The organism is Streptomyces sp. NPDC004031 (assembly GCF_053604375.1).
The window spans coordinates 1-94,889 of sequence record NZ_JBSGHL010000030.1 but is presented as its reverse complement, the minus strand read 5'-3'; the positions used below and the strand labels follow the sequence as shown (position 1 = coordinate 94,889).

Here is a 94,889-nt window from a genome sequence, read left to right as displayed (position 1 = left end):
CTGAGCGGTGGCCGGACTGTTGATCTGCCGACGTATGCGTTCCAGCGGCAGCGGTACTGGCTCGAAGCCCCCGCGGTTGCCGGTGATGCCGCCGGTCTCGGTCTGGCTGTGGCCGGGCACGGGCTGCTGGGTGCGGCGGTGGATCTGGCGGATGAGGGTGGTGCGGTTCTCACGGGCAGGCTGTCTCTCGCGGCTCAGCCGTGGCTGGCGGATCACATGGTGCTGGGCAGTGTGCTGCTGCCGGGCACCGCGTTCGTCGACCTGGCCGTCGCAGCCGGCGACCGTGTCGGCGCCGGACACCTCGAAGACCTCACCCTGCACGCACCACTGGTGATCACCGAAGGCCAGGCCGTCCAGTTGCAGGCCACCCTCACCCCCGACGACGGCGGTTACACGCTGGCCGTGCACTCCCGGCCCGACGACGGGAACGGCCCCTGGTCCCGGCACGCCACCGGCCGCCTCACCACCCAGACCGCGGAAGTGGCCGAGCACGCGTCGGCATGGCCTCCCACCGACGCCCAACCCGTCGATGTGGACGGTCTCTACGAGCGTCTCGCCGCCCGGGGTTACGAGTACGGGCCGCTGTTCCAGGGCCTGCAAACGGCCTGGCGCCACCACAACGGGGACGTCTCCGCCGAGATCAACCTGCCCGCCGACGACACCGCCACCGACACCACCGGCGCGTTCGGTATCCACCCGGCCCTCCTCGACGCGGCTCTGCACGCCCTCCTGCTCACCGAGGAGGAGAACGCCGCCGCGCAGGGTGGGGCCAAGCCGTCCGTACTGCTGCCGTTCGCATGGAGCGGAGTCACCCTCCACGCCACCGGCGCGACCACCCTGCACGTCCACTGGACGACCACCGGCGAGAACACCCACGCCCTCACCGCCACCGACCCCACCGGCACCCCCGTCATCACCGCCGACGCCCTCACCGTCCGCGAGACGACCACCGCCCAGCTCGCCGCGCTCAGCCCCGCCGCCCACCCGCTGTACGCGGTGGACTGGGTGCCCGCGCGGGCGGACGGGGGCGCCGGGGCCGGCTTGTCGGCCGTCCTCGGGGAGGACCCGCTCGGCCTGGCTGCCGTGCTCGGCGCGGCGCCGGCCTTCGCGGACCTCGCCGAGCTGCGTGCGGCCGTGGCGGCGGGCGCACCCGCACCGGACACCGTGTTCGTCACCCGAGTCCCGCGCGGGCAGGGGCCGGAAGGCTTCGAGGGCGCCCGCCCGGCCGCGTACGAGATGCTGGCTCTGGTCCAGGAGTGGCTGGGCGAACCGGCGTTGACCGCCGCGCGGCTGGTCGTGGTGACCCGGAGGGCGATCGGCGTCGGTGCGGCGGAGGATGTGCCGGACCTCGCTCACGCGCCGCTGTGGGGCATGCTGCGGTCGGTGCAGTCCGAGCACCCCGACCGCGTCGTGCTGCTGGACGTGGACGGCGGCGCTGCGAGCCTGGAGGCCGTTCCGGCGGCCCTGGCGGTGGGGGAGTCGCAACTCGCGCTGCGCGAGGGGCTCGCGTACGTGCCGAGGCTGGCGGCCGTGGTGCCGGAGCAGGGCGCGGCGACGGCGCCGGCCGGCGCCGGACTCGATCCGGAGGGCACCGTGCTGGTGACCGGGGCGACCGGTGCGCTGGGCGCCCTGGTCGCCCGGCATCTGGCGGCCGAGCACGGCGTTCGCCGGCTGCTGCTGATCAGCCGCAGTGGGCCGAACGCCGCGGGCGCCGGACAGCTGCTGGAGGACCTGAGCGCGCTCGGCGCCTCGGCGGAACTCGTCGCGGGGGACGTGGCCGACCGCGACGTACTGGCGGGGATCGTCGCGTCCGTGCCGGCCGCGCACCCGCTGACCGCGGTGGTGCACGCGGCGGGTGTGCTGGACGACGGGGTGTTCGAGTCACTCACGCCGGACCGCTTCGAGACCGTGTGGCGCCCGAAGGCCGACGCGGCCCAGCACCTGCACGAGTTGACGGAGGGTCTGGACCTCGCCGCCTTTGTGCTGTTCTCCTCCTTCGCCGCGGTGAGCGGCAGCGCGGGCCAGGCGAACTACGCCGCGGCGAACGCCTTCCTGGAAGCGCTGGCCCGGCACCGGCGAGCCGGCGGGCTGGCCGGGACCGCGGTGGCCTGGGGACTGTGGGAGCAGGAGAGCGGGATGACGGGTCACCTGGACGCCGCGGACCTGGCCCGGGTGGAGCGCAGCGGTCTGCTGCCGCTGTCGGCGGAGGCGGGCCTGGAGCTGTTCGACCGCTCGCTGGACCGTACGGCGGGCGGGAACCGTGCGGCGCTGGTGGCGGTGGAGCTGAGCCGTCCGGCGCTGCACGCCCGGGGCGTCGAGGGAACGCTCCCGGCGCTGTTGAGCGGGCTGGTGCAGGCGCGCCGCAGGGGTGCCGCGGAGTCCTCGGCCCTGACGCCGGCGAGGCTGGCCGGGCTGGACGCGGCGGGCCAGACGGCGCTGGTGCTGGACCTGGTGCGGGGCCTGGTGGCCGCGGTGCTGGGACACGCGGAATCCGACGGCGTCGACGCGGACCGGGCGTTCAAGGAACTCGGCTTCGACTCGCTCACGGCGGTCGAGCTGCGCAACCGGCTGAACGCGGCGACCGGGCTGAAGCTGCCCGCGACACTGGTCTTCGACTACCCGACGCCGGCCGCGCTCGCCGCGTTCGTCCGGGACTCGGTCGCCCCGGAGCCGGTCGACCCGGCGGAGGCCGCGGTCGCGGCGGCGATGGCGGAGCTGGAGCGGCTGGAGGCGAGCCTGGCCGTGGTGGCGCCGTCGGAGCCGGACACCCGGCGGGCGATCACAGCGCGGCTTCAGAACGTCCTGCTGAAATGGAACGAGGCGCAGGGCCCGGCCGCGCCCGAGGAGGAGGACGCCGAGGCCCGGCTCCGGGACGCCTCGGCCGCCGAGATCTTCGACTTCATCGACATCCAGCTCGGCCGGGCCGGCAGCTGACCGGACCGCACGCAGACCGAACAGCAGACAGACCCGTCGAACGTCGCCCGGAGGGCTGTGCAGCATGGCAGAGAGCAACGAGGACAAGCTGGTCGAGTACCTCAAGTGGGTGACGGCCGATCTGCAGAAGACCCGTCAGCGGCTGGTCGAGCTGGAGGCCGGACGGCAGGAGCCGATCGCGGTCATCGGCATGGCCTGCCGCTTCCCGGGCGGGGTCGGCAGCCCGGAGGAGCTGTGGCGCCTGGTCGACGGCGGGGTCGACGCGGTCGGGGGCTTCCCGGCGGACCGCGGCTGGGACCTGGAGGCGCTGTACGACGCGGATCCGGATCGCGCCGGTACGTCGTACACCCGCCAGGGCGGGTTCCTGCACGACGCGGGCGATTTCGACCCGGCGTTCTTCGGGATCAGCCCGCGCGAGGCGATAGCGACCGACCCGCAGCAGCGGCTGCTGCTGGAGACGGCCTGGGAGGCGTTCGAGCGGGCCGGGGTCGATCCGGCGTCCCTGCGCGGCAGCCGGACGGGCGTCTTCGCGGGCGTGATGTACGACGACTACGCGGGCCGCTTCGGGCAGGCCCCGGAGGAGTACGAGGCGTTCCTCGGCAACGGCAGCGCCGGCAGTGTCGCGTCCGGCCGGGTGTCGTACACCTTCGGGCTGGAGGGGCCCGCGGTGACGCTGGACACCGCGTGCTCGTCCTCGCTGGTGGCGATGCACCTGGCGAGCCGGTCGCTGCGGCAGGGTGAGACGGACCTGGCACTGGCGGGCGGGGTGGCGGTGATGTCCACCCCGGGGCTGTTCGTGGAGTTCAGCCGGCAGCGCGGCCTCTCTCCGGACGGCCGCTGCCGGTCCTTCGCGGACTCCGCGGACGGCACCGGCTTCTCGGAGGGGGCCGGGCTGCTCCTGCTGGAGCGGCTGTCGGACGCGCAGCGCAACGGCCACCCGGTGCTCGCGGTGATCCGCGGGACGGCGGTGAACCAGGACGGCGCCTCCAACGGGCTGACCGCGCCGAACGGGCCGTCCCAGGTACGGGTGATCCGGCAGGCGCTGGCCGACGCGGGGCTGGAACCGGCCGATGTGGACGCCGTGGAGGCGCACGGCACCGGCACGACGCTCGGCGACCCGATCGAGGCGCAGGCCCTGCTGGCCACCTACGGGCAGGGGCGGCCGCAGGACAGGCCGCTGCGGCTGGGGTCGATCAAGTCGAACATCGGCCACACCCAGGCCGCGGCCGGTGTCGCGGGAGTCATCAAGATGGTGATGGCGATGCGCCACCGGACGCTGCCGAGGACCCTGCACGTCGACGCGCCCTCCGCGCAGGTCGACTGGACGGCAGGGGCGGTCGAGCTGCTCACCGAGCCGGCGCCGTGGGAGGACGCGGGGCGTCCGCGCCGGGCGGGGGTGTCCTCGTTCGGGATCAGCGGCACCAACGCCCATGTGATCGTCGAGGAGGCCCCGGCGGTCACCGACGACGGCGAGCGGGAAGGGACCGGCGCGGCTCCGGCCTGGCCGCTGTCGGCGCGTTCCGCGGCGGCCCTGCGCGAGCAGGCCGGGCGGCTGGCGGAGTACGTCGCAGGGCGGGAGGACGTCACCGAGGCCGAGGTGGCCCGAGTGCTCGCGGGCCGGGCGGAACTCGACCACCGCGCGGTCGTCGTGGCGGCCGACCGCGACCGGCGGCTGAGCGCGCTGCGGGCGCTGGCCCGGGACGGCGCCGGCCCCGGCGTCGTCGAAGGGCACGGCCACGGCCGCCCGGACGGCGCGACCGCCTTCCTGTTCACCGGGCAGGGCAGCCAGCGGCTCGGCATGGGGCGTCAACTGGCCGCGGAGGAGCCGGTCTTCGCCCGCGCGCTGAAGGCAGTGGCGGAGCGGCTGGACCGACACCTGGAACACCCGCTGTTCGACGTGCTGTTCGCAGCGCCGCGTTCGCCCGAGGCGGCACTGCTCGACCGGACCGACTACGCGCAGGCCGCGCTGTTCGCGGTCGAGACGGCGCTGTACCGGATGCTGGAGCACCGCGGCGTCACCGCGGACTATCTGCTCGGTCATTCGGTGGGCGAGGTGGCGGCGGCCCATGCCGCCGGGGTGCTTTCCCTCGACGACGCGGCCGAACTCGTTGCGGTCCGCGGCCGGTTGATGCAGTCCGCACGGGCCGACGGGGCGATGGTGGCGCTCCAGGCCACCGAGGAGGAGACGCTGGCGCTGCTGGCCGGCTCCGAGGGCGTGCTCGCGGTCGCCGCGGTCAACGGCCCCCAGGCGACGGTGGTGTCCGGTGACGCCGTGGCGGTGGCCGAGGTGGCCGCCCGGTGGCGGTCGTCGGGGCGGCGCACCAAGCGGCTGAAGGTCAGCCACGCTTTCCACTCGGCGCACATGGACGGCGTGCTGGAGGAGTTCCGGCAGACCGTCGCGCGGCTGGACTTCCGCGAGCCGTCGATCCCGGTGGTCTCCAACGTCACGGGTGTGGCGACGACCGTGGAGCAACTGCGCTCGCCGGAGTACTGGGCGCAGCAGATCCGCGGCACGGTGCGGTTCCTGGACGGCGTGCGCTTCCTGGCGGACCGCGGCGTGAACGCTTTCCTGGAGCTGGGGCCCGACGCGGTGCTCACCGCGATCGTCAGGGACGCCCTGGCAGCCGATCCGGCGCTGCTCGCACCACTGCTGCGCGGCGACCGCCCCGAGCCGGTGTCGGTGCAGAACGCGCTCGCCCAGGTGTGGGTGCGCGGCGGAGCCGTGGACTGGAGGGCCGGCTTGCCGGAGCCCGCGCGGGACCTGCGCGCGGAGCTGCCGACGTACGCGTTCCAGCGGCGGCGCTACTGGCTGGACGCGCCGCGCCGGCAGGCGGAGGCGGCGGAGTCGCAGGACGACGGCTTCTGGGGCCTGGTGGACGGCGGGGACACCGCGGGCCTGGCGGCGACCCTCGGGCTGGACGCGGCGGGCCGGGAGGCGCTGGAGCGGCTGCTCCCCGCCCTGTCCGGCCGGCGGCGCAGCGCCGGATGGCGCTACCGGCTCGGGTGGCAGCCGACGGTGGACAGCGGTACGGCGGGCCCCTCGGGCGACTGGCTGCTGGTCGTCCCGGAGGCGGCGGCCGGCCACCCCTGGGCGGCGGCCGCGGAGCGGGTGCTGGCCGCCGGCGGCGGCAAGGTGGTGCGGGTGGAGCTGGGGCGCGCCCACGACCAGCCCGCGGTGATGCTGGAACGGCTGGTGACCGCCGTCGAGGCGGAGCGGGTGCAGATCACCGGCGTGCTCTCGCTGCTCGCGCTGGACACCGCTGCCCACCCGTGGGAGCCGTCTCTGCCGGGCGGCCTGGTGACCTCCCTGATGCTGGAGCACCAGATGGGCGAGATGTCCCTCGACGTGCCCCTGTGGTGCGTCACCTCGGGCGCGGTGTCGGTGGCCGGCGAGACCCCGGACGTGGAGCAGGCCCTGGCACAGGGAGTGATGACGGCGGCCTTCACCGAGCCGCGGCTGCACGCGGGCGGCCAGATCGACGTGGCGGGTGCGCCGGACGAGGCGGCCGAGCGCCGGCTGGCCCGGGTGCTGGCCGGGGAGGCGCCGGGCATCGACCAGCTGGCGGTCCGCCCGGACGGCGTCTTCGCCCGGCGGCTGGTCCGGGCACCCGGGACGGAGGGATCCGCGGCGGCGGCGTGGCGGCCGGGCGGAACCGTGCTGGTGGCGGGCGAGGGGCCGGACCCGGTGGTGCGCTGGCTGGTGGGCCTCGGCGCCCGCAGGCTGTTGCTGACGTCCGCCCCCGGCGAGGCGCTGGCGGCGGAACTGGCCGCGGCGGGCGTGGCGGTGGCGACCGGATCGGGGGGCCCGGCGGAGCCGGGTGTGCTGGCCGCGCTGCTGGCCGCCGCTCCGCCGCAGGAGCCGGTGACCGCGGTGATCCACACCGGTGGCGGGCCGCGCGAAGCGGACCCGGGCAACCGCCAGGGCAGGCTGGTGCGTCTGAGCCGGCCCGTCGCCGGGCTGCGCGCGCTGGAGGAGGCGACGGCCGGGCTGGACCTGGACGTCTTCCTGCTGTTCGCGCGTACCGTCGGCGTGCTGGGCGAGCCGGGCACCGCAGGTGAGGCGGCCGGAGCCGCGTACGCGGAGGCAGCGGTGGCGCGACGCCGGGCCGCCGGGCTCCCCGGGACGGTGGTGGTCCGCGGCCCGTGGACGGGCGAGGAGGACTGGGTGCGTCCGGGGCTTCGGCAGACAGAAGCCGAACCGCTGCTGGGCCGGGTCGATCTGTCGGGCGTCGCCGTCCCGCAGGCGCTGCTGGACCTCGACTGGGCCGCGCTCGCCGAGGACGGGCCGGTCCCGCTGCTGGCGGCGCTGGCGGAGGCCGGGCCGGCGCCGGCGGCCGCGCCGGGGGAGCCCTCGGCCGGGGGAGCCGCGGCCCGGCTGCGGGAGCGGCTGGGCGCTCTGGACGAGGACGGCCGGCGGGAGGTGCTGGAGGATCTGGTGCGCGGCCTGGCCGCCGAGGTGCTGGGCCACGGCGACCCGGACGGTCTGGACTTCGGGCTGTCCTTCGTCGACAGCGGGTTCTCGTCGTTCACGGCCCTCGAACTGCGCAACCGGCTGTGCGAAGCCACCGCGCTGGAGCTGCCCCCGGTGGTGGTGCTGGAACACCCGACGCCCGCCGGGCTGGTCGCCCATCTGGGCAAGGAACTCGCCGCCGGCTGACCACCGGGGCGGAGCGAAGGTTACTCAGATCACACCGGTACGTAAGTAGTTTCGCAGATGTGGGACCACCGGGGTCCGAGAGAAGCTGAAGTCACAGGCGACGATGCCCTGCTGGGAATAGCAGGGCATTGTCATGTGCGCTACGAATTGAGGGAAAGTGGTGATGTACGCACCAGTGAGCGGTGCTGTCTTCCGACGGGTGCTCCGGCACCACGCCACTGGAGTAGCAGTGGTGACGACCAGTGGTGAGGCACCGGCCGGATTCACGGCCACATCGGTGGTGTCCCTGTCCGCGGATCCACCGCTGCTGTCCTTCGGGCTCGGCTGTACCGCCTCCTCCTGGCCCGCGTTCGCGACAGCCGACCACGTCGCGGTTCACCTGCTCACCGAGGAGCAGGGCGAAGTCGCCGCGACCTTTGCCCGGAGCGGCATCGACCGCTTCGCCGCGCCCACCGCGTGGCAGCCGGGGCCCTACGGCGTACCGGTGCTGTCGGACGTGCTCGCACTCCTGGTCTGCCGGGTGGTCGACCGGGTGTCCGCCGGTGATCACACGCTCGTGATCGCCGAGCCACGGCACACCGAGTACCGCGAGAACGGCCGTCCGTTGCTTTACCACGACGGGCAGTACCAGAGCCTCTCGCGCTGAAGGGCGTCCGGGAGGGCGCGTCCCGAAAGCTGGACGAAGAGACGGGGAATCTTCGATGCGCTACGAAATCATGGGAAGTCTGCGGGTGCGCGACGGGGAAGCAGTCTCCGCCGTGTCCGCACGCAAGATCGAGACATTACTGGCCGTCCTGCTGATCCGCGTCGACCAGGTGGTGACCGTGTCCCACCTCACCGCGGAGCTGTGGGGCGAGCAGGCCCCCAGGAGGGCGACCGCCGCTCTCCATGTGTACGTCTCGCAGCTGCGCAAGTTCCTCGACCGGCCCGACCGGCCCGAGAACCCGATCGCCACCCACTCGCCCGGCTATCTGCTGAGCCTCGGCGACGACACGCTGGACGTCCACGAGTTCCAGCAGCTGGTGGCCCGTGGCCGCACCGCGATGAAGCGGAACCGCCACGAGGAGGCCTCCGCGGTGCTGGGCCAGGCGCTGACGCTGTGGCGCGGCCCGGTGCTCAGCGAGCTGCGGCACGGCCAGACCGTCAACTCCTTCGCGGCCTGGGCCGAAGAGGCCAGGCTCGAGTGCATCGAGATGCGGACGGACGCCGACCTCGAACTCGGCTGCCATCGCGAACTGGTCGGCCAGCTCTACAGCCTGACGGCCGAGCACCCGCTGCGCGAGGCCTTCCACCGGCAGTTGATGCTGGCCCTGTACCGCTCGGAGCGGCAGAGCGACGCGCTGCGGGTCTACGCCAACGTCCGCAGCACCCTCAACTCCGAGCTGGGCATCGAGCCCGGCCGGGCGCTGCGCGACCTCCAGCGCTCGATCCTGCTGGACGACGGCCGACTGGACCTCCTGCGCGCGAGCTGACCCCTCCGTGCCCGCACCCGACACCCGCGCACGTCTGCCCCTCGTTCGCGCCCCCGTTCGCGCCTGGCCTGTTAAGGCCCGTTTTAGAGGCCGGGGACAGAGTGCCGCCACGAACCGCCGGCACCGTCGGGACGACCCTGCGGCGCTCTCATCCACCAGCCACGCGCACGAGGAGACGGAACCTTGCGCTATCCCCACACCCCGAGTCCCCACAGCCCGACCGTGCCCACCCGCGCGAGCACGCGCAGACATGGAGGCCGGCACGGCCGGCCGAGATACGCGGCCCTGCTCGCCTCGGCCGTCCTGCTCCTCGCCCCCGCGGCGGCGGCCTGCGGAGGGGGCAGCTCCGGATCGACCAGTTCGTCCGGGACCACCGCCGGCGGCACCCTCAAGTTCGCCCTCGAGACCGAGCCGTCCTGCCTGGATCCGCAGGTCACGCCGCTGGACGTGGCTGCACTGATCGACCGCAACGTCTTCGACTCGCTGGTCGACTTCACGTCCGACGGGACGGTCAAGCCCTGGCTGGCCCAGAGCTGGGAGATCTCCAAGGACCGCACCGCCTACACCTTCCACCTGCGCTCCGGGGTGGTCTTCCAGGACGGCACACCGCTGGACGCCGCCGCCGTCAAGGCGACCCTCGACCACGCCGTCGATCCCAGGACCAAGTCCCAGTACGCCGTCGGCCTGCTCGGCCCGTTCGCCGGCGCGGACGTCGTCGATCCGCACACCGTGCGGATACGCCTGTCCCGCCCGTACACCCCGATCCTCCAGGCCCTCAGCACCGCCTACCTGGGCATCCAGTCGCCCGCCTCGCTCAAGCGGGACGCCGGCGAGATATGCGCCCACCCGATCGGCTCGGGCCCGTTCAGCTTCGCGGACTGGACGAAGAAGCAGCGCGTGGACCTGACCAAGAACCCCGCGTACGCCTGGGGCCCGGCCTCCGCCCAGCACACCGGCGCGGCCCACCTCGACGGCATCAGCTTCCAGTTCATCCAGGAGGACTCCGTCCGCATCGGCGCGCTGACCAGCGGCCAGCTCGACGGCATCGCCGATCTGTCGCCCTCCCGCGCGGCGGGGGTGAGGGCCAACCCGAAGTACCAGGTCGTCAAGACGGACGCGCCCGGCGGCGTGTACACCCTGCACTTCAACAGCAACCGCGGCCCGCTCGCCGACGAGAAGGTCCGTACCGCGCTGCAGCGCTCGATCGACCTCGACCAGCTCGTCTCCAGCGTGTACTTCAAGCAGTACACCCGCGCCTGGAGCGTGCTCGGCCCCAGCACCGTCGGCTACGCCAAGGACCTGGAGAAGAGCTGGACCTACGACCCGGCCGTGGCCAACCAGCTGCTCGACGAGGCCGGCTGGAAGCAGAAGGACTCCGCCGGCTACCGGGTCAAGGACGGCAAGCGGCTCACCCTCGCATGGCCGTTCGCCACCCAACTGCTGCGCGAGCAGCGGGACATCCTCGGTCAGGGCATCGTCGCCGACGCCAAGAAGGTCGGCATCGAGATCGACCGCCAGGGCCTGGACACCGGCAGCTACACCACGCGCGTGATGTCCGCTGACGCCGACATCTGGGACTCCAGCACCATCCGGGCCGAGCCCGACATCCTGCGCACCCTGTTCGCATCGGACCAGGTCCCGACCAAGGGCGGCATGAACGTCCTCCAGGTCTCCGACCCGCAGCTGGACGGATGGCTGAGCAGCGCCGCCGGCGCACCGGCCGGTGAGGCCCGCAACGCCCTGTACGTCAAGGTCCAGGACTACGTGGTCCAGCACGCCCTGGTCATGCCGGTGTACGTCCCCAACTACCTCATCGGGCTCGCCAAGGACGTGACCGGGCTGCGCTCCGACGCCACCGGCTTCCCGCTCTTCTACGACGTGTCGAAGGGGAGGGGTCAGTGACGGGCACGCTGCGGTGGCTGGCCCGCCGGCTGGCGCTGTCCGTGCTGGTGCTGCTCGGCGCCGCCACCCTCGCGTTCGGCGCGCTGCAGCTGGCACCCGGCGACCCGGTCCAGATCGTCCTGGGAGGGACGGCCGCCACCCCGGCGTCCGTCGCCCAGGTCCGGTCCGACCTGGGCCTGGACGACCCGCTGATCGTCCGTTACGGCGACTTCCTCGGTCACCTCGTCCGCGGCGACCTCGGCCACTCCTTCCAGCTCAACGCCGATGTCAGCGATGTCATCCGCGACCAGCTCGGGCCCACCGTCCAGCTGGCCCTGGCCGGCTTCGTCCTCGCTCTCGGTCTCGCGCTGCTGCTGGCCCTGGCCACTGCCGGGCGCCGGCCGTGGCTGCGGGCGCTGTCCTCCACCGGCGAGCTGGTGCTCAGCTCCAGCCCGAGTTTCTGGGTCGGCATCCTGCTCCTGACGCTCTTCTCCTTCCGGTGGCACCTGTTCCCCGCCACCGGCGGGACGGGGCTGGACGGCCTGGTGCTGCCCGCCCTCACCCTGGCGGCCGGCATGGTCGGGCCGTTCGCCCAGGTACTGCGCGAGGGCATGGAGAACGTGCTGCGCGAGCCGTTCGCCCTCAGCGCCATGGCGCGGGGCACCAGCCGTTCGGCGCTGCTGACCCGGCACGCGCTGCGGCACGCGCTCATCCCGCTGGTGACGCTCTCCGGCTGGGCGGTCGGCACCCTGCTCAGCGGCGCGGTCGTGATCGAGACCGTGTTCACCCGGCAGGGCCTGGGCCGGGTCATGGCCACCGCCATCTCCGGCCGGGACCTGCCCATGGTCACCGGCGTGGTCGTCATCTCGGCCCTGGCCTTCGTGCTGATCAACCTCGTCGTCGACCTGCTCTACCGCGTCGTCGATCCCCGACTGAGAGAGGCGCAGCTGTGACAGCCCACATCCTCCACGCGGAGCTGGTGGTGCCCGACCCGGTGGACGAGGCCATCGCCGACGGGGCGGTGCTGGTGGCCGACGGGCGGATCGAGTCCGTGGGGACGTACCAGGAGATCCGCCGCCAGGCCCCGCCGCAGACGCCCGTCCACGACTTCCCCGGGGCGACCGTCCTCCCCGGGCTGATCGACTGCCATGTGCACCTCGCGCTGAGCGGGGAGAGCGACGCGGTGGCCCGGCTGGACGCCTCCGACGACCGCACCCTGCTGCTGGCGATGGCCGGACGCGCCCAGGAGCTGCTGGACAGCGGCGTCACCACGGTGCGCGACCTCGGCGACCGCGGCGGACTGGCGGTGGCGCTGCGCGACGCTGTCGCCCGCGGAGAGCTGCCCGGCCCGCGCGTGCTGGCCGCCTGCGCGCCGGTCACCGTGACCGGCGGGCACTGCTGGTACTTCGGCGGCCAGGCCGACGGGCCGGAGGAGATCCGGGCGGTGGTCCGGCGCAACGTGCAGGCCGGCGCCGACGTCATCAAGGTGATGGCAACAGGTGGCGGCCTCACCCCCGACGGACCCGCCCCGTGGACCGCCCAGTTCACCGAGTCCGAGGTGCGGGTGGCCGTGGCGGAGGCCCGCCGGTTCGGGCGCCAGGTCGCCGCCCACGTGCACGGCACGGCCGGGGTGAAGACCGCCCTCGCCGCCGGGGTCGACACACTGGAGCACTGCTCGTTCATGCCGCCGCCCGGCGCCGTCCGCGGGCCCGACGGGGCCGCCGCCGAGCTGATCAAGCAGATCGCCGCCGACGGCATCGCGGTCTGTCCGACGTTCAGCTCCGTACTCTCCGAGTCCGTCCGGCGCATCGGTGAGAGCGGCGTGCAGCCCTGGCTCGACCTGGTCACGCACCAGTACGAGCAGGGGGTGCGGCTGCTGGCCGGGACGGACGCCGGCATCCCCGGCGCCGGATTCGGCCGCTACGTCGACGGCCTGGAGTGGTTCGCGCGCGCCGGCCTCGACAACACCGCCGTCCTGGCCGCCGCTACCTCCTCCGCCGCCGACGCCCTGGGCATAGGCCACCGGACGGGACGGCTGCGGGCCGGTCTGGAAGCCGACCTGCTGGTCGTCGAGGGCGATCCCCGCACCGAACTCGCCGCGCTGCGCCGCGGCCTGCTGGTCCTGGCCCGGGGCCGCGCCCACCGTCCCCGCCCGCAGTTCGGAGGCCCGGCATGAGCGCCCTGACCGCAATCCGCACCCGCGGACAGGTCCGCAGCCGGGTCACCGGGCGCCGCCCGCCCGTCACCGTAATCGTCGCCTGGGCCGTACTGGCGCTGCTGGCGGTGGCCGTGCTCTGGCCCGGCCTGCTGGCCCACCAGGCCCCGGACGCCGTCCAGCCGCTGGACGCGCTGAAGGGCCCGAGCAAGGCGCATCTGCTCGGCACCGACGAACTGGGCCAGGATCTCTACAGCCGGATCGTCCACGGCGCCCGTCCCTCACTGGCCGTCGGCCTGGGCGCCACCGGCATCGCGGTCGTCGCCGGCACGCTGCTCGGGGTGCTGTCCGCCGCCGGCGGCCGGGTGGTGGACGAGATCGTGATGCGGGTGACCGACATCCTGCTGGCCTTCCCCGGCCTGCTCCTGGCACTGCTGGTGGTCGCCATGCTCGGCCCCGGCACCCGGAACGCCGTCCTGGCGATCGGCTGCTCCCTGACCCCCGGCTTCACCCGGCTCGCCCGCGGCCAGGCCCTGGTCATCCGGGACTCCGGATACGTCCAGGCAGCCACCGTGCTGGGCCGCCGCCGGGCCTGGATCTACCTGCGCCATCTGCTGCCCAACGCCGTTCCGCCGCTGCTGGTGTTCGCGACGGTCGGTGTCGGCACCGCCATCATCGCCGGATCGTCGCTGAGCTTCCTCGGACTCGGGCCGAAGCCGCCGAGTCCCGAGTGGGGCGCGATGCTCTCGCAGAACCGGGACCTCCTGGACATCGCCTGGGCCCCGGCGGTCCTGCCGGGCGTGGCCGTCACCGTCACGGTGCTCACCATCAACGTCGTCGGCCGGGATCTGCGCCGGCGCTTCGAAGGGCGGAGTCCCGGTGCCTGACACTGACACCCCCGTCCCGCTGGTCGCCGTCGAGGGGCTGCGGGTCACCTTCCCGGGACCGCACGGCCCGACCGTGGCCGTGCACGACCTCGGCTTCAGCCTGCACGCCGGCGAATGCCTCGCCATCGTCGGGGAGTCGGGCTCCGGGAAGAGCGTCACCGCACGGGCTCTGCTCGGCCTGGTCGGCCCGACCGCCACCGTCACCGCGGACCGGCTGGAGCTGGGCGACACCGACCTGCGGGCGCTGCCCGAGCGTGAGTGGCGGAGTGTGCGCGGCGGGCGGATCGGCTTGGTGCTGCAGGACGCGCTGGTCTCGCTCGACCCGCTGCGGCGGGTCGGCCACGAGGTCGCCGAGACGCTGCGCAACCACCGGCCGGCACCGCGGCGGCAGCTGTGGGACAGCGCGGTGGCGCTGCTGGAGGAGGTCGGGCTGCCCGAAGCGCCCCGCCGGGCCCGGCAGTACTCCCACCAGCTCTCCGGCGGCCAGCGCCAGCGTGCGCTGATCGCCTCCGCGCTGGCCGCCGGCCCGGAGGTGCTCATCGCCGACGAGCCGACCACCGCGCTGGACGTCACCGTCCAGGCCCGCATCCTGGACCTGCTGGCAGCCCGGAAGCGCGCCGGCACCGCGGTCCTGCTGATCAGCCACGACCTCGCGGTGGTCGCGCGGCTGGCGGACCGGGTGATGGTGGTGCACGCCGGCCGGGTGGTCGAGGAGGGCCCCACCGGCGAGGTGCTGCGCTCCCCGGCGCACCCGTACACCCGTCGGCTGCTCGCGGCGGTCCCCGCGGGCGACACCCGCGGCCACCGGCTGGCGGGACCCGCACGCACGGAGCCGGCGGCCCCGGACACCGCCGGACCGCGGGGCGCCGGGGGCTGCCACTACGCGCCGCTGTGCCCGCTGGCCACCGACCTCTGCCGTACCGAGCCGCCCGCACCGGTCGCGGCCGGACCCGGCCACACCGCCCGCTGCCTGCGCCTGGACGCGCCCTGGACACCGCCGCCGACCGTGCGCCGGGCCCCGGCGCAGGCAGCCGGCACACCGGTGCTGGAGGTGTCGGAGCTGGCGAAGTCCTTCCGGACGACCGGCCGCGGCCGCCACACCGCCGTACGGGACGTCTCGTTCGTCCTGCACGAGGGGGAGACCCTCGGCCTGGTCGGCGAGTCCGGCTCGGGGAAGACCAGCGTGGCGCGCATCGTCATGGGCCTGCTGGCCCCCGACCACGGCGAGGTACGGCTGCTCGGCGAGCCGTGGTCCGGCCGCCCGGAGGGGGCGCGCCGCGAGCGGCGGGGCCGGATCCAGCTCGTGCAGCAGGACCCGCTCGGTTCCTTCGACCCGCGCTGGACGGTGCGGCGGATCGTCGCCGAGGCGCTGCCGTCCCGGGACGGCGGCCAAGCCACCGGACTGCTCGAACTGGTCGGGCTCGACCCCCTCCTGATCGACCGCCGTCCGCTCGAACTCTCCGGCGGGCAGCGCCAGCGGGTCGCCATCGCCAGGGCCCTAGCCCCCGGGCCCAAGGTCCTGGTGTGCGACGAGCCGGTGTCGGCGCTCGACGTGTCCGTGCAGGCCCAGATCCTCGACCTGTTCGGGGACCTGCGAGAACGCCTCGGCCTGTCGCTGCTCTTCATCTCGCACGACCTCGGGGTGGTCAACCACCTCAGCGACCGCGTCCTGGTCATGCGCGACGGCGAGCTGGTGGAGAGCGGCCCGGTCGACGAGGTCTTCCACCGGCCGTCCCACGCGTACACCAAGGCGCTGCTCTCCGCCCTGCCCAGGGCGGAGGACGCCTGGAACCCCCTGCCGGCCCCCACTGCCGCCCCCGGTCCGGACGGCCGGCGGCCACCGCTGTCCCTGCCCGCGCAATGACCCACACCCAAGACCCGAACGAACGGAACCCGGCGTGCCTGACACCTCCTTCCTGCTCTCCGTCCTCGACATCGCCCCGGTGCCGTCCGGCTCGACGCCCGTGGACGCGATCCGCAACTCCCTCGACCTGGCCAAGCACACCGACCGCCTCGGCTACCACCGCTACTGGGTGGCCGAGCACCACAACAGCGCGGGGGAGGCGAGCTCGGCGCCCGCCGTCCTGGTCGGGCAGATAGCCTCCGCGACATCGTCGATCAGGGTCGGCGCCGGCGGCGTGATGCTGCCCAACCACTCCTCCCTGGTGGTCGCCGAGCAGTTCGGCCTGCTGGAAGCCCTGCACCCCGGGCGGATCGACCTCGGTATCGGCCGGGCCCCCGTCGACCCGCTGACCGCGCAGGCGCTGGAACGCCCCTCCGGCGCCCACAACGGAACGCTCTTCCCGCGCCAGCTGACCGACCTCATGTCCTACTTCGGCGGCCTCGACAGCGCCGGCCCGGTCAGCGCGGTGCCGGCCTCCGCCGACAACCACCCGCCGCTGTGGATCCTCGGCAGCAGCCCGTCCAGCGCCCAGCTCGCCGCCGCCCTCGGCCTGCCGTACGCGTTCGCCGCCCACCTCAACGGCGACGCGTGTATTCCCTCGCTGGAGCTGTACCGCGAACAGTTCCAGCCCTCCGCCGTGCTGGAGCGCCCGTACTCGCTCGTCACCTCGATGCTGGTGGCCGCGGACACCGATGCCGAGGCCGAGCGGCTGTGGTCCACCCTGGGGCTGGCCGCGATCACCATGCGCAAGGGCTACGTCGGCCCGTACGCCAGCCCGGAGGAGGCCGCCGGGTACCCGTACACCGACGCCGAGCGCGAGTTCCTGGCCTCCCGTCTGGCCCGCCACCTGGTGGGCGGCCCGGAGACCCTGCGCCGCAAGACCGAGGACTTCATGGCCCGGACCGGCGCCGACGAGCTGATGGCGTTCAGCCTCATCCACGACCACACCGCCCGCAAGCGCTCGTACGAGATCCTCGCCGGCGTCTTCGGCCTCACCGGCACCTTTCAGCCCCTGCTCTCGCAGGTGGGCTGACCCGCTGCCCCGGCCGGGCGCAGCAGCGACTGCTAAGCCCGGCTTTAGGGGTGGGGCCGACCGTGAGCGGGAGGGCGGACGACGGGGCGGATGCCCACGCGCCGCCGCACGCCCCGCACGGACAGAGCCACGACGCTCAGGAAGGAACGACAGTGGACGTCATCGCTCGTACGGCGGTCCCGAGGTGACGGGCGCCCAGGTCCCGCGGCAGCGGCGGCACACGCTGTACTTCCTGGAGGAGATCCGCCCCTTCTCGCCGGTGTTCCTCGACACCGAGGTGGACATGGGACGGGTGCTCGGTCACCGGGCGGAGGAGACCGGGCGGCGCCACTCGGTGATCGCCTACGTGCTGCACACCGCAGGCCGGGTGATGGTGCGCCACCCGCAGGCCAATGTCGCCGTCGGCGGCGGGGTGCTCCCGAAGGTCGCGGCCAGCCCCGGGGCGCACGGCAAGATCACCCTGGACAGGACCTGGAGCGGGCAGCGGGTCGTGCTCTCCGCGGTGCTGCCCGACCTCGACCGGTCGGATCTCGACGAGATCCAGGACAAACTGGAGCACTACCGCGACTCCGACCCCGAGCGGCTGCCCCAGTACGCGGGCCTGCCGCTGCTGCACAAGCTGCCCCGCCCGATCGCGCAGGCCGCCTTCCGGCGGGCGGTGCGCCCGCTGGGCAAGCGCGCCCAGCGGATGGGCACCTTCTCGGTGACCTCCCTCGGCCACCGGGCCGTGGACGGCTTCCACTCGGTGGGCGGCACCCCGGTCACCCTGGGCGTGGGCCGGATCGCCGACCGCCCGGTGGTGCGCGGCGGTGAGCTGGCCGTCGCACCGGTCATGCGGCTGAGCCTCGCCTTCGACCACCGCGTCATCGACGGCGCCGAGGCGGCCGACATCCTCACCGAGACCAAGGAGGACCTGGAGTCCTTCAAGGCCGCCCCCGGAGGCACCGCATGAACGACGTCACCGAGCTCAAGCAGTTCGTCGTGGTGCACGCCAAGGCGCAGAACATCCCCGCCGAGCGCTACGAGCGGGTCCTGGCGCAGATCACCTCCGACGGGGACGGCCCCGGCTCATGGGTCCACGAGTGGTCCCGCGACGGCGACGAGCTGGAACTCGAGGGCAAGCTGCCGGAGGCGATCCGCAGCTACGCGATGGCACGCTTCCCGTACGTCGACGGTCCGCCCCGGCAGCGCGCCCTCGACCGCTGCGCCGAGCTGTTCGAACGCTGGCGGCGCACCCAGCCGGGTATCGAGCGGGTCGACGTGCAACTGCCCGGCGGTGACGTCGGCGCCTGGGCCGCCGGTCTGTCCGACACCGAGCCGAGGCCGCTGCTGCTGGTCTGCGGAGGGATCGTCAGCATCAAGGAGCAGTGGGCCCCGCTGCTGGCGCTGGCCGACCGGCTCGGCATGGCGATGGTGGTCACCGAGGTCCCCGGCACGGGCACGAACACCCTTCGCTACGACGCCGAGAGCTGGCGGATGCTGCCCGCGCTGCTGGACGCCCTCGCCGGCCGCGCCAAGGTCGAGGAGACCTACGCGGTGGCGCTGAGCTTCAGCGGTCACCTCGCGCTGCGCGCCGCGGGACACGACCCGCGGCTGCGCGGGCTGGTGCTGGCGGGCGCGCCGGTCCAGGACTTCTTCACCGACGCCGACTGGCAGCGCGCGCTGCCCCGGATCACCGTCGACACCCTCGCGCACCTGACCGGGGTGCCCGCCGGGGAACTCGGGACCGAGCTGGCCGGCTGGGTGCTCAAGGACGAGGAACTCGCCGCGCTCGACGTCCCGGTGGCGTGCACGGTGAGCCTGCGCGACGAGATCATCCCGGCTGGCGACGTCGAGCGGCTGCGCGCCAACCTGCCCTCCCTGCGGCTGCACACCTACGACGACGTCCACGCCTCGCCCCGGCACGTGGCGGAGACCCGGCTGTGGAACGTGCGGGCGGTGCTGCGCATGCGCGGCGGCTACGGAGTGCCGCACGCGCTCCTGGACGTCCTGCTCACCCTCATGGGGGCCCGTCGCCGCCTCCTCGGCCCGCCCCGCTGAGGCCGCCCCGACACCGGACCGCCCCGACACCGGACCGTTCCGGCGCCGGTGGCCCGGAGCCGTCCGCGACCCGTCAGCGAACATCAGAGGAGTCCCACCATGAGTCGTACGGTCGTCATCGCCGGCGCAGGCCCCACCGGCCTGATGCTGGCCTGTGAGCTGCGCCTGCACGGGGTCGAGGTCGTCGTCCTCGACCGGCTCGCCGAGGCGCCGGAGTGGTCGCGAGCCCAGACGCTCCAGGCCCGTTCGCTGGAGACCTTCCGCCAGCGCGGCCTGGACTGGTTCGACGAGTACGGCCAGGCCCGTACCTACAACTTCGGCCTGCTGGAGCTGAAGGACATCATCGACCCGGCGCTGGTCGCCAAGCGCGTCCCGCAGCGGGACATCGAGGTGCGCCTGGAGCAGCACGCGCTCAAGCTCGGCGCGGACGTGCGGCGGGTCCACGAGGTGGTCGGCATGACCCAGGACGAGGACGGGGTCACCGTCGAGGTGCGCACCGAGGAGGACGCGTACCGGCTGCGGGGCGCGTACCTGGTCGGCGCCGACGGCGGCTCCAGCACGGTGCGCAAGCTCGCCGGCATCGGCTTCCCGGGCACCGGCTCCAGCGTCAACGGCATCACCGGCGACGTCCGGCTGATCGACCCGGACCGCAACGTCCACATGCCCGAACTCACCCAGGGCGGGCTGTTCGCGCAGATCCCGATGGAGCCGGGCGTGCACCGGCTCACCACGATGGAGTTCGACGTCGTCCCGCCCGGCCGCGACCTGCCGGTCGCGCCCGCGGAGTTCGAGGAGGCGGTCAAGCGTGTCATCGGCATCGACGTGCGGATCGGCGAGCGGCACCTGCTGTCGCGCTTCGGCAGTGCGACCCGGCTGGCCGACACCTACCGCGCCGGCCGGGTGTTCCTCGCCGGGGACTCGGCGCACATCCATCTGCCGTTCGGCGGGCAGGGGCTGAACACCGGCGTGCAGGACGCGGTCAACCTGGGGTGGAAGCTCGCGGCGGCCGTCCAGGGCTGGGCCCCGCCCGGCCTGCTGGACACCTACCACGCCGAGCGCCATCCGGTCGGCGCCCGGCTCACGCTCAACACCCAGGCCCAGGAGGCCCTGCTGCACCCGCTGGACGACGTCCTGCCGCTGCGGGAGCTGTTCACCGGCCTGCTGCAGTTCGAGGAGGTCCGGGAGTACCTGGTGGAGGTGCTGACGGCGCTGGGCATCCGCTACCCGGTGCCGGACGGCACGCCGCCGCACCCGCTGCTCGGGCGCCGGGTGCCGCACGTGGACCTGGAGACCCCGGACGGCCCCTCCACCGTCCCGCACACCCTGCAGGCGGCGCGCGGTGTGGTCCTGGACACCTCGGGCCGGGGCCTGGCGGGCGGCACCGCCGCGCCGTGGGCGGACCGGGTGGACGCGGTCGAGGCCCGGCCCGCCGACGGCCTGCCCGCGGGGGTGCTCCTGGTGCGGCCGGACGGGTACGCGGCCTTCGTCGACCCGGAGGGCACGGACGGCCCCGGACTGCGCGCCGCCCTCGGGTACTGGTTCGGCGAGGCTCGGCCGCGGCCGGCCGAGGACTGAGCCGCCCCGGCCGGTCCGCGGCGCCCGGTCAGCTCCTGACCAGCGGCATCAGCACGTCGTCGACCAGCGAGACGACGTACTCGTCGGGGATCGGCGCGCCGTCGGTGACGACCCGCCCGACGAGCATGGAGGGCCCGATGCCCACCATCGTCGCGGTGATCGCCCCGGGCCGGACCTCTCCCTGGGCGGCACCCCGGTCGAGCGCCTGCATCAGCATCTCGCGGCAGGGCTGGATGACGCAGTCGCGCACGGTGCGGGCGCACCCGCCCTCGACATCGGCCGCGGCGGCCGGCAGCACGGCGCCGTGGGCGGAGTTGAGGGCGGTCTGCATGCAGCGCAGCAGCATCAGGATGTCGTCGCGCACGTTGCTCTCGGTCGGCAGCTCGCCGGGGATCGGCAGCACGTTGCGCAGCGCGTCCAGGACGAGTGTCTCCTTGCTGTCCCAGCGGCGGTACAGGCCCGCCTTGCCGGTGCGCGCACGGCTGGCGACGCCGTCCATCGTCAGCCTGCCGTACCCGACGTTCCGTAGCTCCTCGAAGACCGCCTCGAAGATCGCCTTCTCCAGCACGGCGCCCCGGCGTCTGGTTCCGGCGTGCCCGGAGTCCTTCGCGGCACGCGCGAGTTGCGAATCCCGGTCGACCACTGCGCTCATCACGTCCTCCTGGTTCGGGGCGGGCCGGAATCTGTTGCGAAGGTATTCCGGCACCCCTATAGTGAACATCACTGTTCCTTAAATGGTCCACTGATGCTCTTGCATCATCACTCCGCGGAGACACCCATGTCGACTTCGTCGGCCCCCCAAGCCAAGACCTCCGGAACGCCACCCGTCCACGGCGACGAAGCCAGGAACACGGGCACGATCACCCTGCTGGTCATCCTGGCCTGTCAGCTGATGGTCATCGTCGACGCGACGATCGTGAACGTGGCCCTGCCCTCGCTCCAGAAGAGCCTCGACTTCTCCAGCACCAACCTTGCCTGGGTCATCAACGCCTACACCCTCGCCTTCGGCGGCCTGCTGCTGCTCGGCGGCCGGGCCGGCGACATCCTCGGGCGGCGCCGGGTCTTCATCGCCGGTATCATCCTGTTCACCGCGGCCTCGCTGGCCGCCGGTCTCGCGGGCAACGAGGCCGTCCTGATCACCGCGCGCGCCGTGCAGGGCGTCGGTGCCGCCGTCGCCGCCCCGAGCACGCTCGCCCTGATCGTCACCAATTTCCAGGACGCCGCGCGCACCAAGGCCATCAGCATCTACTCCACGGTCTCCGGCGCGGGCGCGGCCATCGGCCTCATCCTCGGCGGCGTGCTGACGGACCTGGCCTCCTGGCGCTGGGTGTTCTTCGTGAACGTCCCGGTCGGCATCGCGATCGTGGTGCTCGCCCCCCGCTTCATCAAGGAGCCTCCGCGCCACCCGGGCCGCTTCGACCTGCCCGGCGCGGCCACGTCGACCACGGGCCTGGTCTCGCTGGTCTACGCCTTCATCCGGGTCTCCACCGACGGCTGGAGCGACGGCACCGCACTCCTGTGCTTCGCCGCCGCGGTGCTGCTCCTGGCCTCGTTCGTCTTCATCGAGACGCGCGCCGAGCAGTCGCTGCTGCCCCTGAAACTGCTCAACGTCCGCAACCGGAGCGCGGGCTACAGCAACATGCTGCTGCTGTCGGCGGCCATGTTCGGGATGTTCTACTTCCTGACCCTGTTCCTCCAGGACGTGCTCGACCTCAACCCGATGGAGACCGGCTTCGCCTTCCTGCCGCTGGCGCTCGGCCTCTTCTTCACCGCCCGCTTCGTGCCGAAGCTGCTGCCGAAGTTCGGCCCCAAGATGCTGATGCTGACCGGCAACCTGCTGATCACCGGCGGTGTCATCTGGGGCTTCCAGATCGACGAGAACAGCTCCTACGCGGCCGGCGTGTTCGGACCGCTGCTGCTCTTCGGCATCGGCGCGGGCCTCAGCTTCGTGCCGCTGAACATCACCATCCTGGCCGGCGTACCGCCGCAGGACTCCGGTGCCGCGGCGGGTCTCCTCCAGTCGATGCAGCAGATCGGCGGTTCGCTCGGCATCGCGATCCTGATCACCAGGTTCGGGTCCGCCACCCGTGACGCCACCAGGGACGCCGGCGCCCAGGCCCTGGCGAAGGCCGACCACATCCTCTCCGAGGGCATCTCCAGCGCCCTCACGCTCGGCACGGTCTTCAGCGCGGCCGCCGCACTGGTCACCTTCCTGGTGATCCGGACGCCGAAGCCCGCACCGAAGGACACGGCTCCGAGCAAGGGCTGACCGCAGGTCGCCCACGCACCGCCGCATCCGAAGCCGGCCGGGCCTTCCCCTTCCCCGGGGGGAGGGCCCGGCCACCTCCGGTTGCGGCGGTCAGCGCTTAAGGGGTCGTTAAGCGCCCGAGACCAGGATCGACACGACGGTAGAAACCTGTGTCGAATCGAGGAAACGGTATGAGCCAGCCCGTCCTGATCGCCGGAGGCGGGCCGACCGGCCTGCTGCTCGCCGCCGAACTCGCGCTCGCCGGCGTCGAGTCGGTCGTCCTGGAGAAGCGCACCGAACGTATCGAGGCGTCCGCCGGCATGGCTCTCCACGGACGGTCGCTGGAGATCCTCGAACAGCGCGGCATCCGCGACCGCATCCCCGCCGACACCATCTTCACCTGGCCCCGCACCCCCTTCGCCTTCATCTGGCTGGACGTCGACGCCGTGGACCCCCGCGAGCACACCTTCGCCCACCCCCAGTGGCGCACCGAACTGCTGCTGGAGGAGCGGGCCCGCGAGCTGGGCGTCGACATCCGCACCGGCCACGAGGTCGTCGGCTTCACCCAGGACGCCGACGGCGTACGGGTACGGGTGAGCACCCCGCAGGGCGAGCAGGAGATCACCGGCTCCTACCTGATCGGCTGCGACGGCCCGTCCAGCACCGTGCGCGAGCTGGCCGGGATCGGCTTCTCCGGCGCGGGCAAGACCTACCGGGGCGTCCTCGGCGACGTGGAGCTGGCCTCCGACTCGCACGAGGCGTTCAGCGGCGGCCTGACCGACGAGGGAGTCTTCGGCGCCCTGCCACTGCGGCCGGGCGTGCTGCGGCTGATGACCATCGAGTTCGACGTCGAGCCGCCCGCCGACGACGTCCCGGTCACCGAGGACGAGCTGCGCGAGTCCGTCGAGCGCGTCACCGGCAAGGCCCCCGACATCCGGCGCACCGACTTCCTCGCCCGCTACGGCGGCCGCACCCGGCTGGCCGACACCTACCGCGACGGCCGTGTGCTGCTCGCCGGTGACGCCGCCCACGTGCTCTTCATCTCCGGCACCCAGGGCCTCAACGCCTCCCTGCACGACGCGGTCAATCTCGGCTGGAAGCTCGCCGCCGAGATCAACGGCTGGGCGCCCGCCGGACTGCTCGACAGCTACGAGGCCGAGCGCCGCCCGGTCGGCCAGCAGGTCGCCCAGCACGCCCGCGCCGCGATGGCGCTGATGCACCCGCTGCGCCTCGCCGCGCCGCTGCGCACCATGTTCGAGGAGATCACCGGCTTCACCGCGGTCAACGACTACCTGCTCAAGCTGCCCACCGCCACCGGCTACCCGATCCCCCGCCCGGACGGCGCCCCCGCCGCCCACCCGCTGCTCGGCCAGCCCGTCCCCAGCGCCGCCCTGACCGGGTCCGGCCACGCCACTCTCGCCGAGCCGCTGCGCAGCGGCCGCGGCGTCCTGCTGGACCTCTCGGGCGGCGCCGCGGACCTCTCGGCGGCCGCCGGCTGGTCGGCCCGGGTCGACGTGGTCACCGCCGAGGCGGCCGAGGGCATCGAGGTCCCGGCCCTGCTGATCCGCCCGGACGGCCATGTCGCGTGGGCCGACAGCGCCGAGGGCGACCCGGCCGGGCTGCGCCACGCCCTGGAGCTCTGGTTCGGCGCCGCGGCCTGAGCCGCCGCCCCCACCCCCTCCCCGCGCCCGGCAGCCGCCTGCCGGGCGCGGGGGTTTTCACACCACCGGGTCGGCTTTTCGCGCCGGTACGACGGCGGGGGCCGGGGTACGGCGGCGTGCGCCGGGCCTCGCGCGGGACGCGGCACGGCCGACGGCCTGCCAGAAGGACTCGGGCAGGAAGACCGCGTCGCCGGTGACGACCACCGCCGAGAACCACGGCAGGCCGAGCACCACCGCGATGCCCAAATGCATGGCCAGCAGGCCCGCCAGGAAGACGTACTTCAGCTTCCGGTGGAACACCGTGAACACGAAGCCGATCTGGACGAAGACGGTGAAGTAGGCGATCACGGCCATGGCGAGGCTGTGGCCCGCCATCCAGTCCGACAGCCCCGGCCAGGGCCGGAAGCCCTGGATGTGCAGCACGTAGTACATCGCCGTACCGTCCTGCCACGTCTTCCCCTGGACCTTGTACATGCCCGAAGCGCCGTAGAGCAGGCACATCTGGAAGCCGATGACGAGGACGGCGCAGTTGTGCACGAGGACGACGAGGCGTCGGCGGACCTCGGCCGGCTCGCCGGTCCGCGCCGGCGGGCACCGGTGCCCGCCGGGCCAGGACAGCAGGCGGGCCGGCCGGCTGACGGCGTGCCGGGCGGCGAGGAAGGCGTCGACGGACCAGAGCCGCCCGCACGCGGTGAAGACCAGGTAGACCGACAGCAGCATGAGCAGGACGTCGCTGGGGTCGACCACGAAGATGTTCCGCCCGTGGACGGCGGTCACCGTGACCATGAACAGCGCCGACGTCAGCCGGGTGCGGTAGCCCGCGGTGAAGGCGACCGTGACGAGGACGGCCAGCGCGTAGGAGATCTCGAACCAGGCGCTGTTCCCCGTCGCGGCCAGCGTGTACCAGTGCTTCGTCCAGCCCCACCAGGGCGTGGCGTCGGCGTAGCCGCGGTCGATCGAGGGCGACCACGCCGCGTGCGGGCCCCACAGGTGACGGCGGGCCGGCAGTTCGCGCAGCAGGAACGCCAGGTAGAGCAGTCCCAGGCCGATCCGCAGGGCGGCGGTGCCGTGCAGCGCGAACGGGCGGGTGGTCACAGCGGCGAACCAGCGCGCGGGAGCGTCCAGCGGCGTCATCGGGACACCTCCGTCCCGGCGGGAACGGTCCACCAGGGGAACGTCCTCGACGTGGCGGCGGGCTTCCTGCCACCGGGAGGTGTGTCGGGCTGTGTGGTGACCTGGATCTCGACCGCCGAGTACGGCCCAGGCACCCTCCCGGACAGCCGGCCGACCACCAGGTTGACCAGGTACTTCTGCAGCAGCTCTGTTTCGGCCGCGCCGCCGTTCGCGTTCCGCACCGTCGTCAGGTTCTGGGCGTACGCGAACCACGCGTAGCCGAGTTCGTACTGCCCCTCACGGGACGGCCACGGGTGGTGCAGCATCCCGGAGCCGTAGTCCTCCTTGCTCAGGTCGATCCACGGGCTGACCGTGCCGGAGGTGGTGCGGGCGCGGGCCTGGACGCGGACGTTGACCATGAGCGGGTCGGGTGCGAACAGCCGCCAGTTCTGCTGGAACCACGGCTGGCTCCAGCGCTGGAGCCCGGAGTCGAACCTCTTCGAGACGGTGTTGGGGGGCGCCGCCCCCAGGAACAGCACGGCCAGCTGGACGGCCGTGACGAGGCCCACGACCGACGCGCCGACCCCCAGGAGCACGGCCGCCCGGCGCGACAGGACCGGCGGACCGGCCGGCGGCGGATCGGAATCCGTACCACTGGAGCAGGTGTGCGCTGCGAGATCGTTGCTGAGACCGGACATGCGATGTCCCCCGTTCCTGCCGACTGATGCGTCAACGGACCACGCAACGGCGGGTGGACATCGCTGAAAGAAACGATGTCGCCGCGTCGGCCCGTCCGCCGGGGGGCCATGGTTCACGAGAGCGCTTAAGACGCGCTTGCCCGCGATTGAACTCCGCCGGGCCCGGCTTTAGGGCTCGGCAAGGCGACCGTTAGTCCCGAGGCCGAGCCTGATCAGGACATCTCGCCGACCACGGGTCGTCGGCCCACGGCAACGGCGAAGCACCGACCTTTGAGGGGTTTCGACAATGACGGTCGTCGAGGGCGCGGGCGGAGGCGCCGGGCAGGCACCCGCCACGGCGGAGGAACGTGCTCGCCACTGGAGCCTGTACCAGCCGTGGCTGCAGGACCCGGTCGAGTACTGGGACGAACTGCGGGAGCTCGGTCCGGTCATCCGCTCCGAGGAGAGCGGCGGGTTCTGGATACTCACCCGCTACGAGGACATCGAGTGGGCGGCCCGCAACCCGGAGATCTTCTCCAGCTCCGAGCTGGTCATCCCGCACCGCCAGCTGTTCCCGGTGAAGCAGATCCCGATCCAGCTCGACGGCGAGGAGCACCGCCAGTGGCGGCGCACCCTCTCCAACCTGTTCGACCCCCGGGTGGTGAACCACTTCACCCCGCAGCTGCGCCAGGCCGCCGCCGACGCCATCGAGCCGCTCGTCGCCGAGGGGCGCACCGAGTTCATCGAGGGCTTCGCCACCGTGCTGCCCGCCGAGGCGTTCCTGATCAACTTCGGCATCGGCCGCGAGCACCTCAAACCGCTGCTGGACCACAAGCACTGGCTGCGTCACGTGGGGATCCCCAACGCCCGCACCGACGAGGACCTGCGGCAGGCCAACCAGCCGCTGTGGCAGTTCTTCAGCGACGCCGTCGACCGCCGGCGGGCGGAGGGCAGCGAGGGCCGCGAGGACGTCATCAGCAAACTGCTGGAGGCCGAGTACGACGGCCGCCGGCCCACCCAGGACGAGATGGTCAACGCGCTGTTCGTGTCCATGCTCGCGAGCCTGGACACGACCACCTCGGCGCTCGGACTGATCTTCCTCTACCTGGCCGAGCACCCGGACGTCCAGGATGTCGTCCGCACCAGCCCCGAGCGCATCCCGACCATCGTCGAGGAACTGCTGCGCCGCTCCCCGGTCTCGTCGACCGGCCGGGTCGTCACGCAGGACGTCGAGCGGCACGGAGTGACGATGCGCAAGGGCGACCGGGTGCTCCTGTCCTGGGGCATGTCCGGGCTCGACCCGCAGGTCTTCAAATGCCCGCACCAGACCGACTTCGCACGCGACTCCACGCGCCAGCTGGCTTTCGGCATCGGCCCGCACCGCTGCCTGGGCATGCACGTGGCGCGCCGCATCCTGCAGATCGCCATCGAGGAGTGGCACAGCCGCATCCCGAGCTACCGGCTCACCCCGGGCAGCACGCCGGTGCACCACTACTCGCCGGCCCGCGGCGTCCACAACCTCGACCTCACGTTCGGGTGAACCGCCCGGCCGTCCCGGCACCTTGGGGAGTCAGCAGATGAGAGCCAGCGTCGACAGCAAACGCTGCCAGGGCCACTCGATGTGCATCGTCCTGGCACCCGACGTGTACGTCGTCACCGAGGAGGGCTTCAACGAGCAGGGCGACTTCGACGTCGTCCCGGAGCAGGAGGACCAGGCCCGGCGCGGCGCCGGCGCGTGCCCCGAACGTGCCATCACCCTCGCGTAGTCCGGGCCGGAGGATCCGACGGCGGCGGGGTGCACCCGGGCCGGCCCCGGATGCACCCCGCCGCCGTCGTGCGCCGCGGACCCCGGACGTCAGATCCTGCTCGCCACCAGGCGTACGAGCGCGCTGCGCGAGGTGATGTTGAGCTTGCGGTAGATGCGGTTCAGGTGCACGTCGACCGTACGGGGGCTCAGGTGCAGCCGCTCCGCGACCTCGCGGCTGCGCAGGCCGGTCCCCGCCAGTGTCGCGACCTCGCGTTCCCGGTCGGTCAGGACCGACATGAGCACCTGGTCCTGGGCCGCCGGGTACTCCGGCGCCGGAGCGTGCGGCCGGACCGGCGGGGTCACCGGTAAGCGGGGTACGCCGGCGGTGGCCGGGTCGACCGCGCGGCCGGTGATCGCCTCGGCGGTCGCCCGAAGCCTCTCGGCCCGCCAGGGTGCGTCCGAACTCTCCAGACAGGCCGCCGCGTTGGTCAGCGCCCAGGCACGGGCCCAGATCGCCTCACCGGACTCCAGCAGCCGGGCCGCCTCCTCGTAGAGGACCGCCGCCCGCTCGCTGCTGCCGTTCTGCCGGGCCCGGTGGGCCTCGGCGGTCAGCGCGAACGCTTTGGTCTGCGCCAGCCCCGAGACGGTCGTGTCGGCCGCCTGCATGGCCCACACGGAGGCCGGGCGGCCGCTGAAGGCCGAGGCGCCCGCGAGCAGTTCGAGGGCGCGCGGACGTACCGACGGCGGCAGTTGCGGCAGTGTCGGGTCCGCCGCGAGCAGGCCGAGCAGGTCCAGCCCGAGGTTGTGGTCCCCCGCGAGCTGCGCCGCCTCGGCGAGCCACAGCCGGGCCAGCGGGCTCCAGTGCCCGCCCTGCTCGAAGCGCGGGGCGCGGGTGGCGAGGTGCTCGCCGGCCAGGCCGGCCAGCACCTCGCTGACCGAGACCACGATTCTGGCCAGCCCGCCCTCCAGGCCCGCCGCGGCGGCTGCGGACTCGGCGGCGGCCGCGCTCGCGCGGGCTTCGTCGAGCCGGGCCAGCGCGATCTGGCTGAACGCCAGCCCGAGCAGGAAGACCGGCCGCAGGTAGCCCTGGCCGGTGGCGCGCAACGCGGCCTCACCGCGCGTCAGATGCCGTTCGGCCGAGGCCGGGCGGCCGACGATCAGCTGGCTCCAGCCGAGCGCGGCCAGCTGTTCGGGGTGGCTCATCCGGCTGGTGACCAGTGGTCCGACGGCCGTCGAGGCAAGTTCGGTCGCCGCGGCGGCCCGCTCCTGGCCGGCGGTCAGCGCCGCGTGCAGGGCGTCCATGGCGTAAGCCGCCGCCACGTCGGCGGGGTCGGCCGTCCGGGAGGCCAGCCGCAGCGCCTCGTCGACCGCCTCGCGGGCCGGCGGACGCCCGGCCAGCAGGTCGATGAACCCCTGGAGCAGCAGGACGGAGACGCCGCCGTCGGCCGGCGCGTGCCGCCGGCCGGCCGACCCGCCGCTGTCGAGTATCGACCGTGCCTCCACGTAGTGGCCGAGCGCCGCCCCGATGCGGGCGCCCAGGTCGACGGCGGCGCCGAGCACGCCGGTCGGGCTGACCCGCTCCACGTCGAACAGATCGCGCAGGACGTCGTGGCTCTCGTTGAGAGCGCCCGTCGACGCCAGCGCGGCGGCCAGAGCCAGCAGGGCCTCGCCGCGCTCGTGGCCGGGCGGCAGACCCTGGAGCGCGAGCCGCAGCCAGCGCACGGCGGCCGCCGGCTCGGCTGCGAGCACCTGCTGCGCGCCGCGCAGCAGGACCGCGGCCTCCTCCGGCAGCGGCTGGGTGCCGAAGTGCTCGATGTCCCTGGCCACCTCGTGGTCCGGGGCGCCGATACGCATCCGGGCCTCGGCGGACCGCCGGTGCGCCTTGGTCCGCGAGCAGGGGGCCAGCTCCTCGTACACCGCGCGCTGGAGCAGCGGATGACGGAACGTCAGGCCCGCCGCGTCCACCGCTGCACGCAGCAGGTCCCGTGCGTCGAGCGTGTCGAGGATCTGGCAGACCCGCAGGTCGTCCAGGCCGGCCACCTGTGCCACCACCCGGCTGTCGACGGGACTGCCGACGACCGCGGCGCTCTGGAGGACGAGCAGTTCCTCCGGGGTGAGCGGACCGGTCTCGGCGAGCAGCCGGGTGGCGAGTTCGTCGGGTACGGCCCGCATGGGGATCGGTTCGGTGCCTCCGGACCCCGCGGTCAGGCCGGACCGGGCCGCGGCGCGGGCGAGCGGGTTGAGGTAGAGGGGGACACCGTGGCTCTCGCGGTGCAGCCGGCGCAGCAGCGGTGCGTCGGGCGCCATGCCGACCATCGCGGCCGACTCCCGCAGGGTCAGCGGTGCGAGCTCGATTCGCCGGACCGTGCGGTGTTCCACGCCCTGGGCGAGCGCGCCGCGCAGCCGCTGGGCGGCCTGCCGGGGGCGCTGGGCGATCACCAGGTAGAGCGGGATGGTGATGCGCTGGCGCAGGAGGTAGTCGACGACCTCCAGCGTCTCCGGGTCGGCCCAGTGCACGTCGTCCATGATCAGCAGCAGGCCGTCGTCCTGGGACCAGTCGCGCAGCAGGGCGTTCATGGCCCGCAGGAACGCGCAGCGCTGGTCGGTGCCGGTGCCGGTGGCCTCCGTGCCGCTAAAGGGGCCGGAGGCCAGGATGCGCACGAGGGCCGCCGGGTCGACGGCCGAGGGCGTCCCGGAACCGCCCAGCGGGTTGGTGAGGGCGTCGGCGATGCCCTGGTACGGCGTCGCCGACTGGTACTCGGCTCCACAGGTCCTGAGCACTCTGATGCCCCGTCGCTGCGCCTCCTCGGCGAGGGCGGTCAGGAGCCAGGTCTTCCCGGAGCCGGGGTCGCCCCGGAGCTCTGCGATGGTTCCCGCACCGGTGGCGATGACGTCGAGGCCGGCGAGGAGTGCCTGGAGGGTGGGGGGGCGGACTTCGGATGGCTGCCGCGCGAAGTCCGCAGAACGCACATGTGCCGACACGACTTCCGATTCTCCTCTGAAACGGCGGATATGTCCGGAATTGCAATAGTCGGGGCGGGCGGGATCGACGGATGGTTCTTATCTTATTAGTCCACTTACGCGGGTCACCTCGGTTTGCCGCGGGTGGTTACGCGGAATTAATTATTCCGCTTGTGTTCGACATGCTGGGGAGGGTGGTGCTGTATAATGTTCGGCCGAAGCAGGTAACCCTTCTTTCCGGCCTTTCTCACGGCGTATTCGTGAGCTCGCCACGTCTTCGCAGCCTGAACCCGAATTCTCCGCGCCCGGCCCCGTGCGGCCGGGCCCGCGCGGGGCGTTACCGGGCAGGTCCGGTCCAGGGCCGGGGCCCCGGGCATGTCCGGAACGGGTACGGCCCGTGGGCGCCTAATGCGGGCTTAAGGTCCACGCGCCATCGTTCCGGGACCACCACGGAGCGAGGTTCCGGACTCGGAGGAAGAGTGATTCGCGGAACGTTCTGGCCGGGCAGCGGAAGAAAAATCTTCCCGCCGCTCAAGCCCTATTCGCAGAAGATCCCCGAGGGCCCGTCGCCGGCATGTCCGGAACGGCTCGACCCGCACGTCCGCCCGGAGGCCGAGGAGCGCGGGCCGTGGCCGCGGCCGGCCTGACGCCCGCTCCGGGAGCCGGTGCGCACCGGAGCGGCAAGGGCGGCGCCATGCGCCGGATCGTGGTCGTCGGCGCCTCGATCGCCGGGCTCACCGCCGCGGAGAGCCTGCGTGCCGAGGGCTTCGACGGTTCGCTCGTGCTGCTGGGCGAGGAGGCCCACCGGCCCTACTCCCGGGTGCCGCTGTCGAAGGAACTGCACCTGGGCGGGGCCCTGCGGGACGCGGTGCTGCTGCCGGAGCCCGGTGACGGCATCGAACTGCGTACCGGGAGCCGGGCGGTGGGGCTCGACACCGCGCGCCGGGTGGTGGCCCTCGCGGGCGGTGAGGAGGTCCCGTACGACGGGCTGGTCGTGGCCACCGGTGCCCGCGCCCGCCGGCTCGGCGACGAGGACCTGGTCCTGCGCACCCTCGACGACGCGCAGGAGCTGACAGGGCGTCTGGCGGGGGCACGCGGGGTCGTCGTCGTCGGCGCCGGCTTCCTCGGCATGGAGCTGGCCTCGGCCTGCCGGGCGATCGGCCTCGACGTCACGGTCGTCGACCGCGAACCGCCGCTCGCCCGGTTCCTCGGCGACTGGCTCGCCGGCTTCACGGTCGCCGCCGCCCGGGACCGCGGGGTGGTCTTCCGGCTCGCCCCGGAGGGCGCCGTCCCGCTCGGCCCGCACGCCGTGCGCCTCGGCGGGGAGGTGCTGGAGGCGGACGTGGTCGTCACCGCTGTCGGCGACCTGCCCAACACCGACTGGCTCGCCGGTTCCGGCCTGCCGCTGGACGGCGGCCTGGTGGCCGACGGGCGCTGCCGGGTGGCGCCGGGGATCGTCGCCGCGGGGGACGTCGCGGCTCTGCGCACCCCTGACGGCCGCACCCGGCGGACCCCGCACTGGACCAACGCGGTCGACCAGGGCCGGGCCGCCGCGGCCACACTGCTGCACGGCGACGCCGCGCCGGTCCGCAGGCCGGCCCCGTACTTCTGGACGGAGCAGTTCGGCCTCGACGTCAAGATCAGCGGCGAACTCCCCCCGGCCGGACCGCCCGAGGTGCTCGCCGGCTCGCCCGGCGACCGCAGCGCCCTGCTGCGATGGCGTCACCCCCGCGGCGCCACGGCCGTCGCCGTCAACCACCGGATGCCCGTTCCCCGGCTCCATCTCCTCGGCGCCCACGCCGAGAGCGGCAGCGGCTGACGAGCCGTCGTGAGCCGTACGGGAACCCGTCCGGGCGCCGTGGCGAGCGCCTCGGCGCCCGGACGACGAGCAGGGGCGAAAGGGCCCGCCGCCCGTGCGGACCGTTCCGTAGCCGGTGACGACGACAGGTGACAGGCGTCACCGCCCGCCACCCCCCCCGCTGCCGGCCGTCGGCAGCGGGAAGTGACCGGGCGTCAGCCGCCGGACCTGCGCTCCCACCGCTCGGTCCGCGCGACCAGCCGCGCGAGACCGGTGTGGTCGCAGCCCGCCTTGACGTATATCTCCGACAGCATCCGCGTCACCGCGGGCTCCGTGGAGCCCAGGGCCTCCGCGATCCGGGTGTTGCTCCAGCCCGTGGAGGCCCACTCGGCGACCCTGCGCTCCTGGAGGGTCAGCGACGCGGCCTCCGCGCTGCGCGGCTGCAGCGGCCACAGCCCGGTCGCGTCCAGCTCCTCCCTGGCCCGTGCCGCGAGCGCCTCCGCCCCGCACTGCACCGCGCCCTCCAGGGCCCGGTGCAGCTGCTCGGCGGCCTCCTGCGGCTGACCGGTCCGCCGCAGCGCCACGCCGTGGTCGAACAGCGCCCGCGCCAGGTCGAAACCGGACGGCGAACGCTCCAGGTGGGCGACCGCCTCGGCCAGCACCGCGGCCCGCCGCTGCGGCGGGGTGACGACGGCCTGCGCGTGCAGCGCCTGCCCGATCGCCGACTGCGTGCCGAACCGCCGGGCCCGGCTCAGCCCTTCCTCGGCCACGGCCGCCGCCCGTACCGGGTCCGACGGTTCGAGCGCCCGAGCCAGGTCCAGCTGCCACGGGCACCACGCCGGGTTGCGCATCCCGCGGGCGTCCAGCCGCTCCCCGGCCCGGGTGAGCTGCCACTCGGCGTCCCGGTTGCGGCCCAGCGCGAGCAGCAGCTCGCCGTACACGGTCTGCGAGTCGGGGTAGACCACCGCGCTCGGCGTGATCTCGCCGTAGCGGTAGGAGGCGGCCAGCTCCTGCGCCTCGGCGGTCCGGCCGCGGGCCAGCAGGATCTCGATGAGGATGCCCACCGCGAAGTACTGCGCGGGCACCTGGTGGCCGACCCGGTCGGCGATCCGCAGCCCGTCACGGACCATGGACTCCGCGGTGCTCAGCCGGCCGCGCCGGTAGCGGATGTAGCCCAGCAGCGTGCAGCCGAACGACAGGTGCGCACCGCGCCAGCCGCGGTCCTGGCACTCCACGATGCCCTGGCTGAACAGCTCCTCGGCGCGCCCCGGCTGGTCGCAGTACATGAAGGTGAGCGCCACCAGCACCGGGACCTCGAAGCCCCAGCGCTCGTCCGTCCACGACAGTCCCTCGCCGAGCGCCTGCTCGGCCCAGTACAGCGCGGTCGGCGCGGGCTCGCCGCGCACCATCGCGTTCCACGCGCGCAGCCCCAGGATGTAGCGCTCGGCCAGGCCGCGGCCGGTGAGGTGGTCGGCGAGCCGGGTGAGCTTGCGGGAGCGGGCGGCGGAGTCCCGCTCGTCGGCCCGGAAGGCGTTCCACATGAACTGCTCGGCCTGCATGTGCAGCCGGGTCTTCGCGTCGGTCGCCCAGCGCGCGGCCTCCGCGACCGTCTCGGCCGCCTCCGCCATCCGGTCGCAGTGCCCGAGCGCCTGCGCCAGCCGGTAGACGATCGCCTCCTTCAGACCGGGCGACAGCACCGGCTCGTCGAGCGCGGCCCGCAGGTGGTTGACGGTGATCGCGGGTTCGGTCAGCAGCGCGGAACAGCCCAGGTCGTACAGCACCTGCGCGCGGTCCTCCATCGCGGGCGGCTCGCGCAGCGCCCGCGCCAGACAGCGCCGCGCGGCGTCCGGGGCACCGGCCCTGCGGTACTCGCGGGCCGCCTCCGACAGCTGCTGCACCACCCACGGGTCGCTCTCCGGATGGGTCTCCAGCAGATGCCGGGCGGTCGCGGTGACGCCCAGGCCCGCCTGCGACACGACCGCCGCGGCCTGGCCGTGCATCGCGACCCGGAAGGCCGCCGGGATCGCCCGGTAGACGGCCGTCGCGACCAGCGGGTGGAAGAACTCCAGCCGGCCGCCCTCCGCGTCGTGCCCCTCACGGGCCGGGTCGGCGAGGATACGGGCCTCGCGCAGCCTGGCGACCGCGTCCGCGGACTCCGCCTCACCGAGCCCGCCGACGCTCGCGGCCCGGCCGCGGGACGCGTCGGCGCCCAGCACCGCCGCGCTCCACGCGAAGCGGACGACCGAGGTGCCCATCCGCTCCAGCCGCTCGACGAGCCCGCCGCCCTTGACGGCGGAGGCCATCTCGCGCAGCTCCGGCATGTGCACCGACTGCGGCTTGAGCCCGCGGTCGGCGACCCGGGCGGCCAGCTCCACCGCCTCGAAGGGGTTGCCGCCGGTCACCGCCCAGGTCTCCCGGCAGAAGGCCTCGTCGGCGTCCTCGCCCAGGGTGTCCCTGACGATGCGTCCGACGGCGCCCGGCGTCAGCGGCGCCAGGTCCAGGGTGCGCGATCCGTGCCGCTCGGCCAGCCGGCCGAACGCGGCCGCGTCGTGCGGGAGTTCGTCGGGCCGGTAGGCCACCACCAGAAGCATCGGCAGCTCGGTGACCCGCGGCGCGAAACCCGTCAGCCAGGCCAGCGACTCGGCGTCGGCCCAGTGCGCGTCGTCCAGCATCAGCACCAACGGGGCGTGCTGGACGGCGAAGCGGGTGACGATCCAGTCGAGCCCGTCGCGTACGCCCTGCGGGTCGGGCGCGCTGTCGCTCGCCCCGGCCACCAGGCCCACGGCCGGGGCGACGATGTCGTACCAACTGCCCAGCGTCCGGCGGTGCTCGGCCTCCGTCGAGGTCGCCAGCAGCGGTTGCAGCAGATGCCGTACGACCTGGAAGGCCACGCCCTGCTCGTGCTCGCCGCCGCGTGCGGACAGCACCGTGCAGCCGCGTGCCGCGGCCCGCCTGCGCACCTCGCCCAGCAGTGTCGTCTTGCCGAGCCCGGCCGGCCCGGCGAAGGCCAGTAAGCCCCCGGTGCCGGCTGCCTCGGCACCCTGTGCGGCGCCGGTCAGGTCGGACAGCAGGCTCTCCAGCGCGGCGGTCTCCGCCTCGCGTTCGAGCAGCAGCCGCCGCGACCGTCCCGGCCGGTCCCCTCGGAATGCCATGTCGTTTCCCCTGAACGTGCGTTGGCTCCGTCACGCGTCCTCGGAAGGCCCAGCGTACGCACCCGGTCACGCGGTGACGCCCCCCTCGGGAGTTCTTGCACCGGCTTGGCGCCACCTGCCGCGCGGCCGGGCAGGAAACGGTACCCTCCCACCCCCGTTCGGGGGGAGCGCCGGCCGCACGCGCCGCGCGGGGGCGCGGGGCGCCCGCTTCGGCGGAGGGTGCTGCCCCCGACGCCGGCCCCGCGCCGCGCGGGGGCGCGTGGCGCCCGCCCCGAGGCGGTCTGGTCTCCCGGCGGCCGCTGCCCCTACGCTCGAATCCCCGCACGCGCCCCGCACGCAGATCCGTAGGCCGATCGCACCCGCGCCCGCCCGCGCAGCCGGGCGCGCCGGGCACTCAGGAGGGCGATATGTCACCCGAGCCCGTCGCCGCACCGCCCCAGCCCGTCGCCGCACCCGCCGCAGCCGCCGAATCCGCCGGTCCCGCCCGCCCCGGCCCGGCCGACCCCACCCGGCGCACCGCCGCCGTCCGCATCCCCTTCCCGGCCCGGCTGAACCCGCACGCGGAGCGGGCCAGACAGCACACCCTGCAATGGGCACAGGGCATGGGCCTGCTGACCGGCGACACCGCGACGGCGGAGTACGACGCGCTGCGCCTGGAACGGCTGATGGCCTACTTCTACCCCGACGCCGGAGCCACCGACCTGGAGCTGTCGGCGGACTTCAACGCCTGGTTCTTCATCTTCGACGACCAGTTCGACGGGCTGCTCGGCGCCCAGCCCGAGCGGATCCGCGGGCTGGTCGCCGACCTGGCCGCCACCATGGCACCGGGGCCGCGGGCACCCGCAGCCGGGACGGAACCGGACGGCCCGCTGGTGCGCTCCTTCCGCGACATCTGGGAGCGCTCGACCGACGGCACCGCGCGGCACTGGCAGATCCGCTTCCGCGACCACTGGGCCGCCTACCTCGCCGCGCACGAGGGCGAGGCCCACCACCGCACCGCCGAGCGGCTGCCGGGCCTGGCGGACTTCCTCACCGTCCGGCGCGACACCATAGGCGTACGGCCCTGCCTGGACTTCACCGAGCGCTGCGGCGGCTACAGCCTGCCCGACGACGTCTACCGCACCCCGGCGCTGCGCGAGATGCGCGAGATCACCTGCGACGTGGTGATCTTCGTCAACGACATCGTGTCGCTGGTCAAGGAGCTGGCCGCGGGCGACGTCAACAACAGCGTCGTGGTCCACCGCACCGAGCAGGGGTGCGGCGTCGAGGAGGCGGTCGCGCACATCGCGCGGCTCGCCAACACCCGCACCGCCCGCTTCGTACGCCTGGCCGCGGACCTGCCGCGGGCGCTGGCCGGGCTGCGCCTGGACCGCACCGCCCGCGCGCACGTCGACCACTACGTCGAGGGCATGCGGCACCTCATGGCCGGCAACCTGACGTGGTCGCTCGCCACCGCCCGTTACGACGAGGCGGGCGTCGCCGCCGTCAGCGACGGGCGCCGCCGACCGTGGAGCCTGCTCGTCCCGCCCGGCCGGGCGGAATCGTGCGGCCCCCCGGCACGTTGACATCCTTGCGGGAGGAACCCGGGAAACCGGGAAACGGCAGTCCAGACGCGAGGAGAGGACGGAGATGGCGACGCAGACACAGCGGGCGGTTCTGGCGGGCGGGTGCTTCTGGGGGATGCAGGACCTGATCCGCAAGCTCCCCGGGGTCACCGCGACCCGGGTCGGCTACACCGGCGGTGACGTGCCGAACGCGACGTACCGCGACCACGGCACGCACGCCGAGGGCATCGAGATCCTCTTCGACTCGGAGCGGACCGACTACCGTGCGCTTCTGGAGTTCTTCTTCCAGATCCACGACCCGACCACGAAGAACCGCCAGGGCAACGACATCGGCCTGGCCTACCGCTCGGCGATCTACTACACCGACGACGAGCAGAAGCGCGTCGCCGAGGACACCATCGCCGACGTGGAGGCCTCCGGCCTGTGGCCCGGCAAGGTCGTCACCGAGGTCGAGCCGGTCGGCCCGTTCTGGGAGGCCGAGCCCGAGCACCAGGACTACCTGGAGCGCTACCCGGACGGCTACACCTGTCACTATCCGCGGCCGAACTGGCGGCTGCCCGCACGCAGCGGGAACTGACCGCCCCGGCCGGACGGCGGGCGCCGCTCCCCGCACTGCGGGACGGCGCCCGCCGTGCTGTACTGGCCGGTATGGAGCGCAAGCATCCGGCGATGCCGTCGCTGCGCCCCGGGCACGGCGGCCACGGCGGCCGGCCCGGCGCGGCGGGCCGCGCCGCACGGGAGGCCGACCGGCAGCGCGAGCGGGTCCGGCTGATGATCCAGATCACCGCCCGCGCCGGGGAGTACCGCCGAGGGCTGCTGCACGCGGTCTCCCGGCTCAGCCCCGAGGAGGCGCAGATCCTCTCCGACCTGGAGGAGCACGGCCTCCAGGTGCCCCAGCTGCACGACGTGCTGTGCGGCGGCCACGTCCTGGTGGACGACCCCGCGCTGTACGACCGCTGGCGGGAGGGCAAGGGCAGCCACCCGCGGATCTCCAGCCACCACCGCGACATCGACAAGAAGCGCTACCCGGACATCGGCATGCGCGGCCACGTGGTGCGCGAGAAGCTGCACGGCCGCACCGCGACCGGCACCTGGGTGCAGCTGGAGAAGACGCCCGCGGCCTTCGGCGGCAGCAAGATGCCCAGCCTGGACGACCTGCGGCATCTCATGGACTACGTCGTCTACCGCTGCACCGGCAGCAACGTCGGGCCCTGGGGCCTGTCCCGGATGACCGAGCGGCGCCCGATGTACCTCTCGCCGCTGGTCGCGGTGCCCACCGCGCTGACCGCTCCGGTGGCCGGGGCGCTGACCACGACGCTGCGCCGGATCGAGGAGTCGGACGACATCACCGCCGTCTCCCGCGAACTGGCCGGCCGCTTCCCGCCCCCCGAGCGGGAAGATCCGGCCGCCGAGCTGGGACGGGCGCTGCCGGGGCGCGGCGGGCGCGGACTGTTCGGCAGCTCCGAGGTCTGGGTCACCCAGACGCCCTCGCGGATCGCCGCCCGGGTGCTGCGCGAGCGGCGCGAGGAGGCCGTGGCCTTCCCGGGCCCGGCCCGCCCCGAGGGAGGCCCGCGGTGACCGCGCAGCCGTCCGGCGCGGCGGACCAGCCGGGCGCGGCGGCGGTACCCGAGGGACTGGTCACCGCCGTGGTGAACATGGTGCACACCGGCCCGGTGCTGCTCGGGGCCTACACCATCGCCGAGCTGACGGCCGTGGACGCGATCGTGGACTTCCTGGAGGCCCGTCCCTCCGACGACGAGCTGACCGAGGCCGTACGGTCGCTGGCCGCCCGGCAGCTGCTGCTGGCCGGCAGCGGCGGTGAGCAGGTGCAGGTGCGCGGCGACCTGGGCATCGCGGTGGCCTTCCAGCAGCGCGCCCGGATGGTGCTGGACGCCCGTGTCACCGGCACGGAGCCCGGCGAGCCCTGGCGCGTACTGCTGCTGCCGCAGCCCGAGCACATCTGCCTCATGGTGCGCATCGACGCGCTCGGCGTCCACCAGATCAGCCTGCACACCTTCGACGAGTCGCTGCGGATGCTCACCGAGTGGCTGCCGCGCGGCGGCGCCGCCGACCGCGACCGCACCCCGGACACCGACACGCTGCTCGCCGGGGCGGAGCGCTCCGCGCTGGTCACCGTCACCCACTACACCGCCGAGGGCTCGGCGGAGACCGCCGGCGAGAGCACCGACCTGGTGCTGGCCCGGTGCGACGGGCGGCTGCACGTGCTGGCCCGCGACCCCGAACGGCCGGACGAGCTGGTCCCCGAACGGGTGGAGGGCAAGGAGGGCGTGCGCGATCGCGTCGCCGGCCTGCTGACCGGCTGAACCGCCCCCCTCACCTCCGGTCGCGCCGCTACGCCTCCGCCGGCAGCGCGACCGCGCCCGCCAGCGGAAGGACCATCAGGACCCGGTCCGAGCCCGCCCCGAAGTAGTCGCTGCGCCGGTCCACCCGGGAGAAGCCGAGCGACCGGTACAGGTCGAGGGCGGCCGCGTTGGCCGGCTCGACGGTGAGCCACACCTCCCGCACCCCCCGCAGGCACAGGCCGCGCAGCGACTCGGTCATGAGCAGCCGGCCGAGACCGCGGTGGCGGCACTCCCGGTCGATCGCCAGGCCGAGTATCCAGCAGCGGGCCGGGTCGGAGGTGACGCCCGCCAGCACGTAGCCGAGCAGGGTGCCGCCGTCGTCGACCACCAGGAGGTCGTCGCGGTAGAGGTCGTAGAACTGCCGCAGGACGAAGTAGGGGTAGGCGTGCTGCTGGAAGACCTCCTGGTCCAGACGGTGCAGTTCGGGCAGGTCGGCGTCGTTCACCGCGCGCACGCGCGGCGGCAGGGCGCCGTCGGCCGGGACGAGTGCGGGCGCGCAGGCCGGCAGCAGCGGCGTCAGCCGCGGGCTGCCGGCGTCGGGCAGATGGGTCGTCATGCCACTCCTCGGGGGCTGGGGACGGGGACGGGGACGGGCCGGAACCCGGTCCGCCGGACTACGGAGGTCGACGCCGCGTTCCCCCATTCGGCTGACATGGGCTCGCGCGCGTGCGTAAGGTGGGGCCGGCGCCGTGTTCACCGGTTCTGACCAGGATCAGCCGCGTTTACCCGCTGTTCAAGGTGGGATACGGATGAAATGCGCGTATGCTGCCACGCGCCCTCCGTGCGCCCTGCGCTAATCCAGCCGTCCGTACGGTGGGCGTCGGTGGCCAAGTTCGCCGCTATTATGGGGAGATGGATCTCGGAACGCCCCCAACGGCGAACGACTCTGCGCGCATGGCTGCGCCACGGCTGAATTCGGACGCCCCGTGGGACGCGTTCGACTCGCGGGCCTACGTTGATCACAATTATGGTCACCTGCGCTCCGATGATGCGAAGATCCTCGAAGTCGTACGCAAGCATTTCGCCGACCACTTCCGGGACACCCCCGACTCCGCGGGCGCCCGGCTGCGCGGAATCGACGTCGGCCCTGGGGCAAATTTGTACCCGTCGATGTCCATGCTCCCGTGGTGCGGGACCATCACGCTCTACGAGCGCTCCGCCGCCAATGTCGGCTATCTGCGCGGCCAGCAGAAGTCCTACGACGCCCACTGGGACCAGTTCTGGGACGCGCTGTGCGAGCAGGAGGTCTACGCCCGGCGGGTGCCCGACCCGCGGACCGCGTTCGCCCGCGCCGCACGGGTCGAGCAGGGCAACCTGTTCGACCTCGACGGCCTCGACGAGCGCGGCGAGGGCTGGCAGATCGGCACGATGTTCTTCGTCGCCGAGTCGCTGTCCACCTCCGAGACCGAGTTCCTGCTCGCGGTCGAGCGCTTCATGCGGGTCCTGGAACCCGGCGCTCCCTTTGCGGCTGCTTTCATGGAGGGCTCACTGGGGTACAGGGTCGGTGACACCCTTTTTCCCGCGTGCAGTGTCACGGCGGCCGATGTGCGCAGGAGCCTCAGCCCGTTCGCCGAGGGCGAGGAAGTCGCGATCACCCCGGTCGGAATGCCGGGCGGCGCACTGCGCGAGGGATACGAGGGAATGATCGTGGCCTGCGGGCGGCGCGGGCACGCGTGACGAGTACGGAGTAATCCGACCGGGGTGCGTCCGGACACCGTACGAAGTGCAACGGTGCACCTGGTGGAGGGGTGGGGAATGCAGATCAAGCCGCGGCAGCACCTGCTGGACATCTGGCAGGCCATTTCACGCCATTCGTTTGCCGACGGCAGCTGGGAGTGGGGTGAGACGGGTGGATTGAGCAGTGTCGCCGACGCCGAGCGGCTGCTCTGCCTGATGTATCCCGCCACCGAAATCCCGGCTTTCCGGCTGGACGACCCGGACACCACCGAGCGCGATGTGCAGAACGCGCTCAAGAACGCCGGCGGGCGCGTGGAGATCCCGGCGAAACTCGTCAGCGTCCTCGCCGACTTCATGCGCAACCACACCACCGACGACAAGCGCCCCAGCTTCTCCGGCGGCCACTACTTCGTCTCCGCGGACCCGGATCTGGAACTGTCCGAGGAACAGCGGTCCATCGGCGTGGTCGACTCCTTCTCGATGTCGATCACCCTGTGCCTGGCCACCCTCGGCTTCCTCAAGGTCTACGAGTCCAAGACCCGCCGCTCCGACGTACGCGCGCAGATCGACGAACTGCGCGGCGCCACCGAGACCCGGCTGACCGCCGCCATGGTGAGCCTGCTGCGCTCCTTCACCGTGAACGTCTTCGACCCCGACGAGCCACAGGGCCGCACACTGTGCGGGGTGCTCGGGCAGGGCCGGCTGTCCGAACGCGTCGTCGTCGAACGCTTCCAGCGCCGCTTCGAGGCCCTGCGCGCCACGATCGGCGAGAGCCTCACCCTCGGTGTCGACATCGCCGACCGCCTCAAGGACGAGAACCAGCTCTTCGAGTGCGGCTGGGCCTGGACGCTGGTCAAGGAGGCCCCGCCGGTCGACACCAGCGAGCCCATCGGCCCGCAGCCGGGCGGCGCCGCCCGGCCGATCCCCTACCTGTACTTCACCGTCGTCGCCCTCGACGGCATCCAGGACCTCTTCAGCGACCGCACCCTCACCCTGGGCCTGCTCACCGCCGAACAGCAGCGCCTGGCCGAGGCGTTGCGACTGCGCTGGGAGATCACCCAGCAGTACTGGTCCGGCATCGCCCGCTTCAACGAGACGACCTGGCCGCTGGAGGACATCCCCTGGCGGACCACCGGGCAGCGGCTGGAGTCGGAGTACTTCTCGCTCTGCGTCGCCTCCATCCTCGTCCACGACCTGGTCCGCCGCCGCGCCACCGACGACGACCTGACCCGTACCGTCGCTGTCATGGAACGGCTCGCCGAACGCGGCCGGATCAGCAGCCGGCTGATGGTCGGTGACAAGGCCATCGGCCTGCACAGCCCCGGGATCCGGCTGCCGCTCCAGGGCAGCAGCGAGACCGGCAACCCCATGCAGTGGACCATGGGCGATTTCTCCGCGATGCTCCTCAAGCGGAGCATCCAGCTGTGCACCCTGTCCCGCAACATCACCTCGCACGACCGGCTGCTGCGGCTCGCCGAGAAGATCTTCGACCACATGTGGAAGCGCCGCATCACCGCCGGTGTGGGCGCCGGGCTGTGGGACAGCGTCGGTACGGTCTTCCCCGACGCCACCTCCAGCCCTCCGGCGGAACTGACCTGGGGCGTGACCGAGCGCGTCATCGAGTGCATGGTCGCCGGGCGGCAGCTGTACGTGCAGGCCCCGATTCGCAGCATCGACCTCGTCAACTACGCCTCCTGGCTGCTCAGCGAGGCCACCCACCTGCTGGGCAACGAGCAGCTGGAGCCCACCTCGGCCCTCGACGCCTCCCGCGGCCTGGCCCTCAAGGGCGTCGAGGTCAAGCTCAACCGCGCCCGGGACCTCGCCGAACGGCAGCCGGGCACCGCGGTGGCGCTCACGATGGAGATTCTCGGCGAACTCGACGGACTGGCCCTGGCCAGACAGACCGCTTCGCGGGGAGTGTGACCGGTGCTCGTCTTCGCAGCCTCCGACAAGGGCGGCACCGGCCGTTCCGTCACCAGCGCCAACCTCGCCTTCCGCCGCGCCCTGGGCGGGGACGACGTGTGCTACCTGGACTTCGACTTCGGCTCGCCGACCGCCGCCGCCGTCTTCGACGTGCCCAAGGCGATGGGCGGGATCGAGCAGGGCGGTCTGCACTCCTACCTCCAGGGCAAGGCGATCGAACCGGCCCGGCTGGACGTCTGGGCCGAGACCGAGCACCAGCTGCTACGCGACCGCCCGGCCAACTCCGGCAACCTGGTGCTCCTGCCCGGCGACCGCAGCGGCGGCGAGTTCGCCGTCGCCAAGGACACCGTGCAGCGCTGCATCGACCTCTTCCTGCGGCTCGACAGCGAGTTCGAGGTCGTGATCGTCGATCTCAGCGCCGGGCGCAGCTACGCCATGGACATGGCCCTCGACGTGACCGCCCGCCCCGAGATGCGCGGCGTGCGGTCCCGCTGGCTGGTCTACCACCGCTGGACGCGGCAGCACGTCATCGCCGCCTCCGGACTGGTCTTCGGCCAGCGCGGCATCCTGGCCGGCGGTGTCGCCCGCGGCCACGACAAGGAGGAGCTGCGCTCGGCCATCCGGTTCGTGCGGGCCGCGGTGCCCGACCCGGAGGCACCCCCGTGGTCGCTGGTGCCGGCCGCGCAGTCGTCCTGGATGCGCAAGTGCGACCAGGACCTCGACCGGCTCGCCGCCGACCGGGACGTCGGCTTCAGCGCCGCCATCGGCACGGTGCCGCTGGAGCCCGTCCTCCAGTGGCGCGAGCAGCTGATCACCGACGAGGACGTGCTCTCCAGCCGGATCGCCAACCTGGAGACGCTCACGGCACTCCAGGACCTCGCCGACAAGCTCACCGACGACGAGGCGTGGGGGCCGGTATGACGGACACCGGGACCGCCGCCACGGCGGCCGCGACCACCGTGCCCGTCAGCGGCCACGGGAACGGCCCCGGCCGCGTCTTCCGGGAGACGGCGGCCGAGGCGCGCGTGCAGTCGGTGCCGCTCGCCCAGCTGTCGCTGGAGCTCGGCCACCTCTACATGGAGGACTTCGAAGCCGGACCGGAACGGCTGCGCACCCACTTCACCCAGGTCAAGCCGTGGGCCGACGCCGCCAGGGTGCTCGCCGCGGCGGGCGGCGGGCGGGCCCGGGTGAGCACCTGCTTCCTGGTGGACGACTACTTCACCCGCTTCTCCACCCCGGCCGAACTGCTCCCCATGGTGATCGCCGAGGCCGAGCGCGCGGGCCTGACGATCGACTACCTGGCCCGCGAGTCCGGCTGCGCCGTCGCCGGCGGTACCCCGGTGGCCGAGGAGGTGCAGGCCCGCCTCGTCGAGTCGCCGGTCCCCGGCACCGACGGCACCCGCCCGCCCGCGGTGCAGACCGGCTGGCTCGCCAACGGCCGGCGCAGCCCCGCCGGGGACCTGCCCGAGGCGATGGCCCCCGGCGAGCCCTGGCACCCGCCCGCCGAGACGGCCGCGCGCCGGCACTCCGTCTTCGTCGACGTCGAGTTGTGGGACGAGGTGGACGGCCGCCGCTGGTGGTCCTGCCCGTTCCTGGCCGCCGTCTGGCAGCTCGCCCGGCTCGGCCTGCTGCGGCACGCCGGGGACCCGGTGCTGCAACCCGTGCCCTGGACCGGCACGGAATTCCCGCGCGACTGGGACGAGCTGCCGCCGGTCGTCCGGCTCAACCCCGCCGCGGCGCCCTTCTCGGCGTACCGCACCTGCTCGGTCCTGCCCGCCCGCTTCATGGGCGTCGAGCACGCCGTGCGGGTCGTCCTCGACCAGGTCGACATCGACGCCGAGGCGCTCGCACAGGTCGCCCGGCGCTCGCTGGGCGAGGGCATGCCGGTGCCCGAGGAGATCACCGACCGCATCTCCTACGTCATGTACGCGGGCGGGTGACGTGATCCCGGGCGGGGGGACGGCGGCGATCGCCCAGCCGGTGCTCGCCTGCGGCGAGGTGCGCACCTGCCTGTTGCAGAACTCCCAGGCGCTCGCGTCGCCGGCCGCGGCCGGACTGCTGCGGCTGCGCGCCGGGCGGCAGGTGCTGCAGTCCGAGCGGCCGGGGGCGTACGCGCTCTCGCCCGAACTGCTGACCGGCGTCGACTGCCAGTTGCCCACGGCCTCCGGCGCCCGGGTCCGCGCGGTGGGCACGGTCGCCTCGCGCGCCGCCCTCACCGGCGGCCGGCTGCTGCAGACCGACGCCTTCTGCACGGCGACGGCCGACGGCCCGGACCGCCGCCGCCCGTGGGGCCACTACCTGGCCCGGCCCGGCGTCGTCGAACCGTTCGGCAAACTGCCCGACCGGGACGTGGCCGCGGGCTGCCTGAGCGGCCCGGCCCGGCCCGGCGAGCTGGACCTGGGCGCGATAGCCGAGCACCTGCTGCGCAACGTTCTGCGCAATCCGGTGCTGGACCGGGCGGCGCCCTTCCGGGCCCAGGTGACGCGGCTGCGCTGGGTCGCGCTGCGGGCCCCGGACGGCGCGGAGCCGTCCCTGGAGAACTTCACCCTCGCGCAGGACGGTCTGCGCACGGTGGAGCTGCGGCTGGCGGGGAGCACGGGAACGGCCGCGGCGGCGAGGCTCTGCGAGGACCTCGCCCTGCACGACTGGCTGCTGACGACCCTGGTGCGGATGGTCGAGCGCAGCCGGCTCGGTTCGGTCGACGGGCGTGTCGCGGTGGCCTCGCTGCGCCCGGCCGTCGACCATCTGCTGCACCTGTGGATGCCCACCGCACGGGTGGACCGCCTGCTGCACCCGCTGTGGGAGGTGCTGGAGCGGGAACCGGGGTTCAGCCGGCAGTGGCAGATCCTGGTGCAGCGGATCAGGGACCAGCTCGCGCTGCTGGCCGTCTCCGCGCATGTGCAGCAGCCATGACCTGCCCGCCCGCGGGCTCGTAGGAGCACGAACCCATCAGGGGGAGATGACGACATGGCCGGAACGCTGGGGACCGGGTCGGGGGCGCAGACCGCGCCGTCCCGCATGGTGCCGCCCGTACTGTTCAAGACACTGCTGACCGCGCTCGTCGGCGGTGCCACCTATCTGCTGACGGACGCCACCAACCAGCCCGAGGTGTGGAAGCTGACCTCTTCCATCTTCCTGGGCGGGGCGGCCCTGATCATCCAGTACATGACCGACTTCGAACGCCGGCTCACCTCCGTCGAGCACACCATCGCCACCCACAACGCGGAGATGAGGGAGCTCGTCGCCAACGGCTTCGCCCGGATAAACGAGGCCACCGAGCTGTTCGGCCTGGTGGACCGGTCGGCGCTGCCGCCCGACGGCGTCTCCCGGCTGATCCGCAGCGCCAGCAAGGTCGGCACCGGGTCGCCGGCCATCATGCAGGCCTTCGCCCGCGCCGAGGTCAGCCAGCTCACCAGTCTGATGGAGAACCTCAACGCCAAACTCGTCGACTACGAGGGCGAGGACCACGACTGGATCGTCACCCTCACCGGCTGCGCGGTGGACACCATCGACGCCACCAGCACCGCCGTGGACCGCGACTTCTGGCCGAGCGAGCTGGGCCAGCGCTATCTGCGGGCGCAGCGCGACGCCATCGACGCGCACGGGGTGCGCATCCGGCGGCTGTTCATCATCGAGAAGCCCGAGGACAACACGATCGACCTGGGCCAGCTGTGCGACGACCAGCAGAGCCTGGGCATCGAGGTCAAGGTGCTCGCGCTGTCCGACCTGTCGCCGATCGCCAGGATGGACGAGACCAACGACTTCATCGTCTTCGACGAGTCGCTGTCCTACGAGATCGGCTCCGACCTGCGGGGCGTCAACACCAAGACGCTCATGGACCTGCGGGCGGACCGGGTGGCCAAGCGGGTGCAGCGCTTCCAGACGCTGTGGGAGGCGGGCCGCTGACGTGCCGGTGCCCCCGCGGGTCGCGCGGGGGCACCGGCCGTGCACGGCGGGGGAGCGGTGATCAGGAGCAGGTGATCCGCGCGTCCGCCCAGTCGGCGTGGTCGCTGTCGTTGCCGTCGCCGCCGTCGGTGACGACCAGGTGCACGACCTGGGCGCCGGTGACGTCGGCCGACAGCGGGTGGCCGCCGGTGGTGCTGGTGACGACGCCGCTGTCGGCGACCTGCTTGCCGTCGGCGAGCACCAGGAACTCCACCGAGCCCTTGCTGTTCTTCTTCTCGTCGTCGATGCCGACGGTCGCGGTCAGCGAGGTGCACGTCCCGGCGGTGTAGAAGGCGACGTCACTGGGCGCGTGGACGCCCAGGCCCTTGGCGAAGACGGTGCCGCCGAGGGTGATCGGGTGGCCGTCGCCGGCCCCCGTCTCACCGTTGCTGCTGTCACGTTCGACCGGGCCCCAGCCGTTGCTCGCCGACTCCCACTGGAGGTCGCTGAGGGAGGAGGTGCCGGCCGGCGGCGGCACGGCGACGGAGATCTGGCCGGTCAGCGGGACGCTGACGGCCGACTTCCCGCCGACACCGCGGTAGGTGACGGTGCCGGAGAGGGCGTAGGTGCCGGTCGCCGTCCCCGCGGGAACCTCGACGTGCCAGGTCGTGTTCAGCGTGCGGCCGCCGGGGAGCGCCGGGGTGCCGGTGCTGCCCTTGGGGCGGATCGACCAGCCGTCGGGGGCGTTGAGCTTCACCTTGACCGCGAGCGCCGGCAGGGTGCCGAGGTCGCTGGCGTACGCCATGACGTCGGCGCCCTGGCCGGGCTGGATGTGCACGGACGTGCCGCTGACGCCCGCGTCGACCAGGGCCGGGTCCAGCAGGGCGCGCACATCCCGGGAGACGCGCAGGAGCACGGTGCCGTGCGCCGGGACGGTGGCGGCCAGGGTGCCGGAGGACTGGTAGTCGCGGTGCTGCCACAGGTCGCGCACCTTGTAGCCGGTGGCGGAGGCGGGCAGCCCGGCCGCCTTGGCGGTCGTGGTGATGTGCTGCGGCTGGTCGGACTCGTTGTACAGCGCGACCGCGCGGTCGCCGTTCGCGAGCTGCTTCACGACGACCTTGGTGCCGCTGTCGGTGGAGGCGAGCACGCTCGCCTGCTTGCCCAGCGGGTCCTGGTCGAGGGCGATGACCTCCTTGTTGAGCAGGATGTCCATCGTGGCCGGGGTGGCCTTGCGCAGGTCGGTGCCGATGAGCAGGGGGGAGTTCATCATCGACCACAGCGAGAAGTGCGTGCGGTACTCGGTGTCGGTCATCCCGCCGTTGCCGACCTCCAGCATGTCGGGGTCGTTCCAGGCACCGGCCCGCGCGTAGGAGGACAGCGGCAGGTTGGCGTCCGTGATGGACTTCAGGCTGCCCCAGTTGTCGCTGATGTCACCGGTGGTGCGCCACAGGTTGCCGATGTCGCCGGCCCACTTCCAGGGTTCCAGCTGGCCCCACTCGCAGATCGAGTAGACGATCGGGCGGCCGGTGGCCTTGAGCGCGTCTCCCATGGCGGTGTAGCGGTTCAGGAAGTCCGCCATGGTGCCGTCGCTCTTGTTGTTGCAGTTGTCGTACTTGAGGTAGTCCACGCCCCAGTCGGCGAACGACTGGGCGTCGGCGGCCTCGTGGCCGAGACTGCCGGGGTAGCCGGCGCAGGTGGCGGTGCCCGCGTCCTCGTAGATGCCGAGCTTGAGGCCCTTGCTGTGGACGTAGTCGGCGGTGCCCTTGATGCCGTCGGGGAACTTGGCCGGGTCGGGGACCAGCCGGCCGTCGGCGTCGCGGGTGTGGGTCATCCAGCAGTCGTCGATGTTGACGTAGGTGTAGCCCGCGTCCTTCAGACCGGAGCTGACGAAGTAGTCGGCGGTGTCCTTGATCAGCTGCTCGCTGACGTTGCAGCCGAAGGAGTTCCAGTCGTTGAAGCCCATCGGCGGGGTGAGGGCGAGGCCGTTGTCGACGGCCGCCGCGGACGGCGCCGTGGCGACTCCGGCGGCGACGGCGGCCACGCCGAGTCCGCCTGCCCACAACGCCCCTGCGGTGACGCAGGACAGGATCCTGCGGGTGATCGGCATACGAGTCCCATCGTAGGTTCCGGAGAGAGCACCGGTGCGGTAGCCGACAGGGTCGGCACAGAATCCGACGCAACTCAACAGTTGGCGACATGACAGACCCGCTGTGCGGTGGCTGTCAAGGGATCTGACGAGAACTCATCGGTGCGTATACCCGCCACTCCTTGCTCATTTCGGCAAATGAGCGGGTGTTATGCAGGAGTATGTACCTTTACACAAGCAGAAGACAGCGACCTTCGTCCGATCTCTTGTGCCACCCCGTCCGCCCTCCTATTGTGCGACTTCGATGGAATCTGTTTGGAGTTGACATCCTCGGCACGCCTGGAGGGCGCAGTGCGACGTAACCCCGACGGTTCGGCGGTCGGCAGAGCCGGCCGGCACAGAAAGTGGTGGGCGGCGGCCGCGGCGGCCGTGGCGCTCACCCTGACGGCGGTGCCCGCGCTGCCCGCCGTCGCCGCATCGCAGGCGCAGCCGGCCACCGCGCAGGCCAAGCCCGCGGGCACGGCGCACAAGGTGACATTCGACGGCTACTCGTTCATGGTCGACGGCGACCGCACCTACCTGTGGTCCGGCGAGTTCCACTACTTCCGGCTGCCGAGCCCCGACCTGTGGCTGGACATCTTCCAGAAGATGAAGGCGGCCGGCTTCAACTCCACCTCCCTCTACTTCGACTGGGACTACCACTCGCCCGCGCCAGGCGTGTACGACTTCACCGGCGTGCGCGACGTGGACAAGCTGCTGGACATGGCGCAGCAGGCGGGCCTGTACGTCATCGCCCGCCCCGCCCCGTACATCAACGCCGAGGTCGACAGCGGCGGACTGCCCGGGTGGCTCACCACCAAGAAGGAGCAGAACCGCACCGACGACCCGGCGTTCCTGAAGTACTCCGACGAGTGGCTCACCCAGATCGACCGCATCATCGCCCGCCACCAGCTCACCAACGGCACCGGCACGGTCATCGCCTACCAGGTGGAGAACGAGTTCTACAACGGCTCGGCGAGCGCCCGCGCGTACATGCAGCACCTGGAGGACAAGGCCCGCGCCGACGGCATCACCGTGCCGCTCACCGGCAACAACAACGGCACCTTCAACTCCGGTGACGGCGCCCTGGACGTCGACGGACCCGACTCCTACCCGCAAGGGTTCAACTGCTCCAATCCGTCGAAGTGGAACGGCGTCCCGAACCTCAGCTACGACCACCCGGCCGGAAAGCCGCTCTACACCCCGGAGTTCCAGGGCGGCGCCTTCGACCCGTGGGGCGGTCCGGGCTACGACAAGTGCGCCGAGCTGATCAACGACCAGTTCGCGAACGTCTTCTACAAGCAGAACATCGCGGTGGGCGCGACCGCCCAGAGCTTCTACATGACCTACGGCGGCACCAACTGGGGCTGGCTGGGCGAACCGCAGAACTACACCTCGTACGACTACGGCGCCGCGATCCGGGAGACCCGCGAGCTGGACCCGAAGTTCGACGAGGACAAGCTCATCGGCTACTTCACCCAGTCGGTGGCCCCGCTCACCAAGACCGACCAGATCAGGTCGACCCCGCCGGACAACGCCAAGGTCGTCGACACCGCGCGGATGAACCCGGACACCAGGACGCAGTTCCACGTCCTGCGGCACGGCGACTCCACCGCGACCACGACCGACACCACCCACATCGCGCTGGACTTCAACGCCCAGCCGTCCGCCGACACCACGTACACCCACGACGACACCGACGCCGCGCTCGACTACACCGGCACCTGGTCGCACGTGGCGAACCAGAGCTACACCGGCGGCGACTACCAGAAGACCGAGTCCTTCTCCAACACCGCGGGCGACTCCGTCACCGTCCCCTTCGACGGCACCGCGGTGCGCTGGATCGGCCCGAAGACGAACAACCACGGCTACGCCGACGTCTACGTCGACGGCACCAAGGAAGCCACCGTCGACGACTCCGGCAGCGAGGACCAGGCGGTCGTCTTCCAGAAGAGCGGCCTGTCCGACGGCCCGCACACCCTGAAGATCGTCGTCACGGGCAGCCACGCGTCGGGCTCCACCGACAACTTCGTCTCCATCGACGCGATCGACGTGCCGAAGGGCGGCGCCACCGAGGCGACCTACCCCGTCGTCCCGCAGCAGCCCGGCACCGCGATCACCCTCGACGGCCGCGACTCGCACATCGTCGTCGCGAACTACAAGCTCGGCGGCACCCAGCTGCAATATTCCACCTCCGAGATCATGACCACCGCCGCGATCGGCGACCGGGACGTCTCGGTGCTCTACGGCGACAAGGGCAGCGACGGCGAGACCGTGCTGCGCTACACCTCGAAGCCGACCGTGACCAGCAGCGGCGGCGACGTCACCACCACCTGGGACCCGGCCACCGGCGACCTGCGGCTCAACTACACGCACAACGGCCTGATCCGCATCGCGATCAGCGGCGGCGGCTCCCGCCCGGCGCTGCTGATGGTCGGCGACAAGCCCACCGCCGAGACGTTCTGGCGGCAGGACACCGCGTCCGGCCCGGTGCTGGTGCGCGGCAGCCACCTGCTGCGCACCGCGACCAGCCGGGACGGCGGCGCGACCCTCGCCCTCACCGGCGACAACGCCGACGTCAAGGACATCGAGGTCTTCAGCTCGGCCCGCCAGGTCACCTGGAACGGCAGGGCCGTGCACACCGGCTCCACCACGACCGGCAGCCGCACCGGACAGATCCCCACCGCCCAGGCCGTGCGGCTGCCCGCGCTGACGCACTGGAAGCACACCGAGGAATCCCCCGAGGCCGCGCCCGGCTTCGATGACTCCGGCTGGCAGGTGGCCGACAAGACCACCACCAACAGCTCCTCCGGCGTCAACTCGCTGCCCGTGCTCTACGCCGACGACTACGGCTTCCACACCGGCAACACCTGGTACCGCGGCCGCTTCCGCACCTCCGGTTCCGAGACCGGCATCCACCTGGTGTCCGACTCCGGCGGCAAGGCGCAGGCCTTCTCCGCCTGGCTCAACGGCACCTTCCTCGGCAGCTCCACCACCGGCAGCGCCGACTTCACCTTCCCGGCGGGCGCCCTCAAGTCCTCCGCGGACGGCGCCGACAACGTCCTGTCGGTCCTGACCGTCAACATGGGCCACGAGGAGGACTACAACTCCTCCAACGGCAACAAGACCGCCCGCGGCCTGACCAGTGCCGCGCTGCTGGGCGCCCCGCTCACCCCGGTCACCTGGCGCGTCCAGGGCGTCCGCGGCGGCGAGGACCTGCTCGACACCGCCCGCGGACCGCTCAACAACGGCGGCCTGTACGGCGAGCGGGCGGGCTGGTCGCTGCCCGGCTACCCGGACGGGTCGTGGAGCAACGTCTCGCTGCCCGCCACCGACACCCGCGCGGGCGTCTCCTGGTACCGCACGGACGTCGCCCTCGACCTGCCGCACGGCCAGGACACCTCGGTCGGCCTGACGTTCACCGACGACCCGAAGCGGCAGTACCGCGTAACGATCTTCGTGAACGGCTGGCAGGTCGGCAACTACGTCAACTACCTCGGCCCGCAGCACTCCTTCCCGATTCCCAACGGCATCCTCGATCCCGACGGGAACAACAGCATCGCCCTCGCGGTGTGGAACCTCGACGGCAGCACCGGCGGCCTCGGCACGGTGGCCCTGACGAACTACGGCAGCTACACCTCGCCGCTGAAGGTCGCGCAGAACCCCGCGCCGCGCTACAGCCACGCCGTCTACGCGATGCCGGCCGCGCCCGGCACCGACGTCACGCTGGACGTGCCCGGCACGGTGCAGGCGGGCAAGGCGTTCACGGCGACGGCCACCGTGGCCGTACCGGCGAACCAGCCGCCGGCCAGTTCGGTGTCGGCCGCGCTGAAGCTGCCCGCCGGGTGGACGGCGAGCGCCCCGCAGCCCGCGTCCGTCGCGCGGGTGCTGCCCGGCAGGTCCGCCGCGATCCGCTGGACGGTCACCCCGCCCGCCGGAACCCTGCCGGACGCCTCCGCGCTGAGCACGACCGCGCGGTACGTCCAGCGCGGCAGACCCGCCACGGCCGGGGACGAGCGCATCGTCAAGGCCATCCCGCCGCTGCCGCCGGCCGGGCAGAACGCCGTGAGCGACCTGCCCTTCCTGTCGTCGAGCAACGGCTGGGGCCCCGTCGAGCGCGACACCAGCGTCGGCGAGCAGGCGGCGGGCGACGGCAAGCCCCTCACCGTCGCCGGCACGACCTACGCCAAGGGGCTCGGCACCAACTCCGTGAGCGACGTGCAGCTCTACCTCGCCGGCACCTGCACCCGGCTGACCGCGCAGGTGGGCGTCGACGACGAGACGGGCGGCGGCGGCACCGTCACCTTCTCCGTGATCGCCGACGGCAAGGTGCTCACCACCACCGGGACGATCCGCGGCAAGCAGGCGGCCGTGCCGCTCGACGTCGACATCACCGGCGCCCAGGTCCTCGACCTCAAGGTCGGCGACGCGGGCGACGGCAACGGCAACGACCACGGCGACTGGGGGGCGCCCACGCTGACCTGCGGCTAGCCGCCGCGGGAAGGACGGCGGCGCGGGCCGGCCGGGGAACGCTCCCCGGCCGGCCCGCGCCGTGTCGCGCGGCTCAGGACAGGCTCAGGACAGGAAGGCGTCGGCCGCCTTCACGAAGGCCTCGGCGTCGTCGAACCACGGATAGTGGGCCGCGTCCGGCTGCACGGCGAACGACGAGTCGGGGAAGACGTCGGCGACCGCGACGGCGGCCTGCGGAGGGCTGCTGACGTCGTGCTCGCCGGTCAGCACCAGCACGGGGGAGCGGAAGGCGGCCAGCGCCGCGCGGGTCGCCTCCGGGGTGAAGGCGCCCGGCGCGCCGAAGAAGTGCGCCGCCTCCTCGTCGGCTGCCTGCCCGGCCCGGTGGTGGGCGCGGGCCGCGGCGTCCCAGCGGCCGTAGAGGAAAGGCGCGACCGCCGCCCCGTCCTCCTCGGTCGCGAAGCCGCCGGTCAGCGCCTCCAGGCCCGCGTAGGCCCAGGCGAACCACGGCTCGCCGCTGCGCTGCCGGGCCACCTCGCGCCGGACCCGGCCGTCCACCGCGACGCCGACCGCGCGGGTGCTCGGGGCGACCAGCACCAGCCGCCGCACCCGCACCGGGTGCCGGGCCGCGTACTGCACGGCGACGTCGGCCCCGCCGGCGTGCGCCAGCAGGTCGAAGCGCTCCAGCCGCAGATGCGCGCGCAGCGCCTCCACGTCCGCCACCTGGCGGTCGCAGCGGTACGACGACGCGTCCGCGGGCCGTTCGGAGCCGCCGGTGCCGCGCGGGTCGGCGAGGACGAGCCGCCGGTACGCCGCCAGGCCGCCCAGATCGCCGAGGTGGCCGCAGCCGGCGGGCCCGCCCGGCAGACAGACCAGCGGTGCGCCGCCGCCGGTCACGCGGTGGGCGAGACGGGTGCCGTCCGGCGCGGTGAAGGTGGGCATGCCCCGCAGTGTCGCAGGGCCCCGCGGCCGCCGGCCGATCCCGAGGTGAACGCGAGGGTACGCCCGGCGGGCGCGGGCGGGGCGCCGCACGGGGTGACCGTACGGCGCCCGCCCCCTGGCCGGGGTCCGCTACCGGCTCAGCCGCACAGCGCCTCGCGCACGGTGCCGCCGACCACCGCGCACCAGGTGCTCAGGTCGACCTTGCCGTTCGGGTGCAGCCCGTGCAGGCGCTGCATGGACTGCACGGCCTTCATGGTGGCGTGGTCGTACGCGCCGCTCGCGGTCACGTCCGCGTAGCCCTTGCGGGCGAGCATGAACTGCAGGGCCGTGACCGGCAGGCCGGTCGCGTGCTTGTCCAGCGGCGGGGCCAGCGCCTCCCACGTGGCGGTGTCGAAGGTGGCGTCGGGGGTGACCGGGATGCCGTGGGTGGTCTGGAAGTCGGCGAGCGCGTCGTTCATGTCGTAGCCGAAGACACCGTCGGCGGTCAGGGTGTAGCCCGCCGCGTCCAGCAGGTACTGGCCGACCTGCACGACGGGGCTGTCCACGAAGCGCCAGATGTCCGGCCAGCGCCGCGCGGGCGCCGCCGACGCCGGGACGCCCAGCTCGTGCAGCACCCGGGTGCGGATCATCGGGAACTGCGCGTAGAAGGCGATGCCGGGGCAGTCGGTCTCCCGGAAGTCCCAGTGGCCGAAGATGTCCCACGCGTTCAGCCGGAACTGGCGGCACACCGCGGTGCACAGCTGGACGAGGGAGTCCAGCAGCGCCTCGGGCGGCGTCTCGGTGATGTACGTGCCCTCGTTCTCGATGCCGATCGCGTTGCCGTTCTCACCGGGGCAGTGCGCCGCGGTGACCTGGTGCTCACCGGCGTCCAGGGTCTCCAGGCTGCGGTGCCGCCCCTCCAGGACGTACCCGCCGCGGCTCACCGTGAAGTGCTGGCCGGTGTCCGCCCAGCCGTTGGTGTCCATGTGCAGGTCCTGGCAGTCCCGGGCCAGCTGGAGCGCGTGGTCGCGCGAGTAGTCGGTGACGTTGGGGAACGCCATGTGGTGGAGGATGATCTTGTTCGTGGTGTTGCCGGTGATCTGGATCGGGCTGGACGGCGGCCGCGCGCCCCAGCTGTCGCAGTCGATGATCCAGGGGAACTCGCCGGACGGCGCCGCCTGCGCGGCGCCGGGAAGCGCGAGTTCCGTGCCGACGACCGCGGCGACCGCGGTGCCCAGGCCGACTCTGAACAGCGTCCGGCGTTCTACCTCGTGCTCGTGTCGGGTCATGCACACTCCGCAACGGAGAGGGGACGGCAGCCGGATCGCGGCTGCCGATGACCTCCGGAGAATACGGAGCAAGCTGACGCGCAGCCAGGACTTCCGCGCAACGGGCCGCGCTTGACGTGGAAGATCCCCTTTGCGCCCGGTGGGGTTCACCCGTGCGGCAGCGGGTAGCCGAGGTGCGGAGCCAGGAACCACCACCACGGAGGCCACCATGGCGGTCACCCACGCACCACAGCCCGTGAACCCGCACCTGCCCGACGAGGGCCTGGGCGTGCCCGGGGACTCGGCCCCGGCCGCCGGGCACTCCGCGCCCGCCGAGTCCGGGGTCTCGTCCCTCGACGCGCCCGAGCGCGTGGCGCTGAGCCGCGGCTGGGCGGCCGGGCCGGTCGTCTGGATCCTGCTCGTCGTCGCCGTCTTCGCCGCGGGCGTGCTGGGAATGGCGGTCGAACTGATGCGGTGACGTGGCCGTCGTCACGTCGCAGGGGGGAATGCACGCCCGTGTCCGGAAGCTGACCCATGAGGGCGGGCCACGAACCCCTGGGGCCCTTTCGGACAAGGAAGTTGATAAATGTACAAGAACATCCTCGCCGCCGTCGACGGTACCCCGCACGGCACCGGGGTACTGGACACCGTCGCGTCGCTGGCCAAGCTCACCGGTGCCGCGGTCCACGTCATCCACGTCCGGCCCTCCCACGTGGTGACCGACGGGATGTCCGGCAGCGTCTACACCTCGGAGGAGCCCGCCGAGGGGCGCCAGGTCGTCGAGGACGCGCTCGCCCGGCTGCGGGCGGACGGCGTCACCGCGGACGGCGAGGTCGACGAGGGCCTGAGCGAGGACCTGGCGGCCATCCTGGTCGAGCGCGCGTCCGCGCTCAGCAGCGACCTCATAGCGGTCGGCCCCGGCCACTACAGCGGCATCTCCGCGCTGCTCCACAACAGCGTGAGCCGCGGCGTGGCGAAGTCCGCGCCCGTGTCCGTCCTCCTGGTGCGCGCCGAGGCCTGATCCCCCCGGGGACCCTCGGAACGCCGGTCCCGACGCCCGACGCCCGACGCCCGGCCCCGGTGCCCTGACGGATATCAGGGGACCGTGGCCCGGTGCGGGTGCGAGGATCGGGACATGGTCGAGATCGAAGTGGTACAGGGCGACATCACGCAGCTGCCGGTGGACGCCATCGTCAACGCGGCGAACGAGTCGCTCGGGGGCGGTGGCGGGGTGGACGGCGCGATCCACTACGCCGCGGGCCCCCGGCTCGCCGCCGCGGGCCGGGCCCTGGCACCGTGCCCGCGGGGCGAGGCGCGCACCACACCCGCCTTCGACCTCGACCCGCCGGTACGGCACGTCATCCACACCGTCGGGCCCTCCTGGCACGGCGGTGTGCGCGGTGAGGCCGCGACGCTGGCCTCCTGCTACCGCGCGTGCCTGGCCGAGGCCGACGCGGTGGGGGCGCGCACGGTCGCCTTCCCCGCCGTCTCCACCGGGATCTTCGGCTACCCGGCGGACAAGGCGGCCCGTATCGCCGTGACCACCCTGCGGTCCTGCCCCACCGCGGTGGAACGCGTCCTGCTGGTCGCCTTCGACAAGGCGGCCCGCAAGGTGCTAGAGGCCGCGCTGGCGGAGAGCCCGGCGGGGGAGGGCTGAGCGGCTTCCCGGGGCGGGCGCGGCCGCCCCGGGGCCGGTCAGCCGCCGCGCCAGATGTTGTCGAAAGCCGCCTGCTCGATCCTGCGCCGCTGGCGTACCGCGTCCAGCTCCACGACCGCGTCGCCGACCGTCGCGAGGACGGCCTCCACGGAGTCGCTGCTGATCGCGGGCGGCTCGGCGGCCGGCCCCGGGTGGATACCGAGGGCGCCCGCCAGGACCGTCAGCACCGGGTCGCCGGAACGCCAGCGCTCGGCGGCCCGGCGGCGCGCCGGGGTGTCGGTGGCCGTCGCGGGCCCGGGGCGGCCCGGCAGTATCCGGCGGTGCCTGCGGGTGAGCTGCCCGGCCTCCTCCATGACGACCAGATAGACCGCCGCCAGGCCCTCACCGCGGCGCCACAGCCAGTCCTGCGCCGATTCGTACGGCGGCCGCCGCACCAGCGCGCTCGCCGCGTCGACCAGCAGCCGGTCGGCAGGCGTACGGGCCAGGCCGGGCACGATCAGCTCCCCGTCCAGCGTGACGGAGCCGTCGCCGAGCAGGTCGATCAGCTCCGCCCCGGCGAGCACGAGCGAGAGATCGCCGGACTCCACGGGCCGGCTGGACGGCACGTCCAGGCTCGTGATCAGCACGTCCTGCGGTGTGGTCATGCGGGCACTCCCGGCTCGGCCGTCGACGCCGTCCCCGTCCCCGCCCGTCACCCGGGCGGCGGCCCGGTGACCGCGCTTCCGCTACACCCCCGACGGTAGCGCCCCGTCACCCCGCCCGACACCAGGACACTCCTGACGGCGCCCCCGGCATGGGCGGGGCGGACGGTCCGGGTCCGCCCCGCGCATGCCGGGCGATCCGCACGGGGCGCCTGTAGCGTGAGCAGGAGCATTCCCGGCGAACGCGCACGAAAGGGTCCGCATGGCATCGGATGCGTCGGCCGACCGTGGCCCCCGGCTGGCCTCCGTGGTCGTGTTCGTCCGCGACCTCGACCAGTCGGTGGACTTCTACCGGGAACTCCTCCTGATGACCGAAACCGTCCGCACCGCGACCGCGGCGCTGCTCGTCGGAGCGGGGGACGCGCAGCTCTACCTGCGCGTCATGGGCGGGGGAGGCGAGCACCCGCTCGGGGCGATCGGCGTCCAGTACGTGATCTGGACGGCGGACGGCCCGCAGGACCTCGACCGCTGCGAGCGCATCCTCAAGCAGCGCGCCGCGCACGTGTCGTCGCGCGACAGCGAGGACGGCGTCCGGATGATCGAGGGCCGCGACCCGGACGGTCTCCCCGTCGTCATCTCCCACCCCGGCCCCCAGGGCGCCTCCCGCCACGACATCATGGCCCGCATCTACGCGTGGTAGCCGCGGCGGGGGAGGTCAGGAGGCCTTGGCGGTGAGCCATTCCGCGAGGACCGCGGCCTGACTGTGCGCCAGGTCCTTCGTGGCCGTCACAAGGGTCAGCCGCTCGTGCCCGGCGAGATCCCGCAGATGGGCCACCGCCTCCTGGTGCCCCGCGTCCCGCAGCTCCGCCCGGTAGCGGCGGCGGAACTCGGGGAAGCGATCGGGGTCGTGCCCGTACCATGTGCGCAGCTCGGACGAGGGGGCGGCGTCGCGCAGCCACTCGTCGAAACGCGCGTCGTCCTTGCGCATGCCGCGCGGCCAGACGCGGTCGACGAGCACCCGGTGGCCGTCCCCGGGCGCGTTCTCCTCGTAGACTCGGCGGTAGCCGATCGGCTCGGTCATGGGCGACACCTCTCGCCGGCGCGGAGCCCCTCACGGGGCACGGGCGCCGCTGTCGGGCGGCATGTTCATTTTACCGGCGCGGCCCCGGCGCGCGCGGGGTCACCCACCGAGAGGCGGACCAGGGCATGGCGCCGAGCGCACCGCGGGACGACGGCGCCGAAGGCCCCGGGCCTGGCCCCGACGACCCCGGATTCCCCGCCGCGGCGGCCGCCTCCGCCGCCGACGTGGCCGCGCTCGACGCACGGCTCAGCGGCTGCCGGGCCTGCCCCCGGCTGGTGGCGTGGCGCGAGGAGGCCGGGCGGGTCAAGCGCCGCGCGTACCTCGACTGGACGTACTGGGCCAGGCCCGTTCCCGGCTTCGGCCCGCCGGACGCGGCCCTCGCGGTCGTCGGCCTCGCTCCCGCCGCGCACGGCGGCAACCGCACCGGGCGGATGTTCACCGGCGACCCGTCCGGTGACGTCCTCTACGCGGCCCTGCACACGGTGGGCCTCGCGTCGCAGCCCACCGCCGTCGCACCGGGCGACGGACTCGCCCTGCGCGGCGTGCGCATCACCGCGCCCGTGCACTGCGCGCCGCCCGACAACAGACCCACCACCGCCGAGCGCGACACCTGCCGCCCCTGGCTGGCCCACGAGATGAGGATGCTGCGGCCGACCCTGCGCGCCGCCGTCGTGCTCGGCGGCTTCGGCTGGCAGGCCCTGCTGCCCGTCCTCGCCGACGCCGGCTGGCAGCTGCCCCGCCCCCGTCCCGCCTTCGGCCACGCCGCCCGGGTCCGGCTGCGCGCGTCGGACGGCGGCGCCGAGCTGGTGCTCATCGGCTGCTACCACCCGAGCCGGCGGAACATCTCGACCCGTACGGTGACCCCCGCGATGATCCGCGACGTCCTGCGGACGGCCGCGCAGGAGGCCGGCCTGCCCACCCGCGCCGGGTGAACCCCGCCGGGACCCGCCGCCGAGGGCTCGTCGCGGGCCACGCTCTCCGGCGCCGCCGTCGGGGCCCCGGACCGGGCGGACCACCGGCCGCCCGGCGGGCGGTTCAGGACGTGGCCGCCGCCACGCCCAGGGCGACGAGGAGGGCCACCTTCGCGATCTCGAAGGCCACATAGGCGAGATGGCCGCGGGAGCGCGGGAGGGTCTCGCCGGCCAGCACCCGGTCGGAGCGGCGGGTGAGGCGGCGGCGGACCACACCCACCTGGACGGCGAGCAGGACGGCGACCGTCGCCGCCAGCGCGGTGGGGACGGCGGGGGCGCCGCCCGCGGCCAGCGCGGTGAGCACCGCCGCCGCGAGCACCGCCTCGACGGTGTTGAGCGCGCGGAAGACGAGGCGGCCGATGCCCAGCCCGATCGGGATCGTCACGCCCGGGGCGCGGAATTTCAGCGGGGCCTCCAGGAACGAGACGGCCAGCACCATCCCGAGCCAGACGAAGACGAACGCGCTTGCCGTCGCGGCGGATCCGGAGGTCACCGGAGCGCTCCTTCCGGGCGGGGCCCCGCGGGGGCCAGACGGGCGAGACAGGAGTCGGGCGCGGCGAAGGGTTCGAGGCGCCCGGCGGTCACCGGGGCGCCCATCGCGGCGAGCGCTCCGCGCATCAGGCCGAGGTGGACCGAGCAGACCACCTCGCCGTGCTCCTCGGCGAGTTCGAGGAAGGGGCAGTGCCGCAGCCGGATCGCGCCCGGCTCGACGGCGGGCTCGAACCCGAGGTCGGCCAGCAGCGCGGTGAGCCGTTCGGCGGCGGTGCCGGCGGTGGCGGCCGGAGGCTGCGCCGGATCGACGAGGAAGCCGCCCCACGCGCGCCCGGCTTCCTCCGCGTCCCCGCGCCCCCGCCCGTCCTTCGCGGCGAGCCCGCCGACCAGCACCTGCGCGAGCAGCCGGTAGCCGCGGGCGCCGCCGCGGTCCATGCCGGGGGCGCCGGTGTAGACGGTGCGCGGCCGGCCCCGCCCGGCGGGCCGCTGCGTGCGGCGGCTGACGGCGCCTTCGGCGACCAGCGCGTCCAGGTGGAAGCGGACGGTGTTGGCGTGCACGCCGAGTTCACCGGCCAGGTCGGCGACCCCTTGCGGCTCGCCCGCGGCACGCACCGCGTCCAGCACGGCCCGCCGCCGTACGCCCCGTGAGCGCTCCTGCGGTTCTGCCACCGCGACCTCCGTCCCTAGGGCCACCACGCGCCACGCACCGGGCGCGGCCCCGAGCCGTACCGCCCGCCGTGCCGGGGTCTGCGGCGGAGTTCCGCGGAAGGCCCCGTACCGCTTTTTCACGAATGCTACATGTAATAATTCGGGGACTGTCAGCGGGCCCAGGGAGGCACACATGGCGCCACCGTCCGAAGCGGAGTCCGAGCGGGTGCGGGTGGTGGGCGAGGCACGGGCGGCGGCCGGTGACGCCGGCGAGGCCGCGGGCGTGCTGTGGAAGCTCAGCGAGCCGGGGCGGCAGCTCGACGCCAACGTGGTCCGGCTGGGGCCGGGTGCGCGGGTCGCCCCGCACGTCGAGTCCGACCTCGACGTGCTCGTGCTGGTCCTCGGCGGCACCGGGGAGCTCGCGGGCGGCGAGGCCCCCGAGCAGCTCGCCGAGGGGTCCCTAGCCTGGCTGCCGCACGGCGCCCGGCGTTCGCTCACCGCGGGCGGCGCGGGGCTGACGTATCTGACCGTCCACCGCCGCCGCCCCGGCATGACCGTCGGCCGCCGCCCGTCCGGCTGAGACCGGGCCCGGCGACGTAGGCTGAGGCCCGTGCACATCTGCTTCGTCTGTACGGGAAACATCTGCCGCTCGCCCTCCGCCGAGCTGGTGTTCCGGGAGAAGCTGCGCGAGGCGGGGCTCGCGGGTCAGGTGCGGGTCAGCAGCGCCGGGATCGGCGACTGGCACGAGGGCGAGAGCATCGACGAGCGGGCGGGGGAGGCGCTCGTCCGGCACGGCTACCCCGTCGTGCACGTCGCCGCCCAGGTCGGCGCCGGGCATCTGCGCGCGGATCTGCTGGTCGCGATGGACCGCGGGCACGAGAAGGCGCTGCGCGCGCTCGTCGACGACCCGTCACGCGTACGGCTGCTGCGCTCGTTCGACCCGGACGCCGACGGCACCGACGTGCCGGACCCGTACTACGGCGGTCCGGCCGGTTTCGACGCGGTGCTGGCCATGATCGAGGACGCCTCTGCCGGCCTGCTGGACTGGGTGCGTGAGCACCTGGACGGATGAGCGGCGGCGCGGCCGCCGCGGTCGCGCGGCTCACCGGGCTGCGGGTCACCGGGGAGCGCCGGGTGTCCGGCGCGCTCGCGGAGGTCGAACTCGACGGCGGGCACGTCGTGATGGCCAAGCACGCGACCGCCCCCGGCGCGGTCGCCGCCGAGGCGGCGGGGCTGGAGTGGCTCGCGGCGGCCCGCGCGGTGCGGATCCCCGCGGTGCGCGGGCGCGACGGGCAGTGGCTGGTGACCGACCGGGTCGCGGAGGGCCCGGCGACCCCCGCCGGGGCCGAGCGCTTCGGCCGCGCGCTCGCGGCCCTGCACGCGTCCGGCGCCCCGGCGTTCGGCGCCGCGCCGCCGGGCGGACCGGCGCAGGCGTACATCGGCGCCGCCCCGATGCGGAACGTGCCCGGCTCCGACTGGCCGGGCTGGTACGCCGGGCAGCGCGTCCTGCCGTACCTGCGGACGGCGGTCGACGCGGGCGGCCTCGGCGCCGCGGACGCCGCCGCGGTGGAGCGGGTGTGCGCGCGGCTGCCGGAGCTCGCCGGGCCCGCGGAACCGCCCGCCCGGCTGCACGGCGACCTGTGGAGCGGGAACGTGCTGTGGGGCGCGGACGGCGAGGTGCGGCTGATCGACCCGGCCGCGCACGGCGGCCACCGCGAGACGGACCTCGCGATGCTGCGGCTGTTCGGCTGCCCGCACCTGGACCGGGTCCTGGCCGCCTACGCCGAGGCGGCCCCGCTCGCCCCCGGCGCCGGTGCGCGCGTCCCGCTGCACCAGCTCTTCCCGCTGCTGGTGCACACCGTGCTGTTCGGCGCGGGCTACGGGCGGCAGGCGGGCGCCGCGGCCCGCGCGGCACTCGCCGCCTGACGCGGCGATGGCTCCCGCCGCCTGGAACGTAGGCTTTCGGCCATGGACTATGTGAAGCTCGGGACGACCGGACTCGACGTCTCCCGTATCTGCCTCGGCTGCATGAGCTACGGGAGCGCGGACCGCGGCAACCACAGCTGGACCCTCGACGAGGAGGCGAGCCGGCCGTTCATCCGGCAGGCCGTCGAGGCGGGGATCAACTTCTTCGACACCGCGAACGTCTACTCCGACGGCACCAGCGAGGAGATCGTCGGCCGGGCGCTGCGCGACTTCGCCTCCCGCGACGAGATCGTGCTCGCCACCAAGGTGCACGGCCGGATGCGGCCCGGTCCCAACGGCGGCGGCCTGTCCCGCAAGGCGATCATGGCCGAGATCGACCACAGTCTGCGCCGCCTCGGCACCGACCACGTCGACCTCTACCAGATCCACCGCTTCGACCGGCACACCCCGGTCGAGGAGACGATGGAGGCGCTGCACGACGTGGTGAAGGCGGGCAAGGCCCGCTACATCGGGGCGAGTTCGATGTACGCCTGGCAGTTCGCCAAGATGCAGCACACCGCCGAGCGGCACGGCTGGACGCGTTTCGTCAGCATGCAGGACCACTACAACCTGCTCTACCGCGAGGAGGAGCGGGAGATGCTGCCGCTGTGCGCGGACCAGGGCGTCGGCGTCATCCCGTGGAGCCCGCTGGCGCGCGGCCGGCTGACCCGGCCGTGGGACGCGACGAGCGCCCGCAGCGAGACCGACGAGTTCGGCAAGACGCTCTACCAGGACGGCGACCGGCACATCGTCGAGGCGGTCGCGGCGGTCGCCGCCGAACACGGTGTCTCTCCCGCGCAGATCGCGCTCGCCTGGCTGCTGCGGCAGCCCGGGGTGACGGCGCCGATCGTCGGTGCGACCAAGGAGCAGCACCTCGCCGACGCGGTCGCGTCGGTCGCGGTGGAGCTGAGCGACGACGACTGCCGCCGCCTGGAGGAGCACTACAGCCCGCGCGGCATCGCCGGGCACGCGTAAGTCCCCGCCGAACGCGTGACGCGGGGGCGGTCCGGCCGGACCGCCCCCGCGTCGTGTGCGCACCTCCCGGTGTCGGTGTGTCAGGTCACCGTGACCGCCACGGCGGCCGGAGCGGCGGGGGTGCCGGTCGGGTCGGTGGCGGTCGCCTCCAGGGTGTGCGGGCCCGCGGCGAGCGGTGCGTCCGCGGTGCACGTCCAGGTGCCGTCGGCGGCGACGGACGCGGTGCACAGCGCCGCCCCGTCCGCCGTCACGGCGACCCGGGCGCCCGGCTCCGCGGTTCCGGCGACGGCCGGGGTGGCGCCGACGGCCGCGCCCGCCGCGGGGGAGGAGACGGTCACCGGCGGGGCGAACAGCGTGCGGTCCGGCACCCCGTCGCCGCTGATCTTCACCGCGACGCTGTGCACCGTCACCTGCCCGCCGCCGTTGCGCAGCCGGAAGTCGGCGGCGGAGTGCTGCTGCCCGCCGAAGTAGGCGTCGGTGGCGGTCACGGTGGCGGTCTTCCAGGTGCCGGTGCCGGTCAGCGCGATGCCCGCGGTCGACTTGTACGGGTCGGAGGTGCCGTTGTCGTACTGCACGGAGAACGAGCCCGTGCCCTGGTCGTAGTAGGAGACGGTGAAGGAGGCCGAGTAGTACCCGGCGTGGGCGATCGAGTCGTCGATGTCGAAGTAGATGTTGCTCTGGGTGCTGGTGCGCGCGGACAGGCCGTCGATCACCGAGGCGGTCGTCGGGCCGTCGAAGCCGCCCGAGGGCCGCTCGTCCTGGCTCAGGCCGTAGGCCGCGTTGTCCTCGCCGACGACCGCGCCGACCACGGCGGTGCCCGGCGGCAGGTCGGAGGCGTCGAAGGCGACCCCGGCCGAGGCGTCGCTGACCGGGCCGGAGGGGTCGGTCACGGTGGCCGTGGCGGTCTGCCGCCCCGGGGTGAAGCCGCCGTCGGGGGCGCAGCTCCACGCCCCGGCGTCGTCCGCGGTCGCGGTGCACAGCGGTCCGGACGCCTCGCGCACCGTCACGGTGCCGTTCGGGACGGTCGTGCCGGAGACCGCGGAGTCCAGCTTGACGGTCGCTCCGGTGCGCGGGGTGGTGATCGCCGGGGCGGGCGGGAAGGCGTGCCGGTCGGGCACCCAGGCGCCGGTGACGGTCAGGGCCGCGCTGTGCACGCTGAACGGCCCGGCGGCCGAGTGCAGCCGCAGGTCGCCGCCGCCCGTCTGGAGGCCGCCGAACCAGGCCCCGTCCAGGGTGACGCTCGCGGACTTCCAGGTGTTGCTGCCGGTCAGCGCGATGGTGCCGGCCTCGTGGTAGCGGTCCTTCGCGCCCGCGTCGTACTGCACCGACAACGAGCCGGTGCCCGCGTCGTAGTACGAGACGTCCAGCTTCGCGCCGTAGGAGCCGGTGGCGGCGACGTCGCCGGCGACGTCGAACGACAGGTCGCTGTCCGCGGTGCGGGCGGTGAGCCCGCCGACGTCGCCCGGGGACGACGCGGTGGCCGCGGTCAGGGACAGGCCGAAGTCCCGGTCGGTGCCGCCCAGCACGGTGCCGACGGTGGCGCTGCCGGAGCGCAGCCCCGCGTCGAGGCCGAGCTGCACACCGCCCAGGTGCCGGGCCGCCTTCGGGGCGGTGCCGGTGACGGGCGCGAAGGGCAGGTCCGCGGTCGGCGCCGCGGCCTGCTGCACCACGTAGGTCCTGCCCTTCTTGACCGGTACGGTCAGCAGGTCCGCGCTGCTCGCCCGGACGACGGCCTTGCCGTTCTTGCCGTCCACGACCTCGGTCGCCTTGCCCGGCCACGGGTTCTTGACCGTCAGGGTGCCGGTGCCGCCCGCCTCGATCGCGGCGGTCGTGAGCTGACCGTCCTGCACCTGCACGTCGGCCTTCGTGCCGCCCTGGAGGTAGACGCTGCCCGCGCCGTTCCAGTCGGCGGGCCAGGCCGGGGCGAAGCGCACGATGCCGTCGTAGCTCTGCGCCAGCGCCTCGGCGACGGCGGTCGCGGCACCGGACTCCTGCTCGATGTAGGGCTGGAAGCCCACGGAGTTGCCCAGGTCGGCGAAGCCGTTGGGGTAGACCTGGTGCCCCTCGGTGATCGAGATCAGCGCGGCGCGCACCTCGGCCGGGTCTTGCAGCCGGGCGGCGTCGATGGCGTCCATCGACCAGTCGTTGCCGCCCTTGTTGGGCCGGTGGTCGTAGGAGCGCTGCTCCAGCGCGAAGAGGTTCGGGTCCTGGTCGCTGACGGTGTTCCACGGCCACAGCGGTTCCAGCTCGATGTTCTCGCCGTTGCGGCGCTCGGCGGCCGGTTCGTACGAGATCGCGATCATGTCCGTGCCGGTCGCGTCGGCCACCGCCGTCTCCGCCTCGGTGTAGCCGGGGTTGAGCAGCTTGCTGCGGGTGGCCTGGTCGGTGCGCGGGTAGGGCGGGATCCGGGTCAGCGCGGTGCCGACCCGGGAGACCAAATCCTTGTCGGCGCCCTTGGCGGTGCCCAGGACGCCGGCGATCTGCCCGATCAGCGGGAAGACGGCCCGGTCGACGGCGATGTCGGTCGTCGGGTCCTGCACCGCCCACTGTGTCTCGTGCGCGTTGGCGTTGGCGTGCAGCAGCCCGTCGGCGCCCGGCTTCTGGTAGGCGAGCTGGAATTCGGTGACGGACTTGATGAACGGCCAGTAGCGCTTGAGCTGGGCCTTGTCGCCGGTGCCCTGGTACTGCTCCCACATGTAGAGGGCGATCTCCGGGCCCGAGGAGATGTCGAGGGCGTTCCAGTTGGGGCTGCCGGGCTCGCTGCACGAGCCGTTCTCACCGGCGCCGGGGGAGATGCCGTTGCCGTTGAAGCGCATGGTCTCCGGCACACAGGCGCCGGGGCGGCCGCCCATCTGCTGCTTCGTCCACGCCTCGATGGCCGGCAGGTCCTTGGCGTACATGTCGAAGATCGGGGTGTTGAGCCGGTAGTTGCCGCTGCTCATGTTGGCGGCGATCTGGGTGCGCAGGTTCCACAGCCAGTACGCGGACGGGGTCCAGGTCTGGGCGTCCTTGTTCCAGGCGAACATGTCGGCCTCGCCGGCCTGGCTGCCCGGCAGGATGCCCTCCTTCATCGACGCCGCCTCTTCGTAGAGGTAGAGCGTGCGGAGGTTCTCGATGTAGTCGGCGCTGCCGTCGGCCGAGGTCATCGAGATCAGGCCGGTGTGCGACCAGAAGTCGTCCCACCAGCGGTCCTGGCTCTTGAGCAGCTTCCTGACGGACGCGGTGGCGTCGCCGTCGATGGTCCTGGACGCGGCCTTGGCGGCGGCCTTCGGGGTGCCGCCGGTCCAGCCCGGGGAGGCGACGACGACCCGGAAGCTGCCGTCGGCGTGCGGGGTGAAGCCCACCGTCACCTCGGTGGGGCTCGCCACCGAGGTGCTCACCTGGCGGCCGCCCGCGGTGATCGCGGCGAGCGACCCGAAGGTCGCGCCGGTGCCGATCGGCGGGGCCTGGTCCGTCCAGGTCTCGGCGAGGGTGCCGACCGTGCCGGAGACGGCGGCGGTGGGCTTGCGGGGCGACCACAGGCTGATGCTCGCGGTCTGCGGGACGGCCGGGTCGGCGCCGGTCACGTCCACGACCAGCTCGTCCTTGTCCGCCGAGACCCACGCGCTGAGCGACATGCCGCCGCCGGACTCGTGCAGCACCCCGTCGGTGAGGTCGAGTTCGCCGTGGAAGTCGGCGGCGTGCGAGATGACCGACAGGCCGGGGATGGTGAGCCGGCCCGGCGACTTGCGGTCGGGCATGGTGTCGGAGCGGTTGAGCTGGGCGGTGAAGCCGTTCTCCGCCCACGCGGCCACCCCCAGCGAACCGTTGCCGAGCGGCATCGACGCGGTGGGGTCGAGGTTGGGGGCGCCGAGAACGAGGTCGGAGCGGCTGACCACGCCGGACGGGTCGAGGGCGAACTGCCCGTGCCGCCAGGCGGTGGTGGGCCCGGTGGCCGCGGCGGCGGAGCCCGCGTCCAGCAAGGCCGCGCCCGCGAGGGCGGTGAGCGCGGCCGTGCAGAGCGCGACGGCCCGTCTGTACGGAACCCGCCGGGGGCGGCGGGGAGATATCTGCACGAGGCCCTCCAGGGCGTCGATACGGCTCTCGGTCTACGGCAGTGCCGTAGTTGTCCGATGAATGCGCCTGCTTCCTGACGGGTTCTCTGCGCGGCATGGCAGCCGCGTGCCCAAACGGGGTGCGCGGCTGCCATAACATCGGATGACTGTCGTTCTAGACCATCGACGGGGACGCCGTAAAGACCCCTGACGCAAGCAAAGTGCCGGCCCGCGGCATCAGCCGCGGGCCGGCACGTCGGACGTCCGGAACCGTGTCCGTGGAGGCGGAGGTGAGCCGGTGTCAGCTCCCGGCGGGAGCCGGCATCCCGAGGTCGACCGGGCCGCCGCCGCGCCCGGCGGACTTGCACATGTCGTGGCAGTCCCGCTCCAGGCTGCAGCACAGCGAGCACACCGCCCCGGCGTGGAAGGGGCAGCCGGCGACGTCCGGGCGCTCGAAGTCCTCCGCGCACACCGAGCAGGTCAGCGTCGCCCCCGACAGCAGTCCGTCCTCGGCGAACAGCGGCTCGGGCTGGTCGTCGATCCGGGCGATGTAGTAGCGGCCCTTCGTGGCCACCGCCAGCAGCGGCGACAGCACCATGGCGACCAGCAGCGCGATGAAGGGCGAGAAGGCCTTGGCGTACTCGCCGAAGGCGTGGAAGTAGGCGGCGATGGAGACGGCGGAGGCCACCAGCATCGAACCGAAGCCCACCGGGTTGAAGTTGTACAGGTGTGCGCGCTTGAACTCGATGTAGGACGGGCTGAAGCCGAGCGGCTTGTTGATCACCAGGTCGGCGACGACCGCGCCGATCCACGCGATGGCCACGTTGGAGTAGAAGCCCAGCACGGTGTTGAGGAAGCCAAAGACACCGCCCTCCATCAGGGCGAGCGCGATCCCGACGTTGAGGAAGATGTAGACGACCCGGCCGGGGTGGCGGTGCGTCAGCCGGGAGAAGAAGTTGGACCACGACAGCGAGCCGGAGTACGCGTTGGTCGTGTTGATCTTGATCTGGGACAGGATCACGAAGAACGTCGCCAGCCCCAGCGCGACCGGCGCGGCGAACGTGTGGATGCCCGAGACGAACTGCTGGATCGGCTCGTTGGCCTTGCTCAGCCCGACGTGCCCGGCGATGTAGAAGGCGAGGAAGGCACCGCCGATCTGCTTGGCCGCGCCCAGCACCACCCAGCCGGGACCCGCCGCCAGCACCGCGCTCCACCAGCGGCGGGAGTTGGCGGGCGTCTTGTCCGGCATGAAGCGCAGATAGTCGACCTGCTCGCCGATCTGCGCGATGAGCGACAGCGCCACCCCGGCGCCCGCGCCCACCCCGAGCAGGCTGACCGACGAGCCGGTCGGGGAGTTGCCGGCGAAGTGCGTGAACCGCGAGAAGGCGTGCGGGTCCTGGATCGCGATCGAGACGAAGGGCGCCACCATGAGCACCAGCCAGACCGGCTGCGTCCACACCTGCATCTTCGACAGCGCCGTCATCCCGTAGAAGACCAGCGGCAGGATGATCAGCGCGCAGATCAGATATCCGGCGGCCAGCGGGATGTGCAGGCCCAGGTCGAGTGCCTGGGCCATGATCGAGCCTTCGAGGGCGAAGAAGATGAAGGTGAAGCTGGCGTAGATGATCGACGTCAGCGTGGAGCCGAGGTATCCGAATCCCGCGCCCCGCGTCAGCAGGTCCATGTCGATCGAGTAGCGGGCGGAGTAGTACGAGATCGGAATTCCGGTGAGGAAGATGGTGACCGCGGCGGCGAGAATCGCCAGCAGTGCGCTGCCGAATCCGTGCGAGATCGCGATGGAGCCGCCGATCGCGAAGTCGGCGAGGTAGGCGATGCCGCCGAGCGCCGTGGTGGCCACCACGTAAGGGCTCCAGCGGCGGAAGGACTTCGGCGCGTAGCGCAGCGAGTAGTCCTCCAGGGTGGTGTTCCTCGCCCAGTTGCCGTACCGGCGGGTCCTGGTGCCGGTGGCGCCGCCGGGGGGCGCGGAGGTGTCGACCGTGTCCGTCACGAGAACTCCCTTTTCACGTCCGCGGGTCGTGGTTCCGCCGCGCGGGGCGGGGCCCGTCGCGGCGTTGGAAGAGTCCCGCTCGCGTGTTTCCCGGCGATGTCCGGCTCTTTAAAAGGGGCGACCGGGAAAGAATGCGGGTGACGCGCGTAGAAAGAAAGGCGGAAGGAAATAGGGAGAGGTATTTCCGGGCGCACCGAGAAGTGCGCTGGCAATTCCGCCGCGGGTCCGGGGGCGCGGGCCGCCGGTGGTACGGGCGGGCTGCCGTACGGCGGCCCGCCGGGCGCCGTCACAGGTGCGGCCGCCGGGCAGATGCTTCCCCCAGAAAATATTTCCTGCGGAAGGTACTGTCAATGCCCAGGCCGTGCGCGGCCGCCCGGCACCCGGTCGGCAGGGGAGGAGCGAGCTCACAGTTGCGCGAGCACGGCGAAGTCGAAGGCGTCCGCACGGGCCAGGTAGACGGGCTGGTCCAGATGGCTGCCGCGCAGCCGCAGGGCGCCGCGCGGGCCCTCGTACCCGACCGACTGCCGTACCGCGTGCATCGCCCGGACGTCGCAGCCGCCCGCCAGTTCGGCGAGCGCGCCCAGCAGCCGCAGCCCCTCGTAGCAGGACTCGCCGAGGCTGCCCACGACCGGGGCGTCGAGCCCGAAGCGGCCGGTCAGCCGCCCGGCGAAGTCCAGCGACTGCGCGGTGGCCAGGGACGCGAAGTAGCCCGCTGCCGCCCACAGCCCCGCGGTGCCCTCGGCGCCGCTGGCCAGCAGGATGTTCTCGTCCATGTGGGTGCTCAGCCGCTGGCAGCGGTCCGGCAGCCCGCGCGCGGCGAACGCCCGGTTGAAGCCCGCCGCGTCCGCCCCGACCAGCAGCATCAGCACCGCGTCCGCCTCGGCGCGCTCGATCCGCCGCAGCACCGGGCCGAAGTCGGCGGTGCCCAGCGGCAGCAGCGCCTCGCCCACGGTGCGCCCGCCGCAGTCGTGCGCGTACCGCCGGGCCGCGGCCGCCGTGACGCGCGGCCACACGTAGTCGTTGCCGACCGTGAACCAGCGCCGTACCCCGGTCGCCTCCGCCAGCATCCGCATCGCCGGGCGCAGTTGACGGCGGTCGGTCTCACCGGTGAGGAACACGCCCGGGGTGCGCTCGCCGCCCTCGTACTGCGCGGTGTAGACGTACGGCACCAGGTGCGCGACGCGCGGGGCCAGCTCCCGGCGCACCGCCGAGATGTGCCAGCCGACCACCGCGTCCACCGCCCCCAGCCGCACCAGCGCCTCGACCTCGGCGGCCACCTGACGTGGCGGCCCCGCCCCGTCCACCGGGACCAGCCGCACCGGGCGGCCCGCCACCCCGCCCCCGGCGTTCAGCTCCTCCGCGGCGAGCTGCGCGGCCAGCTCGCAGGACGGTCCGAGGATGCCGCCGGGCCCGTGCAGCGGCACCACCAGGGCCACCGCCAGCGGCCGGTCGGCGCCGGTGGCGGGCCTGCCGGGCGGGGCGGTGCGGAGGCTGCGGGCCGGCGGGAGCATGCGGCCACCTCCGGAGGGGGCGAGGGTACGGGGGCGGCGCGCGGCACGGCGCGGCGCACGGCGGGGGAACGGCGGACCCGGTCCCGGCACCCTTGCGGAGACCTCCTAGTGTGGCCGAACAGTAGTCCCGGGAAAGGACACCGGCAAACATGCCCTCGCAGCCGTCGCGGCACCCCGGGCGCGACCTCGCGCTCGTCCTCAGCCGGGCCGAACGCCTCGTCGTGGCACGGCAGTCGGAGCTGCTGGCGGCCGAGGGCTGCTCGGTCGAGCAGTGGCGGGTGCTCAGCGCGGTCGCCGGTGCGGGCGGGCTGCCCATGTCGGAGATCGCCGACTACGCGCTGATGCCCGCGCCGAGCCTGACCAAGCTGGTCGACCGGATGGTCGCCGACAACCTGGTCCACCGCCGGGCCGACCCCGGCGACCGGCGCCGGGTGCTGCTGCACCTGGCCCCGCGCGGCCGGGCACTGCACCAGCGGGCTGCCGCGCGGGTCGCCGCCGACCACACCGGGCTGCTGGCCGCCCTCGAAGCGGCGGCCGGGACGCGGGCCGCGGGCGGCGCCGGGGAACTGGCCGCCGCCCTGACCCTGCTCGCGGACCTCGCGGCGGAGCCTGGCGCCGCCGCGGGCCGGGCCCGGGTGCCGCGCTGACCGGGCCCGCGGGACGCCGGGCGGTCAGCCCTGCCAGTGCCACTCCGCGACCTCGGGCAGGTCGGTGCCGTGCTCGCGGATCCAGGTGTGGTGGCGCAGCCGGACCTCTTCCATGCGCTGGCGCACCCCTGCGGCGGTGACGGCGAGGCCGGGGACGCGGTCGATGACGTCCATGACGAGGCGGTAGCGGTCGAGGTCGTTGCGCAGCACCATGTCGAAGGGGGTGGTGGTGGTGCCGATCTCCTTGTAGCCGCGCACGTGCAGGTGGTCGTGGCCGCGGCGGCGGTAGGCGAGGCGGTGGATGAGCCAGGGGTAGCCGTGGTAGGCGAAGATCACCGGCTTGTCGGGGGTGAACAGGGCGTCGTACTCCGCGTCGGACATGCCGTGCGGGTGCTCCTCCTTGGGCAGCAGCCGGGCGAGGTCCACGACGTTGACGACCCGTACGGCCAGCTGCGGCAGGTGGTGGCGGAGCAGCTGGGCGGCGGCCAGCACCTCCAGGGTGGGGACGTCGCCCGCGCAGGCGAGGACCACGTCGGGCCCGCGCCGCACGTCCTCGCTGCCGGCCCACTCCCACAGGCCCGCGCCGCGCGCGCAGTGCGCGATCGCCGCGTCCATCGGCAGCCAGTCGAAGGACGGCTGCTTGCCGGCGACGACGACGTTGACGTAGTCGCGTGAGGCGAGCACATGGTCGGCGACGGAGAGCAGGGTGTTGGTGTCCGGCGGGAGGTAGACGCGGACGACCTCGGGTGCCTTGTTGAGCACGTGGTCGATGAAGCCCGGGTCCTGGTGCGAGAAGCCGTTGTGGTCCTGCCGCCACACGTGCGAGGTGAGCAGGTAGTTCAGCGAGGCGATCGGGCGGCGCCAGGGCAGCTTGCGGGTGGTGCGCAGCCACTTGATGTGCTGGTTGACCATCGAGTCGACGATGTGCACGAAGGCCTCGTAGCAGGAGAACAGGCCGTGCCGCCCGGTCAGCAGGTAGCCCTCCAGCCAGCCCTGGCAGGTGTGCTCGGAGAGGATCTCCATGACCCGCCCGTGCCGGTCCAGGTTCTCGTCGACGGCCAGGACACCGGCCTGCCACGCCTTGCCGGTCGCCTCGTAGACCGCCTGGAGCCGGTTGGACGCGGTCTCGTCCGGCCCGACGAGCCGGAAGTCCCGGCGCCCGGCGGTCTCGGCCATGACCAGTTCCAGCAGCTCGCCGAGCACCCGGGTGGGTTCGTGCTGCGAGGCGCCGGGGGTGTCGACGGGCACCGCGAAGCGGTCCAGCGGCGGCAGCGGCAGGTCGCGCAGCAGCAGCCCGCCGTTGGCGTGCGGGTTCGCGCCGAGCCGCCGCTCACCGGCCGGCACGCACTCCAGCACCTGCGGGCGCGGGCGGCCGTCCTCGTCGAACAGCTCGGCCGGGCGGTAGGAGCGCAGCCAGTCCTCCAGCTGCCGCAGGTGGCCCGGGTTGTCGCGGACACCGGCCAGCGGCACCTGGTGGGCCCGCCACGTCCCCTCCACCGGCTCCCCGTCCACCTCCTTCGGGCCCGTCCAGCCCTTCGGGGTGCGCAGCACGATCACCGGCCAGCGCGGCCGCTCGGTGGAGCCGCCGGTCCGCGCGGCGTCCTGGAAGGCGGCGATACGGTCCAGGGCGGTGTCCATCGCGGCGGCCATCGCGCGGTGCACCTCGGCGGGGTCGTCGCCGCCGACGTGGATCGGGTCGTGGCCGTACCCGCGCAGCAGCTCGTCCAGCTCGGGGCGCGGGAGGCGGGCGAGCACGGTGGGGTTGGCGATCTTGTACCCGTTCAGGTGCAGGACCGGCAGCACGGCCCCGTCGTGGACCGGGTCGAGGAACTTGTTGGAGTGCCAGGACGCCGCGAGCGGTCCGGTCTCGGCCTCGCCGTCGCCGATCACGCACGCGACCAGCAGGCCGGGGTTGTCCAGCGCGGCGCCGTAGGCGTGGCTGAGCGCGTAGCCCAGCTCGCCGCCCTCGTGGATCGAGCCCGGCGTCTCCGGCGCGACGTGCGAGGGCACCCCGCCGGGGAAGGAGAACTGCTCGAAGAGCCGGCCCATGCCCGCGGCGTCCCGTGTGATGTCGGGGTAGGTCTCGGTGTAGCTGCCCTCCAGCCAGGAGTTCGCCAGCACCGCCGGTCCGCCGTGGCCGGGGCCCCACACGCAGATCGCGTCCAGGCCGCGGGCGCGGATCACCCGGTTGAGATGGGTGTGCACCAGGTTGAGCCCGGGGGAGGTGCCCCAGTGGCCCAGCAGCCGCGGCTTGATGTGCTCCGGGCGCAGCGGCTCGGTGAGCAGCGGGTTCGCCATGAGGTAGATCTGGCCGACGGCGAGGTAGTTCGCGGCCCGCCAGTGGGCGTCGAGGGCGCGCAGCTCGTCGTCGGGCAGAGCCGGTCCGGGATGCGTCGGGGGCGTCGCGGGTTCGGATGCGTCGGGCATGCTGGCCTCCAGGCGGCGGGGGAGTCGTCCGGGTCCAGCCTTCCCGCCCGCGGCGCCGGGCAGCGGGGCCGTTCGGGGGGATGTCCGGAAGCCGCCGGTCGAAGGGGACGGCGGTGGCCGAGGTCATGGCGCGCGGCCGTGGGGAGCGGGCGCCGCGGGCGTAGGCTCGTGGGGCGGGCGACGAGGACACGGGAGGCTGCCGATGCCGGGACGGGGTGTGGCGCAGCGCGCGCTGTGGATCACGGCGGCGGCCGGGATCGCCGTCGACCAGTCCACCAAGGCGGTCGCGGCGGAGCTGGTGGAGGGCCACCAGCCCACCCATGTGCTCGGCGGCCTGGTCACCTTCACGGCCTACCGCAACTCCGGGGCGGCCGGCTCCTTCGCGCCCCGTGCGACGCTGGTCTTCACCCTGCTGGCGATCTGCGTGCTGGCCTTCATCGCCCGCAAGGCGCCGGAGATACGGTCCACCGGCTGGGCCGTCGGGCTCGGGCTGGTCTTCGCGGGCGCGGGCGGCAACCTCGCCGACCGGCTCTTCCGCACCCCGGCCTTCGGGCGCGGCGCGGTGCTCGACTTCATCCAGGTCGGGCACGGCGGCATCTTCAATCTGAGCGACCAGTGCGTGACGGCGGGCGTGGTGCTGGTGATGGTCCAGCTGGTGCGTGGTGTCCCGCTCACCCCGGCGGCTCCGGCGGCCCCCGCGGCCCGCCCCTGACCCGCGCGGCCCGGCCCCGGCGTCCGCATCGGCCTCCGCCTCAGCCGACGCCGTCGGCGGCCTCGAACTCGGCGGACATCACCCGTACCAGCGCGGGCAGCCCGACGGCCAGGGCGTGCTGCTCCTCCGCGGACAGCGCGGCGAGCCAGCGCTCGTGCCGCAGTCGCACCGCCTCTGCGATCCGGTCGGCGACCAGGCGGCCCGCGCCGGTCAGCACCACCTTCTGGAAGCGCCGGTTGCTGGGGTCGCGGGCGCGTTCGACCCATCCCTTGGCCGTCATCGCGGCCACCAGCCGGCTCACCGTGCTCTTCTCCAGGCCCAGGTACGAGCCGAGTTCGTGCTGCACGCACGGTCCGGCGGACAGGTAGCCGAGCGCGAGCGACTCGGAGAGCGAGGCCCCGAGCCCCGGCACCGCCCGTGACGGATCCAGCACACCGCGCTGCCTGAGCAGGCCGTCCATCGCCATTTCCAGCACATGGTGCGGTGCGGCGTGCATTACCACCTCCGTGGGGGTCGCGAGGGACGACCCCTGATCGGCGCCGCCGCCGCGGCGGGGTGCTGCCGCAGGGGCGGTTGTTCTGTACAACTCAGAGATCCGGCCATGATATCCGACCCGGCGGGATGCCGTGCCGGGCGTGCTCACCGTACTGAAGGCGCGCCATTTCGACGACCCGCGCGGGGAGTTGGGATCGCGGTGGAGGTGTGGGAAAAACAGCGGTGGCCATCTCCTCTGACAGGCGAGGAGACGGCCACCGGACCACGGGGCGCCGCGGACGGCGCGGGTGTCAGCCGACCGGGTCGGCGGCGGAGCCGGTGCCCGGTGCGGCGGGCGCGGCGGCGGGCTGCGGGTCGGCGCCGGACTTCATCAGGGCGCGGGCGCCGACGAACGCGGCGCGGGCGACGAACAGGATGATCAGGCCGTTGATCACGTGGAGGCCCATGATGGCGGCGCCGACGTGGCTGCTCCGGTCGTCGTCCCGGCCGCCGACGGTGTTGATGAGGACCTGTACGGGCACCAGCAGCGCGATCAGGAAGGTGGTGCCGATGAGCTTGCGGGGCACCTTCGCCACGGCCCCCACGATGGTGGCGACCACCGCCAGCGGCAGGATGATCATCTCCCCGTTCACCTTGTGCGCGTCGAAGGTGCTGTCCGTCTGCGGCTTGGTGAAGACGGCGACGCCGGCGAGGTAGAACTGCACGCCTATCGCGACGAGCAGCAGGACACACAGGACGAGGAAGACCTTGCGCATGGCGGGGCGTCCTTTCGGGATGCGGGCATGCCGGATCCGGCCGTGACGGAGCGACACCGGCTAGCTCCGTCTGCGCGTCAAGGGTAGCGAGCGCGGCCGGGCGGCACCCGGCTCCTGGGAGGATCTAGGGGTTGTCCCGGAATCCGTGCGGCGTAAGGCCGTTGCGCCTGCGCGCGGCTACGGCTCGGCCCCCGCGGTCATGAGCGACAGGATCGTCCGGCGCGCCAGGTCACCGGCCGCGCCGGGCTCCAGGCGGCCCTCGGCGACCTCCTCGGCGGCCAGGTGCATCAGCGTGTAGACGGTGGCCACCAGCCAGTCGGCCGGCAGATCGGTGCGGAAGTCCCCGGATTCGCGGCCGCGCCGCACCAGCCGCCCGATCGTGCCGAGCACCGACTCGGCGTAGCCGCGCAGGTGCTCGGGCGGCAGGGTGCCGGAGGCCACCCGGTAGAGGTTGCGGTGCCGTTCCAGCACCTGCCAGGACGAGCCGATGAGCTGCCCGAGCACCTCGCGCGGCGGGCCGTCGTCCAGCGGCAGCAGCGCGATCACGTCCAGGGTCTGCGCGAAGGCCCGCTCCAGCGCCGCGTCGACGAGCGCCTCGCGGGTGGGGAAGTGGGTGTAGAGCGTCACCCGGCTCACGCCAGCGGCGCGGGCGATGGCCGACATGTTGACGTTCCCGTCGAGCGGGACGCACACGAGCGCGGCGTCCAGGATGGCGGCGATGCTCCGCTCGGCGTCGGAGCGGCGGCGCCGTGCCGCCCCCTCGCCGCGGCCCGCCGGGTCGTCGTCCATGGCCGCCAGGGTATCCGCGCCGCAGCCGGGCTGCCGCGGGCGGGCGCACGGGGGTTCCCGCGGCAGTGCTTTGACAACATGTTAGATTTATCGGGCTGTCGGCGGGGACGGTACGGGCGGAGCCGTGCGCTCCGCACCCCCGGCGCGGTGCGGCCTGCACACGTTCACCCACCGGACGCGAGACAGGGACGACGAGGACACCGCCCGTGACTGCTGACCTGATCACCCTCGACCTGCTGGCCGTCGCGCTCACCGCGGCGGCCTGGCTCGCGGCGGGCGCCACCGCCGTCTCCCGCAAGGCGCTGATCGCCGCCGCCCTCACCGGCCTCGGCCTGCTGCTGACCGCGATACGCGTGGTGCTCGTGGTGCTGCTCGGCACCGGCGGCGGCTGGTGGTTCGTCCAGGAGAAGGTGCTGCTCGAACTCCCGCTCCAGGTCGTCACCGCCGCGGTCGCCGCGGTCGTCGCCACCCGGCGGCTGCTCCGGCCCGCGCTCGCCCGCGGCCCGCTGGAGGGCGACACCGCGCCGGTGGCCGTCCCGCTCCTCGGCGCCGGGATCGCCGCCCTGGCCGGGGTGGTCGTGACGCTGCTGATCGGCTACCCGGTCACCGTGGCCGTCGCGCTCGTCACCGTCGCCCTGGTGGCGCTGCTGTCGCTCGCCGCGTGGTGGGTGCTGGACGGGCGGCCGCGCGGTGTCGTGCTCGGCGCCGGGGGAGTGGCCTTCGTCATCGGGGTCGCGGGCGCGCTGACGACCTTCGCCGGGACCCCGGCGACCGACGCGGGAGGCGGCCCCGCGATCGCCTACCCGCCCGCCAAGGGCGTCTCGGTGGCCACCCTCACCGGCCCGTCCGCGCCCGACCCCGGCGGCACGGTGCGGCACTACAGCCTCCAGGCCCGCAAGGCGACCGTCACCCTGGCCTCCGGCCGCAAGGTCGCCGCCTGGACCTTCGACGGCACCGTGCCCGGCCCGCCGATCACCGCGGTGCAGGGCGACCTCGTCGAGGTCACGCTGCACAACGTCGACATATCCGCGGGGGTGTCGATCCACTGGCACGGCTACGACGTCCCGTCCGCCGAGGACGGCGCCGTCGGCCTCACCCAGGACGCCGTCACCCCCGGGCACAGCTTCACCTACCGCTTCCTCGCCGCCCAGGCGGGCACGTACTGGTACCACACCCACCAGGACTCCAACCAGGGGGTGCAGAAGGGCCTGTTCGGCTCGCTCGTCGTCACCCCGCGGTCCGCGGACACCGCCGGCGCCACCGACATCCCCGTGCCCGTGCACACCTTCGACGGCGTCACCGCCGTCGGCACCCGCGACACCCTCGACACCCGGCAGGTCGCGCCCGGCAGGCCCGTCCTGCTGCGGCTGATCAACACCGACAACGTCACCCACCGCTTCACCCTGGCCGGCGCGCCCTTCACCCTCTCCGCGGTGGACGGCAACGCCGTCGACGGACCCGGCACCCTGCGCGGCACCGCGCTCAGCCTCGCCGCGGGCGGCCGCTACGACGTGCGGCTGACGATGCCGTCCGGCTCCGTCGCGCTGCTGGTCGACGACGACCGGGCGCACGGCCTGCGCCTGGTCCCCGGCGGCGGCAAGCCCGCCGCGGCCCCCGACACCGCGTCCTGGCCCACGCTCGACCTGCTCTCCTACGGCCGCCCCGCCGCGCACCCGGCCGCCGGTACGGGCACCTACGACCGCCGCTTCACCCTCGTCCTGGACCGCGGCCTGTCCCTGTCCGGGCCGGTCAAGGGCCGCGACTGGACGGTCAACGGCCACGCCTTCCCGCACGTGCCGACCCTCGTGGTGCGCAAGGGCGACCGGGTGGAGATGACGGTGGTCAACCGCAGCCTGGCCACCCACCCCTGGCATCTGCACGGCCACTCGGTCCGCATCCTGTCCCGCGACGGCGACCCCGTCACCGGCAGCCCGCTGACGATGGACACCTTCGACGTCAAGCCGGGCGAGGTGTGGAAGGTCGCCTTCACCGCCGACAACCCGGGCCTGTGGATGGTCCACTGCCACAACCTGGTGCACGCCTCCCAGGGCATGTCCCTCACGCTCGCCTACGAGGGGGTCAGCGACCCGTTCGACATGGCGGGCATGCACGGCGACTGACCGCCGCGGCGGTGCCTCCCGTGGGTCCCGGCGGCCGGATCCCGACCCCTCCCGCCGGGCCTGCGGCGTGGCAGGATGCCCGGCATGACGACGCGCAGCGCGATCAGCACGACGGACCGGGCACGCAACCGGGTGGCCGTCCTCCTCCACCGCGCGGGGCTGCCCTTCGGGCCGACGCAGCTGCTGACCGTCCCCGGCCGCAGGACGGGCCTGCCGCGCACCACGCCTGTCGCCCCGGTGACCATCCACGGGGCCACGTACATCTGCCAGGCCCACCCGCACGCGGACTGGGTGAAGAACGCCCGCGCGGCCGGCCGCGGCACGCTCACCCGGGGGCGCGAGACCCGCGAGGTCGGCCTCGTCGAGGTGCCCGCGGGCGAGCGCGGGGTCGTCCTGCGGGAATTCCCGGGGCAGAATCCGCGCGGCGTCGGCGCCTTCCTGCGCAACGGCCTGGTGGCCGAGCCCACCGCCGACGCCTTCGCCGCCGCGGCCCCGGCCGTCCCGGTCTTCCGCGTCGTCGCCCGGGAGCGGGGCCGGGGCTGACCGCGCGGCCCGCCCCGGTCCGGGGAGGGCCTTGGTACAGTCGGAGAGCAGGAAGATCAGCTCCGGGCCCCGCGGGCCCGGGACGAGGGAGGCCACGCGTGGCGGGTGACGACGACATCTCCGGGTGATTCCGGAGCCCCGGGCCGCCGGGCGGCGCACGAGGTGCACCGCCGGGGGCCGATTCGTCGTCCCTGAACGCCCGCGGGTGAGCGCGCGCTCCCCGCCCTGCCGTACCCGAGGTCCCGTCATGTCCGACGCCCAGATCCTGTGCTCCCACCTGTCCTTCAGCTGGCCCGGGGACATCCCGGTCTTCCAGGACCTGTCCTTCACCACCGGCCCCGGCCGGACCGGGCTCGTCGCGCCCAACGGCGCGGGCAAGTCCACCCTGCTCCGGCTGATCGCCGGCGAACTGCGGCCCACCGGCGGCACCGTGACCGTCAACGGTGTGCTCCGCTACCTGCCGCAGACGCTGCCGCTCAGCGGCGAACTCACCGTCGCCGACGTCCTCGGGATCGCCCCGGTCGTGGCCGCGCTGGACGCCATCGAGTCCGGCGACACCGACGAGCGCCACTACGCCGTCATCGGCGACGACTGGGACGTGGAGGACCGCAGCCGCGCCCAGCTGGAGCGGCTCGGCCTCGGCGACGTCGCCCTGGACCGCCGGCTGCACACCCTCAGCGGCGGCCAGACCGTCACGCTCGGCCTGGCCGCGCAACTGCTGGCCAGCCCCGACGTGCTGCTGCTCGACGAGCCCACCAACAACCTGGACGGCGAGGCCCGGCAGCGGCTGCACACCGTCGTCGAGGAATGGACCGGCTGCCTGCTGCTGGTCAGCCACGACCGTGCGCTGCTCGACCGCATGGACAAGATCGCCGAGCTGGACGGCGGCGCGATCCGCACGTACGGCGGCGACTTCACCTCCTACCAGGAGGCGGTGGCCGCCGAGCAGGAAGTCGCCCTGAAGAACCTGCGGGCCGCCGAGGCCGACGTCAAACGGGAAAAGCGGGAGATGCAGCAGGCCCGCGAGCGCGCCGAACGGCGGGCGAACAACGCCGCCCGCAACGTCGCCGACGCGGGCCTGCCGAAGATCGTCGCCGGCGGCCTCAAGCGCCGCGCCCAGGAGTCCGCGGGCAAGGCGGGCGGCATGCACGCCTCCCGGCTCGGCGACGCGCGGGCCCGAGCGGACGAGGCCGGGCGCGCGGTGCGCGACGACGACCAGATCGTGCTGGACCTGCCCGCCACCCGGGTGCCCGCGGGCCGTACCGTCTTCACCGGCGAGGGCCTGCGCGTCCGCCGCGCGGGACGCGAGATCTTCGCCGGGGAGGGCGTCGGCCTGATCGTCCGCGGGCCCGAGCGCATCGCGCTGACCGGGGCGAACGGCGCGGGCAAATCGACCCTGCTGCGGCTGCTCAGCGGCGACCTGGAACCGGACGCCGGGCGGCTGACCCGGGCCGAGGGCCGCTCGGCGTACCTCTCGCAGCGCCTGGACCTGCTGGACGCGGAGCGGTCCGTCGCCGACAACCTGGCCGGGTACGCGCCCGGCATGCCGGTGGCCGAGCGGCTCAACCTGCTGGCCCGCTTCCTCTTCCGCGGGCCGCGCGCCACCGAGCTGCCGGTCGGCGCGATGTCCGGCGGCGAGCTGCTGCGGGCGACGCTCGCCTGTGTGCTGTACGCCGAGCCCGCGCCCCAGCTGCTGCTGCTCGACGAGCCGACCAACAACCTCGACCTCGGCGGAGTGGCCCGGCTGGAGTCGGCGCTGACGGCCTATCAGGGCGCCTTCGTGGTCGTCAGCCACGACGAGCGCTTCCTCGCCGGGATCGGCGTGACCCGCCGGCTGGACCTCACCGGCGGCGTCCTGCGGGAGGCGGCCCTCCCGGCGCAGTGACCCGCGGCCTCGTTCCCCCTCCGTGCCCCGGCCAGGGCACGCAGGGGGAGGCGTGGGAGGAATCCGGGCACGCCCGTTGACCCGGTCATGGGAGCGCTCCCACTATGGCTGCGGGTCACACTCCTTCCCCCCACGCCACAAGGAGGATCCATGACCACCCCTCAGCCACGCCCGCGCCGCCGCCGCGCCTGGGCGGCGACCACGGCGGGCGCGCTCGTCGCGGCCGGTGCCGCCTGGGCCGTGCAGGCACCGCCCGGCGCCGCCGCGGCCACGGCCGGCTGCGCCGTCGACTACTCCGTGACCAACTCCTGGCAGGGCGGCTTCGGCGCGTCCGTGACGATCCACAACCTCGGTGACGCCGTCACGTCCTGGTCCCTCACCTGGACGTTCGGCGCCGGCCAGACCGTCAGCCAGGCGTGGAGCGCGAACGTGACGCTCGGCGCCGCCAAGGTGACCGCGACCAACGTCGACTACAACGGAGCCATCCCCTCCGGAGGCACCGCCTCCTTCGGCTTCAACGGCGCGCTCACCGGCTCGGCCACCGCCACCACGCCCACCGACTTCGCCCTCGACGGCGTCGCCTGCACGGGCTCCACCACCCCCACCACCCCGCCCACCACACCCCCGACGACGCCTCCCACCACACCCCCGACGAGCCCGCCCGCCACCGGGCAGGGCCGCCAGGTCGAGAAGCTGGACCGCGGGGTCGTCTCGGTCCGCAGCGGCTCCGCCAACCTGGTGTCCTGGCGCTGGCTCGGCACCGACCCGAACGACGTCGCCTTCAACGTCTACCGCGACGGCACCAAGGTCAACGCCTCGCCGCTGACCGGCGCGACGGACTACCTCGACAGCGGCGCCGCGGCCGGGGCCTCGTACACCGTGCGCGCGGTGGTGAACGGCGCGGAGCAGGCGGCCTCGCCCGCCTCGCTGTCCTTCGCCAACGGCTACCACGACGTGCCGATCTCGCCCCCGGCGGGCGGCACCACCCCCGACGGCGTCGCCTACACCTACGAGGCCAACGACGCCTCGGTCGGCGACCTCGACGGCGACGGCCGCCTCGACCTGGTCCTCAAGTGGTACCCGACCAACGCCAAGGACAACTCGCAGTCCGGCTACACCGGCGACACGATCCTGGACGGCATCACCCTCGACGGCACGCGGCTGTGGCGCATCGACCTCGGCCGCAACATCCGCTCGGGCGCGCATTACACGCAGTTCCAGGTCTACGACTACGACGGCGACGGCAAGGCCGAGGTCGTCATGAAGACCGCCGACGGCACCGTGGACGGCGCGGGCACGGTGATCGGCAGCTCCGGCGCGGACTACCGCAACTCCTCCGGCTACGTGCTGTCCGGCCCGGAGTACCTGACGGTCTTCAACGGGCGCAGCGGCGCCGCCATGCAGACCGTGAACTACGACCCGCCGCGCGGCACCGTCTCCTCCTGGGGCGACTCGTACGGCAACCGCGTCGACCGCTTCCTCGCCGGTACGGCCTACCTCGACGGCAAGCGCCCGTCGATCGTCATGGCCCGCGGCTACTACACCCGCACGGTGATCGCCGCGTGGGACTGGCGGGACGGCAAGCTCACCGAACGCTGGAAGTTCGACAGCAACGACTCCGGCAACAGCGCCTACGCCGGGCAGGGCGACCACCAGCTCGTCACCGCCGACCTCGACGGGGACGGGAGGGACGAGATCGAGTACGGCGCCATGGCGATCGACGACAACGGCGCGAAGCTGTGGAACACCGGCCAGGGCCACGGCGACGCCCTGCACGTCGGCGACCTCGACCCCAGCCACCCCGGCCTGGAGGTCTTCAAGGTCGACGAGGACACCTCCAAGCTCGCCGCGTGGTTCGCCGACGCGAAGACCGGCCAGATCCTGTGGTCCAACCCCAGCTGCGGCTGCGACAACGGCCGCGGGGTCTCCGACGACATCTACGCCGGCAGCCCCGGCGCGGAATCCTGGTCCTCCGGGGTCAGCGGCCTGTACAGCGCCAAGGGCCAGAACATCGGCCGCAAGCCCGGCTCCGCGAACTTCCTCGCCTGGTGGGACGGCGACCCCGTCCGCGAACTGCTCGACGACACCCACATCGACAAGTACGGCACCGGCTCCGACACCCGGCTGCTGACCGCCTCCGGCGTCCACTCGAACAACGGCACCAAGGCCACCCCGACGCTGTCCGGCGACCTGCTCGGCGACTGGCGCGAGGAGGTCGTCTGGCCCACGTCCGACAACCGGGCGCTGCGGATCTACGCCACCCCGACCCCGACCGACCTGCGGATCACCACACTGCTGCACGACACGCAGTACCGCACCGCCCTCGCATGGCAGAACACTGCTTACAACCAGCCGCCGCACCCCAGCTTCTTCCTCGGCAACGGCATGCCGACCCCGCCGCGGCCCCAGGTCTACACGCCCTGACGCCCGCCCGGCACCGGCGGCCCGGACAACGGCGGTCCCCGACCGGGCCGACCGGGCCGCCGGTGCGGGCGAGGGGCAGAATGGCGGGGTGCCGTTCACCTTGAGCCACCCCGCCGCCGTGCTCCCGCTGCTGCCCGGCGGGCGGCCCCGCGGCCCGCTGGTGGCCTCGGCGCTGGTCGCCGGGTCGCTCGCGCCCGACGTGCCGTACTTCACCGAGTCGCTGGTGCACGGCACCTTCGGCTACGGGCAGTTCACCCACAGCCCGCTGGGCATCCCCACCGCGGACGTGGCGATCGCCGCACTGCTGGCCGCCGGGTGGCACCTGCTGCTGCGCGAGCCGCTGCTCGCGCTGCTGCCCGCCCGCTGGGCCGACGCCGCCGACGCGCTCACCGCCCCCACCGGCCGCAGCAGCGGGGCTGCGGGGGCCGGCTGGTTCGCCGTGTCCGCCGCGGCGGGCGCTGCCACGCACGTCGTCTGGGACGCCTTCACGCACGGCGGCCGGGTGGGCGTACGCCTGCTGCCCGTACTGGACCGCACCGTGCTGGGGCATCCGCTGTACTACGACCTCCAGTTCTCCACATCCGTGCTGGGCCTCGGCGTGATCGGCTGGTACGGCGTGCGCACCCTGCGGGCCGCCGCGGCCGACCCCGCGCCGCACGCCGAGCGGCCGGTGCGGCGGCTGCGGCTGTCCCGCCGGACGAAGGCGGCGGCGGGCGTGCTGATCGGTGCGGCCACCGCCGTGGGCGTCGCCACGCGGCTGGCGGGCTGGGACGGGCCGCTGCGCGACGCGACGGTCTTCGACCTCATCCCGGCCGTCGCCTTCGGCGGCGGCGCGGGCGCCGCCGTGGGCCTCGCCGGTTACGCGGCGGTGGCCAGGGCCGCGCTGGCCCGCCGCGGCGGCACGGCGTGAACGGCCCCGCCGACGCGCTCGCACTGGCCGGCATCGTCCTCGCCGGTTCCACCGTGCAGCGCATGTCGGGCATGGGCTTCGCGCTGGTCGCCGTCCCCTCGCTGGTGCTGCTCGTGGGGCCCGGCGAGGGCGTGGGCCTGTCCAACTGCGCCTCGCTGCTGATCAGCGCGGTGGGCCTGATCGACACCTGGCGCCAGGTGCGGCTGACCGCGATGGTCCCGCTCGTCGCCGCGGCGGCCTGCACCGTACCGGCCGGTGCCTGGGCGCTCGGCCACGTCCCCGAGCCCGGCCTGCTCACCGGAATGGGCCTGCTGGTCGTGCTGGCCGTCACGGTGATCGCGTGCGGGGTGCGGGTGCCCGCGCTGCGCGGGCGGGGCGGGGCGCTCACCGCGGGTGCGGCGAGCGGCTTCATGAACGCCTCCGCCGGGGTGGGCGGCCCCGCGGTCTCCCTCTACGCGGTCAACGCCGAGTGGTCGGTCGCGGAGTTCGTGCCCAACGCGCAGTTCTACGGCGTCGTGGTCAACGCCTTCTCGCTGGCCGCCAGGCGCGGCCTGCCGCACCTGGCGCCACCGGTATGGGCACTGGCCGCCGCGGGCATGGCGGTCGGCACCCTCGCGGGCCGCGTCCTGGCCGCCCGCGTCCCCGAACGCTGGGCCCGCGTCGTGATCCTCACCCTCGCCCTTGCGGGCGGCGTGACGACGACGACGAAGGGCCTCTGGTCGATGTGACACGCCGCCACCCGGCACGCCCCGCCGGGCGCCCCGGCCACGGCCGGACTTGGCGCGGTCGGCGCCGGACCTGAAGCCCGCGAGGTTGGTGCTGGCTTCAAAACGTGCGGGCGCCCTTGGGGCCCAGTCCGCGTGCCGCTGCCGCAGGGTCTTGGGCCCGTGCGGTTGGCGCTGGGCGTCGGGCCTTGCGCGGTTGCGCTGGGTTCGAAACACCTGTCGCTGGCGCTGGCCTTGAAGCCCGTGCCGGTGCCGCCGGGACTCGGGCCCCGTACCGCTGCCGCGGGGGACTCGGGCCCGTTCGGCTGGCGTCGGGCCCCGTGCGGCTGGGGCTGGCTTCAAAGCGCGTGCGAGGGCCGTTGGGGCTCAGCCCCCGTCACGGCGGGGACTCCGGCCCTTGCGGCCGGTGCCGGGCCCAAGCCCTTGCCGGTGCCGCCGGGCTCGGCTCCGGCGACGCGCGCATGTCGTGGGGGGCGGGGCACCGTGTCGTTCCGCCGGTCGGGCGCGCAGGGGTCCGCGTGAGGCCGGGGTCCGCCGCGGCGGGTGGCTGTCGCAACTTCCCGCACAGGGCGGGCTTCGTGGAATTGCGAGTGGGGCGGGGCAACCCGGGGGCGGGGCCCGATGGTTGCTACAGGTATGGCCAGTGATTCACGTACGGCGGTGGTGACCAGGGGCGGCGCGTGGCCGCCCGTGGCGGGTCGTCCGCGTGCCGTGACGGCGCCGCCGCGTGCGGCGGCCCGCAGCGGGTAGGCGCCCGCAACAACCCGCCGTTCGCACACACTTCCGCACCGAAGGACTTCACCCCCATGGCTTCCCCCTCCCCGCGCGTCCTGCTGTCCGGCCTGGGCGCGGTCGTGCTCACCGCGCTCGCCGGCTGCGGCACCGCCGTCGGGTCCGGCGCGCAGGACCATGCGGCGACCTCCGGCGGCACCCCGCCGGGTGCCGTACGGACCGTGCCCGCGCCGTCCGCCGCGACGACGCCCGCGCTGCGGACGCCGGCCGGGCTCGGGCCCGAGACGCTCGCGCGGATACCCCGCGCGAGCCGCCAGCTGGTCGTGGTCACCGGTCGCGGAATCGATTCCGCGCAGGCCACGGTCGTGGTCTACGGGTGGACCGCGAGCGGCTGGCAGCCGGGCGCCGCGTGGCCCGCGCACAACGCCAAGGACGGCTGGACCGCCGACCACCACGGGGGCGACCTGCGGTCGCCGATCGGGGTCTTCACCCTCTCCGACGCGGGCGGTCTGCGCGCCGACCCGGGCAGCAAGCTGCCCTACCACCACTCCGGCGGCTTCCATGTCGGCGGGCGCGGTTTCGAGGGCGAGCCGCTCGCCGGGTCCTTCGACTACGTCGTGGCGATCGACTACAACCGCAAGCCCGGTACGTCCCCGCTGGACTGGACCCGGCCGATGGGCGCATCCAGGGGCGGCGGCATCTGGTTCCACGTCGACCACGGCGGCCCGACGCACGGCTGCGTGAGCGTCTCCGAGGCGCACATGAAGCAGCTGCTCGCGACGCTCGACCCCGCGCTGCACCCGGTCGTGGTGATGGGTGACGCGGCGTCACTGGCCGCCTGAGCCGGGCTCGCGCGGCGTTCCCGCCCGGACGGCCCCCTCCGCCGCCCGGAGGGGAACGGTCAGGCGTCGGCCGCCGCCCGGAAGACGTCGGCGTGCCGCGCGCACCAGTCGGCGAAGGTGGCGGGCGGGCGGCCGAGCAGCTTCTCGACGGTGTCGGTGCGGTAGCCCTCGACGTCGTCGCGCATGAGGTGGAAGCCCTCGACGATCGCCTCGGCGAGGGCGGGGGGCGCGCCGTTCGGGAAGCGGGCGGCGACCGCTTCCTCGGCGGTGGTGACGGGGCGCGCGGTGACCGTCCTGCCGATGGCGGCGGAGATGACCGCGGCCTGCTCGGCGACGGTGAACAGTTCCGCCCCGGTGATCTCGTACGTCTGGCCCTCGTGCCCGTCGGTGGTCAGCGCGTGGGCGGCGACGGCGGCGATGTCGGCGGGGTCGATCGGTGCCGTGCGGCCGGGGCCCACGGGGTCGAGGACGTAGTTCGCCGCGCGGATGGTGGGCAGCCAGTCCAGCGCGTTGGTCATGAAGCCGCCGGGCCGCAGGATCGTCGCCGGGACGCCGGACGCGCGGACGATCTCCTCGCGGGCGTGGTGCCACCGGCCCATCTTCGGCATCGGGTCGCCGAGGACGTTCGTCGAGGACAGGAAGACGATGTGCCGTACGCCCGCGGCCTTCGCGGCGGTGACCGCGAGGCCGGCGGCGTCGGTGGTGATGCCCGGGGTGAGCAGGAACATCCGGTCGGCGCCGGCGGCCGCGCCGGCCAGCGACTCCGGCGAGAGCAGATCGCCGGTGAAGCGCTCGGCGCCGGCGGGCAGCGCGGCGGCCCGCGCCGGATCGCGTACCAGGATCCGTACCGCGGCGCCGGCCGCGTCCAGTTGGCTGACCAGCTCGCGGCCGATGTTCCCGGTCGCACCGGTGACCAGTATCATGAGGTCCCCCCGAATCGTTTGCCGTCTAATGATCGGTTCGAGGGGAACGTTAGCCGGTTAATCATTAGCCGTCAATCGATTCCCGGGGCGGTCCGCGCCGCCGTGCCGGACGGAAGGCCGATCGCTCATGCCCGAGTTCCTCGACCTGCACAGCAGGACCACCAAGGCGCTGCGCGCGCTCGCCGAGGAGGGCATGCGGCGGCACGGCCTGCACTACGGGCAGCACCACCTGCTCGCCGCGCTGTGGGAGCAGGACGGCCGCACCCCGGGCGAGGTCGCGGCCAGGCTGCACGTCACGACGCCCACGGTGGTGAAGATGGCCGACCGCATGACGGCCTCCGGGCTGCTGGAGCGGCGCCGCGACGAGCGGGACGCCCGGCTGGTGCGGCTGTGGCTGACCGATGCCGGGCGGGCGCTGCGCGAACCGGTCGAGTCCGAACGGCGTGAGCTGGAGCGGCAGGTGACCGCGGGCCTCACCGCGGCCGAGCGCGACCGGCTGATGGCCGCGCTCGGCACGGTGCTGCACAGCGCGGAGGAACTCCTCGGCGGGGGCTGACGCCCCCGTCCGCGCGGGCGTCAGCCGCCCAGCCCGGCCAGGCGCAGCAGCAGGTCCTTCACCTCCGTCGCGTGGAAGCGGTCCTTGCCGTACGCCGGGTCGGAGCACAGCAGCAGCGGGCCGTCGCGCGGGTCGTCGGGCAGCCGGCCGTGGCTGCCCCGCACGCACGTCGGGTCCAGGCCGACGACCTGGAGCGAGGTGCGGATGCCCAGCTTGAGCTTGGCGACCGACATCGCCGCCCGCACCTTCACCGTCGGGTCGGTGGGGTCGAGGAACAGCTCGGCGGGGTCGTAGCCCGGCTTGCGGAAGATCTCCACGCCGGTGGCGAAGTCCGGGGCCAGGTCGTCGTCGAGCCAGTAGTAGTACGTGAACCACGCGTCCGGCTCGGCCACGGCGACGAGGTCGCCCGCCCGCTCGTGGCCGACGCGCAGCCGCGCCTGCCCCGCGCGGTCCAGCACCTCGTCCACGCCCGGCAGTTCGCCGACGACGGCCCGCACCCGCGGCAGGTCGGCCGGGTCGCGGACGTAGAGGTGCGCCACCTGGTGGTCGGCGACGGCGAAGGCCCGCGACGTCCACGGGTCCAGGTACTCCATGCCCTGCTGGACATGGACGTCCAGCAGCCCCGCGCGGCGCAGCGCCCGGTTGACGTCGACCGGGCGGCGGGCCGCGGTGATCCCGTACTCGCTGAGCGCCACCACCGTGCTGCCCTCGGCCCGCAACCGGGCCAGCAGCGGGGCGAGTTCGGCGTCCACCGCGCGGGCGGCCGCGGCTGCCCCGGGCCCGTCCGGGCCGTACCGCTGCACCTCGTAGTCCAGGTGCGGGATGTAGACCAGCAGCGTGTCGGGCGCGCGGGTGTCGAGTACGTGCCCGGCGGCCGCGACGATCCAGCGGGTTGAGGCGATGCCCGCGCCCGGACCCCAGTAGCTGAACAGCGGGAAGCGGCCCAGTTTCTGGGTGAGTTCGTCGTGCAGCGCCTGCGGATGCGCGTAGCAGTCCTCGGACTTGCGGCCGTCGTAGTGGTAGACCGGCCGCGGAGTGACGGTGCTGGCGACGTCCATGCCCATCGCGTACCACCAGCAGATGTTGCCGACGGTATAGCCGGGGTCGGCGCGGCGGCCCGCGGCCCACAGCTTGTCGCCCAGGACCAGGCTGTTGGACTGCCGCCAGTGGAAGATCTCCCCGGCGTCGCGGAAGAACCAGCCGTTGCCGACGACACCGTGCCCGTCCGGCATCAGCCCGGTGAGCATGCTGGACTGCACCGGGCAGGTCAGGGCGGGGAAGACGGTGTCCAGCCCGGCGCGAAAGCCCTGGTCGGCGACCGCCCGCAGCGCCGGCATGTGCGGCAGCAGCCGCGGGGTCAGGCCGACGACGTCCAGCACGACCGTCCGGCCCCGCCGCCCCGTCACGCCCCCGCCCCCTTCAGCCCCAGGCCCGTCAACGTGCCCGCCGCCCACGCCACTTCGGCGGCGATCCCGGCGGCCAGCGCCGCGTCGCCGTCCGGGCGCTGCGCCGCGGGCAGCACCGACCAGGTGTACGTCTCGATCTCGATGTGGTCCGCGAGCGCCGCCTCGCCGCCCAGCAGCAGCGCGAGGGTGCGCTCCAGCACGTCCGAGGTCCCGGCCAGCGGCGGCTGCGGCGGCGCGTGCAGGGGTACGTGGAAGTGCACCCGCCAGGGTCCCGTCCCCGGCAGCGCCCCCGGCCCGGCGAGCGCCTCGCCGAGGTCGTCGGCGGCCCGGACCGCGCCGGACGAGGCGCGCTCACGCGTCTGGTGCAGGAAGCGCGGCTCGCAGAAGCCGGCCAGCGCCTCCCGGACGGCGGGATCGGCCGGGTCGTCGGCCTGGAGGGCGCACGACGCCTGCACCTTGACGACCGGCAGGCCCGCCGCCGACAGCCGGGCGAGGACGTCGGCCGGATCCTCGAACGCCACCGCGAGATGGCACACGTCCAGGCACAGGCCGAGCAGACCGCCCCCGAAACCGGCGAGTTCGGCCTCCACCTGGGCGACCGTCTCGACCGCGCAGCCCGGTTCGGGCTCGAAGCCGACCCGCACCGGGCGCCCGTCGCGCGCCGCCCGCTCGGCGAGCCCCGTCTCCAGCGCGCGCACCCGCTCCCCGGCCGCCGCCCGGCGGCCACCGTCCCACGGATCGCGCCAGGCCAGCGGCAGCGTCGAGACGCTGCCGTGCGGCACGTCCTCCGGCAGCAGCACCGACAGCACGTCGGCGAGGTCGAGCGTGTACGCCAGCCGGTCGGCGGTCGTCCAGTCCGGGTGGTAGACCGCGCCCTTGACCACCGGATCGTGGAAGCCGCGGTACGGGAAGCCGTTGAGGGTCACCACCTCCAGCCCCCGCGCGGTCAGTTCGGCCCGCAGCCGGGCGGACGCGGCCCGGTCGGCGGCGAGTTCACGCGCCACGTCGTGGGCCAGCCACAGCCCGAGGCCGAGCCGGTCGGCGCCCAGTTGCTCGCGGACCGGCACCGCGAAGCGGTCGAGCTGGCCGAGGATCCCGGCCAGGTCCTCCGCCGGATGGACGTTGGTGCAGTAGCCGAGATGGACGGTGGTGCCGTCCGGGTGCAGCAGTCGCATCGGGACCTCCTGGTTCAACGGGAGCCGCGCTGGACGGAATTGCCCTCGAACAGGGCGCCGGGCTCGCCCGCCACTCCGGTGACATTGAGGCGGCCGCTCGCGCCGTAGAAGGCCACCGGGTTGCGCCACAGCACCGTGTCGACGTCGTCCGCGGAGAAGCCCGCGGCGAGCATCGCCTCGCCCGTCGCCCTGGTACGCAGGGGGTCCGAATGACCCCAGTCCGCAGCGGAGTTGACCAAGATCCGCGCGGTGCCGTACTCGCGCAGGATCGCGACCATCCGGTCCGGCTCCATCTTGGTGTCGGGGTAGATCGAGAAGCCCGCCCAGCAGCCGGAGTCCAGCACCTGGCGGACCGTCAGTTCGTTGAGGTGGTCCACCACGACACGCTCCACCGCGATGCCCGACTCCCGGACCACGTCCAGCGAGCGGGCGGTGCCCGCGGCCTTGTCGCGGTGCGGGGTGTGCACCAGCGCCGGGAGGCCGTGCTCCACCGCGAGCGCCAGCTGCGCGGTGAAGGCCTTCTCCTCGGCGGCGGTCACCGAGTCGAAGCCGGTCTCGCCGACCGCGACCACCCCGTCCTTGGCCAGGTAGCGCGGCAGCAGCTCCAGCACGGGCGCGCAGCGCGGGTCGTTGGCCTCCTTCGGGTTGAGACCGATCGCACAGTGGTGCCGGATCCCGAACTGCGCGGCGCGATAGGGCTCCCAGCCCAGCAGGCCGTCGAAGTAGTCGGTGAAGCTGCCGGGCGAGGTACGCGGCTGGCCCAGCCAGAACGCCGGTTCCACCACCGCCCGTACGCCTGCCGCGTACATCGCCCGGTAGTCGTCGGTGGTACGGGAGGTCATGTGGATGTGCGGGTCGAAGATGCGCATGGGGGTGCTCCTCGGTCGGGACTGCCGGTGGGGGGCGGAGCGGCGGCTCAGCTCAGGGCGGCCAGCACCCGGCGGGCCGCCTCGGCTCTGCGCGGCTCCGGCGAGTCGGCCTCCGCGTGGATCGGGGAGGCGGCCAGCAGCGCCGGGTGGCGGCGCAGCAGCGGCAGGACGTCGGCGGGCACGTCCCGCCCGGCCGCGACCCGCTCGTGCGCGAAGTCCAGCAGCATCCGGGCGAGTTCGGCGTCCGCGCGGTCGTCGAGACCGGCCACCGCGGCGAGCGGCACGCCCAGGAAGACACACTTGAGCACGCCCTGCCGCCACGCCGCGTCGTCCAGCACCGCCGCGGCCGGGCCCAGCGCGGCGGCCACCAGCGCGGTGTCGTTCGTCCGCAGCGCGTCCTCCAGCAGCGGAGCCGCGACGCCGTCCGCCCGCTCCAGGAACGGCAACGCCCGCAGCACCGCCCGGCGTTCGGCCCGGTCGCCGCGCGCGTAGAGGTCACGCACCACGTCGGCGGGCGCGTCCGCCAGCAGCACCGCGCGGACCGCCTCGTCCAGCGTCCAGCCCGCCCAGCCCGGCGCGCCCAGGGCCCCGCGCCCGCACGTCCGCCCCACGGCGGGGAAGTCCGCGAGCAGCGCGGCCGGGTCGGCGGCGGCCCTGGCCAGCGCGGCGGCCAGCCATTCCCGCCCCCGCGCGGTCAGTTCGGCGTCCACCGCTCGCGCGGGCGCGACCTGAGCGGGGCGCGCGTGCGCGCGCAGGAACTCCAGCGAACGACGTGCCGTCTGCGGGGCGCTGTGGCTGTGCCGCGGCAACTCGACCGCGACCAGGCCCCGGTAGCCCGAGGACTCCAGCGCCGCGAGCACGGAGGTGAAGTCGATCTCGCCGGTGCCGAATTCGAGGTGCTCGTGCACGCCCCGCCGCATGTCGTCGATCTGGACGTTCACCAGGTCCGCGGCCGCCGCCCGCACACACTCGGCGACCGGCAGCGGCTCCAGGCAGCGGCAGTGGCCGATGTCCAGGGTCAGCCGGAAGGACGCCGGGGCGCCCAGCGCGTCGCGCAGCCGCCGGTAGCCCGCGAGATCCTCCACGAGCATGCCCGGCTCCGGCTCGAAACCCAGGAGCACGCCCTCACGGGCCGCCGTCGCCGCGAGCCGCCCGCAGCCCTCCGCCAGCAGCTCCCAGCCGCGCTCCGGCGCGGTGCCCGGCGGCAGCACGCCGCTCCAGAACGACACGGCCTCGGCGCCCAGCCCGGCGCCGATCCGGATCGCCCGCTCCAGGAAGTCCACCCGCACCTCGCGGCCGTCCTCGTGCAGCAGCGTGGGCGCGTGCTTGTGCCAGGGGTCCAGCAGGTAGCGGGCGCCGGTCTCCACCACCACCGCCAGCCCCAGCGCGTCCAGCCGGCGGCGCACGGCCGCCAGCCGGGCGGGCAGATCCGGCGCGTACGGGTCCAGGTGCGCGTGGTCCAGCGTCAGGGCGACACCCTCGTAGCCGAGCCCCGCGATCACCTCCAGCGCCTCGTCCAGACGGTGGTTGGCGAAGCCGTTGGTGCCGTAACCGAAACGCAGGTTCGCGGGTGCGGTCATGTCGGGGAGACCTTCCGGGAGAGCCGGCGGGCCAGCGCGAACGCCGCGAGCAGCGGCGGCGCGGCCCGGGTCGCGCCCGCGCGGGCGGCCAGCGCCGCCTGCAGCGGGATCGCGCCGAGGACGCCCGCGCCGACCGCCCGTTGCAGACGGCGGGCGTCGGGCTTGCGGACGGCGTCGAACTGCGCGCCGCCGAACGTGCGCACGTACACCGCGAGCCCCCGAGCGCCCCCCCGACGCCCCCTCTGCCGCGACACCGCCGCCGGACTCCCCGCCCCCGTCCGCGGCAGACGGCCCGGCGGCGGC

Annotated in this window: 74 protein-coding genes and 1 pseudogene; 48 read left to right on the top strand and 27 right to left on the bottom strand. The window is 73.7% G+C overall.

The features are described from left to right. The 13 genes from ACWERV_RS20395 to ACWERV_RS20335 form a co-directional block, all read left to right on the top strand. Positions 1–2,934 (top strand): type I polyketide synthase (locus ACWERV_RS20395; protein WP_452934873.1); only part of this gene is annotated, 2,934 nt, incomplete at its 5' end. 64 nt (positions 2,935–2,998) lie between these two features. Continuing rightward, on the top strand, positions 2,999–7,591 hold the full coding sequence (locus ACWERV_RS20390; protein ID WP_452934871.1) for a type I polyketide synthase: 4,593 nt from the start codon (positions 2,999–3,001) through the stop codon (positions 7,589–7,591). Positions 7,592–7,754: 163 nt separating this feature from the next. Beyond that, positions 7,755–8,237 carry a flavin reductase family protein gene (locus tag ACWERV_RS20385; protein WP_398190911.1) on the top strand — a complete coding sequence of 161 codons (483 nt, stop codon included), beginning with the start codon at positions 7,755–7,757 and terminating at the stop codon, positions 8,235–8,237. Positions 8,238–8,349: 112 nt separating this feature from the next. Beyond that, positions 8,350–9,063, top strand: coding sequence for an AfsR/SARP family transcriptional regulator (locus tag ACWERV_RS20380; RefSeq protein WP_452934868.1), 714 nt, complete (start codon positions 8,350–8,352; stop codon positions 9,061–9,063). Between the two features lie 222 nt (positions 9,064–9,285). Beyond that, positions 9,286–10,965 (top strand): ABC transporter substrate-binding protein, encoded by a 1,680-nt coding sequence (locus ACWERV_RS20375; protein WP_452934865.1) that lies wholly within the window; start codon positions 9,286–9,288, stop codon positions 10,963–10,965. Continuing rightward, positions 10,962–11,897 carry an ABC transporter permease gene (locus tag ACWERV_RS20370; RefSeq protein ID WP_452934862.1) on the top strand — a complete coding sequence of 312 codons (936 nt, stop codon included), beginning with the start codon at positions 10,962–10,964 and terminating at the stop codon, positions 11,895–11,897. The genes ACWERV_RS20375 and ACWERV_RS20370 overlap by 4 nt, the downstream gene beginning before the upstream one ends. After that, positions 11,894–13,120 (top strand): amidohydrolase family protein, encoded by a 1,227-nt coding sequence (locus tag ACWERV_RS20365; protein ID WP_452934860.1) that lies wholly within the window; start codon positions 11,894–11,896, stop codon positions 13,118–13,120. The genes ACWERV_RS20370 and ACWERV_RS20365 overlap by 4 nt, the downstream gene beginning before the upstream one ends. Next, on the top strand, positions 13,117–13,986 hold the full coding sequence (locus ACWERV_RS20360; protein ID WP_452934857.1) for an ABC transporter permease: 870 nt from the start codon (positions 13,117–13,119) through the stop codon (positions 13,984–13,986). Before ACWERV_RS20365 ends, ACWERV_RS20360 begins: the two co-directional genes overlap by 4 nt. Continuing rightward, entirely contained in the window at positions 13,979–15,850 is a 1,872-nt protein-coding gene (locus ACWERV_RS20355; protein ID WP_452934854.1) for a dipeptide ABC transporter ATP-binding protein, read from the top strand. The genes ACWERV_RS20360 and ACWERV_RS20355 overlap by 8 nt, the downstream gene beginning before the upstream one ends. Before the next feature lie 34 nt (positions 15,851–15,884). After that, positions 15,885–16,922 carry an LLM class flavin-dependent oxidoreductase gene (locus tag ACWERV_RS20350; RefSeq protein WP_452934852.1) on the top strand — a complete coding sequence of 346 codons (1,038 nt, stop codon included), beginning with the start codon at positions 15,885–15,887 and terminating at the stop codon, positions 16,920–16,922. 184 nt (positions 16,923–17,106) lie between these two features. After that, entirely contained in the window at positions 17,107–17,874 is a 768-nt protein-coding gene (locus tag ACWERV_RS20345; protein ID WP_398190888.1) for a 2-oxo acid dehydrogenase subunit E2, read from the top strand. Next, entirely contained in the window at positions 17,871–18,962 is a 1,092-nt protein-coding gene (locus ACWERV_RS20340; protein WP_452934848.1) for an alpha/beta hydrolase, read from the top strand. Before ACWERV_RS20345 ends, ACWERV_RS20340 begins: the two co-directional genes overlap by 4 nt. A gap of 99 nt (positions 18,963–19,061) precedes the next feature. Beyond that, a complete protein-coding gene (locus ACWERV_RS20335) occupies positions 19,062–20,537 on the top strand; it encodes an FAD-dependent monooxygenase (protein WP_452934844.1) in 1,476 nt (491 codons plus the stop codon). A 28-nt stretch (positions 20,538–20,565) separates the two neighbouring features. On the opposite strand, the gene ACWERV_RS20330 is transcribed toward ACWERV_RS20335, so the two are convergent. Further along, the gene (locus tag ACWERV_RS20330; RefSeq protein WP_398190879.1) at positions 20,566–21,189 is read right to left on the bottom strand and encodes a TetR/AcrR family transcriptional regulator; all 624 of its coding nucleotides are present in this window, start codon (positions 21,187–21,189) and stop codon (positions 20,566–20,568) included. Positions 21,190–21,315: 126 nt separating this feature from the next. Here ACWERV_RS20330 and ACWERV_RS20325 point away from each other — a divergent pair, with 126 nt between their 5' ends. Together ACWERV_RS20325 and ACWERV_RS20320 are read left to right on the top strand one after the other, a co-directional pair. After that, positions 21,316–22,806 carry an MFS transporter gene (locus ACWERV_RS20325; protein WP_452934842.1) on the top strand — a complete coding sequence of 497 codons (1,491 nt, stop codon included), beginning with the start codon at positions 21,316–21,318 and terminating at the stop codon, positions 22,804–22,806. Positions 22,807–22,976: 170 nt separating this feature from the next. Further along, on the top strand, positions 22,977–24,446 hold the full coding sequence (locus ACWERV_RS20320; RefSeq protein WP_452934839.1) for an FAD-dependent monooxygenase: 1,470 nt from the start codon (positions 22,977–22,979) through the stop codon (positions 24,444–24,446). 57 nt (positions 24,447–24,503) lie between these two features. On the opposite strand, the gene ACWERV_RS20315 is transcribed toward ACWERV_RS20320, so the two are convergent. Both ACWERV_RS20315 and ACWERV_RS20310 read right to left on the bottom strand, forming a co-directional pair. Further along, positions 24,504–25,580, bottom strand: a complete 1,077-nt coding sequence (locus tag ACWERV_RS20315) for an HTTM domain-containing protein (protein WP_452934836.1) — start codon at positions 25,578–25,580, stop codon at positions 24,504–24,506. Further along, on the bottom strand, positions 25,577–26,257 hold the full coding sequence (locus tag ACWERV_RS20310) for a DUF5819 family protein (protein WP_452934833.1): 681 nt from the start codon (positions 26,255–26,257) through the stop codon (positions 25,577–25,579). Before ACWERV_RS20310 ends, ACWERV_RS20315 begins: the two co-directional genes overlap by 4 nt. 286 nt (positions 26,258–26,543) lie before the next feature. On the opposite strand from ACWERV_RS20310, the gene ACWERV_RS20305 reads away from it, so the two are divergent. After that, complete coding sequence (locus tag ACWERV_RS20305; RefSeq protein ID WP_452934831.1) at positions 26,544–27,776, top strand: cytochrome P450; 1,233 nt, start codon at positions 26,544–26,546, stop codon at positions 27,774–27,776. 37 nt (positions 27,777–27,813) lie between these two features. Next, positions 27,814–28,002, top strand: coding sequence for a ferredoxin (locus ACWERV_RS20300; RefSeq protein WP_398190862.1), 189 nt, complete (start codon positions 27,814–27,816; stop codon positions 28,000–28,002). Positions 28,003–28,091: 89 nt separating this feature from the next. Here the strand turns inward: ACWERV_RS20300 and ACWERV_RS20295 are convergent, their stop codons facing one another. Beyond that, positions 28,092–30,965, bottom strand: coding sequence for an ATP-binding protein (locus tag ACWERV_RS20295; protein WP_452934828.1), 2,874 nt, complete (start codon positions 30,963–30,965; stop codon positions 28,092–28,094). Between the two features lie 607 nt (positions 30,966–31,572). Between ACWERV_RS20295 and ACWERV_RS20290 the strand changes: the two genes are divergently transcribed. Continuing rightward, on the top strand, positions 31,573–32,763 hold the full coding sequence (locus ACWERV_RS20290) for an NAD(P)/FAD-dependent oxidoreductase (RefSeq protein ID WP_452934825.1): 1,191 nt from the start codon (positions 31,573–31,575) through the stop codon (positions 32,761–32,763). Positions 32,764–32,957: 194 nt separating this feature from the next. On the opposite strand, the gene ACWERV_RS20285 is transcribed toward ACWERV_RS20290, so the two are convergent. Then, complete coding sequence (locus tag ACWERV_RS20285; protein ID WP_452934823.1) at positions 32,958–35,894, bottom strand: helix-turn-helix transcriptional regulator; 2,937 nt, start codon at positions 35,892–35,894, stop codon at positions 32,958–32,960. A gap of 407 nt (positions 35,895–36,301) precedes the next feature. Here ACWERV_RS20285 and ACWERV_RS20280 point away from each other — a divergent pair, with 407 nt between their 5' ends. The 4 genes from ACWERV_RS20280 (at position 36,302) to ACWERV_RS20265 (ending at position 39,783) form a co-directional block, all read left to right on the top strand. Continuing rightward, a complete protein-coding gene (locus ACWERV_RS20280; protein WP_452934821.1) occupies positions 36,302–37,459 on the top strand; it encodes an isoafricanol synthase in 1,158 nt (385 codons plus the stop codon). Positions 37,460–37,523: 64 nt separating this feature from the next. Continuing rightward, on the top strand, positions 37,524–38,036 hold the full coding sequence (msrA, locus tag ACWERV_RS20275; RefSeq protein ID WP_452934818.1) for a peptide-methionine (S)-S-oxide reductase MsrA: 513 nt from the start codon (positions 37,524–37,526) through the stop codon (positions 38,034–38,036). A 71-nt stretch (positions 38,037–38,107) separates the two neighbouring features. Then, positions 38,108–39,037, top strand: a complete 930-nt coding sequence (locus tag ACWERV_RS20270) for a hypothetical protein (RefSeq protein WP_452934816.1) — start codon at positions 38,108–38,110, stop codon at positions 39,035–39,037. Continuing rightward, positions 39,034–39,783: a hypothetical protein gene (locus ACWERV_RS20265; RefSeq protein ID WP_452934813.1), complete on the top strand. Its 750-nt coding sequence runs from the start codon at positions 39,034–39,036 to the stop codon at positions 39,781–39,783. Before ACWERV_RS20270 ends, ACWERV_RS20265 begins: the two co-directional genes overlap by 4 nt. Positions 39,784–39,811: 28 nt before the next feature. On the opposite strand, the gene ACWERV_RS20260 is transcribed toward ACWERV_RS20265, so the two are convergent. Further along, the gene (locus ACWERV_RS20260) at positions 39,812–40,378 is read right to left on the bottom strand and encodes a GNAT family N-acetyltransferase (protein WP_398190838.1); all 567 of its coding nucleotides are present in this window, start codon (positions 40,376–40,378) and stop codon (positions 39,812–39,814) included. Positions 40,379–40,716: 338 nt separating this feature from the next. Here ACWERV_RS20260 and ACWERV_RS20255 point away from each other — a divergent pair, with 338 nt between their 5' ends. The 6 genes from ACWERV_RS20255 to ACWERV_RS20230 all read left to right on the top strand — a co-directional run bounded on the left by ACWERV_RS20255 (position 40,717) and on the right by ACWERV_RS20230 (position 47,328). Continuing rightward, positions 40,717–41,499 carry an SCO2525 family SAM-dependent methyltransferase gene (locus ACWERV_RS20255; protein WP_452934810.1) on the top strand — a complete coding sequence of 261 codons (783 nt, stop codon included), beginning with the start codon at positions 40,717–40,719 and terminating at the stop codon, positions 41,497–41,499. A gap of 78 nt (positions 41,500–41,577) precedes the next feature. After that, positions 41,578–43,422 carry an SCO2524 family protein gene (locus ACWERV_RS20250; RefSeq protein ID WP_398190832.1) on the top strand — a complete coding sequence of 615 codons (1,845 nt, stop codon included), beginning with the start codon at positions 41,578–41,580 and terminating at the stop codon, positions 43,420–43,422. Positions 43,423–43,425: 3 nt separating this feature from the next. After that, positions 43,426–44,343 (top strand): SCO2523 family variant P-loop protein, encoded by a 918-nt coding sequence (locus tag ACWERV_RS20245; protein WP_398190829.1) that lies wholly within the window; start codon positions 43,426–43,428, stop codon positions 44,341–44,343. Further along, a complete protein-coding gene (locus ACWERV_RS20240; protein ID WP_398190826.1) occupies positions 44,340–45,362 on the top strand; it encodes an SCO2522 family protein in 1,023 nt (340 codons plus the stop codon). Before ACWERV_RS20245 ends, ACWERV_RS20240 begins: the two co-directional genes overlap by 4 nt. A gap of 4 nt (positions 45,363–45,366) precedes the next feature. Then, positions 45,367–46,335, top strand: coding sequence for an SCO2521 family protein (locus ACWERV_RS20235; protein WP_398190920.1), 969 nt, complete (start codon positions 45,367–45,369; stop codon positions 46,333–46,335). Between the two features lie 54 nt (positions 46,336–46,389). Next, positions 46,390–47,328 carry a DUF6879 family protein gene (locus ACWERV_RS20230; protein WP_398190823.1) on the top strand — a complete coding sequence of 313 codons (939 nt, stop codon included), beginning with the start codon at positions 46,390–46,392 and terminating at the stop codon, positions 47,326–47,328. 61 nt (positions 47,329–47,389) lie between these two features. On the opposite strand, the gene ACWERV_RS20225 is transcribed toward ACWERV_RS20230, so the two are convergent. Then, entirely contained in the window at positions 47,390–49,414 is a 2,025-nt protein-coding gene (locus tag ACWERV_RS20225) for an NPCBM/NEW2 domain-containing protein (protein ID WP_452934806.1), read from the bottom strand. A 330-nt stretch (positions 49,415–49,744) separates the two neighbouring features. On the opposite strand from ACWERV_RS20225, the gene ACWERV_RS20220 reads away from it, so the two are divergent. Next, positions 49,745–53,923, top strand: coding sequence for a beta-galactosidase (locus ACWERV_RS20220; RefSeq protein WP_452934803.1), 4,179 nt, complete (start codon positions 49,745–49,747; stop codon positions 53,921–53,923). An 84-nt stretch (positions 53,924–54,007) separates the two neighbouring features. Here ACWERV_RS20220 and ACWERV_RS20215 read toward each other — a convergent pair whose 3' ends face one another. Beyond that, entirely contained in the window at positions 54,008–54,841 is an 834-nt protein-coding gene (locus ACWERV_RS20215) for an alpha/beta fold hydrolase (protein WP_452934801.1), read from the bottom strand. A 137-nt stretch (positions 54,842–54,978) separates the two neighbouring features. Next, positions 54,979–56,109, bottom strand: a complete 1,131-nt coding sequence (locus ACWERV_RS20210) for a peptidoglycan recognition protein family protein (protein WP_452934798.1) — start codon at positions 56,107–56,109, stop codon at positions 54,979–54,981. Between the two features lie 208 nt (positions 56,110–56,317). Here ACWERV_RS20210 and ACWERV_RS20205 point away from each other — a divergent pair, with 208 nt between their 5' ends. The 3 genes from ACWERV_RS20205 to ACWERV_RS20195 all read left to right on the top strand — a co-directional run bounded on the left by ACWERV_RS20205 (position 56,318) and on the right by ACWERV_RS20195 (position 57,745). Then, on the top strand, positions 56,318–56,566 hold the full coding sequence (locus ACWERV_RS20205) for a DUF6480 family protein (protein WP_452934796.1): 249 nt from the start codon (positions 56,318–56,320) through the stop codon (positions 56,564–56,566). 108 nt (positions 56,567–56,674) lie between these two features. Further along, the gene (locus ACWERV_RS20200; RefSeq protein ID WP_452934793.1) at positions 56,675–57,109 is read left to right on the top strand and encodes a universal stress protein; all 435 of its coding nucleotides are present in this window, start codon (positions 56,675–56,677) and stop codon (positions 57,107–57,109) included. Between the two features lie 114 nt (positions 57,110–57,223). Beyond that, positions 57,224–57,745, top strand: coding sequence for an O-acetyl-ADP-ribose deacetylase (locus ACWERV_RS20195; protein ID WP_452934791.1), 522 nt, complete (start codon positions 57,224–57,226; stop codon positions 57,743–57,745). A gap of 38 nt (positions 57,746–57,783) precedes the next feature. Here ACWERV_RS20195 and ACWERV_RS20190 read toward each other — a convergent pair whose 3' ends face one another. Next, the gene (locus ACWERV_RS20190; RefSeq protein ID WP_452934788.1) at positions 57,784–58,389 is read right to left on the bottom strand and encodes a GOLPH3/VPS74 family protein; all 606 of its coding nucleotides are present in this window, start codon (positions 58,387–58,389) and stop codon (positions 57,784–57,786) included. Between the two features lie 259 nt (positions 58,390–58,648). On the opposite strand from ACWERV_RS20190, the gene ACWERV_RS20185 reads away from it, so the two are divergent. Then, entirely contained in the window at positions 58,649–59,086 is a 438-nt protein-coding gene (locus ACWERV_RS20185) for a VOC family protein (RefSeq protein ID WP_452934785.1), read from the top strand. Between the two features lie 15 nt (positions 59,087–59,101). On the opposite strand, the gene ACWERV_RS20180 is transcribed toward ACWERV_RS20185, so the two are convergent. Continuing rightward, positions 59,102–59,467: a DUF488 domain-containing protein gene (locus tag ACWERV_RS20180; RefSeq protein WP_452934783.1), complete on the bottom strand. Its 366-nt coding sequence runs from the start codon at positions 59,465–59,467 to the stop codon at positions 59,102–59,104. A gap of 125 nt (positions 59,468–59,592) precedes the next feature. On the opposite strand from ACWERV_RS20180, the gene ACWERV_RS20175 reads away from it, so the two are divergent. Beyond that, on the top strand, positions 59,593–60,399 hold the full coding sequence (locus ACWERV_RS20175) for a uracil-DNA glycosylase (RefSeq protein WP_452934780.1): 807 nt from the start codon (positions 59,593–59,595) through the stop codon (positions 60,397–60,399). A 103-nt stretch (positions 60,400–60,502) separates the two neighbouring features. On the opposite strand, the gene ACWERV_RS20170 is transcribed toward ACWERV_RS20175, so the two are convergent. Together ACWERV_RS20170 and ACWERV_RS20165 are read right to left on the bottom strand one after the other, a co-directional pair. Then, entirely contained in the window at positions 60,503–60,931 is a 429-nt protein-coding gene (locus ACWERV_RS20170; protein ID WP_452934777.1) for a hypothetical protein, read from the bottom strand. After that, positions 60,928–61,599 carry a helix-turn-helix transcriptional regulator gene (locus ACWERV_RS20165; protein ID WP_452934776.1) on the bottom strand — a complete coding sequence of 224 codons (672 nt, stop codon included), beginning with the start codon at positions 61,597–61,599 and terminating at the stop codon, positions 60,928–60,930. The genes ACWERV_RS20170 and ACWERV_RS20165 overlap by 4 nt, the downstream gene beginning before the upstream one ends. A 172-nt stretch (positions 61,600–61,771) precedes the next feature. Between ACWERV_RS20165 and ACWERV_RS20160 the strand changes: the two genes are divergently transcribed. From ACWERV_RS20160 to ACWERV_RS20145, 4 genes are read left to right on the top strand one after another with little or no spacing between them, the layout of a single operon-like run. Next, the gene (locus ACWERV_RS20160) at positions 61,772–62,158 is read left to right on the top strand and encodes a cupin domain-containing protein (protein ID WP_452934773.1); all 387 of its coding nucleotides are present in this window, start codon (positions 61,772–61,774) and stop codon (positions 62,156–62,158) included. A gap of 30 nt (positions 62,159–62,188) precedes the next feature. Continuing rightward, positions 62,189–62,650, top strand: a complete 462-nt coding sequence (locus ACWERV_RS20155) for a low molecular weight protein-tyrosine-phosphatase (RefSeq protein ID WP_452934771.1) — start codon at positions 62,189–62,191, stop codon at positions 62,648–62,650. Continuing rightward, the gene (locus ACWERV_RS20150) at positions 62,647–63,504 is read left to right on the top strand and encodes a fructosamine kinase family protein (protein ID WP_452934769.1); all 858 of its coding nucleotides are present in this window, start codon (positions 62,647–62,649) and stop codon (positions 63,502–63,504) included. The genes ACWERV_RS20155 and ACWERV_RS20150 overlap by 4 nt, the downstream gene beginning before the upstream one ends. Before the next feature lie 42 nt (positions 63,505–63,546). Then, the gene (locus ACWERV_RS20145) at positions 63,547–64,518 is read left to right on the top strand and encodes an aldo/keto reductase (RefSeq protein WP_452934766.1); all 972 of its coding nucleotides are present in this window, start codon (positions 63,547–63,549) and stop codon (positions 64,516–64,518) included. An 80-nt stretch (positions 64,519–64,598) separates the two neighbouring features. On the opposite strand, the gene ACWERV_RS20140 is transcribed toward ACWERV_RS20145, so the two are convergent. The 3 genes from ACWERV_RS20140 to ACWERV_RS20130 form a co-directional block, all read right to left on the bottom strand. Beyond that, positions 64,599–68,573 carry an Ig-like domain-containing protein gene (locus tag ACWERV_RS20140; RefSeq protein ID WP_452934764.1) on the bottom strand — a complete coding sequence of 1,325 codons (3,975 nt, stop codon included), beginning with the start codon at positions 68,571–68,573 and terminating at the stop codon, positions 64,599–64,601. A 280-nt stretch (positions 68,574–68,853) separates the two neighbouring features. Further along, positions 68,854–70,560, bottom strand: coding sequence for a purine-cytosine permease family protein (locus ACWERV_RS20135; protein ID WP_452934761.1), 1,707 nt, complete (start codon positions 70,558–70,560; stop codon positions 68,854–68,856). A gap of 404 nt (positions 70,561–70,964) precedes the next feature. Further along, positions 70,965–72,071 carry a substrate-binding domain-containing protein gene (locus ACWERV_RS20130; RefSeq protein ID WP_452934759.1) on the bottom strand — a complete coding sequence of 369 codons (1,107 nt, stop codon included), beginning with the start codon at positions 72,069–72,071 and terminating at the stop codon, positions 70,965–70,967. A gap of 149 nt (positions 72,072–72,220) precedes the next feature. Between ACWERV_RS20130 and ACWERV_RS20125 the strand changes: the two genes are divergently transcribed. Next, complete coding sequence (locus ACWERV_RS20125) at positions 72,221–72,718, top strand: MarR family winged helix-turn-helix transcriptional regulator (protein WP_398190763.1); 498 nt, start codon at positions 72,221–72,223, stop codon at positions 72,716–72,718. A 24-nt stretch (positions 72,719–72,742) separates the two neighbouring features. Here ACWERV_RS20125 and ACWERV_RS20120 read toward each other — a convergent pair whose 3' ends face one another. Continuing rightward, a complete protein-coding gene (locus ACWERV_RS20120; RefSeq protein WP_452934756.1) occupies positions 72,743–75,145 on the bottom strand; it encodes a phosphoketolase family protein in 2,403 nt (800 codons plus the stop codon). Positions 75,146–75,347: 202 nt separating this feature from the next. On the opposite strand from ACWERV_RS20120, the gene ACWERV_RS20115 reads away from it, so the two are divergent. Continuing rightward, positions 75,348–75,857, top strand: a complete 510-nt coding sequence (locus ACWERV_RS20115; RefSeq protein WP_398190758.1) for a signal peptidase II — start codon at positions 75,348–75,350, stop codon at positions 75,855–75,857. A gap of 40 nt (positions 75,858–75,897) precedes the next feature. Here the strand turns inward: ACWERV_RS20115 and ACWERV_RS20110 are convergent, their stop codons facing one another. The 3 genes from ACWERV_RS20110 to ACWERV_RS20100 all read right to left on the bottom strand — a co-directional run bounded on the left by ACWERV_RS20110 (position 75,898) and on the right by ACWERV_RS20100 (position 77,896). After that, positions 75,898–76,353, bottom strand: coding sequence for a MarR family winged helix-turn-helix transcriptional regulator (locus ACWERV_RS20110; protein ID WP_398190755.1), 456 nt, complete (start codon positions 76,351–76,353; stop codon positions 75,898–75,900). Between the two features lie 289 nt (positions 76,354–76,642). Next, positions 76,643–77,107, bottom strand: coding sequence for a DUF6220 domain-containing protein (locus ACWERV_RS20105; protein WP_452934752.1), 465 nt, complete (start codon positions 77,105–77,107; stop codon positions 76,643–76,645). Between the two features lie 177 nt (positions 77,108–77,284). Beyond that, complete coding sequence (locus ACWERV_RS20100) at positions 77,285–77,896, bottom strand: TetR/AcrR family transcriptional regulator (protein ID WP_452934749.1); 612 nt, start codon at positions 77,894–77,896, stop codon at positions 77,285–77,287. A 206-nt stretch (positions 77,897–78,102) separates the two neighbouring features. Between ACWERV_RS20100 and ACWERV_RS20095 the strand changes: the two genes are divergently transcribed. The 7 genes from ACWERV_RS20095 (at position 78,103) to ACWERV_RS20065 (ending at position 88,077) form a co-directional block, all read left to right on the top strand. Beyond that, the gene (locus ACWERV_RS20095; RefSeq protein WP_452934746.1) at positions 78,103–80,016 is read left to right on the top strand and encodes a multicopper oxidase family protein; all 1,914 of its coding nucleotides are present in this window, start codon (positions 78,103–78,105) and stop codon (positions 80,014–80,016) included. Between the two features lie 84 nt (positions 80,017–80,100). Further along, the gene (locus tag ACWERV_RS20090; RefSeq protein WP_452934745.1) at positions 80,101–80,559 is read left to right on the top strand and encodes a nitroreductase family deazaflavin-dependent oxidoreductase; all 459 of its coding nucleotides are present in this window, start codon (positions 80,101–80,103) and stop codon (positions 80,557–80,559) included. 247 nt (positions 80,560–80,806) lie between these two features. Then, positions 80,807–82,444 (top strand): ABC-F family ATP-binding cassette domain-containing protein, encoded by a 1,638-nt coding sequence (locus tag ACWERV_RS20085; RefSeq protein ID WP_452934742.1) that lies wholly within the window; start codon positions 80,807–80,809, stop codon positions 82,442–82,444. Positions 82,445–82,594: 150 nt separating this feature from the next. Continuing rightward, positions 82,595–84,868, top strand: coding sequence for a rhamnogalacturonan lyase family protein (locus tag ACWERV_RS20080; protein WP_452934739.1), 2,274 nt, complete (start codon positions 82,595–82,597; stop codon positions 84,866–84,868). An 88-nt stretch (positions 84,869–84,956) separates the two neighbouring features. Then, on the top strand, positions 84,957–85,778 hold the full coding sequence (locus tag ACWERV_RS20075; RefSeq protein WP_452934737.1) for a DUF4184 family protein: 822 nt from the start codon (positions 84,957–84,959) through the stop codon (positions 85,776–85,778). Then, positions 85,775–86,506: a sulfite exporter TauE/SafE family protein gene (locus ACWERV_RS20070; protein WP_452934734.1), complete on the top strand. Its 732-nt coding sequence runs from the start codon at positions 85,775–85,777 to the stop codon at positions 86,504–86,506. Before ACWERV_RS20075 ends, ACWERV_RS20070 begins: the two co-directional genes overlap by 4 nt. A gap of 803 nt (positions 86,507–87,309) precedes the next feature. After that, positions 87,310–88,077 (top strand): L,D-transpeptidase family protein, encoded by a 768-nt coding sequence (locus ACWERV_RS20065; RefSeq protein WP_452934732.1) that lies wholly within the window; start codon positions 87,310–87,312, stop codon positions 88,075–88,077. A gap of 59 nt (positions 88,078–88,136) precedes the next feature. Here the strand turns inward: ACWERV_RS20065 and ACWERV_RS20060 are convergent, their stop codons facing one another. After that, entirely contained in the window at positions 88,137–89,000 is an 864-nt protein-coding gene (locus tag ACWERV_RS20060; protein WP_452934729.1) for an NAD(P)H-binding protein, read from the bottom strand. A 127-nt stretch (positions 89,001–89,127) separates the two neighbouring features. Between ACWERV_RS20060 and ACWERV_RS20055 the strand changes: the two genes are divergently transcribed. Then, on the top strand, positions 89,128–89,556 hold the full coding sequence (locus ACWERV_RS20055; protein ID WP_452934726.1) for a MarR family winged helix-turn-helix transcriptional regulator: 429 nt from the start codon (positions 89,128–89,130) through the stop codon (positions 89,554–89,556). 20 nt (positions 89,557–89,576) lie between these two features. Here the strand turns inward: ACWERV_RS20055 and ACWERV_RS20050 are convergent, their stop codons facing one another. From ACWERV_RS20050 to ACWERV_RS20025, 6 genes and pseudogenes are all read right to left on the bottom strand, one after another. Then, a complete protein-coding gene (locus ACWERV_RS20050) occupies positions 89,577–90,962 on the bottom strand; it encodes an alkaline phosphatase family protein (protein WP_452934723.1) in 1,386 nt (461 codons plus the stop codon). Further along, on the bottom strand, positions 90,959–92,137 hold the full coding sequence (gene eboE / locus ACWERV_RS20045) for a metabolite traffic protein EboE (protein ID WP_452934721.1): 1,179 nt from the start codon (positions 92,135–92,137) through the stop codon (positions 90,959–90,961). Before eboE ends, ACWERV_RS20050 begins: the two co-directional genes overlap by 4 nt. Before the next feature lie 14 nt (positions 92,138–92,151). Beyond that, on the bottom strand, positions 92,152–93,006 hold the full coding sequence (locus tag ACWERV_RS20040) for a TatD family hydrolase (RefSeq protein WP_452934718.1): 855 nt from the start codon (positions 93,004–93,006) through the stop codon (positions 92,152–92,154). A gap of 47 nt (positions 93,007–93,053) precedes the next feature. After that, positions 93,054–93,617 (bottom strand): EboA domain-containing protein, encoded by a 564-nt coding sequence (locus tag ACWERV_RS20035; protein WP_452934874.1) that lies wholly within the window; start codon positions 93,615–93,617, stop codon positions 93,054–93,056. A gap of 108 nt (positions 93,618–93,725) precedes the next feature. Further along, a pseudogene (locus ACWERV_RS20030) lies at positions 93,726–94,586 on the bottom strand (sugar phosphate isomerase/epimerase family protein); the annotation flags it as partial. After that, positions 94,583–94,795, bottom strand: a complete 213-nt coding sequence (locus ACWERV_RS20025; RefSeq protein ID WP_452934715.1) for a hypothetical protein — start codon at positions 94,793–94,795, stop codon at positions 94,583–94,585. The pseudogene ACWERV_RS20030 and the gene ACWERV_RS20025, both read right to left, overlap by 4 nt. Between the last annotated feature and the right edge of the window lie 94 nt (positions 94,796–94,889).

Excerpts from the sequence above, each read along its gene's own strand:
- ACWERV_RS20240 (WP_398190826.1), top strand. The coding sequence starts at position 44,340 with ATGACGGACACCGGGACCGCCGCCACGGCGGCCGCGACCACCGTGCCC.
- ACWERV_RS20080 (WP_452934739.1), top strand. The coding sequence starts at position 82,595 with ATGACCACCCCTCAGCCACGCCCGCGCCGCCGCCGCGCCTGGGCGGCG.
- ACWERV_RS20110 (WP_398190755.1), bottom strand. The coding sequence starts at position 76,353 with ATGCACGCCGCACCGCACCATGTGCTGGAAATGGCGATGGACGGCCTG.
- ACWERV_RS20085 (WP_452934742.1), top strand. The coding sequence starts at position 80,807 with ATGTCCGACGCCCAGATCCTGTGCTCCCACCTGTCCTTCAGCTGGCCC.
- ACWERV_RS20040 (WP_452934718.1), bottom strand. The coding sequence starts at position 93,006 with ATGCGCATCTTCGACCCGCACATCCACATGACCTCCCGTACCACCGAC.
- ACWERV_RS20315 (WP_452934836.1), bottom strand. The coding sequence starts at position 25,580 with ATGACGCCGCTGGACGCTCCCGCGCGCTGGTTCGCCGCTGTGACCACC.
- ACWERV_RS20100 (WP_452934749.1), bottom strand. The coding sequence starts at position 77,896 with ATGGACGACGACCCGGCGGGCCGCGGCGAGGGGGCGGCACGGCGCCGC.
- ACWERV_RS20330 (WP_398190879.1), bottom strand. The coding sequence starts at position 21,189 with ATGAGCGCAGTGGTCGACCGGGATTCGCAACTCGCGCGTGCCGCGAAG.
- ACWERV_RS20125 (WP_398190763.1), top strand. The coding sequence starts at position 72,221 with ATGCCCTCGCAGCCGTCGCGGCACCCCGGGCGCGACCTCGCGCTCGTC.
- ACWERV_RS20325 (WP_452934842.1), top strand. The coding sequence starts at position 21,316 with ATGTCGACTTCGTCGGCCCCCCAAGCCAAGACCTCCGGAACGCCACCC.
- ACWERV_RS20180 (WP_452934783.1), bottom strand. The coding sequence starts at position 59,467 with ATGACCGAGCCGATCGGCTACCGCCGAGTCTACGAGGAGAACGCGCCC.
- ACWERV_RS20250 (WP_398190832.1), top strand. The coding sequence starts at position 41,578 with ATGCAGATCAAGCCGCGGCAGCACCTGCTGGACATCTGGCAGGCCATT.
- ACWERV_RS20270 (WP_452934816.1), top strand. The coding sequence starts at position 38,108 with ATGGAGCGCAAGCATCCGGCGATGCCGTCGCTGCGCCCCGGGCACGGC.
- ACWERV_RS20130 (WP_452934759.1), bottom strand. The coding sequence starts at position 72,071 with ATGCTCCCGCCGGCCCGCAGCCTCCGCACCGCCCCGCCCGGCAGGCCC.
- ACWERV_RS20385 (WP_398190911.1), top strand. The coding sequence starts at position 7,755 with ATGTACGCACCAGTGAGCGGTGCTGTCTTCCGACGGGTGCTCCGGCAC.
- ACWERV_RS20145 (WP_452934766.1), top strand. The coding sequence starts at position 63,547 with ATGGACTATGTGAAGCTCGGGACGACCGGACTCGACGTCTCCCGTATC.
- ACWERV_RS20310 (WP_452934833.1), bottom strand. The coding sequence starts at position 26,257 with ATGTCCGGTCTCAGCAACGATCTCGCAGCGCACACCTGCTCCAGTGGT.
- ACWERV_RS20340 (WP_452934848.1), top strand. The coding sequence starts at position 17,871 with ATGAACGACGTCACCGAGCTCAAGCAGTTCGTCGTGGTGCACGCCAAG.
- ACWERV_RS20175 (WP_452934780.1), top strand. The coding sequence starts at position 59,593 with ATGGCGCCGAGCGCACCGCGGGACGACGGCGCCGAAGGCCCCGGGCCT.
- ACWERV_RS20320 (WP_452934839.1), top strand. The coding sequence starts at position 22,977 with ATGAGCCAGCCCGTCCTGATCGCCGGAGGCGGGCCGACCGGCCTGCTG.
- ACWERV_RS20205 (WP_452934796.1), top strand. The coding sequence starts at position 56,318 with ATGGCGGTCACCCACGCACCACAGCCCGTGAACCCGCACCTGCCCGAC.
- ACWERV_RS20225 (WP_452934806.1), bottom strand. The coding sequence starts at position 49,414 with ATGCCGATCACCCGCAGGATCCTGTCCTGCGTCACCGCAGGGGCGTTG.
- ACWERV_RS20055 (WP_452934726.1), top strand. The coding sequence starts at position 89,128 with ATGCCCGAGTTCCTCGACCTGCACAGCAGGACCACCAAGGCGCTGCGC.
- ACWERV_RS20255 (WP_452934810.1), top strand. The coding sequence starts at position 40,717 with ATGGCTGCGCCACGGCTGAATTCGGACGCCCCGTGGGACGCGTTCGAC.
- ACWERV_RS20285 (WP_452934823.1), bottom strand. The coding sequence starts at position 35,894 with ATGGCATTCCGAGGGGACCGGCCGGGACGGTCGCGGCGGCTGCTGCTC.
- ACWERV_RS20210 (WP_452934798.1), bottom strand. The coding sequence starts at position 56,109 with ATGACCCGACACGAGCACGAGGTAGAACGCCGGACGCTGTTCAGAGTC.
- ACWERV_RS20190 (WP_452934788.1), bottom strand. The coding sequence starts at position 58,389 with ATGACCACACCGCAGGACGTGCTGATCACGAGCCTGGACGTGCCGTCC.
- ACWERV_RS20060 (WP_452934729.1), bottom strand. The coding sequence starts at position 89,000 with ATGATACTGGTCACCGGTGCGACCGGGAACATCGGCCGCGAGCTGGTC.
- ACWERV_RS20120 (WP_452934756.1), bottom strand. The coding sequence starts at position 75,145 with ATGCCCGACGCATCCGAACCCGCGACGCCCCCGACGCATCCCGGACCG.
- eboE (WP_452934721.1), bottom strand. The coding sequence starts at position 92,137 with ATGCGACTGCTGCACCCGGACGGCACCACCGTCCATCTCGGCTACTGC.
- ACWERV_RS20065 (WP_452934732.1), top strand. The coding sequence starts at position 87,310 with ATGGCTTCCCCCTCCCCGCGCGTCCTGCTGTCCGGCCTGGGCGCGGTC.
- ACWERV_RS20360 (WP_452934857.1), top strand. The coding sequence starts at position 13,117 with ATGAGCGCCCTGACCGCAATCCGCACCCGCGGACAGGTCCGCAGCCGG.
- ACWERV_RS20390 (WP_452934871.1), top strand. The coding sequence starts at position 2,999 with ATGGCAGAGAGCAACGAGGACAAGCTGGTCGAGTACCTCAAGTGGGTG.
- ACWERV_RS20260 (WP_398190838.1), bottom strand. The coding sequence starts at position 40,378 with ATGACGACCCATCTGCCCGACGCCGGCAGCCCGCGGCTGACGCCGCTG.
- ACWERV_RS20150 (WP_452934769.1), top strand. The coding sequence starts at position 62,647 with ATGAGCGGCGGCGCGGCCGCCGCGGTCGCGCGGCTCACCGGGCTGCGG.
- ACWERV_RS20200 (WP_452934793.1), top strand. The coding sequence starts at position 56,675 with ATGTACAAGAACATCCTCGCCGCCGTCGACGGTACCCCGCACGGCACC.
- ACWERV_RS20160 (WP_452934773.1), top strand. The coding sequence starts at position 61,772 with ATGGCGCCACCGTCCGAAGCGGAGTCCGAGCGGGTGCGGGTGGTGGGC.
- msrA (WP_452934818.1), top strand. The coding sequence starts at position 37,524 with ATGGCGACGCAGACACAGCGGGCGGTTCTGGCGGGCGGGTGCTTCTGG.
- ACWERV_RS20215 (WP_452934801.1), bottom strand. The coding sequence starts at position 54,841 with ATGCCCACCTTCACCGCGCCGGACGGCACCCGTCTCGCCCACCGCGTG.
- ACWERV_RS20115 (WP_398190758.1), top strand. The coding sequence starts at position 75,348 with ATGCCGGGACGGGGTGTGGCGCAGCGCGCGCTGTGGATCACGGCGGCG.
- ACWERV_RS20090 (WP_452934745.1), top strand. The coding sequence starts at position 80,101 with ATGACGACGCGCAGCGCGATCAGCACGACGGACCGGGCACGCAACCGG.
- ACWERV_RS20105 (WP_452934752.1), bottom strand. The coding sequence starts at position 77,107 with ATGCGCAAGGTCTTCCTCGTCCTGTGTGTCCTGCTGCTCGTCGCGATA.
- ACWERV_RS20230 (WP_398190823.1), top strand. The coding sequence starts at position 46,390 with ATGGCCGGAACGCTGGGGACCGGGTCGGGGGCGCAGACCGCGCCGTCC.
- ACWERV_RS20195 (WP_452934791.1), top strand. The coding sequence starts at position 57,224 with ATGGTCGAGATCGAAGTGGTACAGGGCGACATCACGCAGCTGCCGGTG.
- ACWERV_RS20335 (WP_452934844.1), top strand. The coding sequence starts at position 19,062 with ATGAGTCGTACGGTCGTCATCGCCGGCGCAGGCCCCACCGGCCTGATG.
- ACWERV_RS20280 (WP_452934821.1), top strand. The coding sequence starts at position 36,302 with ATGTCACCCGAGCCCGTCGCCGCACCGCCCCAGCCCGTCGCCGCACCC.
- ACWERV_RS20185 (WP_452934785.1), top strand. The coding sequence starts at position 58,649 with ATGGCATCGGATGCGTCGGCCGACCGTGGCCCCCGGCTGGCCTCCGTG.
- ACWERV_RS20300 (WP_398190862.1), top strand. The coding sequence starts at position 27,814 with ATGAGAGCCAGCGTCGACAGCAAACGCTGCCAGGGCCACTCGATGTGC.
- ACWERV_RS20305 (WP_452934831.1), top strand. The coding sequence starts at position 26,544 with ATGACGGTCGTCGAGGGCGCGGGCGGAGGCGCCGGGCAGGCACCCGCC.